We start from the raw sequence: 113467 nt of genomic DNA, 5'->3' as shown, positions 1-113467 counted from the left end.
CGCTGCTGCTGCCGTTCTCGGTGTTCTTCGCGGTGCGCGACGCGGTGGCGGCGGTGGGCGACTATCGCGTGAACCCGCCGCTCGACGCGCCGGCAACCGGCGAGTCGATCCTGCGCGCGGTGCAGGCCGTGCGCGCGGCGCGAGGCTGAGATGACGTTCGCCCAGGGAACCGGCCGGCGCAACCGCGCGACGGGCATGCCCGTGCCGATGCACATCGTGCTGTTCGGCGCGGGGCATGTCGGCCATGCGCTCGTCACGCTGCTCGGCGCGCTGCCGTGCGTCGTGCAGTGGGTCGACACGCGCGACGAGCTGTTCCCGGACGAATGTCCGCCGAACGTGCAGCCCGAGCCGACCGACACGCCCGACGCGCTCGTCGACGAAGCGCCGCCGGGCGCGTACTTCCTCGTGATGACGCACAATCACGCGCTCGATTTCGCGCTGGCGGAGCGGATCATGCGGCGGCGCGACTTCGCGTACTTCGGGATGATCGGCTCGCGCACCAAGCGCGTGAAGTTCGAGCGCCGGCTCGTCGCGCGCGGCGTCGAGCCGGCGCGGATGCGCGAGATGGTGTGCCCGATCGGCGTCGCGGGCATCGTCGACAAGGCGCCCGGCGCGATCGCGGTGGCCGTCTGCGCGGAGCTGCTGCAGGCGCGCGCGGGCATGCCCGTCGCCGACGTGAAGGCGGCGGCGTCGGGCCGCACGCCGGACGACGTGCCCTGCGTGCGTTGACGCGCGCTGACCGCTTCGACGCAGCGCCGCACGCTTTTCCTTACACTGCATGGATCGCGCGGCATGGGCCGCGCGCTTTCCCGATGCAGGTGACCATGCCCGATTCCCAGGTTTTCCTCGACACGCTCGACACGAGCCTCGTCGCCATCGAACGCTGGCTGTCCGGCGCGGACACGACGGGCGCGGCGCTCGACGCGCTGATGGCGCCGTTCGCGCCCGGCTTCACGATGATCCTCACCGACGGCCGCGCGTTCGACCGCGACGGCACGCGCGAACTGTTCGCGAAGCTTGCCGGCGCGAAGGCGGGGCTGCGCATCACGTTGTCGGACGTCCGCGTGCTCGCGTCGGACGACCGGCACGCGGTGATCACGTATCTCGAAGCGCAGCACGCGGCAACCGGCGAACTGCCGGCGCGGCGCGCGACCGCGGTGTTCGCGCGCGACACGGCCGGCGCGGTGCGCTGGACGCATCTTCAGGAAACGTTCTGCACCGCCTGAGCGGAACCACCCGCGCGCCCCGGGGCGCACGAACGGCGTTGCGCGTCGCCGCGCAACGCAACTTTCATCGAAGCGAACCTGCCCGCCGGCGCGCGCGAATCGCGCGTCAGCGCTTGCGCGCGCCGCGCGCGGCCGTCAGCTCGCCCGACACGCTCTGCATCAGCGCGCGCAGCCACGCGATGTCGGTCGGCCGGTCGGGCTGCGGATGCGTGAGCAGGTAGCTGCGGATGCGCGGAAACGGCACCGGCGGCGCGACCACGACGAGCGGCAGCAACTGCGCGTAGTGGGTCGCGAAGCGCCGCGTCGTCGTGAAGATCAGGTCCGATTGCAGCAGCACCTGCGGCACGAGCCCGAAGTACGGCAGCGTCGTGACGATCCGCCGCGTGAGGCCCGCGCGCGCGAGGCCGATTTCGATCGCGTTGCGCTTGTCGCCGGTGTACGGCGTGGGCGCGAGATGCGCGGCGGCGGCGTATGCGTCGCGCGTGAGCGTCGCCTGCGCGAGCGGGTGCGAGTCGCGCATCAGGCAGACGACGGTGTCGGAGAACAGGTCGTCGCGCGCGAAGCGCGGGTCCGGCTTCGGCCAGTTGCCGATCACGAGATCGAGCGCACCCGATTCGAGCGCGCCCGCGTGATCGAGCGCGGGGTTCAGCGAATCGATTTCCAGATGCGCATGCGGCGCCGCGTCGCGAAACCGCTCGATCAGCGTCGGCATGAAGAAATCGTTCAGGTAGTCGGGCGCGGCGACGCGGAAGGTGCGGCGCGCGCTTTCGGGCGCGAACTCGCCGTGCGGCGTCGCGATGAAGTCGACCTCGCGCAGCGCGCGCTGCGCGGCGTCGAGCAGCGACGCGCCGTATTCGGTCGGCACCATCCCGGATTTGCCGCGCACGAGGATCGGGTCGTTCAGCGTCTCGCGCAGCTTGCGCAGCGCCGTGCTGATCGCGGGCTGGGTCTGGTTCAGGCGCAGCGCGGCCTGCGTGACGCTGCGTTCGAGCAGCAGCGTGCGCAGCACGCGCACGAGCCAGATGTCGAGCGAGGCGGTACGGTCGTCGTCTTCCATCGATGGGGGGTGTCCGGGCGAAGCGTAACCTTACCGCAGCCGCGCGCGCCCGTGCGTGATGACCGGTATCACGCGCACTTACGTGCGGCCCTTCGGCAGCGCGCTGATGCGCTTCACCTCTTGCGTTTCGAGCCAGGTCGGCGTGCGTGCGCAGTACAGCACCATCGGCAGCGCATCCTCGCCCCAGAACAGCTGCTTGTTCATCCAGAACGTCGGCACGCCGAACACGCCGAGCGCGATCGCGTCGTCGGTGTGGCGGCGCAGCTGCGCGGCCGTTTCCTCGAATTCGATCAGCTGGTCGCCATGCCCGACGCCGACCCGCTCGCACAGCGCCGCGAAGCCGTCCGGCGTCGACGGGTCGTTGCCGTCGCGCCAGATGAAGCGGAACATCTCGCGCACTGTCGCGATGTCGGCGCGCAGCGCGATCGCGAGGCGCAGCGCCTTGTCGGAGTCGAACGGATGCGCGGGCGGCATCTTGAAGCGGATGCCGAGCTGCTCCGCGCGAAACAGCGCATGGCGATAGACGAACATGCGCTTCGCGGGCACGTCCGCGGACGGGCGCTGGCCCCAGTGGCGCTGCAGGTCGTACAGCGACACCGCGACCGGCTCGAACGGCACGTCCGGCCATTTTTCGTGCTGTTCGAGCAGCAGGTAGGAGAACGGCGAGACGAAATCGAAGAACCAGGCAGGCTGGGCAGGGTCGAGGCCGGTTGTCATCAGTTGCTCCGCGAAACCTCGTCATTTCCCCCAAGGGGACTTCCTTCGGGGCGCATGGCGAGGAGGAAAGAAGCGCGCTTGACAGGCAGCTTCTTCCATTGGTTGGGATGACCGGCATGATCCTTGTCTATCGCTACCGGGTGAAGTCGCTCAACGGACTGCCGAACCAGCAGAGCCGTGCGGTGAACTACGTGTGGAACTTCTGCAACGACACGCAGAAGCACGCGCTCAAGTGGGACAAGAAATGGCCGACGGGTTTCGACCTGAACGTGCTGACGACTGGCAGCAGCAAGGCACTCGGCATCCACTCCGGCACGGTCAATGCCACGTGCGAGCAATACGCGAAGTCGCGCAGCCAGCGACGTCGCCCCTACCTGCGCTATCGCGGCCGGAAGTCGCTCGGCTGGGTGCCGCTGAAGGGCCGTGACCTGAAGCGGGAGGGCGACGCGTTTCGCTTCGCCGGCCACACCTTCCGCATGTTCAATAGCAGCCGGTCGCTTCCCGACGGCAAAATCAAGGACGGCACCAACTTCGCGCAGGATGCGCGCGGCAACTGGTTCCTGAACATCGTGATCGAGATGCCCGATGTTCCGGCGCGCCCGATCCGTTCCGGCGTCGGTATCGATCTCGGCCTGAAAGACTTCGCCACACTTTCGACCGGCGAAAAACTGCCCAATGACCAGTTCGGCCGGCGCGCGGCCGACAAGCTGGCGAAAGCGCAGCGGGCACGCAAGCACAAGCGGCATATCGCGAAGCTGCACGCCAAAGTGGCGAATGCCCGCGCCGACTTCCAGCACAAGCTCGCGCTCGATCTGGTGCGGCGATTCGATTACATCGCGGTCGGAAATGTGTCGGCCTCGAAACTCGCCAAAACCAGGATGGCGAAGAGTGTCTACGACGCATCCTGGTCGTCCTTCCGAAACAAGCTCCGTTACAAGGCGATCGCGCACGGAGCCACGTTCGAGGAAGTGGACGAAAGCGGTTCGACCCAGTCCTGTTCGGCGTGCGGGTCGAAAGACAGCACGACGCGGCCGAAAGGTATCGCGGGACTGCGAACAAGAGAGTGGGCCTGCGATGGCTGTGGTGTCGTGCATGATCGTGATACCAACGCTGCGTTGAACATTCTCCGATGCGGACGTGCATCGCCAAGTGTGGGAATCGTCCGCCTTTAGGCTGACGAGGACGTCAAGGCGATCTCCTGAGGATAGGGGGCCGAGCGGCGTGGCGGGGCCTGGCGGCGGCCTCCATGTTACGCGGCGGCCGGCCGATGCCGCAATGATCGCGGATCGTCTCCTCAGGCGGAACCCGGTGTCGCCCGGGGGGCGGCGTCGTCGCCGGGCGGGGGCGCCGCGTCGTGCGCGTGGCCGCGCCCGGCGTGCCCCGGGTCGTGATCGTGCGCGGTCAGCCGCTCGCGCACGAAGCCGATGTGCTCGCGCAGCACGTAGAACTGCCCGGCGTAGGCGAGCGGCATCTTCATCCGGTTCACCGATTCCTCGATGTCGTCGAGCCGGTCGAGCAGCTGGACGCGTTCCGCGGCCGTGTGTTCGCCGAGCGCGCTGCGCTCGAGCGCGATCAGCGCGCCGTACCAGCGGTAGATCCGCGAACGCACGCGCCAGCCGTACAGCGCGGGCACGAGCCGCAGCCCGGGGATCAGCACGACGATCAGCGGCACGACGATCACGAGCAGCCGGTCGACGAGGCTCGCGACCCAGAACGGCAGGCTCCGGTACAGGAAGGTCTTGCCCGACTTGTAGTAGCGCGCCGCGTCGTCGGACAGCGGGAAGCTGCGCGTGAGCGCCGACGGGAATTCGCCGGCGCGCTGCAGGATCGTCGCGTGGCCGTGCACCTCGCGCGCGGCTTCGATCAGCAGGTCCGACAGCGCCGGGTGCAGCGTGTCGCGCGCGACCAGCTCGATCGTCGGCGCGACCGTGTGGATGTCGGTGGGCGGCAGGTTCTGGCCGAGATCGTAGACGCCCATCGGCAGGGTGACCGCGGTCAGGTACGGGAAGCGGCGCGCGTAGGCCTCGGCCTGCGTGAACGAATACACGTGCACGCCCGGCGCGCGGAACAGCTTCGCCATCACGGGGATCTGCGTCGAGTCGCCGGACAGGAACGCCGCGTCGATCTTGCCGTCGAGCAGCGCGTGCGCGGCCTCCTCGCCGGAGATCGGCAGCAGCGCGGTCGGCCCGTCCGGCAGGATGCCGTTCATCTTCAGCAGCGCGAGGCTCAGCTCGCGCGCGCCGCTGCCTTCCGCGCCGAGCGCGAGCCGCTTGCCCTTGAAATCCGACAGGCGCGCGACGATCGGGCCGCGGTACATGATCGCGAGCGGCACGTAGCCGATGCTGCCGAGTGCGACGAGGTGCTCGTCGCGCGTCTTCGGGCCGACGCCGCTCTGCACGAAGCCGACGTCCACCGGCGCCTTCGGGTTGGACAGCCGCTCGAGGTTCTGCGCGGAGCCCTCGGACGATTCCACGTCGAGCGTCACGCCGTTCTTCGCGAGGATCGCCTTGTACTTCTGCGCGGCGTTCCAGTAGGTGCTGCCGGGCGGCCCGGCCGAGATCACCAGCGTGGACGGCGGCGCGGGCTGGATCATGCGGATCGCGAGCCAGACGGCCGCGATGGCGAGGAGGACGGTCGGCCCGATCGACAGCGCGAGGTCGCGCCACGAGACGGCGACGAAACGGGCGAGGATGCGGGGTGGCCGGCGGGGGCGCAGGATAGGCTTCATAAACGGCGATCGGCGGATGACGCACGCATGACGGGGCGGTGACGCGGGCGACACCGGGGCCACGAACGCCATGCATTCGCGGCGATGGTAACCGGTTTCGCCGCGCGTGCGCGAATCCGCTGCGCACCGGGCGCCGAGTCAAAAGCTTTGCGCTTGCGCGTGCGCTGGATTACATTGTGCGACGCAGCCACGCCCGACTCGCGCGACCCGGCACCCGACCAGACCGGGCGCGCCCGGCCGCTGGCTGCCCGGCCCGGCCGGCCGCCTTCGCGTGCGCCGGCCGCCGGTCTGTCCCGCCTCTCTCGCATCGCCGTGGAAATCACCGGCCGTTCCGGCGCGTTCGCGCGCGCGGGCCGGTCGCCACTGGGGGTACCCGGCCGCACTGTGCGCGGCCGTTCCGATTCACAAGGAGAAAACATGAAGTCGATCGTGTTGAGAGCGTTGGGCGCGGCCGCAGTGGCCGTCTGTCTGTCCGGCAGCGTGTACGCGCAGTCGAGCGAGCCGGCGGCGTCCGAAGCGCCCGCCGCCGCGAAGAGCGCATCGAAGGCCGCCGCGAAATCCGCGAAGCAGGCGAACCGCAAGCTCGGCTATGCCGTACGCAAGGCGATTTCGAAGCAGAACGGCATCGACGTGTCGAACATCACCGTGCGTTCGAAGGGCGGCGCGATCACGCTCGAGGGCTCGGTGCCCGATGCCGAACAGATCGAGAAGGCGGAAGCCGCGGCAAAGACCGTGCCGGGCGTGACGTCCGTCAGCAACAAGCTGAGCGTCCAGCAGCAGTGACGCCGGGCGGCGCATGACGCCGCTCGCGCTCGCATCCAGGCGGGCCTCGGCATGCCGGGGCCCGTTTTCGCTTGGCGAGTCCATCCGAAACATAACGAGAGAGAGGGCGACGATGACGAGGCTACGGTGGGGCAGGCGGTTCGGGTTCGGGGCGGCGCTGGCCGCGGTCGTGACGCTGTTCGGGGCCTGCAACGGCAACGACATCGGCGACAGCAACCGGTTGCCGGATTTCGTCGCGGGCAGCGTGCGCACGACGGCCTACGACGGCACGAGCGACGACCTGCTGACGGCCGGCCTCGGCAAGACCGGCCTCGCGAGCGCGACGGCGCCCGGGTTCGCGAACCCGTCCCGGCCGAGCGCGGCCGAGCTGCGCCGCCTCGCGATCTGGTCGAACTACCGCGCGCTCGTCGACATGAGCGCCAACGGCGGCTACGGGCGCTTCTGGGGGCCGAACGTCGATGTCGACGGCAACGACACGCTCGGCGAAGGCCGGATCGCCGGCACCGAATACCTCGCTTACTCCGACGACGGCAGCGGCCGCAGGAACGTGACGCTGCTCGTGCAGGTGCCGGCCGGCTTCGACCCGTCGCAGCCGTGCATCGTCACCGCGACGTCGTCCGGCTCGCGCGGCGTGTACGGCGCGATCTCGGCCGCCGGCGAGTGGGGCCTGAAGCGCGGCTGCGCGGTGGCCTACAACGACAAGGGCGGCGGCAACGGCGCGCACGAGCTCGGCTCGGACACCATCACGCTGATCGACGGCACGCTCGCGAACGCGGTGCTCGCCGGCAAAGCGAGCCTGTTCACCGCGAACGTGTCGAGCGGCGAGCTCGCGACGTTCAATGCGCAGTTCCCGAACCGCTATGCGTTCAAGCACGCGCATTCGCAGCAGAATCCGGAACAGGACTGGGGGCGCGTGACGCTGCAGGCGGTCGAGTTCGCGTACTGGGCGCTCAACGAGCAGTTCGCACCGCTGATCGACGGCAAGCGGCACGGCGTGCGCTATCGCCCGGGCGACATCACGACGATCGCCGCATCGGTCAGCAACGGCGGCGGCGCGGCGCTCGCGGCGGCCGAGCAGGACACGCGCAAGTGGATCACCGCGGTGGTGGTCGGCGAGCCGCAGGTCAACGTGCGGCTCGCGCCGAATGCGGTGGTGCGCCAGGGCGGCGCGCCGGTGCCGTCGTTCGGGCGGCCGCTCGCCGACTACGCGACCTTCGCGAACCTGCTGCAGCCGTGCGCGGCGGCGTCGGCCACGCTGGCCGGCGCGCCGTACCTGAGCGGGCTGCCGTCGGGCGTCACGCAGTCGATCCGCGCGCAGCGCTGCGCGACGCTGGCCGCGGCCGGGCTCGTCGCGGGCGCCGACCTGCAGAGCCAGGCCGCCGACGCGCTCGCGCAGCTGCACGCGGCCGGCTATCTCGCGGATTCCGACCTGCTGCAGGCGCCGATGTGGGATTCGCAGGCGATTCCGGCGATCGCGGTGACCTATGCGAATGCGTACACGCGTTCGCGCGTCGTCGACAACCTGTGCAACTTCAGCTTCGCGACGACCAGCGCGGGCAGCGGCGCGGTCGCGCCGCCCGCCGCGTCGCCGATGACGAGCGTGTTCGGCGCGGGCAACGGCGTGCCGCCGACCAACGGCATCAACCTCGTGTTCAACACGGGCGCCGCGACCGGCGTCGACCACCGCCTCGCGACGCCCGACGCAAGCTTCGCGGGCGCGCTGTGCCTGCGCCAGCTGTGGGCGAACGGGCAGCTGAATATGCCCGCGAACGTCGACGCGGTGCGCGTGAACGCGAACCTGCAGGGCAAGCCCGCGATCATCGTGCATGGCCGCAGCGACGCGCTCGTGCCGGTCAATCACGCGTCGCGCGCGTACGTCGCGCAGAACAGCATCAGCGAAGGCAGCCGCAGCCAGCTCGCGTTCTACGAGGTGACGAACGGTCAGCACTTCGATGCGTTCCTGCCGGTCGCCGGGTTCGACACGCGCTACGTGCCGGTGCACTACTACGACCTGCAGGCGCTCAACCTGATGTGGCGGCACCTGAAGAACGGCGCGGCGCTGCCGCCGTCGCAGGTGATCCGCACGGTGCCGCGCGGCGGCACGCCGGGCGCGGCGCCCGCGCTGTCGAGCGCGAACCTGCCGCCGATCTCGGCCGCGCCGGGCGGCAATGCGATCACGGTCGGCGCGGGGGCGGTCGACGTGCCGCTCTGAACGCGGTTCGCCGCTTGCCGAAGGCCGGACGCCGATGTCCGGCCTTTTTTGTTGAAGCGGCGGGAATCGGTCCCGAAGCCGGTTTTCGTCGAACCGCATCCGCCGTAACAAATTGTTACTTTACGGCTGAAAACCCCGAATCTAATATGCGCCGGTATTTTCACTTAATTTAATAAATTATCCAGAGCGCATATTCCTTTCTGTTCTGTTAATAGATCCTTTCGATTTTATTAATCCGGATCGTGACGCGATAAATCGCATTGGGCGATTAATCGGCGTCGCGCCGGCGGGGATCGTGCGTCCTTGAAAAACAAGGCGGCCTTGTCGGGCCTGGCTTTGTGGGGAGCCTTTTTGCCGTCGATTCGCGGATGCGTCTTAATGACCCGGAAGCGCCGTTGATTATGAGTTGCCGTTTTCAATGGAATTGATTCCATTGTGCAGTAATCGATTATCGGGTGGGGTAAATCATGCCGGTCGGCTTGCGCCGACCCGGTAAAAAACTCGGAGCGCGTCGCATAACGAATGCGCTCCTGGTGCGGAACGCCGGGCCAAATCATCCTTTGCGCCCGGCGCTATTTATCGTTCTGTTCGAGAGGCAATAATGACGACACTGAAGTCCTTGAAAGACGGTTTCGCGCTATTTGGAACGACCCTGAGCGGGCCGCTCGTCGCGGCCGCCGCCGCCGCGCTGCTCGTCACGGGCTGCGGCGGCGATGACGGCCCCAGCCCGTCCGCGGCAGCCGCCGCAGCCACGACGGCGAACGCGCCGTCCGCCGACGCCACGGCGGCCGCCGTGGCGGCCGACCAGCCGTACGTCGACAACGACGTCTACGGCACCGGCCCCAACGACGCGGTGACCGACGCCACCGAGGGCGCGGCGGTCGTGCATCGGCAGGTGACGATCGGCGGCAAGGTCGTCAAGTACACGGCCACCGCCGGCCACCTGACGACGATCGATCCGGTCACGTCGCAGCCGAACGCGAAGATGTTCTACGTCGCGTACACGCAGGACAATCCCGATCCGTCGAAGCCGCGCCCGGTCACGTTTTTCTACAACGGCGGCCCGGGTTCGTCGTCGGTCTACCTGCTGCTCGGCTCGTTCGGGCCGAAGCGGCTGCAGTCGTCGTTCCCGAACTTCACGCCGCCCGCGCCGTACAAGCTGCTCGACAACCCCGACAGCCTGCTCGACCGCTCCGACCTCGTGTTCATCAACCCGGTCGGCACCGGCTACTCGGCGGCGATCGCCCCGGCGAAGAACAAGGATTTCTGGGGCGTCGACCAGGACGCGCGCTCGATCGACCGCTTCATCCAGCGCTACCTGACCAAGTACTCGCGCTGGAACTCGCCGAAGTTCCTGTTCGGCGAGTCGTACGGCACCGCGCGCAGCGCCGTGGTGTCGTGGGTGCTGCATGAGGACGGCGTCGAGCTGAACGGGATCACGCTGCAGTCGTCGATCCTCGACTACGCGAACGCGCTGTCGGCGGTCGGCACGTTCCCGACGCTCGCGGCCGACGCGTTCTACTGGAAGAAGACGACGCTCACGCCGACGCCGACCGACCTCGACGCGTACATGGTGCAGGCGCGCAACTACGCGGACAACGTGCTCGCGCCGATCGCGCAGGCGCCGAACCCGCAGGACGGCGGCTTCGTCAACGTGCGGCTGAACCTGAACCTGCCGACCGCGCAGCAGATGGGCGCGTACATCGGCACCGATCCGGTGTCGCTGATCCAGACCTTCGGCAACCCGGCCGCGCTCGGCAACGTGCCGTCGTCGAACGACAACCCGCCGTACACGTTCTTCCTGACGCTCGTGCCGGGCATCCAGATCGGCCAGTACGACGGGCGCGCGAACTACACGGGCAAGGGGATCGCGCCGTACATCCTGCCGAACTCGGGCGGCAACGATCCGTCGATCAACAACATCGGCGGCGCGTACACCGTGCTGTGGAACAGCTACCTGAACACCGACCTGAAGTACACGTCGACGTCGTCGTTCGTCGACCTGAACGACCAGGTGTTCAACAACTGGGACTTCAGCCATACGGACCCGACCGGCGCGAACCGGGGTGGCGGCAACACGCTGTACACGGCGGGCGACCTTGCTTCGTCGATGAGCCTGAACCCGGACCTGAAGGTGCTGTCCGCGAACGGCTACTTCGACGCGGTGACGCCGTTCCACCAGACCGAGCTGACGCTCGCGCAGATGCCGCTCGATCCGACGATCAAGGCGCAGAACCTGACGATCAAGAACTATCCGTCGGGCCACATGATCTACCTGAACGACGCGTCGCGGACCGCGCTGAAGGGCGATCTCGGCAACTTCTACGACGGCATCCTCGCGAACCGCGCGGCGTTGCAGCGCGTGCAGAAGCTGCAGATGCGCGCGCAGCAGCTGCGCCAGCAGAAGCAGGAGCAGGAGCAGGAGCAGCAGCTTCACTGAGCGTGGGCGCTGCTGCCTGACGCGGCGCAAGCGATGCAAAAAAAACGCCGCCCGGCCATGCGCCGGGCGGCGTTTTTCGTTCGGGGGCCCGGTTACGCGAGCACGAGGCGGATGCCGACCGCGACCAGCGTCGACGCGAGCAGGTTGCGCAGCAGGCGCTCGGGCGCGCGCGTCGACAGCACGCTGCCGATCACGATGCCCGGCAGCGAGCCGATCAGCAGCGACAGCAGCATCGACCAGTCGACCGAGCCGAGCAGCCAGTGGCCCATGCCTGCGATGAGCGTGAGCGGCACCGCGTGCGCGATGTCGGAGCCGACGATGCGGGTCGTCGCGAGCATGGGGTACAGCAGCAGGAGCACGGTGACGCCGATCGCGCCTGCGCCGACCGACGTCATCGACACCAGCACGCCGAGCACGGCGCCTGTCAGCACGGTCGACCACAGCGTACGGGCCGGGCTCGGCGCGAGCGGGTTGCGCGCGGCCAGCGCGGTGAGCTGCGGCCGGAAGATCAGCGCGAGCGACGTGAGCAGCAGCGCGCCGCCGAGCACGAGCTGGATCATGCGCGCGGTGCCCGGCGCGTTCACGCCGTGCGCGTGCAGCACCCACAGCGTGACGGCCGCGGCCGGGACGCTGCCCGCCGCGAGCCGGCCCGTGATGCGCCAGTCGACCGAGCCCTTCAGGCCGTGGACGAGCGTGCCGGTGGCCTTGGTCGCGGCCGCGTACAGCAGGTCGGTGCCGACCGCCGTCGCCGGATGGACGCCGAACAGCAGCACGAGGATCGGCGTCATCAGCGAACCGCCGCCGACGCCCGTCAGGCCGACGAGAGTGCCGACGAACAGGCCGGACAGGGAGTACAGCAGATCGATATGGGGAAGCGACATCGGAAGCAGGCGGTTATGCGGCGTTCGGCGGCGGCGCGTGGATCAAAGCCCGACATTGTCGCAAATGTGGCGCGCGGATGTACGACTGCGTTAAAAATCCGGTGGCTGGCGGTGGTGGGGTGGGCGGAGCGCCTTGTCGCACGGGGCTCGGGGGTGTTCGGAAGCGGGGCGCCGGGTGTTCGGTCGGCGTGCTTCACGGGTGTCGGGATGCGGGGCCGGATCGGCTGCGGCGGGACGGTGAGCCAGCGAACCGGTTCCAGGCGATGAAGGCAAGCCGATCCGGCTGAAACAGGCGTTTGAACCGGATCGGTACGGCGGGCGAGGCGCCTTGCGTCAGTGCGGCGCGCGGCCGTGGCCGCACACACCGAACGCGCATGCCGCGCGACTTCCTGCCGGTTTCCGGCAGCGGCGTCGACTTACGCGTGCGGCGGCAGCGCGCAGCCGTCGGGGCCGCATGCCGCCGCGTCGTCGCCGCCGAGCGCGACGACGCCGTCCTGCCACGCCTGCTCGAGCGCCTGCGCGAACACGTCGGCCGGCTGCGCACCGGACACCGCGTAGCGGCCGCCGAACACGAACAGCGGCACGCCGCGGCTGCCGATCTGCGCGGCGCGCGCGACGTCGGCGTCGACTTCGTCGCGATACGCGTCGCTGCGCAGCACGGCTTCGACCGCCGCGCGCTCGAGCCCCGCGTCGACGGCGAAATCGGCCAGTGCGCCGGAGTCGAACAGCGAGCCGTGCTCGCTGAAATACGCGCGATAGAGCCGTTCGGTCAGCGCGTGCGCATGGCCGGTGGTTTCCGCGAGCTTCACGAGCCGGTGGCCGTCGAGCGTGTCGCCGACGAGGGTGCCGGGCAGGTCGTAGCGCAACCCGACGCTCGCCGCCGCGTCGGTCACTTGTTGCAGCATCTGCTCGACCTGTGCGGGCGCGAGCCGGTACTTGCCGGCGAGCATCGCCTCGACCGGCTCGACCGGCTGGCCGGGGAACAGCCGGTACGCGCGCAGCGCGACGTCCACGTGCTCCGCATGCGCAAACCCGGCGAGCGCCTCGTCGAAGCGGCGCTTGCCGATCCAGCACCATGGGCAGATCAGGTCGGACCAGATTTCGACGGTCAGTGTCGGGCGATGCGCAGGGGCGGGAGCGGTCGGCATGGGGGCGTGAAGACGGGCGGGTGAAAAAAATGTAACCGAGACTATATCACTTTCTGCCTCACCGCCCCGGCTACACGTCGCCCTGCGTTTCCTTCAGGTGCTTCAGATGCTTGTACACCGTTGCACGCCCCATCCCGAGCACGTTCGCGACATAGTTCGCCGCGCTCTTGCCGCGGAACGCGCCTTCCGCGTAAAGCGCCTCGACGAGTTCGCGGCGATGCTCGCGGGTGAGCCCGTTCAGGCCGACCTGCCGCTCGTGCAGCCAGCCGTGCAGGAACGTGTTGATGCGCTCCTGCCAGTCGTCGCGGAACAGCTCGTCCGGCTGCGCGACGACGCCCGCGCCCTTGATGAACAGGTCGAGCGTGGCGCGCACCTCGTCGAACACCGCGATGTTGAAGTTGATGCACAGCATCCCGGCCGGGTGCCCGTCGTCGTCGAACAGCACGTTGCTCACGCAGCGCATGCGCCGGCCGTCCCAGTTGAGCTTCTCGTACGGGCCGATCACGCGCTCGCGCGCCGAGTGGTCGGTTTCCTCGAGCGCGGAATCGTCGCCGACCTCGCGCTTGGACAGGTTGTTCGCGAGATACAGCACCGTCTGGTCGTGCAGGTCGTGGATCACGACTTCCGCATACGGGAAGAACAGCGTCGCGATGCCGTCGGCAATCGGCGCGTAGCGGGACAGCAGCAGGTCTTTGACGGGAGATTTCTTCTTGCGCATCGGAATCGCGATCTCGGGTGAGCCTGCGGCAGGCGCCCCGGGATGCCGGCGCGCAACCGCCGCGGCGGTTGCGCCATTGTATCGGGCTCGCGCGCGCGTGACGCTCATGCCCGTGCCAGGTGCGTGTACAGCGCGTGCGCGATCGCGACGTCCTCGAGGCCGAGGCCGATCGAGCGGAAGAACGCATGGCGCGTGCGCGACGGCGCGGGGCACGTGCCGCGCACGAGCGCCGGCAGGTCGCCGACGATCCGCTCGGCCGTCCAGCCGTGCTCGGCCGCGGCGCGCAGCATCTCGCCCGCGCTCGCGGGCGTCGTGTGCCGGTAGTCGCAGTACACGTCCATCTCGGGCAGCCACGCGGGCGGGATCTCGTGCGCCTGCGCGACGTTGGTGCTGATCGACGTGATGAGCGCGGGGCGCGTGAGCATGCCGTCGCCGAGCACGGGCGTGCCCGACGACGTGCACAGCATCACGACGTCCGCGTCGCGCACGCATTCGCCGAGGCTGCCGGCCGCGCACGCGCGCGGATCGAGCCTTGCGAGCTCGGCGTGCAGCGCCGTGTCGCCTTCGAGCGCCGGCGAGTACACGCGGATCGTCTCCCAGTCGCGCAACGCCGCCGTGTGCCGCAGGTGCGCGAGGCCGACCGCGCCCGTGCCGACCACCGCGAGGTGCCGCGCGCTGCTCGGCGCGAGACAGTCGACCGCGAGCGCCGTCGTGCCGGCGGTGCGCTCGACCGTCAGGCGGCCGGCGTCGCACCACATCAGCGGCTGGCCGGTGCGCATCGACATCAGCGCGGTCCAGGCGGTCACGACGGGCTTGCCGTCCGTCACGATGTACGGCGACAGCTTCGCACCGAACACCTGCTCGTCGGCGAGCGCGCCGAGGTAGGTGATGAAGTCGCCGGCCCCGCCGGGGAACAGCGTGAGCGTCTGCGGCGGCTGCACCGCGCGCGCCGTGCCGAGCGCGGCGAACATGCGGTGCAGCGTGCCGAGCACGTCGAGCGACGGAAGGGCGGCGCGCACCGCCGCGTCGTCGACGGTCAGCGGCAGGGACGGGGCGGCTTGCGTCATGGATGGTTCTCCGGTCGGGGCCGGACGCATGGTCTGTCGATGCGGGCGTCCGGTGGGGTTTGTGATGGACGAAAAGTCTAATATAGACTCGTGATTTCACGCGAGCTTTTCTTTTTCGGCTGTGCATCGGTCTGCCGATCATCGATAAGACTCATGAAATCAAAGGGTTGTGGGTGGCGCTTATGACGCCGGTGCGCCGAGACAAGCGCCCGGTTATCGTATCCCCTATAGTCTATAGTAGACTTTCAGTCTATATTTCGCGTGCATGGACTCGCGTTGCCGCATGCCCGGCCGTCCCGCGGTTCCCGCCGTTTCGACGCACGTTGGCGCAGGCGCCGCGCCGTCGATCTTCATTGCCTCAACCGAGACAGGATTCGTCATGAACTGGAAGCTCTCCCTCTGCGCCGCCGCGGCTTTCGCGAGCGTGGCCGTTGCCGCCCACGCGGAATCGACCGCCAACACCTTGCGCTTCGGCATCGAAGCCGCCTATCCGCCGTTCGAGAGCAAGACGCCGGCCGGCCAGCTGCAGGGCTTCGACGTCGACGTCGGCAATGCCGTGTGCGCGAAGCTGAAGATGAAGTGCGTGTGGGTCGAGAATGCGTTCGACGGCCTGATCCCCGCGCTGCAGGCGCGCAAGTTCGACGCGATCAACTCGGCGATGAACATCACCGCGAAGCGCCGGCAGAGCATCGACTTCACGCCGGCGATCTACGTCGTGCCGATCGTGATGGTCGCGAAGCACGGCTCGCCGCTGCGGCCGGAGGCGGCGAGCCTGCGCGGCAAGCACGTCGGCGTGCTGCAGGGCTCGTCGCAGGAGGATTTCCTGAAGGCGCACTGGGCCAACGCGGGCGTGTCGGTCGTGTCGTATCAGGACCAGGACCAGATCTACGCGGATCTCGTCGCGGGCCGCCTGGACGCGGCGGTGCAGGAGGCGCAGACCGCGCAGGACGGCTTCCTCGACAAGCCGGCCGGCCGCGACTACCAGATCGTCGGCGAGCCGCTGAAGGATCCGGCGACCCTCGGCGAAGGCACGGGCTTCGGGATGCGCAAGGGCGACAAGGCGCTGCAGGCGAAGATCGTCGGCGCGCTCGATGCGCTGAAGAAGGACGGCACGTTGAGCACGCTGTCTCAGAAGTATTTCAAGCGGGATATCATCGCCCGATAAGCGCAGCCGGGCCTGGTGTCCGGCGCGCGTCACATCCACATTCGACGCAGTGCGAGGAAGCATGGATTTCGACGTCATCGTCCTGGGGGCTGGCATCGTCGGCGTGTCGTCGGCGCTGCATCTGCAGGATCGCGGCTTGCGCGTCGCCCTCGTCGACCGGCGCGCGCCGGGCGAGGAAACGAGCCACGGCAACGCGGGGCTGATCGAGCGCTCGTCGGTCGTGCCGTATGCGTTCCCGCGCAAGCTCGGCACGCTGCTGCGCTATGCGCGCAACCGCTCGGTCGATCTCTACTGGGACTACAAGGCGATGCCGGCCTATGCGGGCTGGCTCGCGCGCTTCTGGCTCGAATCGTCGCCCGCGCGGCTCGCGGCCGCCGCGCGCGACCTGCTGCCGCTCGTCGCGGCGAGCGTCGACGAACACGACGCACTGCTCGCGCGCACCGACGCGCAGCCGCTCGTGCACGACGGCGGCTGGATCGAGGTGTTCCGCACGCCCGCGCTGTTCGACGCGGAGGCGCGCGCGCAGCAGCGCATCGCGGACGAGCACGGGCTGCGGATGAGCGTGCTCGACGCGCGCGCGTTGCGCGGCCGGGAGCCGGGCGTCGGCGACGCGTTTTGCGGCGCGTTCCACTGGCAGGACCCGAAGACCGTGTCGAATCCGGGCGGGCTGACGAAGGCCTATGCGCGGCTCTTCGAGCGCGAGGGCGGCACGGTCGTGCGCGGCGACGCGACGACGTTCGCGCAGGCGCGCGACGGCTGGTGCGTCGACACCACGCACGGGCGGATCGCGGCCCGTTCGGCGGTGGTCGCGCTCGGCCCGTGGTCCGACCAGGTGTTCGCGCCGCTCGGCTACCGGATTCCGCTGCGCGCGAAGCGCGGCTATCACATGCATTACCGGCCGACGCGCGCGCCGTTGAGCGTGCCGGTGTGCGATACCGAGCAGGGCTTCGTCGTCGCACCGATGGACGGCGGCCGCCTGCGGCTCACGACCGGCGTCGAGATCGCGCTGCGCGACGCGCCGCCGACCGGCGTCCAGCTGGCCCGCGCCGAGCCGCTCGCGCGCGACGCGTTCGGCCTGGGCGAGCGGCTCGATCCCGCGCCTTGGCTCGGGATGCGTCCGTGCACGCCCGACATGCGCCCGGTGATCGGGCCCGCGCCGCGCCATCCGCATCTGTGGTTCTCGTTCGGCCATTGTCATCACGGGCTGACGCTCGGCCCCGCGAGCGGCCGCCTGCTCGCCGAGATGATGACGGGCGCGCCGACCTACATCGATCCCCATCCGTATCGTCCGGCACGCTTCGGCTGAGCGTGATCGATCGGTGGCTGTGAATCCGGCGCCGGCCTCGATGGCCGGCGTTTTTGCGTGTGCGTCGCGCGGAGTGCCGGGGGGCAGACACACTTTTTCATTCTGCTGTCGCCGTTGCGGGTGTTTCTCTGATTTGAAATTGTCTGTGTAATTGTGTGGAAAGAAATCGAGGGATAAAACTTATCGGGTGTGCGATTTTTTAAATGCATTTTCATGTTCTTGAAACGGTTGTGCCTGGTCAATTCCATTGACATGGCCGGCGTTTCAAAAGGAGCGTTCCGGCCTTGCCCGGGATGTACCGGAACACGTTACCTCGGGCCTCGCAAACGTTACGTTACGTCCGTGCCTGCGGTATGTGTTTCTTCATATCATTAAGCGGATGGTTGGATGTTTTTTGCAATGAAATCAAATGTGATCGTGTTATTGCGTTGCAATAAATCAGGGAAATAAGCCTGATTTTCTCTGGTGGCACGCTTCGTGCGCTCCGTCCCCGTGCTTTACCAACGTAGTGTCAACGGAGATGAGATCACGATGGGAAAAAACTTCAAATTGACGGGCGCGGCGCTGTCGGTGGCGACGGTGTTCGGGATGCTGGCTTCGGGAGCCGCGGTTGCCGGGCCGCTCGACACGCTGTCGATCCCGCAGGTGATCGTCAATTCGCCGCCGGGCGGTGTCGGGGCAAGTCTTACGGCAATCGGAACGACGCCGGCGGGGTCGATCGGCGTGATCGCGTCGACCACGGGCGCGGTGACGACGACGCTCGGCGGCCCGCTCGGGGACGCGCTGACAGAGGCGCTGGGCGGCGCGGCGGGGCAGGTGACGGGGGCGCCGGGTAGCGTCGGCGGTGGGTCGAACCCGCTGGCTCCGCTTCAAGGTGCGCTGGGGCAGGCGCAGGGCGCATTAGGTGGTGCAGTCGGCCAAGTGACCGGCGCATTGGGCAACGTCGGTGGTGGCTCGAACCCGCTGGCTCCGCTTCAAGGTGCGCTGGGGCAGGCGCAGGGCGCATTAGGTGGTGCAGTCGGCCAAGTGACCGGCGCATTGGGCAACGTCGGTGGTGGCTCGAACCCGCTGGCTCCGCTGCAAGGTGCGCTGGGGCAGGCGCACGACGCGCTTGGCGGCGCGGTCGGCCAAGTGACCGGTGCATTGGGCAATGTCGGCGGCGGCAATCCGGCCGACGCGCTGGCCAACGCGGTGAACGCGATCGCAGGCCAGGTTGGTAGCGGCTCAAGCCCGCTTGCGCCGGTGCAAGGCGCGCTGAACCAGGTCGTCGGCACGCTCGGCAACGGCAACCCTGCCGGCACACTCGGCAACGCGGTGAACACGATCACCGGTACGCTCGGCAACGTCGGCGGCGGCGCAAATCCGCTGGCTCCGGTGCAGGGCGCGGTGACCCAGCTCGCCGGCACGCTCGGCGGCAACGATCCGGCCGCTGCGCTCGGCAACGCCGTGAGTTCGTTGACCGGCGCTCTCGGCAACCTCGGCGGCACGAATCCGCTGGCGCCGGTGCAAGGTGCGGTGACGCAGGTCGTCAACACGCTGTCCGGTGCCGGTGCCGGTGGCGGCAGCCCGATCGCGCCGATCACGAACCTCGTCAACGGCCTGCAGAACGCGTTGCCGACCGGCGGCAACCCGGCCGGCGCGCTGACCGGTGCGCTGGGTTCGGTGACGGGCGCGCTCGGCAGCCTCGGCGGCACGCATCCGCTCGCGTCGCTGCAGGGTGCGCTGAGCCAGGCGCAAGGCGTGCTGGGCGGCGCGGTTGGCCAGGTGACGAGCGCGCTGGGCAATGCCGGCGGCGGGTCGAATCCGCTGGCCCCGCTTCAGGGCGCGCTGAGCCAGGCGCAAGGCGCGCTGGGCGGCGCGGTTGGCCAGGTGACGAGCGCACTGGGCAATGTCGGCGGCGGGTCGAATCCGCTGGCCCCGCTGCAGGGTGCGCTGAGCCAGGCGCAAGGCGCGCTGGGCGGCGCGGTTAGCCAGGTGACGAGCGCGCTGGGCAATGCCGGCGGCGGGTCGAATCCGCTGGCCCCGCTTCAGGGTGCGCTGAGCCAGGCGCAAGGTGCGCTGGGCGGCGCAGTCGGCCAACTGACCGGCGCGCTCGGCAACCTTGGCGGCGCGAACCCGCTGGCGCCGGTGCAGGGCGCCGTGACCCAGGTCGTCAGCACGCTGACCGGCGCGGCCGGCGGTAGCCCGATCGCACCGATCACGAATCTCGTGAACGGCCTGACGGGCGGCCTGCCCGGCGGCGGCAATCCGGCCGGCGCGCTGACCGGTGCGCTCGGCGACGCGGGTGCACCGCTGTCGCAGGCGGCCGGCGCACTGACAGGCGCGCTGGCGAACGGTCCGGCACAGTTGTCGCAGGCCGGCGGCGCGCTCGCGGGCGCGGCCGGTTCGACGGCGGCGGCCGGTGGCAGCCTGATGGGCTCGGGCGCCAGCGCCGCGGGCAGTACGGCAGCGGCAGCCGGCGCACTGTCGACGACCGGCGCGAACGCGACGGCCACGGTCGTCAACGCGGCCGGCACCGCAGTCGGCACGGCGCTCGGCTCGACGCCGGGCCTGTCGGTCACGCCGCATTCGGGCGGCGGTTCGCCGAGCAACCCGCTCGCCCCGGTGTCGTCGCTGCTGACGACGCTCACGGGCGCACTGCCGAAGTAACGGAACCGGACGGCGGGCAGCAGGCGGGCGTTGCCCGTCGCCCGCCGGCACGCGCGCAAGGCGGCATGACAGTGATGTCATGCCGCCTTTTTCTTGCGATCCCTCGTCCGCCCGCTACACCCGCAGTCGCCAGCACCCGCTTAAATGCGACGGAATAATCGGCCGCGCTCGTCCGTTTATTTACCGAGTCACGGCGTCGTCGCGCGGCGGGATAATTTCCGCATCGAAGTCGATCTCCCGTTCCGCGACGGCGGCGTCCGCGCAAAGCAGGCGGCGCCGCACGCGCCGCGATGTCACGCGAAGGAGAACCGGAATGAAACGGATACTGCTCGTCGTCGCGCTGACGGCCGGGGCGTCGCTGCCCGCGGCCGCGGAGCCGCCGCAGGTCAGCGGCGGGAAGCTGGTCGACGAAGACCACATGACGCTGTACACGTTCGACCGCGACGCGCCCGGCAAAAGCATGTGCGACAGCGGGTGCGTGGCGAGCTGGCCGCCGGCGCTCGCCGACGCGTACGACAAGGCGTCGGGCGCGTGGAGCATCGTCAGGCGCGACGACGGCAAGATGCAATGGGCGTACAAGGGCCATCCGCTGTACCGCTGGAGCATGGACCGCAAGGCGGGCGATGCGGGCGGCGACGGCATGGGCGGGATGTGGCACGTCGCGCGGCCGTGATGGCGAGGCCGTGTGCGAGGCATCCGGATGAGTTACGAATCGGATCTGCTGGTGTGGCTGCCGCGCCTCACGCGGTATGCGCGCGCACTGACGGGCGACCCGGCGTGGGCCGACGATCTCGTGCAGGACACGCTCGAGCGTGCGCTGAACAAGCCGCCGCGCGTCGCCGGCAATCTCTGCGCGTGGCTGCTGACGCTGCTGCGTCACCGCTTCATCGACCAGCTGCGCGCGCGGCACGAGATCGCGGTCGACGACGCGACGGCGCCCTGGCAGACGATGGCCGCGCCCGCGGGCGAGATCAGCGGGCTGCTGCTGCGCGACGTGCAGCGCGCGCTGTACCGGCTGCCCGTCGAGCAGCGCGAGGTGCTGCTGCTGGTGGCGCTTGAGGAGCTTTCCTACCAGGAGGCCGCGCAGGTGCTGGCGGTGCCGGTGGGCACGGTGATGTCGCGGCTCGCGCGGGCGCGCGAGCACATGCGCGCGCTGCTGTCGGACGAGCAGTCCGGGCGCGGCGCCGCGCCGCTACGGGTGATCGGGAAGACATGATGGACGAATCGCGCAAGCCCTCGAACGAGCACGATGCCGACGTGTCGGCCCAGCTGCTGTCCGCGTTGCTGGACGGCGAGCTGTCCGGCGCGGAGCGGCGCGAAGTGCTCGACCGCCTGCAGGCGAATCCGGAGGATGCCGAACGATTCGCGCATTACCGCGCGCAACGCGCCGCGCTGCAGGCGCTGTTTCCGCTGCCTGCCGCCGCGCCGGCGCTGTTCGTGCAGCGCCGCGCGTCATGGCGGCGCGGCGTCGCGATCGGGTTTGGCGGGCTGGCGGCCGGCGTGCTGCTCGGCATCGCGCTGCACACAGGATGGACGGCGTTCGGCAAGGAGCCGGCGTTCGCGGCGCGCGCGGACGTCGCCTACGCGGTGTACGCGGTCGACCGCCAGCATCCGGTCGAAGTCGGCGCCGGCGATCCGGAGCGGCTCGCGGCATGGCTGTCGGCGCGCGTCGGCCGGCCGGTCCGCGCACCGTCGCTCGCCGAGTACGGCTACGCGCTGATCGGCGGCCGGCTGTTGCCCGGCGTGTCCGGCCCGGCCGCGCAGTTCATGTACGAGCGCGCCGACGGCGAGCGCGTGACGCTGTACGCGACGGTGTTCGCCGGGCACGACCTGAAGCCGCGCGCGTTGCGCGCCGACGGCCGCCGCACCTATTTCTGGTCGGATCGCGGCATGGGCTATGCGCTGTCCGGCCGCGGCGACGATCCGCGCCTGCGCGAGATCGCGATGGAGGCGTGCGGCGCGCTCGGCGGCCGGACCGACGTATGGAAGGGTTGACGCGCGCGTCGCGCGGGAACGGAGATTGCGGAGGGTGCGATGACGCGAATGGCCCGGATCCTGTTGATCGCGCTGGCGGCCTGCGCAGGCGCCGCGCGTGCCGCCGAGGACGTGCCCGTGCACGTACCGGTCGACGCTGACGGCGTGCAGCGGGTCGCGATCGTCGGCGGCAGCTATTTCTTCCGTCCGAACCATGTGATCGTGAAGGCGCGCGTGCCGGTCGAGCTGACGGTGTCGAACGAGACCGGGTTGATTTCGCACAACTTCGCGATCGACGCGCCGCAGGCCGGCATTGCAGTGCGCACCGAACTGACGGCCGCGCCGAAGACGTTCCGCTTCACGCCCACGCAGGCGGGCCGCTTCGCCTACTATTGCACGCATCGCCTGCTGTTGTTCAAGAGCCATCGCGACCGCGGCATGGAAGGCGTGCTGGAGGTCGAGGAGGGGCCGTGATTGCCGGATGGCTGGCCGCCGCCGCGCTGCTTGGAGCGAGCATGACCGCAGACCCCTTGACCGTCGCGCAGGAACGTTTCGAGCAGGCGAGCTCGTACCGGGCGACGATCCGCTCGTCGCCGCGGCATGGCGAGCGCACCGAAATCCACTATGCGTACCGCAAGCCCGGCTACATCCGGATGGACTTCGTGTCGCCGCATCATGGCGCGGTGCTGATCTACGATCCGGCGAGCGGCAAGGTGCGGCTGCGGCCGTTCGGCGCGCACGTGCCGCCGGCGCTGTCGCTGTCGCCGGCCAATCCGCTCGTGCGCGACGCGAGCGGCCACCGGGTCGACCAGTCCGATGTCGGCGAGCTGCTGCGCAACGTGCGCGCGCTGCAGGAAGGCGGCGTGACCGTGACGCAAGGCGAGGAGACGGTCGGCGGCCGGGCCGCGCTGCGCGTGAGCGTCACCGGCGCGCCCGCGCACGCGGTGGCGGGCGTGCACCGCTACCAGCTGTGGCTCGACGTGCGCGACGGCTTTCCGCTGAAGGTGCTCAGCTTCGCGGATGGCGACGAGCAGCCGCTCGAAACCGTCACGCTCGACGATATCGAGATCGACGTTGCATTCCCCGATCACTTCTTCGATCCCTGAATCCCGACGCGCCGGAGGCGGCATGGCTGAGTACCGGTTTTCGACGACGTGGCGGGTGGACGCGCCGTTGGCGGCGGTCTGGCACGCGATCTACGAGGCCGACCGTTGGCCCGCATGGTGGAAGAGTGCGGAGCGCACCGTCGAGGTCGAGCACGGCGACGCGCACGGCGTCGGCGCGCTGCACCGGTACACGTGGAAGGGCGCGCTGCCGTACCGGCTGACGTTCGACATGCGGGTGCTGCGCGTCGAGCCGATGCACTCGCTCGAAGGCCGCGCGAGCGGCGCGGTCGAGGGCGACGGGCGCTGGTCGTTCGCGAACGACGGCGAGCGCACGGTCGTTCGCTACGAGTGGCACATCCGCACGCACGTGCGCTGGATGAACTGGCTCGCGCCGCTCGCCCGCCCGCTGTTCAAGTGGAATCACGACGTCGTGATGCGCGAAGGCGCGCGCGGGCTCGCGCAGTGGCTCGGCGCGTGCGTCGAATCGGACGGCCGTTCGTTCCTGCCCGCCGCCGGCGCGTGACACGGGCGGCCGGGCGGCGTGCCGGGCTGTCGGCGGCGCCTTGCCCCTGTCGGCGAATCCCTACACGCGGGCCGGCATAAATATGACGTGAAGATCAGCCTCCGTTGATTTGATTCCCGTCAATCGTTGCCGATACTTTCCTCACAACAAACGTATTTCGTTTTTCGTCCGACGTGATCGAGCCCGTTTCGAGACGAGCCCGAACCCCGCACGACGGACGCCTTCGTGCCCCGCTCCGCAGTCGAACGTCGCATGAGGCTTGGGTGGCTGGATTCTTCCCTGTCGAACCAGCAGCTTCATTCCCGGCATCGCACAACGAAACGGAGACCGACATGAGCCGCGCAGCACGAGACCTGATCGAATTGCAACGCCTCGCCCAAAGCGGCGCAGGCGCACTGACCGAGCATCTTTTACGCGAACTGGCGAAGCATCTCATCGCCGCGGGCGTGGCCGACTCGCGCGGCGGATGCTGAACGCGGCGCGCCCGGCGCGCGGCGACGGAACGGACGTCAAACCGGCGGAGGGCGCCGGGCAAACGGGGCGACCCGCCCGGGCGGCCCCGCCTAGGCGGCCCCGCCTGAACGGAGAAAAGACGTGAACAACAGCGACACGCTCGACTCGATCCGGGACATCAACATTTCGTACCTGATGCTCGCGCAGCGCCTGCTGCGCGACGACCGCGAGGCCGGCATGTTCCGGCTCGGGCTGTCGGCGCCGCTCGCCGAGCTGCTGTCCACGCTGACGCTCGCGCAGACGACGCGGCTCGCGGCCTGCGACCAGCTGCTGTGCGGCTTCCGGTTCGGCGACCACGCGATGCTGTCCGCGCTCGCCACGTCGCCGAAGCAGGCGGACGTGTCGCACACGCATGCGGCGATCCTGCTCGCGGGCCAGCCGGCCGCGCAATTCTCGTGACGGGGCGGCCATGTCGAACCCGAGCCTGATCGCCTATGCGCGCGAAGTGTCGCGCGCGGTCGACCTGATCGAACTCGGCGCGCGCATGCAACTGCTCGAATCCGAGCTCACGCTGTCGCGCGAGAGACTGACCCGGCTTTACCGTGAGGTGAGGGGCGTGTCGCCGCCGAAGGGCATGCTGCCTTCGTCGGCCGACTGGTACATGACGTGGCGCGGGAACATCCATGCGTCACTGTTCTACAACACGTACCTGTTCCTGAAGGACGAGGCGTGCTGCTCGCACCTGGATGCGCTGACGAAGGGCTACCGGCTGTACCGCGAGCACTGCGCGCACGCGGGCATGGACGTCGAACTCGACCTGACGCGCGCGTGGACGCTCGTGCGCTTCTTCAACGGCGGGATGCTGCGGATGACGCAATGCGGCCGCTGCGGCGGCAAGTTCGTCGCGCACAAATACGATCTGCACGGACGCGGCGCGTGCGTGATTTGCCAGCCGCCCGCGCGCGCGGGCAAGATGACGAAGCCGGCGATGCATTGATGGTTCGCGTGCCGGCCCGGTAAGTCGGGCCTGACCCGTGCGGTCGCCCGATCGCTGCCGCCCGCGCACCGATTCGACACCCCGTGCTTACCCTGTGTCCGATCTGGCCCCGATCGCCGATGCTGGCAGCGGATGCCGGCATCGGCTGGGTATTCTCGTCATATCCCCATGTTTTAAAAAGACATTTCAGGTTTCTTGAGGGGCGCGGCGGCGCTTTGCGCCAGGCCAAAAAAACCGCCATTCCCCCTTCTTGAATTTGTCAAAACCCGTCCATATAATTAGCACTCGCTGCACGAGAGTGCTAACAATTCTCCGCCTGGCGTCGTGCCGGGCGGATTCCCAAAGCGTTCTTCAATCTCAGTCAAGAGAGGAGTGAATATGAACCTTCGTCCTTTGCACGATCGCGTGATCGTCAAGCGCCTGGATCAGGAAACCAAGACCGCCTCGGGCATCGTGATCCCCGAAGCTGCTGCTGAAAAGCCGGATCAAGGCGAGATCCTCGCGGTCGGCCCGGGCAAGCGTGACGACAAGGGCGCCCCGATCGCGCTCGACGTGAAGGTCGGCGATCGCGTCCTGTTCGGCAAGTACGCTGGCCAGACCGTCAAGGTCGACGGCCAGGAACTGCTGGTGATGCGCGAAGAAGACATCATGGCCGTGGTCAACGCCAAGTAAGCGTCCACCGACGGTACATATTCCCAAGAATTCAAGGAGTTAGAAGATGGCAGCTAAAGACGTCGTATTCGGCGATTCCGCCCGTTCGAAGATGGTCGAAGGCGTGAACATTCTCGCCAACGCAGTCAAGGTCACGCTGGGTCCGAAGGGCCGCAACGTGGTGCTCGAGCGCAGCTTCGGCGGCCCGACGGTCACCAAGGACGGTGTGTCGGTCGCGAAGGAAATCGAGCTGAAGGACAAGCTCCAGAACATGGGCGCGCAAATGGTCAAGGAAGTCGCTTCCAAGACCAGCGACAACGCAGGCGACGGCACGACGACGGCAACCGTCCTCGCGCAATCGATCGTCCGCGAAGGCATGAAGTACGTCGCATCGGGCATGAACCCGATGGACCTGAAGCGCGGCATCGACAAGGCCGTTGCAGCGGCCGTCGAAGAGCTGAAGAAGATCAGCAAGCCGTGCACGACCAACAAGGAAATCGCGCAAGTCGGCTCGATCTCGGCGAACAGCGATTCGTCGATCGGCGATCGCATCGCTGAAGCGATGGACAAGGTCGGCAAGGAAGGCGTGATCACCGTCGAAGACGGCAAGTCGCTGGCCGACGAACTGGACGTCGTCGAAGGCATGCAATTCGACCGCGGCTACCTGTCGCCGTACTTCATCAACAACCCGGACAAGCAAGTCGCCGTCCTCGAGAACCCGTTCGTGCTGCTGCACGACAAGAAGGTGTCGAACATCCGCGATCTGCTGCCGGTGCTGGAACAAGTCGCGAAGGCTGGCCGTCCGCTGCTGATCATCGCAGAAGACGTCGAAGGCGAAGCGCTCGCAACGCTGGTCGTCAACAACATCCGCGGCATCCTGAAGACCGTTGCGGTCAAGGCGCCGGGCTTCGGCGATCGTCGCAAGGCGATGCTGGAAGACATCGCGATCCTGACCGGCGGTCAAGTGGTTGCGGAAGAAACCGGCCTGACGCTCGAGAAGGCAACGCTGGCAGAACTGGGCCAGGCGAAGCGCATCGAAGTGGGCAAGGAAAACACGACGATCATCGACGGCGCAGGCGAAGCCGTGAACATCGAAGCGCGCGTCAAGCAAATCCGCACGCAGATCGAAGAAGCGACGTCGGACTACGACCGTGAAAAGCTGCAAGAGCGCGTGGCCAAGCTGGCTGGCGGCGTTGCAGTGATCAAGGTCGGCGCTGCGACCGAAGTCGAAATGAAGGAAAAGAAGGCACGCGTCGAAGACGCGCTGCACGCAACCCGCGCTGCCGTTGAAGAAGGCATCGTCCCGGGCGGCGGCGTCGCGCTGATCCGCGCACGTACCGCGATCGCAGGCGTGACCGGCCTGAACGCCGATCAGAACGCCGGCATCAAGATCGTGCTGCGCGCGATGGAAGAGCCGCTGCGCCAGATCGTCACGAACGGCGGCGAAGAAGCGAGCGTCGTGGTGGCAGCGGTTGCTGCAGGCAAGGGCAACTACGGCTACAACGCAGCGACGGGCGAGTACGTCGACATGGTCGAGGCCGGCGTGGTCGACCCGACCAAGGTCACGCGCACCGCACTGCAGAACGCAGCTTCGGTTGCAGGCCTGCTGCTGACGACGGACGCAGCCGTCGCGGAACTGCCGAAGGAAGACGCTCCGATGCCGGGCGGCATGCCGGGCGGCATGGGCGGCATGGGCATGGACATGTAATCGACTTCGGTCGATGCGGTCCGGAACGCGCAGCAGTGCGCGTTCCAGCCAAAAGAAAAGACCCGCAGCGATGAACTGACCCCGCAAAGTTGGACAGTTAAAGGCTAGGTGGGTAGGGGCTGAGTCCTGTATTGCACGGGACTCAGCCCTTTCAATTTCAGCTTGATGCGTTCGTGGTTGTAGTAGTGGATGTAGCGCTCCAGCGCGTCGCGCAATTGATCCACGCAGGTAAAGCGCTCCAGCCTGAAGCACTCGGACTTGAGCGTGCCGAAGAAGCTTTCCATTGCCGCATTGTCGAGGCAGTTGCCCTTGCGGGACATGCTCTGGGTCAGCTTGCGCCGCTTCAGCAGTCGACGGAACTTCGGCATCCGGTATTGCCAGCCTTGATCCGAATGCAGCAGCGGCCGCTCCTTGCGTCCGAGTTTAGCTAATGCCTTCTTCAGCATGCCGCGGACCAGCTCGAAGCTCGGGCGTCGTTCCATCTGGTACGCGACGATCTCGCCGTTGTAGAGATCCATCACCGGCGACAGATACAGCTTTTGCCCGCCGACGTTGAATTCCGTCACATCCGTCACCCACTTCTGGTTGGGCCGCGCGGCATCGAACCGGCGTTGCAGCAGGTTGGGCGCGGCTTTGCCGACCTCGCCTCGCCACGAACGGTATTTCTTCGGGCGCACCAGGGACTTCAACTGCAATTGCTGCATCAGCCTTTGCACGGCTTTGCGGTTGATGAGTTGCCCGCTCTGCCGGATGGCAGCCGTGACGCGCCGATAGCCGTAGCGCCCCTTGTGATGCTCAAACACCATCCGGATCTTCGCTTTGAGATCAGCATGTCGGTCGCCTATATCCAGCGCCTTGAGCTGATAGTAGAACGTACTGCGGGCCAAACCTGCGGCCTTCAGCAGCGCCGCCACCGGATGGCGTTGCCTGAGTTCCCGCACTATTTGCGCTTTTTCTTTTGCGCTGCTTGCTTCTTCGCCTGCAGCAGCGCATCGAGCTTTTTTAGGTACGCCACCTCCGCGCGCAGATACTCGATTTCCTTGAGCAATTCCTCGCGTGGGCGCGCGTCCGGCGTGCCGGCTTCAGTGGGTTTCGGTGGAAGTGACGTGGCCATCTTTCGGGGGCGCCCTTTCGGACGAGCAGAGAGTGCCGCTAAACCGCCGTCATCATACCGCTGTCGCCATTGGGCGATGGCGGACTGATTTCGGATATTGAAGCGCGCAGCCGCTTCGCGATCGGACAAGCCTTCGTCTTTGATCTGCCGCAGCACCGACAGCTTGAACGATGCGCTGTAGCACTCGTACTTGCGTTTGATGCCGGCAACGCCATGTGCCTGGTACGCAGCGACCCATTTGCGTACGGTCGATTCATCAATTCCGTGCCGATGCGAGATGGCGCGCGCAGACTCATTCCTCCCGGACTCAAAGTCTTCGACGACCGATAGCTTGAACTGCTCCGTGTACTGCACCATGAAAAACACCCCAAAGGTTGGATCGGTGTCCAACTTTTGGGGTGCAGTTCACGATGCGGGTCTTTTTTTGTTTGTATCGAAGTATTTGTCGCTGGCGGCGCCCCCGAAACGGGCGCCCCGTGCATTCAATGCCGGTGCGACGTCCTCGGCAGCGCATCCGGCGTCGCGGCGGGCGGCGATGCTTCCTCGTCGTTGCTGCGCGCCCAGAAGAAGCGATCCGGCAGATACGCGCCCATCCCCGGCCGGAACGCGTCGCGCACGGCCTGGTACAGGTATTCCTGCGCCTCGCGCACCGCTTCGGGCGGCTCCTGGCCATTCGCGAGCAGCGCGGCGATCGCCGCGCCGAGCGTGTCGGTGAGGCCCATCAGCCGGTGCGGCGTACGGTCCCACATGTCCTCGCGGATCTGGCCTTCCTCGCCGTACAGCGTATTGACGAGCCGGTGCGAGCCCGATTCGGTCGCGAGCACGTACTCGCAGCCCTGCGACAGCAGATGCGACAGCGCGGCGTCGAGGTTCGGCGCTTCCGCGTCGCCGTCCGGCTGCGCGAGCGCGATGAGCGTCGCATGGTCGGCGACCAGCAGCGTCGTCTGCGGCGCGAGCAGGTCGGCGATCGATTCGCGCAGATCGTCGGCGGCGAGCACGTGCTCGTCGTCGAGCGTGAAATCGGGTGCAAGCACGAGCGGCACGCCGTCGTAGTCGGCGACCACCTCGGCGATCGCGCTCACGACTTCCGCGCGCGTGGCCGCGCCGATCTTGAACGCGGCAACCGGCATGTCCTCGAGCAGCATCCGCGCCTGCGCGGCGACGACGTCGGGGTCGAGGCCCGTCACTTCGTCGCAGGCGGCCGAGTCGCGCACGGTGTAGCCGGTCAGGACGGACACGCCGTGACAGCCCATGCTCGCCAGGGTCATCAGATCGGCTTGGAGGCCGGAGCCACCGGTGGGATCGGACAGGCCGAAGGTGAGAACGATCGGAGGGGCGTTGCTGGACATGGACAAATGGGCAAGAAAAGACGGGAGAGCAGGGCGGCCGCACCGGCCTGGTGCGGCCTTCGCAGCCATTATGAGGCGGAATCCGGCGGTTCGAGCGGATTTTTTAGCGCACCGCAACGCAGGCGTACGACTAGCGCGCGATCGCTAGGCAGTCAGGCCCTGACACGGTACCATCATGGCTCCCGAATTTACCGACCCTCCCGACGCGGCTTAAGATGGAATACAAGAGCTGGATGTGCCTGATTTGTGGCTGGATTTACGACGAAGAAGCCGGACTGCCGGAAGAGGGCATTGCCCCGGGCACGCGCTGGGAAGACGTCCCGATCAACTGGACCTGCCCGGAATGCGGCGCGCGCAAGGAAGACTTCGAGATGGTCCAGATCTGACCGGACCGTCGCTTCAGGACATTCCGCTCGGGCCTCGCGTGCCATCGGCGCCATTGCGCCGTGATGGACGCGGGCGGCTTGGCCATGACTCGCGCGAGTGTCCCCGATGTCCGATCCGGCAGTAATCCCCGTGATTGATGCGCTGCCCAACCCGCGTGGCGGGGCAGTGCACGCGGCCGACGCGTGGCTCGCGGCGGCCGATGCGGCGCTCGAGCGCCGCGACGACGCGGCCGCGCCGCTGTCGGCGGCTGCAGCCGTGCTCGCCGAAGCCGGCTGGCTGCCGGCGGCCCGCTTCGCGGGCCAGCTGGCCGAAGCGGCGGCGCTGGTCGCCACCGAGCCGACTTCCTCCGGATGCCGGGCCGCGCTGCGGGAATTCCGCGCCGCGGTCGCGCGGCACAACCTGCGCGAGCTCGCCTGCTCGCCGCTCCTGTTCGAACACTATCGCACGCTGCGTGCGCAAAGCGCGGCGGACCTGCGTGCGCGCGTGCCGTACGACACGCTCGCGCTCGTCGGCCGCACGGTGCCGCCGGCGTCGCTGCGCGTGCTGCCCGCGGCCGCCGTCGCGCGGCTGCGCGCACGCTACGAACAGGCGCTGCTCGCCGTGCTGCGCGCGCAGCAGGCGCCACCTGAGGCGGCGCTCGACGCGCTCGACGCGTGCATGGCCGAACTGGCCGACGACACGCCCTATGACTACTGGCGGCTCGCGGCCGCGTGCCTGCGCGCGCTGCGCGCGAGCGGCGCGGCCGAGCTGAAGCGCTTTCTCGCGCGGACGAACCTGCTGATCGGCGAGCACGCGCAGGGCCGCCGGGCCGCGCCGCCCGACCTCGTGCGCGAGACGGCCGCGCTGTTGTGGCGGGATTTCGCGCTGTTCGGCGCGGCGGCCGAGGACGTCGCGCTCGTCGACGTGCTGCACGATTACGGATTGACGGTCGACTGGCACGTGGCCGGCACCCCGGCGTCCGAAGCGTTGTGGGAAGCCGATGCCGCGCGCGCCGAGCACGATGCGCTCGCGGTGGCGCCGACTCGCGAGCTCGGCGTCGTGACCGTCAACGCGCATGCGTATGAGGATTTCCTGCAGACCGCCGATGCGTCGATGGCCGAACTGACGGCGGACCCTGCCCACGCCGACGCGGGCGCCGCGTGGCGGGCGGCCGAGGCGGCCTACCGCGTCGGCGCGGCCGCCTGCGCGCTCGGCCTCGGCCACGCGGCGCTGCTGGCCGACACGCTCGGCCTCGCGTGGCGCCGCGCCGCGCATGGCGTGCCGCGGGCCGAAGGCAGCGTCGCGGCGCACCGCCACGCGTCCGACATGCTGCGCGGGGCGCTGCTCAAGATCGCGGCGGGCGTCGCGCCGCCGGACCTGACCGCCGCGAGCGAAGCGCTCGGCGCGGCGCTCGGCCGGGCCGGGCACGGATGATCCCGGCACCCTGCGGCGGCCGGTGCCGCGCCCCCCGGCAACGCACTGCCGTGCGCTTGCGCGCGCGTGTTAGAGTGCCGTGTGATCCGTGCGCGCCGTTGCCAGCGAGGCGCGGCGTTGCTTGTTGATCGCGGCCTCGATCAGGCCGCGGCGTCTTTGCTAAAATTCAAACCATGTCAAAGCCTTCCGATCGCATCAACCTGACCAACCAGTTCCTGATCGCCATGCCGAACATGGCCGATCCGACGTTCTCGGGAACGGTGGTGTACCTTTGCGATCACAGCGAGCGCGGCGCGCTCGGCCTCGTCATCAACCGTCCGACCGACATCGACCTCGAATCCCTGTTCAACCGCATCGACCTGAAGCTCGACATCGAGCCGCTGCTGCACATCCCCGTGTATTTCGGCGGCCCGGTGCAGACGGAGCGCGGCTTCGTGCTGCACGAGCCGGTCGAGGGCGCGAACTACAACTCGTCGATGTCCGTCGAGGGCGGGCTGGAGATGACCACGTCGAAGGACGTGCTCGAGGCGGTCGCGACGGGCACCGGCCCGAAGCGTTTCCTGCTGACGCTCGGCCATGCGGGCTGGGGCGCGGGGCAGCTCGAGGAAGAGATTTCCCGCAACGGCTGGCTGACCGTCGCCGCCGATCCGCGGATCGTGTTCGACACCCCGGCCGAGGAGCGCTTCGAGGCGGCGCTCGGCCTGCTCGGCGTCAGCTCGTCGATGCTGTCCGGCGAGGCAGGGCACGCATGAACGGCACGAGCGCGCGCGACGCGACGCTCCTGGCGTTCGACTACGGCGAGAAGCGCATCGGAGTGGCGATCGGCAATGCGCTGACGCGCTCGGCCCGCGCGCTCGTCGTGATCCTCAACCTGAACCGCGAGCACCGCTTCAAGGCGGTCGGCGACCTGCTGGCCGAATGGCGGCCGGACGCGCTCGTGGTCGGCCTGCCGATGCATCCGGACGGCACGCCGCACGACATGACGCAGCAGGCCAAGCGCTTCGGCAACCAGCTGAACGGCCGCTTCGGCCTGCCGGTCACCTGGGTCGACGAACGCTATTCGTCGGTCGAGGCCGAAGCGGAGCTGCGCGCGCGCGACGTGCGCGGCCGCGCGCGCGCCGACATGCTCGATGCGGAAGCCGCGCGCGTCATTCTTCAACAGTATCTCGATCAATTGCCCGACCATGAGCACCATTGATGCCGAGGCGCTATACCGCGTCCTGCTCGACCAGATTCGCGACGCATACGGCGCGGCCTTCGCCGAAGCGGGTGGGCCCCGGCTCGCCGGCATTTACAGCGGCGGCGCATGGCTGGCCGAGCGGCTCGCGCGCGATCTCGGCGCGCCGGGCTTCGGCGTCGTGAACGTCGCGCTGCATCGCGACGACTACGCGAAGAAGGGCCTGCACAGCCAGGCGAGCCCGACGTCGCTGCCGTTCGACGTCGACGGCGCGCGCATCGTGCTCGTCGACGATGTTCTGTATACCGGGCGCACCGTGCGCGCGGCGCTCAACGAACTGTTCGACTACGGCCGTCCGGCCGCGGTCGAGCTGGCGGTGCTGGCCGACCGCGGCGGCCGCGAGCTGCCGGTGGCCGCGCGTTTCGCCGGCGGCGCGCTCGACGTGCCGGCCGACGCGACCCTCGTGCTCGCGCGCGACGACGCGGCGAACTTCACGCTGCGCGTCGAAGCGCACGGCGGCTGAGCGCACCGAATCCGGATCCCGGGCCGCCGGCGAGTGCCGCGGCCCGTTTGCACAAGTTGGAATCACGCACATCATGACCACCGACACCACTGGCCGCGCCGGCAATCCCGCTGCGGCCGCGAGCCCCGAGCGATTCCGCTACGGCTTCCTGAAGGGCAACCCGCAGCTCACGAAGAACGGCGAGCTGAAGCACCTGCTGTCGATCGAGGGCCTGCCGCGCTCGATCGTCAACCACATCCTCGATACGGCCGAGCAGTTCGTCAGCGTGACGGACCGCGAAGTGAAGAAGGTGCCGCTCTTGCGCGGCAAGTCCGTGTTCAACCTGTTCTTCGAGAACTCGACGCGCACCCGCACCACCTTCGAGATCGCCGCGACGCGCCTGTCGGCGGACGTGCTGAACCTGAACATCAACGCGTCTTCGACGAGCAAGGGCGAATCGCTGCTCGACACGATCAACAACCTGTCGGCGATGCACGCCGACCTGTTCGTCGTGCGTCACGCGTCGAGCGGCGCGCCGTACCTGATCGCCGAGCACTGCGCGCCGCACGTGCACGTGATCAACGCCGGCGACGGCCGTCACGCGCACCCGACGCAGGGCCTGCTCGACATGTACACGATCCGCCACTACAAGCGCGATTTCACGAAGCTGCGCGTGGCGATCGTCGGCGACATCCTGCATTCGCGCGTCGCGCGCTCGGACATCCACGCGCTCACCACGCTCGGCGTGCCGGAAGTGCGCGCGATCGGCCCGCGCACGCTGCTGCCGGGCGGCCTCGAGCAGATGGGCGTGAAGGTGTTCCACAACCTCGACGAAGGCCTGAAGGGCGTCGACGTGATCATCATGCTGCGCCTGCAGAACGAGCGGATGAGCGGCGCGCTGCTGCCGTCCGCGCAGGAGTATTTCAAGAGCTGGGGGCTGACGCCCGAGCGCCTCGCGCTCGCCGCGCCGGACGCGATCGTGATGCACCCGGGCCCGATGAACCGCGGCGTCGAGATCGATTCGCAGGTCGCGGACGGCCCGCAGTCGGTGATCCTCAACCAGGTCACGTTCGGCATCGCCGTGCGGATGGCGGTGATGGGCATCGTCGCGGCCAACCACGACTGAGCCCGCGCGCCGCGCCTCCCTTTTACGCATTCAACGCATTCACAGACAGCGCATGAAGATTCATATCAAAGGCGGCACGCTGATCGACCCGGTCGCCGGCACCGAGCGGCAGGCCGACGTTTTCGTCGCGGCCGGCAAGATTGCCGCGATCGGTACCGCGCCGGCCGAATTCAACGCCGCGAAGACGATCGACGCCACGGGCATGATCGTCGCGCCCGGCTTCGTCGACCTGTGCGCGCGGCTGCGCGAGCCGGGCTACGAGCACAAGGCGACGCTCGAATCCGAGATGGCGGCGGCCGTCGCGGGCGGCGTGACGAGCCTCGTCTGCCCGCCCGACACCGACCCCGTGCTCGACGAGCCGGGCCTCGTCGAGATGCTGAAGTTCCGCGCGAGCAACCTGCACCAGGCGAACGTCCATCCGCTCGGCGCGCTGACGGTCGGCCTCAAGGGCGAAGTCATCACCGAGATGGTCGCGCTGACCGAGTCGGGCTGCGTCGGCTTCACGCACGCGAACGTGCCGGTGCGCGACACGCAGGTGCTGCTGCGCGCGCTGCAGTACGCGAGCACCTACGGCTTCACCACGTGGCTGCGCCCGATCGATGCGTTCATCGGCCGCGGCGGCGTCGCGGCGAGCGGCCCGGTCGCGTCGCGGCTCGGCCTGTCCGGCGTGCCGGTCGCGGCCGAGACGATCGCGCTGCACACGATCTTCGAACTGATGCGCGTGACGGGCGCGCGCGTGCACCTCGCGCGGCTGTCGTCGGCGGCCGGTCTCGCGCTCGTGCGCGCGGCGAAGGCCGAAGGGCTGCCGGTGACCTGCGACGTCGGCGTGAACCACCTGCACCTGATCGACGTCGACATCGGCTATTTCGATTCGCAATTCCGCCTCGATCCGCCGCTGCGCAGCGAACGCGACCGCGAGGCGATCCGCGCGGCGCTCGCCGACGGCACGATCGACGCGATCTGCTCCGATCACACGCCCGTCGACGACGACGAGAAACTGCTGCCGTTCGGCGAAGCGACGCCTGGCGCGACCGGGCTCGAACTGCTGCTGTCGCTGACCGTGAAGTGGGCCGACGAAGCCGGCGTGCCGCTCGTGCAGGCGCTCAAGCGCATCACGTGCGCGCCGGCCGACGTGCTGAAGCTGCCGGCGGGGCGCGTGAGCGAAGGCGGCGCGGCCGACCTGTGCGTGTTCGATCCGCGCGCGCACTGGCGCGTCGAGCCGCGCGGCCTGAAGAGCCAGGGCCACAACTCGCCGTTCCTCGGCTATGAACTGCCCGCCCGCGTGCGCGCGACGCTCGTCGCCGGGCAGGTCGCGTTCGAGAACTGATCCAGCCGGAACGCGCCATGACTGCCCTTCGCAAGCTGCGCCTCGTCTTTCACCTGCTGCGCGGGATGGCGATCGTCGCGCTGCGTTTCTCGCGCGTGACGCCCGCGCACCGCGCCGAGATCACGCGGCGCTGGTCGCTGAAGCTGCTGCGGATCTGCGGGATGCGCCTCGTCGTCCACAACGACGGTGCGCGCCTCGATTCGAGCGCGCTCGTCGTCGGCAACCACATCTCGTGGCTCGACATCTACGCGATCAACGCATGGCGGCCGACGCCGTTCGTGTCGAAGGCGGAGGTGCGCCAGTGGCCGGTGGTCGGCTGGCTCGCCGAGCAGCTCGACACCGTGTTCCTGCAGCGCGAGAAGCGCACCGAGGCGATGCGCATCATGCACGAGATGGCCGACCGCCTGCGCAACGGCGGGCTGATGTGCGTGTTTCCGGAGGGCACCACGTCCGACGGCCAGGGCCTGCTGCCGTTCCACGCGAACCTGTTCCAGGCGGCGGTGTCCGCCGGCTGCGCGGTGCAGCCGGTTTGCCTGATGTACGAGGACGCGCAGGGCCGCCAGTCGGTCGCGCCCGCGTACGTCGGCGACCTGTCGCTCGGCACGTCGCTCGACATGGTGCTGCGCGGCGGGCCGTTGGTCGCGCACCTGTACGTGTGCGACCCGATCGAGCCGGGCGGCGACCGGCGCGCGACGTCCGCGGCCGCGCGGGATGCGATCGCGGCGGCGCTCGACGCGATGCAGGCGAGCGTCGGCCGGCCCACGGCCGAGGCGCTTGCGCAGTTCGCGAAGGATGCGTACCCGGCGACCGAAATCGGCGCGGGTGCAGCGGCGGACGGCGTGGCCGACGAGCCGGTGCCCGGCCGCGAGGGCTGAGCGCCGCTTACGTTTGAAGTCGAACCGGCGCCGTGCGCCGGTTTTTTTTGCGATGCGGGCGCGGCGCATGCCGCGGCCGCAGCCGTGCGTTCACTCCCCGGGCGTGCGGCACGCTTCGCACTGCACCTGCGTGACCGTGCGTGCGGCTGGATCCGCCGTCAGGCGCACGGCCGACAGCTGATTCCCCCATACGCACCCCGAATCGAGCGCGACGACGTTGTCGCGCAGCATCAGGCCGAGCGCGGCCCAGTGCCCGAACACGACCGTCACGTCCTCGGTGCGCCGCCCGGGCACGTCGAACCATGGCAGGTAGCCGGGCGGCGCGCTGTCGGGGCCGCCGTTCGCGCGGAATTCCATCGCGCCGTCCGGCGTGCAGAAGCGGATGCGCGTGAACGCGTTGAACGCGACGCGCATCCGGTCGCGTTTTTTCAGGTTCGGATGCCATTGGTTCGGATCGTTGCCGTACAGGTGCGAGAGCGTGTCGCGCCAGTCGGGCGCGCGTAGCGCGCGCTGGAGTTCGTCGGCGAGCTCCAGCGCGAGCGTGGCGTCCCATTGCGGCAGGACGCCGGCGTGGACCAGCAGCATCCCGTGCTCGAAGTGCGCGAACGGACGATGGCGGACCCATTCGAGCAGGGCGTCGGCGTCCGGCGCGTCGAGGATCTCGCCGATCGTGTCGCCCGGGCGCTCGGTGCGGATGCCGGCCGCGACCGACAATAGATGGAGGTCGTGGTTGCCGAGTACGACGGTGGCGCGGGGGCCGAGGTCGACCAAGGCACGCAGCGCGGCGAGGGAGGCCGGGCCGCGGTTGACGACGTCGCCGGCGATCCAGAGGGGGGTGTCGGAAGGGGCGGCGAGTTTTACTGTCAGGGACTCGAAAGCCGAGTGACAGCCTTGGATGTCGCCGATGGCGATGGGGGGAGGGGGCATGGGGTCGGATGGGTGCGCGATAGACAAAAGTCGACGAAGCGGCTGATCTGAAAAATTATAATTGCGAACGTGGGGGCTGATTGAGGAAGAATCTTCTCAACTAACGCGGGTTCGCACCGCTGTTTCAAGTTGTTAGCAGCATGGCTTTTTCATCTAACGGCTTCTTATAATTGTGGCTTCCGCCCAGAAAATTAACATCACATGACTTTGGCGGGCATGGCGACCGGTTAAAATGCCGGGCCTGAGGTGGCGGGGACGATGCTGCCACTTGCAATATCCGACGCGGCGAGATCCGAAGCGATGCTTGCCATGAATTTCTAGAGGGAGCCTCATGATCCTGGTTACGGGCGGCGCGGGTTTTATCGGTGCCAATTTTGTACTCGACTGGCTGCATCAATCCGACGAAGCCGTACTCAATGTCGACAAGCTGACCTACGCGGGCAACCTTCGTACGCTTCAATCGCTGGAAGGGAATCCGAAACATGTGTTCGCGCGCGTCGACATCTGTGATCGCGCCGCGCTCGATGCATTGTTCGCGGAGCACAAGCCGCGCGCTGTCCTGCATTTCGCTGCCGAGAGCCATGTCGACCGCTCGATCCATGGTCCCGCCGATTTCGTGCAGACCAATGTCGTCGGCACGTTCACGCTGCTCGAAGCGGCGCGTGCACACTGGAATGGCCTGACCGATACTGATAAGGCCGCGTTCCGCTTCCTCCACGTGTCGACCGACGAAGTGTTCGGTTCATTGTCCGCGACCGATCCGCAATTCTCCGAAACGACGCCGTACGCGCCGAACAGCCCGTACTCGGCGACGAAGGCCGGTTCCGACCACCTGGTGCGCGCTTATCACCATACGTACGGACTGCCAACGCTGACGACGAACTGTTCGAACAACTATGGCCCGTACCAGTTCCCCGAAAAGCTGATTCCGCTGATGATCGCGAACGCGCTCGCAGGCAAGCCGCTGCCGATCTACGGCGACGGCCAGAACGTGCGCGACTGGCTGTACGTCGGCGACCATTGCAGCGCGATCCGCGAGGTGCTCGCGCGCGGTGTGCCGGGCGAGACGTACAACGTCGGCGGCTGGAACGAGAAGAAGAACCTCGACGTCGTGCATACGCTGTGCGATCTGCTCGACAAGGCACGGCCGAAGGCCGCCGGCTCGTATCGCGACCAGATCACCTATGTGAAGGATCGTCCCGGCCACGACCGTCGCTATGCGATCGACGCGCGCAAGCTCGAGCGCGAACTGGGCTGGAAGCCGGCCGAGACGTTCGAGACGGGCCTTGCAAAGACGGTCAACTGGTATCTCGACAATCAGGTTTGGGCCGATGAAGTGGCGTCGGGCGAGTACCGCAATTGGGTCGAGACCAACTACACGCAGCGCGCTTGAGGATTGACGCGATGGCACGTAAAGGCATCATTCTCGCCGGTGGTTCCGGCACGCGGTTGTACCCGATTACGCACGTCGTGTCGAAGCAGCTTCTGCCGGTGTACGACAAGCCGATGATCTACTATCCGCTGTCGACGCTGATGGTGGCGGGCATTCGCGACGTCCTGATCATCTCGACGCCGCAGGACACGCCGCGCTTCGAAACGATGCTCGGTGACGGCAGCCAATGGGGGATGAATATCCAGTACGCGGTGCAGCCGTCTCCGGACGGCCTCGCGCAGGCGTTCATCATCGGGAAGGAGTTCGTCGGCAACGATCCGTCGGCGCTGATTCTCGGCGACAACATCTTCTACGGCCATGATCTCGCCAAGCAGCTCGAACGGGCACATGCGCAGGAGGCAGGTGCGACGGTGTTCGCTTATCACGTGCACGACCCGGAGCGTTACGGCGTCGTCGAGTTCGACAAGGGATTCCGCGCGCTGTCGATCGAGGAGAAGCCCGCGAAGCCGCGCTCGAACTACGCTGTGACGGGCCTGTACTTCTACGACAACCGCGTGTGCGACATCGCGGCGGACATCAAGCCGTCGCCGCGCGGCGAGCTGGAAATTACCGACGTCAATTCACGCTATCTCGACGAAGGCGCGCTGAACGTCGAAATCATGGGCCGCGGCTATGCATGGCTCGACACCGGCACGCACGATTCGCTGATCGAGGCCGCGAGCTTCATCGCGACGCTGCAGAAGCGGCAGGGCCTTGTGGTTGCCTGTCCCGAGGAAATTGCGTACCGCAAGCACTGGATCGATGCCGAGCAAGTGCTCAAGCTGGCGCAGCCGCTCGCGAAGAACGCTTACGGACAATACCTCAAGAACATTCTCACGGATCAAGTCGCATGGCCATCCAAGTAACGGCAACGGCGTTGCCCGAAATCAAGATCATCGAGCCGAAAGTATTCGGTGATGCGCGCGGGTTCTTCTACGAAAGCTTCAACGCGCGTGAATTTGCCGAGCAGGTGGAACCCGGTATCGAGTTCGTTCAGGACAACCATTCGCGTTCGGCGAAGGGCGTGCTGCGCGGGCTGCATTACCAGATTCAACATGCGCAAGGCAAGCTGGTTCGCGTCGTGGAAGGGGAGGTCTTCGACGTCGCGGTCGATATTCGCAAGGGCTCGCCGAATTTTGGCAAATGGGTCGGTGTCGTGCTGTCGAACGACAATCATCGCCAGCTGTGGGTGCCGCCGGGCTTCGCGCATGGATTCGTCGTGTTGTCGGAGGCCGCGCAATTCCTCTACAAAACGACCGACTACTGGTTCCCGGAGCACGAGCGCAGCATCGTCTGGAACGACCCGGAAATCGGGATCGAGTGGCCGATCGACTTCGAACCGCTGCTGGCCGCGAAGGATGCGGCGGGCAAGCGTCTCGCCGAAGCAGAAGTTTTCGCATGAGCGGAGCACTCGACGTGAACGCTGGCCGCATTCCGCAACGCATCCTGGTGACCGGCGTCAATGGCCAGGTCGGATTCGAACTCGTGCGCACGCTTCAGGGGCTGGGTCAGGTTTTCGCCGTCGATCGCAGCGCACTCGATCTTTCGCAGCCTGATTCGATACGCGCGGTGATCCGTGAGATACGGCCGACCCTGATCGTCAATCCGGCTGCATACACCGCCGTGGACAAGGCGGAGCAGGAACGCGATCTCGCGATGGCGATCAATGGCGTGGCGCCGGGTGTGATGGGCGAGGAAGCGCGCAAATTGGGCGCGGCCTTGATTCATTACTCGACCGACTACGTATTCGACGGTACCAAGGACGGCGAGTACGTCGAAACCGACCCGGCTTGTCCGGCGAATGTCTACGGCGAGTCGAAACTGGCGGGCGAAGCGGCCATCGCTGCGTCCGGTGCGGCGCATCTGATTTTCCGTACGAGCTGGGTCTATGGTGCGCGCGGACGCAATTTCATGCTGACGATGCTTCGCCTCGGCAAGGAGCGAAGCGAGCTGAAGGTTGTGTCCGACCAGATTGGCGCCCCGACCTGGAGTAACACGATCGCGACATTGACTTCGCACGTCGTCGCTCAGGCGAAGGCATCGCAAGACGTGACGCAATGGTGGAACGAGCGATCCGGCATTTATCACATGACTGCGAGCGGGGTAACGTCCTGGCACGGCTTTGCGTCGGCGATATTCGAACTTGCAGGCGGAGAATCGCGGCCGAGCGTGCTGCCGATTTCGGCCGCGGAGTATCCGGTGCCGGCGACGCGTCCGGCAAACTCGCGCATGGCGGGGGGCAAGCTTCAGGATGTATTCGGCTTGCGTGCCCCCGACTGGAAAGAAGCGCTCGATCTCTGCCTGGCAGGGCGCTGATTGGCGGCCGTCAGCGGGGGCGGTTATCGTATTCGCCGCCGCGGCCGCGCAGCCCGTCGAGCGTTCCCTTGAGCATCATCCCGACGTCGGCCGCTCGATGTCGGGAGAACAGGGCGAAGATCCAGAACTTGACGGCGAGCCGGGTAATCTCGTGAATCTTCCAGGCGATCGGGATGTAACGGCGGCGGCACAGCAATAACGCGTTGCGATAATAGTAGTACCGACGAATCGGCTTGTGCATCGCAATGCGTAGCGCGGCGAGCTTGAGGGCTTTTTCACCGATCGCGTGGTGCATGCGAACGTCATAGACCCCATAGCTCTGGAGGCCGGCCGCCTTGGCACGCAAGCCCCATTCGATATCGACGTAGTCGATGAAGAGCGTTTCGTCGAGCGCGCCGACCTGATCGATTGCGCGGAGCGGAACAAGCGCGCCGGACGTGATCAGGTAATCGGCCGTGGTCCAGCTCACACCGTCATGCGCATGTTTGCGCCGCGGAACACCATACGCAAATTCGATAAACGGCAGGTAGTGGCCGCGGTTCTGCTCGAAAAAGTACGGACCTATCTGTGCAACCGGCCGATGCTGCCGCGCGAGCTCGTCGTGATGTCCCTCGAGCTGGTCGACCATTGCATCGGATGGCGAGCTGTCCTGATCGAACAGCACCGCGAACTCGGCCGTGCCGAATTCGCGCACGGTACGAAACCCGGTGTTCAGGGCCGCGGCGATACCGGTGTTGATGCCTTGGTCGAGCACATGGATGTTGGCGGCCGGCAGATTGTGACGCCAGTCGTTCAGATTGGTCGAGCCGTTATCGACGATTACTATCCTGTTGACCTGCGGCGAGAGGGTCGAGACGAGGCTCGATAGCGCAGTGACATCGGGTTCGTAAGTAACGACGATTGCGTCGGAGCGAAGCGACAAGATCGAGTTGCCTGAGAGTGTGTGTTATCGGCGATCGACACATCCGGAATGCGGTGTATCCGCAATCGGTGATGTCGATCGATTATACAGCCCGGCTTTTTCGGACCAGACCGGCCGAAAGCCGGGGCGTTCGGGGCAACGCCGAGCGCCTTGCCCGCCCCTCAGTCCAGCATGCCGATTCGAGGTGGATCGGCGAAAGCGAATGGTGCATCGTGTCCGCTTAGCGTCAGATTGGGGTTGTAGGCTGGATCGAGCTCGAGATGATCGCCCCAGCGTTGTTCCATCCATCGCACCTCGCCGACGAAGCGCTGATACTTGTCCGGGTCCATGTCGGAACCGCGTGTGGCCGACTCGTGATGATACAGCTCGGCAAAGGGCGTCCACACATTCCGATAGCCCGCTTCACGAACGCGCAAGCAGAAGTCGACATCGTTGAATGCGACCGCGAGTTCTTCGTTCAGTCCCCCGACTTCCATATAGATGGATTTGCGAATGACCAGGCAGGCAGCGGTTACCGCCGACAGATTCTGGGCGGCGGCGGCTCGGCAGAAATAGCCGAAGCCGCCGCGCGGCAGCAGCGTGTGCATATGGCCCGCCACGCCACCGAGTCCAATGACTACGCCGCCGTGCTGGAGCGTGTCGTTCGGGTACCAAAGCGCGGCTCCAACGGCGCCGTTCCCGGGCTGGGACGCAATACCGACCAGTTCATCCAGCCACTCGGGCGAAATGATCTCGATGTCATTATTCAAGAGGCAGAGATAGTCGCCTGTCGCGAGGGCTGCAGCTCGATTGTTGAGTGCCGAGTAATTGAACGGCGAGTCGTCGCGAATGACACGGATGCGCGGTTCGGATTTCAGCGACTCGAAATACGTCAGTGTTTCGCTTTTTACGCTGCCGTTATCGATGACGATAATTTCGTAATCGGGATAGTTTGTTTTGGCGAAAATGCTGTCGATGCATTGCTTGATCAGCGAAAGCCCGTCCCGGGTCGGGATGAGGATCGAGATCTTCGGTGCGGGTTGAGGCAGCGCGTACCGAACCCGGAGCGTCGAATGCTGGTCGCACGGGTGCTCGACCGTTGCTCGGGTATGGGTTCGCGCCAAATGTTCCTCGAGTGCGCGAATGGCGGCGAGCAACGCGTAAGGCTTTTCGCTTCCGCTGCTCGCGGTACTGCCGGGCGCGACGCGCCAGTGGTACAGCACGTGCGGAATGTGAACGACGCTGTCGTGCCCGGCCAATTCGACGCAGCGAAGCGCCAGATCGTAATCCTGGCTGCCTTCGAAGCCCTTTCTGAATCCACCGGCCTCGCGTGCCAGTGCGGTTTCGTATATGCCGAAATGGGAGAACATGTTCTGAGCGAGAAACAACTGCGGATTCCAGTCGCTCTTGAAGTATGGCGAGGTGCGCTTGCCATCGACGGAGAGCTTGTCCTCGTCGCTATAGAACATCCGGGCACGCGGGTATCTGTTCATGTATTTCACTGCCATGAACAGAGCGTGAGCCGGCAGGACGTCGTCGTGATCGAGCAGGGCGACAAACTGCCCGTTCGCGATTGCAAGGGCGCTATTGCTGGCTTCGGAAATGTGCCCGTTTTCGGTTCGATACACGACCTTGATTCGTTCGTCTTGCGCGCGAGCCGCCTCAAGGACCTGTTTCACCGATTCCGACGTGGATGCGTCGTCGGCGATGCACAGTTCCCAGTTCGGATAGAGCTGCTGTCGAACCGACTCGATCATCGCTTGCAGGAAATGTGCGTCGCTGTTGTAGGTCGGTACGACGATCGAGATCAGGGGGGCGCTTTGGAAGTGCGCCATTTCAGCGAGGGCCTGATTTCGCTTCTGCTCGGTAAGCGTATCGTATCGGTCGATCCACGCGTGATAGAGCTCGTCCAATGACGTTCCGTCCGCCAGGCCGGCACTTTTGCTCAGTCGCGACAGGCGTGCGCGCAAGCCATTGATGCCTTCGCGCTGAAAGGTCGCGAGACCATGGCGGAACACGTTCTGATAGCCGCCGCGCAACGCAACCTGGCGGGAGGCGAGCTGGAAGACGAGCCTGGTTGCATGCGCGATCCGGCCGATGCGTCTGAGGGGCGCGGTGAAGCGCCACGACGTCGAGTTGCGGATCGTGGCGATATCGGTTCTTAATCTTGCGGCCTCTGCTCGTGCGAGGGCGCCTTCCGTGACTTGAGCGCGCAGCTGTTTCAGCTGTTCGTTCAGAAGTTCGTTGCGCTTGACTGCGTCGGCAAGCTGGCGTTCGAGGTCGCTGTCGGGAGTGTTCCCGGTACCGGATTGCGTCGGTGGCTGGGGAGTGTCAATCATGGCAGTGGAGCATTAGGTCCGGGGCGTAGCGGCGGCGTCGACAGACATCGAAATTTGTATCGGAATCCCGACCAGCCCGGTCGACGAGGACGATGCCTCGGACTTGAAAACATACGCATCGTGCCGATGCAGCAGAACCCGGCTGCCTGGCCACGTCGCGTCTGCGACGACGATATCGATTGCATATTCGCCTGGCGTCAGGATCGGCATGTCGAACGTGAATTGCGCTCGGATCTGCTCATTTGCCGGCACGTCGAGCGACGGGTCGAGCGATGCCCAGTACGTATGATCGCCGAACAGCCGTCGCCCGAGCTTGTCCTTGACGGTGAATCCGACGACTGCGGCGGATACGTGACACGCAGCGGATGTTTCGACGCACAGCGTCGCGATTTCTCTGCCGGCGGTCCACAGCATCCGGCTACCGTCTTCCCTGAGAAGCTCAACCGTGTGCAGGGTTGCTGCGCCATCGGGGGGCGAATCGGCGGCTGAAGGGTCGAAGGTGAAATTGCGCACGCCAAGATCACGGGACGGGAACCGCGTGCGCTGGTCCAGCCGTGTTTCGGCATGGCTGTCGGGCCGTGCGGCCAAAGGTGCGGCGGCGATCCTGCTCTTGCCTTGCTGTGATTCGTAGAAGGCTTGAAGGTAGCGGTTGCTGACGTCTTTCGGGTCGCCCTCGTCGACAATGGCGCCGCGATCGATCCAGACGGCGCGGGTGCACAGGCTTCGTATGGCAGATGTGTCGTGACTGACGAACAGGATCGTCCCGGTCTGCATGAACTTCCGCAGGAAGCGCATGCATTTCTGGGTGAAGAACGCGTCCCCGACGGCAAGTGCCTCGTCGACCACGAGAATATCGGCATCGACGTGCGCGATGACCGCGAATGCGAGTCGCACGAACATCCCGCTCGAATAGGTCTTGACCGGCTGATCGATGAAATGGCCGATATCCGCAAACGCTTCGATGGCTGCAAACCGCTCGTCGATCTGCTCCTTCGAGAGGCCATGCAGCTGTCCGTTCATGTAGACGTTTTCGCGCCCGGTGTACTCGGGATCGAAACCCGATCCCAACTCGAGCAATGCAGCGATTCGCCCTGTTGCATGAACGGCGCCGCCAGTCGGCGACAGCGTTCCGCAAATGATCTGCAGCAGCGTGCTCTTGCCGGACCCGTTTCTGCCGATGATGCCGACCGTTTCGCCGCGAGAGATCGTCAGATCGATGTCGCGAAGGGCCCAGAAGGTCCGTCCGGCGGAATCGGCGCGGTGGCGCAACCATGTCTTGAGCGGGCGGGCCGGCGCGAGTCGGGCGGCGAATCCGTACAGCGATTGGCGAAGGCGATCGGAAGGCCGGCTGTACGTTTTGAAGCCTTTGCTCAGCGACGTGACCTGAATGACGTGCTCAGATGACATCCGCAAATCCCTTGCGCGTTTTCTGGAACCAGGCAAAGCCGATCCACGACGCGATCAGGCCGATCGCCAGGTAGATGGCCCATATCGACCAATCGATCGGTTTCCCCCAGATCAGGACATTCCGGCTTTGTTCAATCGGAAAGGTCAACGGATTCCAGTAAATGAAGCGCTGAAAGCTCGCGGGGAGCGACGACGCGGGAAAAAATATCGGGGACAGGAACATCAGCGCCGTGACGAAAATGCCGATCGTCTGCCCGATGTCGCGCAGATACACGCCCGTCGCGGACAGCAGCCAGGAGATTCCGAGGATCAGCAAGCAGAGCGGCACCAGCACCACGGGCAGCAGCAGTGCCGTCGCAGGAATGTGCCCCTGTATCAGGAATTCGGCGACCAAGAGAATCGTCACGCTCACGAACGCGTGAAAGAGTGCCGACAGCAGGGTGACGCACGGCAGTATCTCGAGCGGGAAGACGATCTTTTTCACGAAGTTGGTGTTGGCCAACACGATGGACGGCGCACGATTCACGCATTCGGAAAATATATTGAAAGTCAACATGCCGGCGAACAGCACGATCGCGAACTCGCCATGTGATCCCGGGGTCGACTGGTTGCCCCATCTCGACTTGAATACCCCGCTGAATACGAACGTGTAGACGCTCAACATCAGCAGCGGCGTCAGCATCGACCAGAAAATCCCGAGCGCCGATCCCTTGTATCGACCGACTGCGTCTCGCCGCGCGAGGTCAAACATGAGCCGGCGATTCTTCACCAGCGATGTCAGGAGGTACATCGGTGAGGCACTGAAGCTTTGCATGGTCTGCGAGCGGAAGCGACTTAACACGGGATAGGGACGAACTCCCGTCCGGGCAGACGCTGCGCGACAGCGGTGGTTCGTTCTGCTCCCGGAGGGAAACGAACGATTATCTCATAGCGTCCGGGGATGAATTTGCCGCTTTCGGGCCCCGAAAGCGGTAGATGCATCACATGTAACCAAATGTTCGCATTGCTTCCCGAGCGCTGTATTCGCAGTGTTCGATCACCGTGGGCAAGAGCTGGTTGCGCCACGCGTTGATGCGTTCGGGCAGGAACGGTTGCGCGAGGTTGAGGTGACTCGGGTTGGTACGGAGTTCCGGGCCGCGCCTGCCCGATTCCAGCATGGACTCGTGAAATGGAACGCCGAGAAGGCGCGTGATTTGCTCGCCGGTCGCCGAGGGGTTCGTGATGAAATCCTCGTAGCGGACCAGCAGATAGTTGGGGCGGTCCTTGAGCGCGTGATACAGATGCAAGTTAGTGTAATTCCAGATGCGCGGAAAGTATTCCTCGATGCCGGCAGGCGCCCAGTCGACGTTCAGCAATGAGGAGACCGACCCCCGGACGTCGCGAACGATGTGGATGAACTTCATCTGGGCGTTGTCGAGCAGCCCGACCTCTTCGAGCTTTCGAATCGAAAGCAGGTCGTCCGGCGACTTGTCGCCGCACTCCAGCTTGCCCAGCCGCTTGGCCAGTTCACCGTAGAGGGACTGCAGCACGCCGGCGAGTGAAGGCTGCGCCGATCTGACGATGTCGTACAGGTCGCTCTCGCTGAAATATGGCCCAAAAACCACCGGGAAGTCGTCGGATGCGATCAGGGCTTGCGCCATGACGTCCGCGGCCTTGCTCCAGTTCGAGATGCTGCCGGCCAGATGGGCGCTGGTGCTGATCAGGGTCGTCTGCATCGGGATGAACAGATCCGGATGCAGGTTGAGCGTTTCCTTGAGCAGTGTGGTACCGGAGCGGGGTGAACCGAAGACGATGAACATGCGTATGACCTTTGCTGATGCTTGGTGTGCCGTGGACAGCCCTCAGGCTGACACCCATTATTGCAGAGTGGCGAGGGGCTCCATGTTACGTATGGTTACGGTTTGCGCCAATGCCCGGCGCTGTTTCGGGGTGCAATGCGATGCGCGGCGCCCCCGTCTGTCACGCGCGGACGGGTTTGCTAAAATGGCGAGTTACGTCCGGACCGAGCAGGCCGGTTACTTTTGCGATCGCGCGTGGATCGCGCTTTCCATGGAAGGGCTTCGATGTCCAAGCAAATTGTCATTCGAGCGACCGAAGTGGCAAAAGGGTTTCGTTCGTATGACCATCCGGCAAACCATCTCAAGCAGGCCGCATTCGGGCTCGCGAGCCGGGCGCTGACGAGCCGGAGATGGCGTGAATCCGCGCGGAAGAAATCGGAGTCGTACGCAGACGCATTCTGGGCGTTGACCGACGTGAGCTTCGAGGTCGCGAAGGGCGAAACCATCGGTATCATCGGACGGAATGGCTCGGGCAAGAGCACGCTGCTGCAGATCGTCTGCCAGACGCTGAGCCCGACTCGAGGCACGATCGAGACGGTAGGCAGGGTCGCCGCGCTGCTCGAACTGGGTTCCGGGTTCGATCTCGAATACACCGGCCGTGAGAACATCTACCTGAACGCGCAACTGCACGGCCTTTCGCGTAGCCAGATCGACGAACGGCTCGACAGGATTATCGAGTTTGCCGATATCGGCGAGTTCATCGACCAACCGGTCAAGTCGTACTCGAGCGGGATGTTCGTGCGGCTCGCGTTCGCGGTTATTGCCCACGTCGATGCGGACATCCTGGTGGTGGACGAAGCGCTGGCGGTCGGTGACGCCTTTTTTAATCAGAAGTGCCTGCGGTTCATGGACCGGTTCAGGGAAAACGGCACGATTCTGTTCGTCAGCCACGATACGTCGACCGTAAAGAAGCTGTGCTCGCGCGTCATCTGGATCGACAAGGGCGAAGTCAAGCGAGTCGGTGATCCAGAAGCGGTCTGTGAAGCCTATCTCGAGGCGTACTTTGACTCTGCGCCGAGTACCGTCGGCGCAGACGAGCGCCAGACTCCCAAACCCCCGCGGATAGCGACGAGCGAGGCCGATACGCGGTTGGCGCTCATCAACGCGACGCCTTATCGCAATGACATCGAGGTATTGCAGTTCGATCCCGATGCGGCGTCGTTCGGCAGCGGGGCCGCGCGCATCTTGAACGTGGAATTCGTCGATGACTCGAACGTGCCGCTGAGTTGGATCGTTGGAGGGGAGCGGGTGACGCTTCGCGTGACCGCATCCATTCATGACGATGTCCGCGCCCCCATCATCGGTTTTTTCTTCAATGACCATCTCGGTCAGCAGCTGTTCGGAGAGAACACGTATCTGACATACAAAGGGCAGGATGCGTCGTGTAGCGCCAGTGACACGCTGGTGGCTCATTTCTCGTTTGCGATGCCGCTGCTGCCGGTGGGCGAGTACATGATCAACGTGGCGATTGCCGACGGCACCCAGCAAGACCATGTCCAGTTGCACTGGATTCACGATGCGCTGCCGGTTCGCGTGCATTCGTCAAGTGTCACGAACCACCTTCTTGCCGTGCCGATGCTGCGTGTAGGGGTTACGGCATCTTCGGCCGCGTAGTAACAGAGCTTTTATGTCCAACGAATATTTGAAGATTACCGAGAGCACCTTGACCTCGTCCGAAAAGAACACCGTGCCGACCACCCATCAGGCCGACGATCTGGTCTGGGATGGCGAGCGCTACATTCCCGGGATGTCCGCCCAGATCGAGGTCGAGCACATGCACCGGTATCTCGTTGCACGCAAGCTCGCGAAGGGGCTGCGGGTGCTTGATATCGCCTGTGGTGAAGGCTACGGATCGTTCGCGCTTGCCCGCGAGGCTGCGACAGTCGTCGGTGTCGACATCAGCGAGGACGCGATTCGTCACGCACGGGCGGAGTATGGACAGCGTGCGGCAAATCTCGAATTCGTGGTCGGGTCTGCTGCGAATATTCCGCTGGGTGACTCAAGTGTCGATCTCGTCGTGAGTTTCGAAACGATCGAGCATCACGACCAGCACGAAGCGATGATACGGGAGATTCGGCGCGTGCTTCGCCCGGGCGGGCTCGTCGTCATTTCCAGTCCCAACAAATACGAGTATTCGGATGTGACGGGTTATTCCAATCCGTGGCATGTCAAAGAGCTGTATCTCGACGAGTTCGAGACGCTGTTGCGCACGCAGTTTTCGCATGTCGGGCTTTACGGGCAGCGCGTCATGACAGGGTCGGTGCTTGCGACGCTCGACGCAAGGGATGCGCAGATGCGGACCTTGCTGCCGGAGAACGTCCAGGGCGACGACGAGCAAGTCGGCATTGCGCGGCCGCTCTACTTTGTCGCGCTGGCATCGGACGGCGAACTGCCGAGTCTCGATGTGACGGTGTACGAAGTAACGGCGACCGCCGGAGAGGTGATCTCCAAGACGCAGGGTGGTCGGATCGAATGCAAGGTGTATTGGCAGACCGACGTGGACGACGCGTGGTCCGAACGTCATGCAATGGGCTGCTACGTGCTGGCCGACGGCAGCGAGCGCGTTGCGCGCCTTGAATTGCGCGAACCGGCCGCGGAACTCAAGGTGCGGAGGCTGCGCATCGATGTGATCGATCGTCCAGGCATTGTCGAATTGATCGACATCGCCCTTGCCGATTCCGCTGGAAAGATTTTCTGGTCGTGGCGCAGCGATTTCGTAACGAAGCCGGAGGTGTTCGGCGCGTACGTACTGGAGGACGGCTGGCCGATCAAATTGCTTGTCCCCGGGGATGACCCATGGTTCGAATTGCCGGTTCCCGACCATGTATTGAGCCAAATTTCGAACGGATGCGAGTTGTTGCTCAGACTGTCCGCGCGTGCGGAAGCCGGAGCGATCGCGGAATTCGCGATGCGGTTGGAGCGCCAGCTGAAGGAACGGAACGTGCCGGTACCGGATGCGCTGCAGGTCGAGCGCGGGAGCGCGCCGGCTGACCTGGCTGCGTTCCGCGAACACGGCGAAAGCGTCGAAGGTATCGAAGTTCATGACGAGCCTGCGTTGCAGGCGATGTCGAGTCTGAGGGAAATCGTCAAACTGGAGCGGGCATTCCGGGAGCATCTTTCGAAGACGCTCGACGAGAAGAACAAACACCTGGCCGAGGTCAGCGAGCTACTGGCGGAAGCGAACGAGCGCGTGGCGTTTCTGGACCGGCATTTCGCGGAGCAGACGCAGAGCCTGTCGGACGAGAATCGTTCTCTCGCGGAGAAGGCGCTGGGCCTCGAGCGCGAACGTGAACGGCTTGCAAACGACTACCATCGAACGGTTGCCGAGTTGGCGCGTCTTGCGGCGGAGAGCGATCGGATGGCATTGGTCGTCGGGCAGCGCGACGAACAGATCGGCACACTGTTGGGAAGTACGTCGTGGCGGATCACGAGGCCTTTGCGTTTCGCGAAACGCCTGATGCAAGGCGGCGAGACGCGAACCGTGGCGATCCACGCGGCGGGCAAGGTGCTGTATCGACGGTTGCCGGTGCCCGGGCTGCTCAAGCGCAAGGTCAAGGGGCTTTTCTTCCGGCTGTTCCCCGGTGTGTTCGCGCATACGCGCGCCTACCAGGACTGGCTGGCGCTTCGACGCCGTGTGCATGTGCAAACGCTTGGCGAGCATGCTGCGAAGTACCCGGTTGCCGAACCTGCGCCGGCCCCTTCAGCAGAGACATCCGAACCGAAGGCGGACGAGGTCAATCTCGCGTCGCAGCGCCTGCCGGTGTCGGCGGTCAACCCGTCGACGGATTACCAATCGTTCCCGCCCGAGCCGCCGCGCGAAGTGCCGGTCAAGACCATCGCGTTCTATTTGCCGCAATTCCATCCATTCCCGGAAAACGACGAATGGTGGGGCCGCGGTTTTACCGAATGGACGAATGTGACGCGCGCCGTGCCGCAGTTCGCGGGGCACTATCAGCCGCATTTGCCTGGTGAACTGGGCTTCTATGACTTGCGGATTCCCGACGTGCAGCGCCGCCAGGTGGAGCTTGCGAAGGCGGCGGGTCTCGGCGGATTCTGCTTCTACTTCTATTGGTTCGGTGGCAAGCGGCTGATGGAAGCGCCGATCCGCCAGTACCTCGAGCACCGCGAGTTCGATTTGCCATTCTGCCTGTGCTGGGCGAATGAAAACTGGAGCCGACGCTGGGATGGCCTGGACCAGGAACTGCTGATTTCGCAGCATCATTCGCCCGACGACGATCTGGCGTTCATCGCCCATGTCGCTCAGTACATGCGGGACGAGCGCTATATTCGTATCGACGGCCGTCCGCTGTTGCTGGTTTATCGCCCGAATCTCCTGCCGGATGCACGCGCGACCGTTACGCGATGGCGTGAATGGGCTCGCGCGAACGGTCTCGGCGAGTTGTATCTTGCCTATACGCAGTCGTTCGAAAGGGTCGATCCGCGCGAATACGGGTTCGACGCCGCCATCGAATTCCCGCCGAACAACAGCAATCCGCCGTCGAAAGCGGATAGCGTCACGCTGGTCAACACCGGATATTCGGGCCATATCCTTGATTGGACGCACTATCTGGAGCGAAGCCGCTCATATTCGGATGCCGAGTACCGTCTGTTCCGCGGCGTGACGCCCTCGTGGGACAACGAGGCGCGCAAGCCCGGGCGTGGCACCGTCTTTGTCGGGTCGACGCCGAAGCTGTACGAAGAGTGGCTGTTCAATGCCTCGGTCGATACGGTTCGCCGGATCGAGAATCCGGACGAGCGTCTCGTCTTCATCAACGCGTGGAATGAATGGGCGGAGGGCGCGCATCTCGAACCCGACCGTCGCTACGGATACGCGTGGCTGCAAGCCACTAACGACGCGCTTTCGCGCGCCGCCGCGGCGGGTAGTGCGCGCCGAGTCCTGGTCGTTTCGCATGATGCGTACGCGCATGGCGCGCAGTTCCTCGCGCTGAATCTCGTCAAGACCCTGGCCACGGATTTCGGCATCGACGTCGCGACCGTATTGCTGGGCGAAGGGCCGCTCAAGGCCGAGTTCGAGCGCTGGGGCACCGTCCACGATCTGTCCGGCCTCGATCACGAGGGTGAAGAAGCTCAGGCGCTCGTTGCCAGGCTCGTTCAACAGGGCTTCGGCGCCGCGATCTGCAACACGACGGTGTCGGGCCTGTTTGCCGGCACCTTGTCTCGGGCTGGCGTGAAATGCATTGCGCTGGTTCACGAACTTCAGGGCATGCTGACCAAGTATGGTCTTGAACGCCACGCGTCCGAAATATCCGCTCATGCAAAGTCGGTCGTTTTCCCGGCTGAAATGGTGAGGAACTCGTTCACGCAGTTCGCCGGACTGACCGAGCAACAGATCCGTATTCGGCCCCAGGGGCTGTACAAGCGCAACCACATGCGGGGCGATGTCGAGCGTGCACGCTCCGCGTTGCGCGAACGCCTGCATTTGCCGAGAGATGCGAAGATCGTGCTGGGCGTGGGCTACGCCGACTTCCGCAAGGGGGTCGATATGTTCGTGCAAGCCGCTGCCGAACTTGTCGATCGAGATGACGTGTATTTCGTCTGGGTTGGGCATTGGGAGAGCGAGGCCAAGGCGAACGCCGACGCAATCGTCGGGCAACACGGCCTGCAGCGCAAAGTCGTGTTCACGGGGCTTGATGCCGATACGGACCTCTACTATGCAGGCGCTGACGTTCTTGCATTGACGTCCCGGGAGGATCCGTTCCCGTCGGTCGTGCTCGAGGCATTGGAAGTCGGTGTGCCGGTCGTCGCCTTTGATGGTGCGACCGGCAGTTGCGAACTGCTGAAGCGCGGCAGCGGCATCGTGGTTCCTCTCGAGGACGTCGGCGCCTTCGCCGGCGCGCTGCGCGAAATCGTCGAGCATGTCGCGCAGGCGCAGGATCTGGGCGCCAAGGGCGCCCGGATCGTGGCCGAGGAGTTTTCCTTCCGCCACTACGTATTCGATCTGCTCGACATGCTCGATTGCGGCTTCAAGCGCGTTTCCGTCGTGGTTCCCAACTACAACTACGAGCGCTTCATCGATGAGCGGCTGGGTTCGATTCTCAAGCAAACCTATCCGATCTACGAATTGATCGTGCTGGACGACAACTCGTCGGATGGGAGCGTTCAAGCTATCCGCGAACGACTGGCGAATCAGGCAATCGACAATCGTCTCGTCGTCAACAGCGCGAATTCCGGTTCGGTTTTCGCCCAATGGAAGCGCGGCGTCGAGCTTGCAAAGGGCGACTACGTCTGGATCGCCGAAGCGGACGATCTGTCGGATCCGGAATTCCTTGCTGCCGTCATGGAGGGATTCGGTGACGAAAGGACGGTCCTGAGCTACTGCGAATCGAAGCAGATGGCCGAAACGGGCGAGCTCATCTGTGCGCACTACCGCGACTACGTCGCCGATATCTCGGTCGACAAGTGGACGCAGTCCTATATTGCGGACGGCAAGCAGGAAATATCCAGCGCGCTCGCGGTCAAGAACACGATACCGAACGTCAGTGCGGTCGTGTTCAAGCGAGCGATTATCGAAGATGTCCTGGAGCGTTACTTCGACGATATCCGGCAGTTTCGGGTCGCGGGTGACTGGATGGTGTACCTGCGGATGGCTGATCGAGGCATGATCGCATTCGTTCCGGAGCCGCTCAATCGGCATCGCAGGCATGCAGCCAGCGTGACCATTGGCGGCGACGCCGAGGCATTGCTCAAGGAGATTCGCAGCGTTCAGTTATGGGTGCGTCGACATCATTCAGTCGATGCCGCCGTTATTGAGATCGCCGACCGATATGCGCAGCAGCTTTGCGTGCAGTTTGAGGTCGATTCGCGGGTGGTCGAGGCGGTGACGGCGTCGTGATGGAGGGGACGAGGCGCGGGGTACGTTCCCGCTCCTCGTTTCTTGCGCTGTGACTTCGGTTGACGTGGGGGCGAATGGCATCGCGACAATGCAGGCCAACCAGACCGACATGTGGTTCCGGGGGGAGGCTTTTCGGTGACCGGCGCGGAAGTGACTCGACCGCCTCGTTTGCTGGCCATCCAGCAGGTCGAGTCGCTGTGAACCGTTATCCGACGTGGCAGCGGATGCCGGTGGCGATGTCTCCTTCGTCGCCGGATTGCCGGCGACAGGCGCTGTCGCCAGAGCTGTCAGTCTTCCTTGAACGACCACTTCTTGTGGCCGATATAGCTGGAAAACACCGGCACGGCCACGCCGACCAGGTGGGCGATTTCTTTCGCGTGCCAGACGATGCCGAGTCGGGGAAGCATGTAGTACGAGAGTCCCATGCTGACGAGCCATGTCTGCACAACGGCAAGTACGTTGACCAGCGTGAAAAATAATATGGACTTGCCGGTCGACTGCGTGCTCCGCGTGAACACGAAAAGCTTCGCAAGCACGAACGCGGTGATCATCCCGGTGAGATAGGCGAGCACGATTGCCGCGGAGAACGGCACCCACAGGTTGTAGGCGATCCGGCTGCTCCAGTTGACCGCGGCTGCCAAGCCGCCGGTCAGCAGGAACATCAGGAAGCGCTTCGACTCCTCGCTGCGCGTCGTCGCGGCTTGCGCGGCGCTCATGTCATCCTCGCCATTTTCCGTGCGAGACCAATACTTTCCGAAATGCCGCGGTCTTCGGGGTAGTAGTAGGACGTATCGGCCACGACGAGCCCCTTTACCGGCAACTGGATCGGAGGGAGTTTGTCGAGGTAGCCGGGATCGCACACCGGCTGCGCATACCGATAGCGGCTCGCGCGGACATCGATGAAGTCGTCCGGCTGGATCGCCGGGTTGATCTTCATCAGATACCGTTTGACCTTGTCGATGAAGACTTCGTCGGCCTCCTGATACTTCGGATGCTCACCCGGCACGTAGAACGGCACATAGACGATGTGCTGATCCATCGGACGGAGATTCGTGTATTCGACGATACCGGGAATGTCCATGTCCGGATCGTTCGTGTTGAGCCAGAAGTTGTTGGTGACCGCGCGCTTGAGCTTGGCGATCACGCACACGACTGCAACATACTTCGGTCGCTTGTAGGCTTCCAGTATCTTGCCGGGCAGGTCGGGCATCATCTGTGCCACATACGGCAGCGGGACCGTGCTGATCACGCGGTCGAACGGCGTGAATTCGCCGTTGGCCTCGATGCCTTTCACTTCGCCGTTCTCGATGACGACCTTGCGAGCCGGAGTGCGAAACCGGAATTCGCCGCCGCCCGCGACGATCGCGTCACGCATTGCATTCAGCAGCGTATCCGAACCGCCTTCGAGGTAGCCGAGCTTCTCGCGGAAAAGGTCATAGCGCGAACGGCCGATGCGCCGGATGCGGCTCCAGATCCACGCCGCCGACAGGTTCTGCGAGTAATCGTAGAACTTGTAATCGAACAGGCGACGCCACAGTACTTCCCATGCTTCATCGCCCACCCAGCGGCGAATCCAGCCGGTCGCCTCGACGCCGTCGAGCGGCTTCCAGTCATTGCGCTTCGTGGACAGAAACGCGTGCAAGCCGTAGCGGATCTTCGCGGCGAGACCGAGACCGCGGAATTTCAGCAATGCGACCGGGTTGCCCCAAGGCTGGACCTCATCCCGGAAGTAGTAGCCCATCTTGGTCTCGACCCATTTCATCTTGTCCTTGATGCCGAGTTCGTCGAGTACGTCGAAAAAGGCATGGTCGGAGATCGCGTGGAAATGGTAGTAGCGCTCGATCGACATACCGCCGAAGTCGAAACAGGCGGCCATTCCGCCGACGCGGTCGTCAGCCTCGAAAATGACCGGTTTGTAGCCGTCCTTGACGAGTTGGTAGGCGGCGCCGAGTCCCATCGGACCTGCGCCCAGCACGGCGATGCGTTCGTTTTTCATAAGGTCAGAATTCTAGGGCGATCTGGCTGTAGGTCGGGTCGTTGAACGTTTCGTCCACGGCCTTGTGGAACGGCGTCGCGCGAACACCGAAGATGCGTTCCCAGTCGATCACCTCGAATTCATCGCCGGCGGTCAGCGCCTTTAGCTGATCGGCTGTGAAGGGGGGATTTCGATCGAAGACGGCGTAGATCTTGAGCAATACGTAGAACAACCCATAGGGGATGCGCAGGATCGCGCAACGCGCTCGGGTGCTGCGCTTGATTTCGCGGATGATGTCGATGTAGTCGACCTTTTCCTGACCGCTGATGTTATAAGCCTGGCCGCGCGGCTGCGATTCGATGCAACTGATAATGACGTTGCAGAAATCGCCGACATAAAGCGGCTGGCGCATGTATCGACCGCTGCCCGGAATCGGAAACACCGGTACCTGCTGCATGAATCGCGACAACCAGCCCAGGTGTTTGCGGTCGAACCAGCCGAACATCAAAGTCGGGCGCAGCACCACGCAGTCGATGCCCGACGCAACGACGATCTGTTCCTGCTCGCGTTTCGTGTCGGTATAGAAGTCCTTGGCAACCGAGTTGACGACGGACGAACTGATGTGCACCGTGAAAGGGATGCGATACTTTTTGATCACATCCAGCACGTTTCGCGTGGAATCGATGTTGTTCCGGATGAACGGCTCGATCGTTGGCGCACCGATTTGTGCCTGCAGCATCACGACGACTTCGGCATTCTCGAAATGGCTTGCCCACGGGCCGGGGTCGGCCAGGTCCGCATAGACGGCCTCGACGTCGGGATGGACCCGCTTCAAGACATCGAGGTTCGCACGATGCTTGTCGAGAACGACGAGATTATTGAAGCCGCGGGCTTTCAGCCGCGCGACCAGGTTTTGTCCAACGAGTCCGGCGCCGCCGGGGATGACAATGCGAGTGTCGGTCATAGATCGGGAAACGGAACGTTTCGAGTGCCGCTAAAAGGTGGAATGATACGCTGCCGGCAACGGGAACCAGAAATTTCAGGGCGATGGCGCCGGCACGTCGATCTCGCCGCGCAATGCGCAATAGCGGCCGGACGCAAGCACGCCGAATGCCCTCACGCGTCGATCGGGGGGCATTTTGAAGAAGCCGAGCCAGCCGCCGTATGGGTCCTGCGTATGCAGAGCGGCAGCGACGTCGTCACGGCGTTCGCCGGTGAGTGCCTGTCCGAGCACGCGCCCGGTGGCGTCCGTCAGCAGGACGGCTGGGGCGTAGCGGCGCAACGCGGAATCGAAGGCCCATCCGCGCGCGGCGAGCACGCCGGGGGTTTCGGTGGCCTTCACGATATCGATTTGGCCTTCGCACGCGGTGTCGGATTGAACGCGCTCGGGCAACGGAGGATAGTCCGTGTTGTCGGCGGCAAAAATGGAGAGCCCGGACCTCTCGGCGGCTTGCGCAGTCGAGCGCAGTACGGACGGATCGGGGTACAGGGCCGACGTATAGGCGGCATCATAGACGTGCGAGCGCAGTGCGAGCCCACCGATCGCCTTGCGATAAACCTCGTCGTGCGCCGATTCGCGCACGGCCTTTTGACCGTTGGCGATAACGCCGACATACAGCATGAGCACGACTGCGACGGCGGCGCGCGGAATGCGCTGTGACAAGTTCAGCCAGAGGAAAAACGCGACGGATGCGAAGGCAATCAATCCGCTGGTCGTGTAGCGTGACGAAAGTGCAGCATCGAGGCCAAATATATAGCGCCCGGCGGCTGTGATGACTGCGTTGCCGATCAGAAACACGGACATCGCCAATAGCGTGACGGCGCGAGGACGCTTCGTCGCGGTGAGCGCAATCCATATGCCGAGCAGCGCACCGCCGAGCAGCACGCATCCGCACAGCAGGACGAGTGATCGACGGCCCGGCAATGCGTAATGAAACGGTGCCCCGAGATAGAGGATGACGAACTTCAGCACGCCGCCCGGGTGCTGAATCATCGAGGCGGTGAGCGAGGCGCCGCCAGGCGACGTCCAGTGATGGAAATAGAGCGCCCATGCGACGATGGTCGCGACAATCAAGGTGGCGAGCGTTGTCCGGGGTAGCCTGAGATACAGGCCGAATGCAATGAGCGTCGGAAACACAAGCAGCCCGCTCGCCATCGATATCGTCGCGAGTGTGGCGCACGCGAGTGCGGCTGCAAGCCATGGGGACGTGTGACCCGTCCGCGTGTCCGCGCTCCGTTCGAGAGAATGGAAAGCGCAAAATGCGAACAGGTAGATCGCGAACCACTGATTCTGGAATCCCCAATTGAAGTTCTCGCGTTGCACAAACGAGAAGGCGAGAATCAATAGCGTACCTGCGACGATTGCGCGTGGCGCCGGGCGCTCTGGAAGATCGTGCGAGATAACGCGATAGAGCGCAATGCCGACCAACAGTGCGAAAAGCAGGTTGACGATCAGCAGCGAGACATTGCGGCCACCGAAGTAGCGGATGTCGGCGAAGTAGAACAGTTTCGGGAAGGCGAGACGATGTTCGTTGTGCTGTTGAAAGAATGCCATCACCGGATCGTTCAGCGCATTCATGTAGAACTGCACTCCGCCATCCCACTGATCCCAAAACGGAACGGGCGAAAAATGACGAACCACGCCGACGATCGTCGTGGCCACCGCAAGCATGCCCAGGCAGAGCATGAAGACCGCGCAAGCGGTCTCCAGGTGCTGTCGTTTCATGGCGCGACTTACAGGGAGAGGCGTTTGAAGATTCGCTGCGGAATCGAGCGAATGATGAGCATGATCCCGGTCCAGAACCAAGGCGTATAGAGCACGTTCGTCTGCCGATCGATTGCACGCACGATGTCGGTGGCGACTTTCTCCGGCACCGCGACGAGCGGGCCAGGCAGCGGCATGCCTTCGGTCATCGGCGTTGCGACGAATCCGGGTTTGATCGTGACCACGTGGACGCCCACCTTGAACAGGCGAGCCCGCAATCCCTCGCAGAATGCCGAGAGCGCTGCTTTTGCACTGCCATACAAGTAATTGGATCCGCGTCCGCGATCGCCTGCCACTGACGAAATCACGGCCAGGGTGCCGCTTCCCTGCGCCGCGAGCACGTTGGCGAGCGGGGTGAGGAGGGCAATCAGCGAAACGGCGTTCGTGTTGAATTCACGGACGGCGATTGCCGGGTCGGCTTCGCAAGCGTTTTGGTCTGGCAACGTGCCGGGTGCGACGAGCACGATGTCGAGCTTGCCGAGCGCTTGGGCGCAATGGGCGAGCATGTCGGCGTGAGCGCCCAGATCGTCGATATTGAGACGATGGCATTCGGTCAGGCTCGCGCCGCGCGCACGCAGATCGTCGGCAACCTGATCAAGGCGTTCGCCGTTGCGCGCGACGAGGAAAAGACGTGCACCTTCGGACGCCCACTTGCGCGCGCATGCGGTTGCGATCGCGGACGTCGCACCTACGATGAGGATGTTTTTCATGATCGAGTCGTTCGTTCCCAGAAACGCGACAGCATGGCGGGATCGCGCAGTGCTTCGAGTTGTTGCCATTGCGGATAGGCCGCGCGAAAGTCGGGCCCCGACATATGCGCATCCTTTGCCGGATAGAGCCGCCCGCCGGCCTCCCGGACAATTGCATCGAGCCGTGTGAAAAGTCGTGTAATGGATGCGTCCCGTTGCGGGAAGTCAAGTGCCAGAGACGTCCCCTCCATCGGGAAGGACAGGAGTCCCGGCGAAATGCTCTTGCCGCAGCGCTTGAGCACCGCGAGAAACGAGCCGGTTCCGCTGGACGAGATCGCCTCGAGAATCTCGCGTGTTGCGTCGCGTGCCGTGTGTGGCGGCACGACACATTGATACTGCTGAAAGCCGGCTCGACCGTAGATTCGATTCCATTCGAGCAGGCTGTCGAGCGGATAGAAATAGGCGTCGTAGTTGATCTTCGCGTGGACTTCGGGGCGACGCTGTCGCCGGTAATACAGTTCGTTGAGCGCGCGCAGCGTGACCCCGTTGAACAGTGGCACCGGCAACGTAAACGGTACCGTGTGCTTCTTGCGGCGGTTGACTTCCAGCGCACCTTCGGCAGCGTGGTCTCCCACCATGAAAATACCGCGTCCAAGCGATGCACCGCGACTCAGGCAGTCGACCCACGCAACGCTGTACTCGTGCTTGGGATCGAGCTGCTCGGATAGCTTGAAAAAACCGTCGAGATTCGGGAATCGGATGCTCGTCACGTCGATCAGGCTCGAGCGGATCGGCATCAACTGAATTTCCGCCCACATGACGAGCCCGGTCAGGCCGAGTCCACCGATCGTGGCCGCGAACAATTCGGCTTGCGTGTCCGGTGCGCATTCGACGAGCGCCCCGTCGCTGCGCGCCAGCGCGAATCGGCGCACGTGATTGCCGAACGTGCCGCGGACGTGATGGTTTTTGCCATGGACGTCGTTTGCGATTGCGCCACCGAGCGTCACGTATTTGGTCCCGGGTGTGACGGGCAGCATCCAGCCGCGTGGTATCGCGACATCGAGTATCTCGTCGAGCGTTACGCCCGATTCCGCGCGCAGCACGCCAGTTTGCCAGTCGGCGGCAATCAGCCTGTCGAGCGACCTCGTGTGCACGACATGGCCGGAGGCTGCAAGACAGCTGTCACCGTAGCTTCGGCCGTTTCCGAACGCGAGCGACGACCCTTGATCGCGGGCGACCGCCTGCCAGGCCGCAAGAGCAGTGTCGCGCCAGGCGACGGTATGCGGCGTTTGCGGTGCATACGGGTAGCGGCCCCATGACAGCATCGTATCCATCGATCAGGTGGCCGCCCAGAAGACGATGCCGCACAACGCGGCGATCAGCAGGCTGATACGGTCACGCGCAGCAAAAACGATCGGGTCGTCGTGCATCTTGCCGCGATGCGTGATGATCCACGTTCGGCTGATCCAGTACAGCATGAGCGGGCAGGCGAGCCAGATCACCTGAGGATGACGATACAGGCTCGTCGTCCTGGCATCCTGGATGTAAAGCGCGAGCACCAGGACTGCCAGGTAGCCCGAGGACGTCCCGAGCGACGAGAGCATCGGCAGATCGCTGGCGAGGTAGCCTCTGCCGCGTGTCTTGACGAGGCCGCGCGCCTGTATCGTGTGGAGTTCTGCGTATCGCTTGACGAGCGCAAGGCTGAGGAAAATGAACATCGAAAAGGCGAGCAGCCAGAACGTCAGATGCGCGCCTACGGCAGCGGTGCCGGCGATGATGCGGATCGTGTAGAGCGTGGCAAGCACGACGACGTCCACCATGACGCGTCGTTTCAGATACATCGAATAGGCGAGCGTCAGCGCATAGTACGCGAGCAGCACGGCCGAGAAGCGCCATGGCAATAGCGCCCAGGACATGACGAACGCGACTGAAAGCAGAAGCGGAAAGAGGCCGATGCCCCATGTCAGCGACAACGCGCCGGATGCAAGCGGGCGCTTGCATTTGACGGGGTGGTGGCGGTCGTCGTCGAGATCGAGCAGGTCGTTGAGCAGGTAAACGCTTGACGCGCAAAGACCGAATGCGATGAACGCCAGCAGCGCCGCCAGCACAGGCTGCGGCGAGTCCAGCATGTGCCCTGCAAGTAACGGCAGGAAGATCAGGAGATTCTTCAGCCATTGATGGAGCCGCAACGACTTGCTCCAGGTCTTGAGCATGGCGGGGCGGGAATCGATGACGCGCTCGACGTTGCCGTTCTTGCGTGCCGCGCGCTCGACGCCGCTGTTCGGATTGACCACATAAGCACGTTCGGCGGCGTTCCAGACGGGAAGGTCGTCGTGCGAGTTGCCGGCGTAGTCGAATCCCTTTTCGCCATATTCGGCCACGAGGCAATCACGCTTGTTGGCGGCGGACAGATTGGTGCTTGCGTCTGTCGCGAAGGTCTTGTCAAACAGACCGAGGTGAGCTGAAATGGCCTGCGCATAGCGCTCGTGACTTGCCGTGGCGAGTACGAGCGAACGGCCGGCGGCTCGTTCGTTCGTCAGCCATTCGATGACGGCGGGGTCATAAGGCAGAACGGAGACGTCGAGGTTCGTCGCGTCGGCCAGTTGGGCCTTCAATGCAGGTTTCCCGCCGCGCATCAGCCACAGGGCCGGCTTGTAGAACCGGTGTGGAGCCGACTTCAGATAGGCGAATCCTGATTCGAGCAGGATATCTGAACGGATCAGGGTGCCGTCGAGATCGACGACGAGTGGTCTGCTGCGCATTCATTCAGCCCCCCCGGAGGGGGTCTACGTGATTTCGAATAGGAAGGTGTCTCGCGAGCGGTCGCCCCCTGCGGTGCGTCTGCATGCGTGACACTGGTCTCATGAGCCGTGTGGGAAGCCGCGCTACTTTACTATTCCATTGCCCAATTCACAACCTCGGTCCGGGAGCCGGGGCGAGTCCATATTTCGGCAACAACTTCGTGGTAATTCGGCGCGCGGCGGGCATGTCGACGCGGGGGAATTCGCTCGGCCTCGTGAGTGGATTGCGTCGCTGCTGTTCAATCGGGACGACAGCGACGTGGGCCGCCACGCGCGCTTGCTACGTCGTAAGGCTGGTGGCTCGCCGGCGCTGAATCGCTCGAATGGCCGCTTTGCCGAGCCGGTTGCCGGGCGTTTCGACGAACGTATAAGTGAACCAGGACAGGAGCGTCACTACCGCCATCCCCGCCGCGATCGACAGGAAATAGGCAACCGTTACGTATGCGGAGTGTGAATAGATGATCGCAAAGAGCTTCGACATCAGAAAGAGCGTCGTCGCGTGGCTCAGATAGACCGAATAGCTGATCTTGCCGTAGAAGCGCGTGATGCGATTGACAAACGCGACGGGTGCCTTGATTGCCAATCCGATCAACAGTGCCCCGTAAATCGCGGCTTCGACCGTCAACGCGTCAAAAATGCCTGTTTGGACCTGACCGTATGCAAGGGAGATCAGCAATACAACGGCACCGACCGTCAGCAGTTCCCCGAGTCCATTCCGTCTGACTCGATCGAGATCGAGCAATTTATAAATACGATATACGGCAATGCCGAATGCGAATGTCGGCAAATGATGCAAAAGGCTCAAGTTATAATACGTCGCGGCAACAGTCTGATCCGAGACGAAATAGGGTACAGCCGCATGCCAGATCGATCGGGCCATCAGCGTGGCGATAAAAAACGCAAACGCGCGGCCGACGTTGCTTGTAAGTCGAAATATGGCCGGGAAAAAAACATAAAACAGCATTTCGACGCCGATCGTCCAGCTTGCCCATACAAAGCCTTGCTCATGTCCTGGCGACAGATTCAGCATGAAAAACAGGCTGCGTGCGATTTCTGCCGGCGAGTGGACTACATCGAATACGAGCTTGTCCCGAATGCAATAAAGAACGATCCAGACATAGAAGAGTGGCGCGATGCGAAAGAGGCGACGCAAGTAGTAGTTCAAAAGGGGCGTCGACTCATCCTGTTTGCGCGTGTCCGTCGACAGGCAGAGCGTGAAGGCGCTGACGATGAAGAAGAGCGTTACCCCAGAACCGCCGAGCCCGGTAAATGGTGCCAGCCACCGGGGCGCCACGGCCATCGGCGTTGTGATCAGGCTGAAATGAAAAAGAAGCACGTAGAGTGCTGCGAAACCGCGCAGGGAATCGATGAATCCTAGTTTTGGTGGTTCCATTGCTCAGATTTCAAGATCGTCGGCACGGCATCTTAACATCCTGTTCAGGCCGCAAGGCCGGCCCCAAATGAGCGTGCTACGAGGCTGCTCCCGGGGCACCAGAATCCGGTGACGCTGCGTGGCCAGAAGGGGTGTTGCTCGTGCGAGTCGAGTGGTTTCGCGCGCTTGGTTGCCTGCCCGGGCACGCGCCGGCGGGATTGCCGAAGGTCGATTCCCGGCGAGTGCGAGCAATCGGGACCGCCGACGGTCGGCGCCGGCGGTCTGACTTATCGACGGCTAGCGAGCGGGTTGAGTCAACGGTTGTTCGTCACGTCCGGCGTCCGGTCGTTTCCAAAGGATCGTGTGATCGACTGCGTCCTCCCTGAGCTCTTTCGCGGTGGAGACCAGGTAGATTGCAGCCAGACCCCATATCAGTGCGGCACACAGCGTGACGGGGTGCAAATGATCGGCATTCCGCATCGGCCCGACAACCCACGCAAGGACGAAGTAAACACCCCACGCGGCGAACAGCGACACGGGTATCAGCGGCTTGCGATTCGCGAGGAACATCGCTCCAGCGATCGCAAGCATGATTACCGAGCCGTACGCTTGGTGATGGACGACTCCGATCTGGATGATCACCAGGGTCATGGAGACGATGCCCAGTAATCCGCAGACGATAAGCCGGAGGACGAGTGGGTCGCTTTGCCTGACACGAAAGACGGATTGAAAAAGCGCGGCGATGACGCCGATCGTCGAAATGCCGGTGGTTCGTGCAACGACGGCGAAATCATTGGATCTCTGATTGCCGAAGTAATCCGCCGTTCTGTTATCGATCGGGCGGGGAAGGTCGATGTTTCCCGGTACGTCGCCGATGATATGAAATGACTTTTTCTTCAAAGCGAGCCACTGTTGCCAGCCGATCGAGCGAAGCTTTTCCTTCATGCTCAGCAGAACCGATTTGGAGCGGTCGTTGAATCCGACATCGTCGGCGAGCTGGAGGCGCGTGAGCGCATTGCCGCCCGGTTGAACGATCTTGATCCAGTAGAGCCACGGTGCCATGATCGCCAGCGCTGCAATCGTTCCGGAAATGAGCATCCGCGTGTCGCGGATACGAAGCGTCGACCAGAAGACAAGGAGAAAGGCCGCCGCCGATATCGCATTGCCGGAATGCGAGAGGTACGACAGCGCCAGTGCGGACGGAATCAGAAAAAGATTCGGGCGGTCGCCGTGTTTCTCCTCGGCCGGCAGCATGAGTCCGATTGCCAGGACCATGTAGGTTGCCCCCATGATCTTTCCCCACGTGAACACCGTATTGAACAGCATGAAGGGCGAAGCTGAAACAATGGCAATGAACAGGAGTCGGTGACGCACCGATATCTTCTGGGCAAACCAGATGATGACCGGGACCCATGCTGCCAGGATGCACACTGCCGAGCTGCTGTCGGCCGTATAGATGAAGTCCTGGCCGATGATTTCGGCGATCGGCTCGATGAAGAGCGTTTGCGGAATGATCAACAGGACGGTCAGCAGCGGCGTGCGATCGTCGAATTGCCACGGGCCCGCCAACAGGGGAAGTCCCGGTGCGGCATGGGCAAATTGATACGCGAAGAAAATCGGGTTCTCGTTGTCGACCGACCAGCTGAGGGGGGCAAACATCGCATTCGCTGCCCAGCGGCCTCCGCCGTTGTCGATGCCCGCAACGAAAGCGGTGAGAGACATGCCGACGGCCAGCCAGCACAGGAGCGGCAATCGCGCTTTGCACCAATAGGCTTCGAACTCGGATTTGCGCGCGCCCATCCACCACGTCGACAGCCCGATCGAGGCGGTAACGATTGCGCCGGATGCGAATTGGGAAAGGGGTGCCGCGAAGATGCCGGCGGTGAATACAGCCATGCCGGCTGCGCCGATTCCGACGATTCCCGTGGCCATCGGGTCGATGCCACGGTTGAACCGCGAGAGCACCACATGCGACGCAACTGCGATTGCACACAGGAAGAACCACGTTGCGGCCACGATGGCTGCCTTCACGCCGAAGCCGGTATGGGCCAAATAGGTCGCGCGCGATACTTCGAACGGCGTGGCAATGCCCAGGTACGCTTCCGGAAGCGTCGCGTTCGACGTGCCGTTGAGCGTGACTTCCCCGGCACAGAACGATGGCGGGAGGTGCACGTAGGCGACATTCCATTCATCGAATGATTGCGCACTGCTGACGGAGAATTTCGCACCGCTCGATTCGCACCGGAAATAGATTTCGTCCGGATTCGGATAGTGACGCTGTCCGCCTCGTTGGAACGGAACGGCCATATATGGCGCGGGCTTAAATGACGAGCTCGATATCGTCCCTTTCAGTGCTCCGTGCTCCGTCCATGAGCGAAACATTCGGAAAGCCGGATTTCCCGACATGCTGGTCGGAATCTGAAGTGGGGACAGTGTATCGGCAAGGGCCGGGAATTGGCCGGTCTGGCGCCATTCGGACGGAGATACAAGCGGGCGAGGCTCGTTCACTGGGCCGAAGCTTGCGACGAACAGGATGCCAGTAAGCAGAAGAAGTAGCAGGATCACCTGCTTTGAATAATCTGAGGTTTTTGTTTTCATGACCGGCGCTCTTCTGAGACGCACAGATCATATCATTCGCTTTTGGCGGAAAGGTTTGGCCTGCCATTGCCGTTTCCTCCGCTCGCGGATTTCGGCGAACCGTTGCGGCGAGTGCCCCGAGTGTGACTGGTTCTCTCGCAGTTGCTTGCCGTCGATGCACGACGCGGGTATTGATTGATTCAGTCGCGACGCCGTTTTCGTATGACGCATCTCGAGCGGCGACGTATCATGCCGCCTGGCGGCGGTTTGTCAGGAGCAGCGATCTCCGATGCGGCTTGTGCCATGCGGATTCCTCAATGGGTTTCCGTTGGCCGGGCCACCGAGGTGCGTATGCTACAAATGGCAATACCAGTTGCGCAGCCGCGCCGGTATGCGCAAACTTGCCCTCGGTTCCTGCCCTTATTGGAAGTTCTATCAGCTCGTGGCGTCTCATTCCGTCGAATCCCGCTCCAGCCGTTCCTCCCTGTCTTGTGCCGAGGGGCTTTCGGTTTCCGTTGTAACGTACCATCCCGACGAAGCGCTGCTTGCGCGGACGCTTTCCAGTCTTGGCGTCGCCAGCAACGACCTGCGCAAATCACGCCCGGGGCTGTCCGTGAGCGTCTGCATTGTGGACAACGGGGGCTGGCCGTCCACCTTGTCGGTGGCTTTGGCCTCGCTTCGCAAAACCGGTGTCGAATGCCACCTCATCTCCGGACACGGCAACGTCGGCTACGCACGCGGTCACAACTTGGCAATAGAACAGGTGCGCAGCCGCTACCATCTCGTGCTGAATCCGGATATCGATCTCGATCCGGAGGCGCTTTCGCAGGCGCTGGATTTTCTTGACGCGCACGCCGACATTGGTCTGCTATCCCCACGCATCGGCGACGACGAAGGGCGGCTCCAGTATTTGTGCCGCCAGTATCCGGCACTGCTGGATCTGTTCGTACGAGGGTTTCTGCCGGGCGGCATCCGAAAGTTTTTCGACCGCCGGCTCGCCCGTTACGAAATGCGCGACCGCATCAACGAGACCGATATCGTCTGGGATCCACCGATCGTCAGCGGATGCTTCATGCTGTTCCGGACCGAGCCGCTGAAACGCCTGAAGGGTTTCGACCCGCGCTATTTCCTGTACTTCGAGGACTACGACCTGAGCCTGCGTACGCGCGAATTGACACGTATTGCGTACGTTCCTGCGGTGCGTGTGCTCCACCACGGAGGTGGAGCTGCCCGTAAAGGCTTCGCGCACATCCGCATGTTCGTCGCATCGGCCTTCAAGTTCTACAACCGGTTCGGCTGGAAATGGCTATGAGTCGCGTGGTCGTGACAGGGGCAAACGGCTTCGTCGGCCGAGCCGTGAGCCGCGCATTGATCGCGGGCGGCCATGTGGTGACGGGCCTCGTCAGGCGCCCGGGCGGTTGTACCGAGGGTGTTCGGGAATGGCTCTACGATGGCCGGGACTTTGCCGGGCTGGACGGCGAGGTGTGGCCCGGGACCGACTGCGTCGTCCACCTGGCTGCCCGCGCGCACGTGCTGAACGACACCGCGGCGGACCTCGACGCTGTCTATCGGGCGACCAACGTCGAAGGCACGTTGCGGGTGGCGGACGCGGCTCGGCGTAACGGTGTGCAGCGCCTCGTGTTCGTCAGCAGCATCAAGGCGCTTGCGGAAACCGATGGCGGCAGCCCGCTCGGCGAACAGGATCCAGCCCGGCCCGAAGACGCATACGGTCGCTCGAAACGCGAAGCGGAGCAGGCCCTGCGGCAGTTTGCCGAGTCATCGGGCCTCGACGTCGTCATCGTCCGCCCGCCGCTCGTCTATGGTCCTGAGGTTCGCGCAAACTTTCTGCGCATGATGGACGCAGTCTGGCGTGGGGTGCCGCTGCCGCTCGGCGCGATTTCCGCACGCCGCAGCCTCGTCTATATCGACAACCTTGCGGACGCGATACTGCACTGCGCGACCGATCCGCGCGCTGCACACGGCTGCTTCCATGTCGCGGACGACGACGCACCATCCGTGACGGAACTGCTTCGCATGATCGGCGACGCGCTTGGCAAGCCGGCGCGCTTGTTCCCGGTTCCGGATGGCGCATTGCGCGCACTGGGCAGGCTGACTGGCCGCAGTGCCGCGATCGACCGGCTGACCGGCAGCCTGCAACTCGACACCGGCCGCATCAAACACATACTCGACTGGCAGCCTCCCTACACGACCCGGCAAGGCCTTGAAGCGACGGCCGCATGGTATCGTTCGCGCGACACCCAAAAATAGGCAATATGCATTTCACGATTACCACATGGCTCGCCGCCGCTGCGGTGGCCCTGGCCGCTGCTGTCTGCTCGACGGCGATCCTGCGCGTGCTGCTCGCAACCGGATTGGCTTGGCGGCTCGCAACCGATATTCCGAACGATCGTTCGATGCACACCCGTCCGACGCCGCGCGTCGGCGGTTGGGGCATCGTGCCGGTTTGCGTCGTCGCAATGGTGTGGCTTGCACCTCGGATGTGGCTGATTGCCGTCGCTGCCGCGGCTCTGGCAGCCCTATCGCAGCTCGACGACCGGCGCGGGCTGCCTGCTCGTGTCCGGTTCGCCGCGCATCTTGCGGCAGTCGTTGCGCTGATCGTCGCCTACCCGGCTACGGCTCCGTGGTGGCTCCTCGCTGGTGTGGGTTTCGTGATGGTCTGGCTGACCAATCTCTACAATTTCATGGACGGTGCGGACGGCCTCGCCGGTGGCATGGCGTTGTTCGGATTCAGCGCCTACGCTGTCGCCGCGCTTGCGGGCGTTCAACCGTCCCCGGATCTCATCGTGGCCGGAGCGGCGGTTGCGGGTGCCGCGTTGGGTTTTCTTCAACTGAATTTTCACCCGGCGAAGCTGTTTCTCGGCGATGCAGGCTCGATTCCACTCGGATTCATGGCGGGTGCGCTCGGCTACTGGGGCTGGCGCGACGCGGTCTGGCCAATCTGGTTTCCAGCGATGGTGTTCGCGCCCTTTATTGCCGACGCATCTGTAACACTCCTGAGACGTCTGTTACGTGGAGAAAAGTTCTGGCAAGCGCACCGCGAGCATTATTATCAACGAATGGTGCGCTCCGGCGTGGGTCACGGGCGTACCGCCTTTTATTGGTACCTCATCATGCTCATCGGCATAATTGTTGCGCTATGGGCGCTGGGCCGTCCCGCGCTGCAGCAATGGCTGGCGTTTTTTGCGTGGTATGGCGTGCTGACGTGCATCGGCGTCTTGATCGACATGCGCTGGCGCCGGCTGCAGGCGGCCGTTGATAACAATTCGTGAGGTCTCTTGCCGATGTTGCGATCCAAAGCATCATGGCTGTCATTCAGTGCGTTCTTGTTCGACCTGCTGGCGGTAGTCGCCGCATGGTTGTTCGCCTATCTCGTCCGGTTCAACGGCAGCATTCCGCCTGTTTTCCTGAGCGGCGCGCTGGCCGCGCTCGTCTGGGTGCTCCCCGTCTACGCCCTGATGTTCCACGTGTTCGGCCTGTATCGCGGCCTGTGGGTGTTCGCGAGCCTGCCCGACCTGATGCGCATCTCGAAGGCGCTTACGGGCGGCGGCGTGATCGTGATGATCGGCGCCGTGATGTTCCAGCCGTCGCCGATCATTCCACGCTCGGTGTTGCTCGTCTCCCCGCTGATGCTGTTCCTGATCATGGGCGGCGCCCGCGCGCTGTATCGCGCGACCAAGGAGTTCTACCTGTACGGCGGCCTCGTCGGGCAGGGCAAACCCGTGCTGGTGATCGGCGCCGGCACGGCCGGCGCGAACCTCGCGCGCGAATTGTCGCGTTCGGGCGAATGGCGTCTCGTCGGCCTGCTGGATGACGAAAAGACGAAGCAGGGCCGCGAAATCTACGGCTACAAGGTGCTCGGCGCGATCAACGATGTCGCGCACTGGACCGAGGCGCTGAAGATCGAATACGCGATCGTGGCGATTCCGTCCGCGTCGGTCGAGGTGCAGCGCCGGGTGGCGACGCTCTGCGTGCGCGCCGGCCTGAAGGTGATGGTGCTGCCGTCGCTGACCGCACTGATGCCGGGGCAGGGCTTCCTGTCCCAGATCCGCGAGATCGACCTCGAAGACCTCCTCGGCCGCGACGCCGTGACGATCGACACCCCGCACGTCGAGGCGCTGCTGCGCGGCCGCGTCGTGATGGTGACGGGCGCCGGCGGCTCGATCGGTTCGGAGCTGTGCCGGCAGATCCTGCGTTTCGCGCCGGCGCAGCTCGTCGCGTTCGACCTGTCCGAATACGCGATGTACCGCCTGACCGAGGAGCTGCGCGAGCGCTTCCCCGACCAGCCGGTCGTGCCGATCATCGGCGACGCGAAGGATTCACTGCTGCTCGACCAGGTGATGTCGCGCCACGTGCCGCACATCGTGTTCCATGCGGCGGCCTACAAGCACGTGCCGCTGATGGAGGAGCTCAACGCGTGGCAGGCGCTGCGCAACAACGTGCTCGGCACCTACCGTGTCGCGCGGGCGGCGATCCGTCATGACGTCCGCCATTTCGTGCTGATCTCGACCGACAAGGCCGTCAACCCCACCAACGTGATGGGCGCGAGCAAGCGCCTCGCGGAGATGGCGTGCCAGGCGCTGCAGCAAACGAGCGAGCACACGCAATTCGAGACGGTGCGTTTCGGCAACGTGCTCGGCAGCGCGGGCAGCGTGATCCCGAAGTTCCAGCAGCAGATCGCGAAGGGCGGCCCGGTGACGGTCACGCACCCGGAGATCACGCGCTTCTTCATGACGATCCCGGAAGCGTCGCAGCTCGTGCTGCAGGCATCGAGCATGGGGCATGGCGGCGAGATCTTCATTCTCGACATGGGCGAACCGGTCAAGATCGTCGATCTCGCGCGCGACCTGATACGCCTGTACGGTTTCTCGGAAGGGCAGATCCGCATCGAATTCACCGGGCTGCGTCCGGGCGAGAAGCTCTACGAGGAATTGCTCGCGGACGACGAGACGACCACCCGCACGCCGCATCCGAAACTGCGGATCGCGCGTGCCCGCGAGGTGCCGGACAACCTGCTCGACGAGCTGCTGCCGTGGCTGATGCAGCATCGCGTGCTCAGCGACGACGAGGTGCGGCGCGACCTGCGCCGCTGGGTGCCCGAGTATCAGACGGCCGTCGCGCCGGCGCTGCAGAGCGTGTCCGTGCGGGTAGTGTCGAACCGGTAACGGCAGCCGGCCCCTGGCAGGCACGCGGCAACAAAAAAGCGCCCACGGGGCGCTTTTTTGTTGCGACAGGCAGGCCGCTCAGGGGTTGTGGCGCCGCGTCTTGCGCACCACCATCCACCGCGGCGCCTTGAACCGCACGATACTGATGTACAGCCACACATAAGTCAGCGCGAACAGCACCACAAACGCGAACAGATGCACCGTATGCCGCCAGAACAGCGTCGCCGGAATCACGGCAACGAGGCACAGCAGCCACAGATACGGCGACGTCAGCGAATTGCGCCGCGTCAGGTCATACGCCTGCTTCGTGCCGACCGCCCAGCGCATCAGGCGCTTGTACACGAGCATATGCAGGTGCACGCCGTCCGGAATCCCCGGCGACATCCCGCGCACGAATTTCTTCCGGTAGATCGAGAAGCAGGTCTCGAAGATCGGATACATGAACAGCAGCACCGGATACCACGCGGACACTTCGCGGTTGCGCATCACCAGCAGGATCGCGAGCTCGGCGAGCATGAAGCCGATGAAGTACGCGCCGCCGTCGCCGAGAAAGATCAGCCCGGCCGGGAAATTCCACACGAAGAAACCGAGCACCGCGCCCATCATGATGAACGACGCCGACATCACGACCGGGTCGCCGACCTGGAACGCGACATACGCGAGCGACGCGAACATCATGAAGCTGACCATCGACGCGAGCCCGTTGAAGCCGTCGATGATGTTGACCGCGTTCGCGAGCGCCGCGACCGCGAGCACCGTGACGAACGCGGAGATCGCGACGTAGCCGAGCAGGAAGTCGAGCGGCGGCACGCTGATGCGCGTGACCGCGATGTGCAGCACGCCGAACGCGAGCGCCGCGGCGCCCATCGTGCAGATCAGCCGCGCACGCGGCGACACGCGCTTGGTCAGGTCCTCGACGAGCCCGGACAGGAAGGCCGGCATCCCGCAGGCGACCAGCCCGAGGATGCTGCCGGCGATCGTCGGGTAGCGCTGCATGAGCAGCAGCGCCGACGCGACGACCCCGGCCAGGATCCCGATGCCGCCGACGCGCGGCACGGGCCGCACATGGAATTTCTGCACGCCGGCCAGATCGCTGTCCACCGAGAACTTCTCGTGCAGATGGGCGTAGCGCACGATGAAGAGCGTGACGAGCAGGGAAACGATGAAACCGGACGCGAAGCTGAGCATGGGATTGCTCGGAAATGGGACAGCGGATTATACAAAACCGCGCGGGTTGTTCTCCTGCCAGCGCCAGTGGTCGACGCACATCTCGTCGAGGCCGTATTTCGCGCGCCAGCCGATGACGTCGGCCGCGGCCTGCGGGTTCGCGTAGCACTCGGCGACGTCGCCCGGGCGGCGCGCGACGAGCTCGTACGGCACTGGCCGGCCCGACGCCTTCTCGAACGCGCGCACCACTTCCAGCACGCTGTAGCCCTGGCCCGTGCCAAGGTTCACGACGAAGCTCGCATCGCGCTTCACCAGCGCGTCGAGCGCGGCAATGTGGCCTTGCGCGAGATCGACCACGTGGATGTAGTCGCGCACGCCGGTGCCGTCCGGCGTCGGGTAGTCGGAGCCGAACACGCGCAGCCTGTCCAGCTTGCCGACGGCGACCTGCGCGACGTACGGCATCAGGTTGTTCGGGATGCCGGACGGATCCTCGCCGATCAGGCCGCTTGCATGCGCGCCGACCGGGTTGAAGTAGCGCAGCGTCGCGATCCGCCACGACGGGTCGGACAGCTCGAGATCGCGCAGCACCTGCTCGGCGATCAGCTTCGACTGGCCGTACGGGTTGGTCGCCGACAGCGGGAACGATTCGTCGATCGGCGAGCGCTCGGGCACGCCGTACACGGTCGCCGACGAGCTGAACACGAACTGCTTCACGTTGCGCTCGCGCATCACCTTGAGCACCGTCAGCAGCCCGCCGATGTTGTTGCGGTAGTACTCGAGCGGCTTCGCGACCGATTCGCCGACTGCCTTCAGCGCCGCGAAATGGATCGCGCCGGTGATCGGGTGCGCGTCGAACACTTTGCCGAGCGCGGCCTCGTCGCACACGTCGACCTGGTGGAACGCCGGCGTCTTGCCGGTGATCTGCGCGACGCGCCGCACCGATTCGGCCTTGCTGTTGACGAGGTTGTCGACGATGACGACGTCATAGCCGTGATCGAGCAATTCGACCGCGGTGTGCGAGCCGATGTAGCCCGCACCGCCCGTCACGAGAATCGTTCCCTTCGTGGTCATGGCTTCGTGCTCCTTCAGAGAGTGACGCCCGTCAAGGCGCGTATGGTGATTGTGTATCGTTCGACGACCTTCTGCTCGTCGAATTCGGCGGCCACCTTGCGGCGGCCGCGCGCGCCCATCGCTGCGCGGCCGGCCGGGCCGAGCTCGATCATCTGCACGAGGCGCGCGGCCAGGCTCGCGCTGTCGCGCGCCGCGCACAGCAGGCCGGTCTCGCCGTCGGCGACGACGTCGCGGCAGCCCGGCACGTCGGTCGCGACGATCGGGCGGCCCATCGCGGAGGCCTCCATCAGCGTGCGCGGCACGCCTTCGCGGTACGACGGCAGCACGACGCAGTCGGCGGCGGCAATGTGCGGGCGCACGTCGTGCGCTTCGCCGAGGTATTCGACGACGCCTTCGCGCACCCACGCGTCGACGTCCGCGCGGCCGATCGCGCTCGGGTTGTCGACGCCGAGCGGGCCGAGCAGCTGGAAGCGCGCGTGCGGATGCCGCGCACGCACGGCGCGCGCGGCGTCGACGTATTCGCGCACGCCCTTGTCCCACAGCAGCCGGCCGATCAGGATGAACACGGGCGCGTCGCCCGCCGGCAGCGGCACGGGCGCGAACTGTTCGAGATCGACGCCTTCGCCGTGCAGCAGGTGCGCGCGCTCGGGGTGCGCGAGCAGCCGCTCGTCGGTGAAGGTCGCGAGGTCGTCGCGGTTCAGGAACCAGACTTCGCGCGGGAACCGGAACGCGAACCGGTAGAGCCGCTTCGCGACGCTCGCCGCGCGGCTCTTCTGGATGAACACGTAGCCGAGCCCGGTCGTCACGGCCACCGACGGCACGCGCGCGAGCCACGCGGCGACCGAGCCGTAGATGTTCGGCTTGATCGTGTAATGGAACACGAGGTCAGGCGCGAGCGCGCGGTAATGGCGGTACAGCGCGGCGAGCGTGCCGAGATCCTCGCGCGGGCTCGTGCCTTTCGACGCGACCGCGAGCGGCACGTAGCGGCAGCCCATCTGTTCGAGCAATGGCACCGTGCGGTCGTGCGGCGCGGCGACGATCACCTCGGCGCCGCGCGCGACGAGCATGCGGATCAGTCCGTGGCGATACGTGTAGATCGCCCAGGCCGTGTTGCAGACCAGCACGATGCGCAGCGGAGGAGAGGCGGTCATGAAAAAAAGAAAAAATAAAGCGTCGAATAAGCCGAATATGCGTCACGCGGACGGCCGCGCGGCGAACAGCGCCTGCTTGATCCGCTGCAGCGTCCGGTACGGCGTCACGAAATGCAGCAGGTTCTTGGCGAGGCCTGCCCAGTCGTACGGGTTCAGCGCGTTGAAATGGCGCAGCAGCAGCGCAAGCGTCGACAGCAGCTGGCGCCGCCGCTTGGTCGCACTGATCCCGCCTTCGTTGAGCTCGTAGTAGAGGCCGAGCTCCGGCAGGTTCGCGCAATCGTAGCGTTGCATTAAGCGTAAAAAAAGATCGAGATCCTCGGCCGCGCGGTATTGCTCGCGATAGTTGCCGACCTCGCGCACCGCGTCGACGCGCAGCATCACCGACGGATGCACGAGCGGCGAGCGCAGGAAGCGGGTGCGGCGCAGCACGCGCGGATCGGCGGGCGGCGTCAGCATGAAGCGCGGCTCGCCGGCGCGCGACACGACCTGCGTCCACATGCCGACGCAGGCGACCTGCGGGTGCGCGTCGAGGTACGCGCGCTGCTTCGCGAGCCGCTGCGGCGCGGCGAGGTCGCCCGCGTCGATGCGGGCCGCATAGCGGAAACCGCGCGCGGCGAGCGCATCGATGCCGGCTGCGAGCGCGCGCTCGATGCCGCCGTTCTGCGGCATGCGCAGCACCTCGACCGTGAGGCCGGCCAAGTTCGGCACGGCGATCGGCGGCGTGCTGCCGTCGTCGACGACGAGCACGTATACAGGCGCGTCCTCGTGAAACGACGCGAGGGTCCGGACGACGTCGTCGTGCGCGTTGTAGGCCGGCATCAGCACGGCGACGTCGCCGAGCGGGCCGGCGGCGCGCGGCGCGGAAATAGGGGACGTCATGAGCGCAGCTTGAAACGGATGTAATAAAAATTGACCGCGGCGGCGGCGAGATAGCCGCCGGCCAGCCCGACGAGCGCGCCGTACAGGCCGAGCCGCGGGATCGCGACCAGGTTGACGAGCGCGGCGATCGCGAGCGCGAGCAGCCACTTTGCCAGCAACACGAATTTTGCTTGATATTTGAGAACGATAAGATTGCCTATCGCCTCGACGCCGGCCGGCACGGACAGCCAGACGGCCCAGCGGAAGATGTCGACCGACGCTTCGTAGCCGGGCCCGAACACCTTGCCGACGATCAGCGGCGCGGCCGCGTCGAGCACGAGCGCGCCGGCGGCCATCAGGGCGGCCGTCATCGCGATCAGCCGGACGATGTTGCGGCGCAGCCGCGCGACGTCCTGCACGCGGTACACGAACGCGGGCGCGATGGTCTGTGCAAGCATCAGCGCGAGCGTGATCCAGTTCTCGTTGAGCTGCTGCGCGGCGGCATAGCGGCCGAGATCGGCGAACGATACGGCGCGCTCGAGCATCAGGCGGTCGAGCTTGAGGAACAGGTACATGCAGATGAGGCCGAGCCAGAACACCGTGCCGGCCGTCGCGAAATGCCGGAACAGCGCCCGCTCGACGCGCCAGCCGAGCGCGCCGCCGTGGCGGTGGCGGAAGTACAGCAGCAGCACGGCGCCGATCGCGGCCGCCTCGAGCGCCCACAGCCACGCGAAGCGCGCGGGCCCGGCGGCGGCGCGCACCAGCAGCCACACGAGCGCGGCCTTGGCGAGCGCCGTGACCATGCTGGCGACGAGCTGCGGCTTGCTGTACGTCATGCTCTGCAGCCACGCGTTGACGACGCCGACGAACGGTTCGCGGAAGATCATCGTCACCGCGAGGCCGGCGAGCATCGCGCCGACGAGCGGATCGAACGCGCCGGCGGCGATCGCGATCCAGGTCGCGGCGAGCGCGGCAGCCGACACGGCGATACGCAGCGCGAACGCGCTGCCGAGCACGGCGCCGAGCTGTTCGGCCGGCCGCTGCACGATGGTCGGAACCAGGATTTCCGCGCCGCACACCCAGGTGAGCGGCGCCAGCACGAGGAGCAGCGTATTCGCATACTGCCATTTGCCGAACACGTCCGGCCCGAAATAACGGGCCAGAAGGCCGCTGACCGCGATCGCGACGCCGATCTGCGTGAGCCGTTCGAGCCCCAGCCAGACCAGGTTCGAGACGGCTTTCGCGACGTCAGGGTTGGCGAGACGCTTCAGCATGGCGCGGCGCGCCGGCAGGCGCACGGGGCGGGCGCAACGGCGCCGGCGGGCGCCCGTTTTGCGGCGGCGGAACGGCTAGGCATTAAAATGGGCGGTATCCGCGTAATCAAAACGAGCGATTATAAGTGGGTTCGGGGTCGCTTCCGCCATCTCGACCCACCCCGGCAGGCCCCGGCCGCCATGCCGGGCGCCGCCGACCAGGCGGCCAATAGTTTCCATGCACGCAACCGAGAGTGAATCGATGATTTCCCAATCCATCTTCAAGGCATATGACATCCGCGGCGTGGTCGGCAAGACGCTCGACGCCGACACGGCGCGTGCGATCGGCCGTGCGTTCGGCAGCGAAGTGCGCGCGCAGGGCGGCGACGCGGTCGTCGTCGCGCGCGACGGCCGGCTGTCGGGCCCCGAACTGGTCGGTGCGCTGGCCGACGGCCTGCGTGCAGCGGGCGTCGACGTCGTCGACGTCGGCATGGTGCCGACGCCGGTCGGCTACTTCGCGGCGAGCGTGCCGCTCGCGCTGAAGGGCGGCGAGCGCCGCGTCGATTCGTGCATCGTCGTCACGGGCAGCCACAATCCGCCGGACTACAACGGCTTCAAGATGGTGCTGCGCGGCGCGGCGATCTACGGCGAGCAGATCCAGGCGCTGTACCGCCGCATCGTCGACACGCGCTTCGAGTCGGGCAGCGGCACGTACGAGCAGATCGACGTGTCGGATCAGTACGTCGCGCGCATCGCCGGCGACATCAAGCTGGCGCGGCCGCTGAAGATCGTCGTCGATGCCGGCAACGGCGTCGCCGGCGAACTCGCGCCGCGCCTGTTCAAGGCGCTCGGCTGCGAACTCGTCGAGCTGTTCACCGATATCGACGGCACCTTCCCGAACCACCATCCCGATCCCGCACACCCGGAAAACCTGCAGGACGTGATCCGCGCGCTGAAGGAAACCGACGCGGAAATCGGTTTCGCGTTCGACGGCGACGGCGACCGTCTCGGCGTCGTCACGAAGGACGGCCAGATCATCTATCCGGACCGCCAGCTGATGCTGTTCGCCGAGGAAGTGCTGTCGCGCAACCCGGGCGCGCAGATCATCTACGACGTGAAGTGCACGCGCCATCTCGCGCAGTGGGTGAAGGAGAAGGGCGGCGAGCCGCTGATGTGGAAGACGGGCCATTCGCTCGTGAAGGCGAAGCTGCGCGAAACCGGCGCGCCGCTCGCGGGCGAGATGAGCGGCCACGTGTTCTTCAAGGACCGCTGGTACGGTTTCGACGACGGCCTCTACACGGGCGCGCGCCTGCTCGAGATCCTCGCGAAGACGGCCGATCCGAGCGCGCTGCTCAACGCGCTGCCGGACGCGATGTGCACGCCGGAGCTGCAGCTCTGGCTCGACGAGGGCGAGAACTTCCGCCTGATCGAGAAGCTGCAGAAGGAAGCGAAGTTCGATGGCGCGGACGAAGTCGTGACGATCGACGGGCTGCGCGTCGAGTATCCGGACGGCTTCGGCCTCGCACGTTCGTCGAATACGACGCCGGTGGTCGTGATGCGTTTCGAATCGGAGACGCAGGAAGGTCTGAAGCGCATCCAGGAAGACTTCCGCCGCGTGCTGACGGCCGCGAAGCCGGACGTGAAGCTGCCGTTCTGAGTGAGACCGGCGGCCTGGCGGCCGCCGGCATGAAGCGATATCAGCCCCGAAAAGCGGCGCACGCGCAAGGCGTGCGGCCGCTTTTTGTCTATCGGGGCCCCCGGCCGCGATAAAATCGCGTCTTTATGCCTGTCGCCGGCCGTCCGCCGGCGTTTTTTCAGCGTGCAAAAGATCCTGATCGTGCGCGTGTCGTCGCTGGGCGACGTCGTGCACAACATGCCGGTGATCGCCGACATCCGGCGGCGCCACCCCGATGCGCAGATCGACTGGCTCGTCGAGGAGAGCTTCGTCGACCTCGTGAAGCTCGTCGACGGCGTGCGCCGCGTGCTGCCGTTCTCGCTGCGCCGCTGGCGCAAGAAGCCGTTCTCCGGCGCGACCTGGCGCGAGATCCGCGCGTTCCGCAAGCAACTCGCCGCCGAGCGCTACGACCTCGTGATCGACTGCCAGGGGCTCATCAAGACCGCGTGGGTCGCGAGCTGGGCGCGCGGCCCGCTCGTCGGCCTCGGCAACCGCACCGACGGCGCCGGCTACGAATGGCCGGTGCGCTTCTTCTACCGCAAGCGCGTGCCGATCGAGCCGCGCACCCATGTGGTCGAACGCACGCGGCAGCTCGTCGCGGCCGCGCTCGGCGATCCGGCGCCGGCGCCGGCCGACCCGATCGACTTCGGCCTCGACACGGCCGCGGCGTCGCGCGCGGTCGCCGCGCTCGGGCTGAACCTGCCGGTGCCGTACGTGGTGTTCGTCCATGCGACGTCGCGCGCCGACAAGCAGTGGCCGGACGCCGCGTGGATCGAGCTCGGCCAGTCGCTGGTGCGGCGCGGCGCGTCGCTCGTGCTGCCGTGGGGCAACGACGCGGAACGCGCGACGAGCGAGCGGCTCGCGAAGGAATTCGGCGCGGCGGCGATCGTGCCGCCGAAGCTGTCGCTGCCGGCGGTGGTCGGCCTGATCGACGGCGCGGCGGCCACCGTCGGGGTTGATACAGGTCTGGTTCATATCGCCGCCGCGCTGAAGCGTCCGACGGTCGAACTGTACAATTTCGCGACGGCCTGGCGGACCGGCGGCTACTGGTCGCCGAACGTCGTCAACCTCGGCACGGCGGGCCAGCCCCCGTCGATCGCGCAGGTGAAGTCGGCGCTCGCGGGCTTCGGTCTCCTGTAACCGCACGCACTCCAGGACCATGAGCGAATCCCAGATCATCGAAGTCTCGTCCGCCGACTGGCGCGGACACAATCTGTCGCTGCCGCGCGAGCAGCTGCTGGCCGCGGTCGAAGAGGGCAAGGTGCTGTATTTCCCGCACCTGCGCTTCGCAATCGAAGGCGGCGAGGAAGCGCTGCTCGATCCGGCGCTGGCCGACCCGAAACGCAAGAACATCAGCCTCGCGCCGAACGGCGGCGCGCTCGCGGGCGTGCTCGGCGACAACGTCACCCAGTCGGCGGTGCGCGCGCTCGTCGCGCGCTTCCAGCAGCAGGCCGGCGCGCTCGTCGACGGCCTTTTCCCCGAATATCGCGGCAAGCTGCGCGTCGCGCCGACGAGCCTGCGCCTGATGCAGGTCGAGACGCGCCAGACGTCGTGGCGCAAGGACGACAGCCGGCTGCACGTCGACGCGTTCCCGTCGCGCCCGAACTACGGCGAGCGGATCCTGCGCGTGTTTACCAACGTGAACCCGGCCGGCGCGCCGCGCGTGTGGCGCGTCGGCGAGCCGTTCGAGGACGTCGCGAAGCGCTTCCTGCCGCGCATCAAGCCGCAATTGCCGGGTTCCGCGTGGCTGCTGAACCTGCTGCACGTGACGAAGACGCCGCGCAGCGCGTACGACCACCTGATGCTGAACCTGCACGACGGCATGAAGGCCGATCTCGACTACCAGAAGACCAGCCCGCAGGAAACCATGCCGTTCCCGCCGGGCAGCGTGTGGATATGTTTCTCGGATCAGACTTCGCACGCTGTGATGTCCGGCCAGTTCATGCTCGAGCAGACCTTCTTCCTGCCGGTCGACGCGATGGTGCGGCGCGAATGCGCGCCGCTCGGCATCCTCGAGCGCCTCACGGGCAGGGCGCTGGTTTGAGCGCGCCCCGCAATCGACGACACGAGGTGGCCGCTTCATGCTGAGGGTGATTTATCGCGCGCTGTGGTGGCTCGTCGCGCCGCTCGCGGTCGTGCGCCTGATCGTGCGTTCGCGCAAGGAGCGCGGCTACCGCGAGCATATCGGCGAGCGCTTCGGCTGCGGGCCGGGCCGCGGGCCGGACGACCGCGCGCCGCTGATCTGGGTGCACGCGGTGTCGGTGGGCGAGACGCGCGCCGCGCAGCCGCTGATCGACGCGCTGATGAAGGCGCGCCCGGACGCGCGCATCCTGCTCACGCACATGACGCCGAGCGGCCGCGCGACCGGCACGCAGATCTTCGGCGATCGCGTGCTGCGCTGCTACCTGCCGTACGACATGCCGGGCGCGGTGCGGCGCTTCCTGCGCGCATGGCGGCCGACGCTCGGCCTCGTGATGGAAACCGAGGTGTGGCCGACGCTGATCGACGAATGCCGCCGCGCGGACGTGCCGCTCGTGCTGACCAATGCGCGGATGTCCGCGCGTTCGTACAAGCGCGCGGCGAAGTTCGGCGCGGCGACGCGCGACGTGTTTGGCGGCTTTTCGCGGGTGCTCGCGCAGAGCCCGGCCGATGCGGAACGCCTGACGTCGCTCGGTGCGCGCAACGTGGCGGTGCTCGGCAACCTGAAGTTCGACATGACGACGCCGCCGGAGCTCGCGGCGCGCGGCCGCGCGTGGCGCGATGCGATCGGCACGCGCCCGGTGTGGGTCGCGGCGAGCACGCGCGAGAACGAGGAGGCGCTGGTGCTGCAGGCGTTCGACGCGGTCAAGACGCCGGATGCGCTGCTGATCCTGGTGCCGCGCCATCCGCAGCGCTTCGGCGAAGTCGAGGCGCTGGTCGCGCGCAGCAACCGCAAGTGCGTGCGGCGCTCGGCCTGGGCGGCGGATGCCGCCGCGCTCGCGGCGGGCCGTCCGGCGGCGCCGCCGCTGCCGTCCGACGTGACGGTGCTGCTCGGCGATTCGATGGGCGAGTTGGGCGCGTATTACGCGGCGGCCGACGTCGCGTTCATCGGCGGCAGCCTGCTGCCGCTCGGCGGGCAGAACCTGATCGAGGCGTGCGCGGTTGGCGTGCCGGTGCTGATCGGCCCGCACGTGTTCAACTTTACGCAGGCGACCGCCGATGCGGTCGCGGCCGGCGCCGCGCTGCAGGTCGAGGATCCGCTCGATCTCGCGCACGTGCTCGACGCGCTGTTCGCCGACCATGCGCGGCGCGTTGCGATGGGCGCGGCCGGCGCGGCATTCGCGGCGCGCCATCGCGGCGCGACCGCGCGCTCGGTCGACGTGCTGGCCGCGCTGCTGCCATCCGTCGCGAACGGCGAGCGGGTCGCGCAGGACGAGTAGGCGTGATGCAGGCAAATGCGGGCGCCGCATCGTGCATGCGCCCGCCGCCTTGCGGTTCACACCTTCAGCAATCCCTTCTTCTCGATGAACGCGACGACGTCCGCGACGCCGTCGAGCGCCTTCAGGTTCGTCATCACGTACGGCCGCGCGCCGCGCATCTTCTTCGTATCGGACGCCATCACGTCGAGGTTCGCGCCGACGAGCGGCGCGAGGTCGGTCTTGTTGATCACGAGCAGGTCCGATTTCGTGATGCCGGGGCCGCCCTTGCGTGGAATCTTCTCGCCGCCCGCGACGTCGATCACGTAGATCGTCAGGTCCGACAGCTCGGGGCTGAAGGTCGCCGCGAGGTTGTCGCCGCCGGATTCGATGAACACGATGTCCGCGTCGGGGAAGCGCGCGAGCATCCGGTCGACGGCTTCCAGGTTGATCGACGCATCCTCGCGGATCGCCGTGTGCGGGCAGCCGCCCGTCTCGACGCCCATGATCCGTTCCTCGGGCAGCGCGCCCGCGACCGTCAGCAGGCGCTGGTCTTCCTTCGTGTAGATGTCGTTGGTGATCGCGACGAGGTCGTACGTGTCGCGCATCGCCTTGCACAGCATTTCGAGCAGCGTGGTCTTGCCGGAGCCGACCGGCCCGCCGATGCCGACGCGCAGCGGCGGCAGTTTCTTCGTGCGGCGGGCGGACGGGGAGTAGGGTGCGTTCATGGCGTGTGGGTCGGTCAGGAGCGGAACAGCCGCGAGTACTGGGTTTCGTGCCGCGCGGACAGGATGCCGAGCTGCGGCGCGAACGTGTTGATCCGGTCGGGCGGCGTCGCGAGCGCGCGCTGCACAGCCGCGTCGATCGCGCCGCGCAGCGCGACGATGATTTTCTGGCCGGCGAGCTGGCCGAGCGGCACTGCCTTCAGCGCGGCGGCCGTCTGGTTCTCGACCCAGCCGAACGCGTAGGCGGCGAGCAGCGCGTCGGGGCGGGCGTCGTGCGCGGCCGCCGCATAGGCGAATGCGGTCGGCAGCGCGATCGGCGAGAGCGCCGCAAGCGTCGCGCGGCGCGCCGGGTCGCCCCATTCGAGCGACGTGCAGAGCTGCGCGAGCGACCAGCCCATCTGTTCGGTCTCGCGGCGCAGCTCCGCCGATTCGCGGCTCGCGACGAACCACGCGTTCTCGCGCGCGAGCGCGTCGGCGTCGTGCGCGTGCCAGCGCGCGAGCTGGTGTGCGAGGAACGGCAGTTCGCCGTGCGCGAGCACGTCGGCGAGGCCGCTCGCGATCCAGTCGCGCGCGGTGTCGGCGTCGTGGATCAGGTTCGCGTCGAGCGCCGCTTCGAGCCCTTGCGAATAGCTGAACGCGCCGATCGGCAGCGCCGGCGACGCGAGGTGCAGCAGCGCGACGAGTTCAGTGGTGGTCATGACCGTGGCCGTGCCCGTGTGCGCATCCCGGGCCATGCTGGTGATCGTGATCGTGCGAGTGCGAGTGCGAGTGGCCGTGATGCTCGCCGAACACCTGCTGCGCAAGCGCGTAATCCTCGGCGAACGTCGCGTCGTGCCCGTGCTTGTGGCCGCCGCCATAGGCGCCGGCTTCCGGCTGGAACGGCGCATCGACCTGCTCGACCTGCGCGCCGAGCCGCCGCAGCATGTCGGCGAGCACGGGATCGGCCTCGAGCTTCAGGTAGCCGTCGCCGATCTCGACCGGCGTGTGGCGGTTGCCGAGGTGATACGCGGCGCGCGTGAAGGTCAGCGGATCCGGCGCGCGCACGAGCAGCACGGTTTCGGTCGCGGCCGCGACGCGCACGAGCGCGCCGTCGTCGGCGACGAGCACGTCGCCGTCGCGCAGCACGGTGCCGCGCGGCAGCACGAGCGCGACGTCTTCGCCGGTGTCGAGCGTCGCCGCGAGGCGGCTCCTGCAGCGGGCGTCGTAGGCGAGCGTGAGCGTCGGCGCGCGCGAAACGAGCGACGCGGCGAGCTTCACGTTCGGGGCAATGCGTTTGTCGATGGTGCGCATGAAACGAGAACCGGGAATCAGAACAGGAAATAACGCTGCGCCATCGGCAGCACGGTGGCCGGCTCGCAGGTGAGCAGCTGGCCGTCGGCGATCACGTCGTAGGTTTCGGGGTCGACGCTGATCGCGGGGCGCCACGCGTTGTGGATCATGTCGGCCTTCGTCACGCTGCGGCAGTTGCGCACCGGCACGATCCGCTTCGCGAGCCCGTAGCGCTCGGCGATGCCCGCATCGGCCGCCATCTGCGACACGAAGGTCAGCGAGGTGCGCGCGAGCGCGCCGCCGCGCGTGGCGAACATCTCGCGATAGTGGACGGGCTGCGGCGTCGGGATCGACGCGTTCGGGTCGCCCATCTGCGCCATCGCGATCATCCCGCCCTTCAGGATCATCGTCGGCTTGATGCCGAAGAACGCGGGCTCCCACAGCACGAGGTCGGCCCACTTGCCGGGCTCGATCGAGCCGACCTCGTGCGCGATGCCGTGCGTGAGCGCCGGGTTGATCGTGTACTTCGCGACATAGCGCTTCGCGCGGAAGTTGTCGTGGCGCGCGCTGTCCTCGGGCAGCGCGCCGCGCTGCACCTTCATCTTGTGCGCGGTCTGCCAGGTGCGGATGATCACCTCGCCGACGCGGCCCATCGCCTGCGAATCCGACGACAGCATCGACAGCGCGCCGAGATCGTGCAGGATGTCCTCGGCCGCGATCGTCTCGCGGCGAATCCGCGATTCGGCGAACGCGAGATCCTCGGCGATCGACGGATCGAGGTGATGGCACACCATCAGCATGTCGAGATGCTCGTCGAGTGTGTTGATCGTATACGGGCGCGTCGGGTTGGTCGACGACGGCAGCACGTTCGACTCGCCGCACACCTTCAGGATGTCGGGCGCATGGCCGCCGCCCGCGCCTTCGGTGTGATACGTGTGGATCGTGCGGCCCTTGAACGCGGCGACCGTCGATTCGACGAAGCCCGCTTCGTTCAGCGTGTCGGTGTGGATCGCGACCTGCGTGTCGGTGTCGTCGGCAACCGACAGGCAGTTGTCGATCGCGGCGGGCGTCGTGCCCCAGTCCTCGTGCAGCTTCAGGCCGATCGCACCGGCCGCGATCTGCTCGACGAGCGGCTGCGGCAGGCTCGCGTTGCCCTTGCCGAGAAAGCCGAGGTTGATCGGCCAGCCGTCGGCGGCCTGCAGCATCCGCTCCATGTGCCACGGGCCCGGCGTGCAGGTGGTCGCGTTGGTGCCGGTGGCGGGGCCCGTGCCGCCGCCGAGCATCGTCGTGACGCCGGAGGCCAGCGCCTCGTCGATCTGCTGCGGGCTGATGAAGTGGATGTGCGTGTCGATGCCGCCGGCCGTCACGATCAGCCCTTCGCCGGCGATCACCTCGGTGGCCGCGCCGATCGGGATCGTCACGCCCGGCTGGATGTCCGGGTTGCCGGCCTTGCCGATCGCGGCGATGCGGCCGTGCTTGATCGCGATGTCGGCCTTCACGATGCCCCAGTGGTCGAGGATCACCGCGTTCGTCACGACGGTGTCGGGCACCTCGGCGGCGACGCGCTGCGACTGGCCCATGCCGTCGCGGATCACCTTCCCGCCGCCGAACTTCACTTCCTCGCCGTAGATCGTGAAATCGCGTTCGATCTCGATCAGCAGCTCGGTATCGGCGAGACGGATGCGGTCGCCCGTCGTCGGCCCGAACATCTCCGCGTACGCGCGGCGGCTCAAGCGTAGTGTCATGTTGCTGTTCCTGAAGAGCGGGGCGCGGCTTACAGCGGCCCCATCACCTTGCCCTGAAAACCGTAGACGGCGCGTTCGCCCGCGAGCGCGACGAGCTCGACGGTGCGCGTCTGGCCCGGCTCGAAGCGCACCGCCGTGCCGGCCGCGATGTTGAGCCGGAAGCCGCGCGCGGCGGCGCGGTCGAACGACAGCGCGTCGTTGACTTCGTGGAAGTGGTAGTGCGAGCCGACCTGCACGGGGCGGTCGCCGGTGTTCGCGACGGTGAGCACGATCGTCGCGCGGCCCGCGTTCAGTTCGTGCTCGCCGTCGTCGGTGAGGATTTCGCCGGGGATCATGCGCAGGGCCTCACGGAATCGGGTGATGGACGGTGACGAGCTTGGTGCCGTCCGGGAAGGTCGCCTCGACCTGGATGTCGGGAATCATCTCCGGCACGCCGTCCATCACGTCGTCGCGCGTGAGCAGCGTCGTGCCGTAGTGCATCACCTCGGCGACGGTCTTGCCGTCGCGCGCGGCTTCCATCAGCGCGGCGGTGATGAACGCGACCGCTTCCGGATAGTTGAGCTTCAGGCCGCGCGCGCGGCGGCGCTCGGCCAGCAACGCTGCCGTGAAGATCAGCAGCTTGTCTTTTTCGCGGGGAGTCAGTTTCATGAAGGCAAGCGTTCAGGAAAACGTAATTTTTCTCGGCGCATTGCAGTGGTGCGAAGGGCAGCACTTAAGCGCGGCCCATCGTAGCACCGCGCCATTCGGCGTGCGCCGTGTATCGGATCTGTAAGCAGCAAGTCGCATGCCATGCATGCGAAGCGCACGCGAATGCGCGTTCGTGGTGCGCGCTGCCTGCGCGGCGTGCAGCGCGGGGCACGGCGCTGCGCCGAAGTGGTGCGTTCGGGCCGAGGGGATCGGCGATCGGGATCAGGTCTGCCAGAGGCGCAGCGGCCGCGCGTCCACGCCGTGCACGATCGGCCGCAGGTGCAGCCAGCATTCGGTGAAATGGCGCTGCAGCGCTTCCATCGACACGGCGAGCGCGCGCACGAGCACGACACCCGGCGTCACGCAGGTCGCGCCGGCGCGCAGGGTGTCGTCGAACGGCATCCGCTCGGCGAGCGCTTCGGCGAGCGCGGCATCGCATGCGGCGCCGGCCGCCCAGAGCGTGCCGAACACGGGGAAGCCGGCCAGGCCCTGCGGCGCGGCGCGCAATGCGTCGTGCGCGTCGAGCCGTGCGCGCTCGGCCCACAGCGGCCGCCCGTCGGCGTCGACGAAGGCCGACGCTGCCGCGATGCGGCCCGCCGACCACGCTTCGCCGGCCGCCTGGCGGCCGAGCTGCGCCGCATCCCAGCCGATCGCGCTCGCGCCGGCGCCGAGCGTCAGCGTGAAGTCGAGCGACGCATGCGCGGCGTCGAAGAACAGGTTGTTCTGCGGCAGCCAGTCGAGCTTCGCATCCCGGCCGACCGTGATGCCGATGCGCTGCGTCGCGTCGAGGCCGTTCGACTTGTACCACTTGGTCGCGCCGGGCGTGGTCAGCACCGCGTGCGTGCCGTCGCCGAGCGCGATGTCGATGTCGAGCCGGTCGCCGCCCGCGACGCCGCCCGGCGGATGGACGATCACCGCGTGGCAAATCGCGTCGCCTTCCGGATACAGCGGCCGCTGCACGCGCAGCGGGCCGTCGTGCAGCCGGTGGACGAGCGTCGTGCGCGCGCCGTGCCGCTCGAAGCCGAGTTCGAGCCGGGCGCGCCACGACTTGGCGACGGCGGGGCGGGACAGCGGAGCGTGCGAATCGGGGGCAGACATCGGCGGCGAACGGAAAACGAGGGAAACGGGCGCGAGGAACGTGGATGCTACCGGAACAATAATGCAGATGCCGCGTTCGTTGAAAGCGCCGCGTGCGGGCGTCTTGCGAACCGGCTGCTCGTATTCGCTGCCGTGCGTACCATCGTGCCTACCGCCGTGCCGCACGTCAGACCGCGATCAGCTCCCGCACGCCGTTCGTCTCCATGTCCTTCGCCTCGCCGCCCGCGACGATCTCGCCGCGGCTCATCACCCAGTAGCGATCGGCGATCGACTGCGCGAAGTCGTAATACTGCTCGACGAGCAGCACGGTCATCTTCGATTCGTCGACGAGCTGCCGCAGCGTGCGGCCGATGTCCTGGATGATCGACGGCTGGATGCCCTCGGTCGGCTCGTCGAGGATCAGCAGCTGCGGCTCGCTCATCAGCGCGCGGCCGATCGCGAGCTGCTGCTGCTGGCCGCCCGACAGGTCGCCGCCGCGCCGCGCGCGCATGTCCTTCAGCACCGGAAAGAGCGCGTAGATGCGATCCGGCACTTTCGACGGCGCGCGCCGGCTGGCCGCGCCGACGAGCAGGTTCTCCTCGACGGTGAGCCGCGGAAAGATGTCGCGGCCCTGCGGCACGTACGCGAGCCCGGCCGCGACGCGCGCATACGGCGGCATCGCGCCGAGCGCCGTGCCGCGCCACGACACCGTGCCGCTCTTCGCGGCGACGACCCCCATCAGGCAGCGCAGCAGCGTGCTCTTGCCGACGCCGTTGCGGCCGAGCAGCACGGTGAGCCTGCCGTCGTCGGCGGCGAGGCTCACGTTGCGCAGGATGTGGCTGCCGCCGTAGTACTGGTTCAGTGCATCGATCTTCAGCATTGCATTACCGTCCGAGGTAAGACTCGATCACCGCGTCGTCGCGCTTGACCTGGTCGAGCGTGCCTTGCGCGAGCACCGCGCCTTCGGCCATCACCGTCACGCGGCCCGTGTCGCCCGCGAGCGCCGCGACGAATTCCATGTCGTGCTCGACGACCATCATCGAGCAGGTGCCGCGCAGCGTGTTCAGCAACTCGGCGAGCTCCATCGTCTCGTGGTCGGTCATCCCGGCCGCCGGCTCGTCGAGCAGCAGCAGCGCGGGGCGCTGCATCAGCAGCATGCCGATCTCGAGCCGCTGCTTCTGCCCGTGCGACAGCTCGCCGGCCGCGCGGAACGCGTGCTCCTCGAGGCCGATCAGCGCGAGCGTCTCCTCGATCTTCGCTTGCGCCGCGCGGTCGAGCCGCGCGCGCAGCGATGCGAGCCAGCCCTTGTCGGCCTGCATCGCGAGCTCGAGGTTCTCCCACACGGGGTGCTGCTCGAACACGGTCGGCTTCTGGAACTTGCGGCCGATGCCCGTGCGCGCGATTTCCGGTTCGCTCATGCGCGACAGGTCGAGCGTCTGGCCGAGAAACACCTTGCCCGCGTCGGGGCGCGTCTTGCCGGTGATCACGTCCATCATCGTCGTCTTGCCCGCGCCGTTCGGGCCGATCACGCAGCGCAGCTCGCCCGCGTCGATCGCGAGCGACAGCTTGTTCAGCGCGCGAAAGCCGTCGAAGCTCACCTCGATGTCCTCGAGATACAGGATCGTGCCGTGCGACGTGTCGATGCCGGGCGTGACGACGCGCCCCATCGACGCGGTGCCGCTCACTGCGAGCAGCTCGTCTTCGCTCGGCGGCGCGAACTGGTAGAGGGCAGTGCCGTTCATGCGCGTTTCCCCTTGGAGATGACCGCCTCGACCAGCCCCATGATCCCGCGCGGCAGCAGCAGCGGCACGAGCACGAAGATCAGGCCGAGGAAGAACAGCCAGTATTCGGCGAAATACGCGGTGAACAGGCTCTTCGCGCCGTTCACCGCGAACGCGCCGACGATCGGCCCGATCAGCGTGCCGCGCCCGCCCACCGCGACCCAGATCGCCATCTCGATCGAGTTGCCCGGCGACATCTCGCCGGGGTTGATGATGCCGACCTGCGGCACGTACAACGCGCCGGCGATGCCGCACAGCACCGCCGACACGGTCCACACGAACAGCTTGTACGCGAGCGGGCTGTAGCCGAGGAACATCAGCCGCGTCTCGCCGTCGCGCACCGCGGTGACGACGCGCCCGAGCTTGCTCGTGACGATCGCGCGCGCGGCGACGAACGCGAGCACGAGCGTCGCGAACGTCAGCAGGAACAGCACCGTGCGCGTGCCGGGCGACGTGATCGGAAAACCTGCGATGCGCTTGAAGTCGGTGAAGCCGTTGTTGCCGCCGAAGCCCGTCTCGTTGCGATAGAACAGCAGCATCGCGGCGAACGTCATCGCCTGCGTGATGATCGACAGGTACACGCCCTTCACGCGCGAGCGGAACGTGAAGAAGCCGAACACCCACGCGAGCACGGCCGGCACGAGCACGACCAGCAGCAGCGCGAGCGCGAGATGGTTCGTGCCGCTCCAGTACCACGGCAGCTGGTGCCAGTCGAGGAACACCATGAAGTCGGGCAGGTCGCTGCCGTACTTGCCGTCGCGGCCGATCTCGCGCATCAGGTACATGCCGATCGCATAGCCGCCGAGCGCGAAGAACAGGCCGTGGCCGAGGCTCAGGATCCCGCAGTAGCCCCACACGAGATCGAGCGCGAGCGCCGCGATCGCGTAGCACATCAGCTTGCCGGCGAGCGTCATCGCATACGCGGAAAGATGGAACGCGCTCGACTCGGGCGCGACGAGCGCCGCCAGCGGCACGCCGACGCCGATTGCGACGCACAGCGCGACGAGCGCGAGCCACGCGCAGCGCGACAGCAGCGCGGTGCGCGGCGGCAGGCCGAGCGCGAAGCCGTCCTGCACGCGCGTGGCGGCGGGCGGCGTCGGCGCGCTGGCGACCGGGTTCGACAACGAATCGGTGATGGAAGTCACGTCAAGCCTCCGCGCTGCGTCCCTTCAGGGCGAACATGCCCTGCGGACGTTTCTGGATGAACAGCACGATCATCACGAGCACCGCGATCTTCGCGAGCACCGCGCCCCAGAACGGCTCGATCGCCTTGCTGACGAGGCCGAGCCCGAAGCCGCCGAGCACGGTGCCGGCGATCTGCCCGACGCCGCCGAGCACGACGGCCATGAACGAATCGATGATGTAGTTCTGGCCGAGATCGGGGCCGACATTGCCGATCTGCGACAGCGCGCAGCCGCCGAGGCCCGCGATGCCCGCGCCGAACGCGAACGCATAGGCGTCGACGCGTGCGGTCTTCACGCCGACGCACGCGGCCATCCGGCGGTTCTGCGTGACCGCGCGCACGAACAGGCCAAGGCGCGTCTTCGTCAGCACGGCCCACGCGACGAACACCACGGCGAGCGCGAACGCGAGGATCACGAGCCGGTTGTACGGCAGGATCAGGTTCTGCATCACCGTCACGCCGCCGCTCATCCACGACGGGTTCACGACCTGCACGTTCTGCGCGCCGAACAGCATCCGCGTCGCCTGGATCAGGATCAGGCTCACGCCGAAGGTCGCGAGCAGCGTCTCGAGCGGGCGGCCGTACAGGTGCCGCAGCACGAGCCGTTCGAGCACGATGCCGACGAGCGCGGCCGCCGCGAACGACACGGGCACCGCGACGAGCGGATACCAGTCGAATGCGCCGGGCGCGTAGCGCTGGATCAGCGTCTGCACGACGTAGGTCGCATACGCGCCGATCATCAGGAATTCGCCGTGCGCCATGTTGATCACGCCGATCAGCCCGTAGGTGATCGCGAGGCCGAGCGCCGCGAGCAGCAGCACGCTGCCGAGCGACAGGCCCGCGAACAGCGTGCCCGCGATCTCGCCGCGGCGCTGCAGCGCATGCAATGCGTCGAGCCCCTGCTGCGCGGCGTCGCGCACGCGCGCGTCGGGTTCGGCGAAGCTGCCGTCGGCGTTCTTCGCGACGAGCGGGCGCAGCTGCTCGATCATGTCGAGATCGCTGCGCGCGGCGACGACCTGCACGGCTTCGAGGCGCTTCGCGGAATCGGCGTCGTGCAGCGCGGCGATCGCCCACAGCGCGTCGAGGCGGCGCTTCAGCGACGGGTCGGTTTCCTTCGCGCGGGCGCGGTCGATCATCGGCTTCAACGCGGGGTCGGGCGATTTCAGCAGCGCGTCGATCGCGTCGCGTCGCGCGGCCGCGTCCGGCGACGCGAGCGCGAGGCCGGACAAGGCGCCGGCGATCTTGGTGCGCAGCAGGTTGTTCAGCGTTACCGGCTGCGCGTCGTCGGGCGGCGCGGCGGCCTGCGTGAGCGCGTCGTGCGCGGTGTCGCCGGTCTGGATCAGGATGCGGCCGTCGCCGGTCGCGAGCGCGTCGCCGCTCGACAGCGCGTTGAGCAGCGTGACGGCGTGCGGATCGGCATCGGCGGCGAGCCGTTCGATCGCGGCCGTCTTCGCGTCGAAATCGTCGCCGGCGAGCGCGGCGGTGTCGGCGGCCGTCAGCGCGAACGCGGCGCGCGGCAGGCCGCCCGCGAGGGCGGCGCACGCGACGGCGGCGACAGCGGCGCGACGAAGGAATCTGGGCATCGGGAAGTCCTGGCAGGCGTGGAGGGGAAGTCTCGTGCGGCGTTGCGCGGGCGTCGGCGGCGACGCCCGCAACCGGCGTGCCGCGCATGCGCGCAGCGCCCCGGCCCGCGGCGCGTCAGGCCAGCGCCGCGCGCTGCCGGCGCAGGAACGCCGGGATCGAGCTGACGACGTCCGGCTTGCCCTGGTTGCCCGCGATGAACGGGCTCCACGGCTGCGCGCGGATCGCGGTCTTGGTCTTCCACACGACGTTGAACTGGCCGTCGCCGCGAATCTCGCCGATCATCACCGGCTTGTGCAGGTGATGGTTGCCGTCCATCGTCAGCGTGAAGCCGGACGGCGCGGTCACCGCCTGGCCGATCATCGCGACGCGCACCTTGTCGACGTCGGTGCTCTTCGCCTTCTCGACCGCCTGCTTCCACATGTGGATGCCGACGAAGGTCGCTTCCATCGGGTCGTTGGTCACGCGCTTCGTGCCGCCGGGCAGGTTGTTCGCCTTCACCCACGCGGCGAACTGGTCCTTGAACTTCGTGTTCGACGGGTTCTTCACCGACATGAAGTAGTTCCATGCGGCGAGGTGGCCGACGAGCGGCTTCGTGTCGATCCCGCGCAGCTCCTCCTCGCCGACCGAGAACGCGACGACCGGCACGTCGGTCGCCTTGATCCCCTGGTTGCCGAGCTCCTTGTAGAACGGCACGTTCGAATCGCCGTTGATCGTCGAGATCACGGTCGTCTTGCCGCCCTGCGAGAAATTCTTGATGTTCGCGACGATGGTCTGGTAATCGCTGTGGCCGAACGGCGTGTAGACCTCCTGAATGTCGGCATCCTTCACGCCCTTCGATTTCAGGAACGCGCGCAGGATCTTGTTGGTCGTGCGCGGATACACGTAGTCGGTGCCGAGCAGGAAGAAGCGCTTGGCGCCGCCGCCTTCCGCGCTCATCAGGTACTCGACGGCCGGGATCGCCTGCTGGTTCGGCGCGGCGCCCGTGTAGAACACGTTGCGCGACATTTCCTCGCCTTCGTATTGCACGGGGTAGTAGAGCAGGCCGTTCAGCTCCTCGAACACGGGCAGCACCGACTTGCGCGACACCGAGGTCCAGCAGCCGAACACGCAGGCCACCTTGTCCTGGGTGAGCAGCTGGCGCGCCTTCTCGGCGAACAGCGGCCAGTTCGACGCGGGGTCGACCACCACCGGCTCGAGCTTGCGGCCCATCACGCCGCCGCTCTTGTTGATGTCGGCGATCGTCATCAGCGCGGTGTCCTTCAGCGACGTCTCGGAGATCGCCATCGTGCCGGACAGCGAATGCAGGATGCCGACCTTGATCGGCCCCGTGCCGGCATCGGCGGCGTGCGCGAACGGGCTCTTGCCTGCCAGCGCGAGCGCGCCGGCCATCGATCCGAACTTCAGCAGACTGCGGCGTTTCATCGAGTTCCCCTTGACGTGTTGGATGGGTGCGCGCCGTTTCGGCGTCGACCGTCAAGGGTTACGCAAGGCATGTGCCAGTCGCGCACATGCACGGCGGACGTGCCTGCGCGGGCGGCGGCGCGGTGCGCGTGATGCGCGGTGCGGCACGAATGGTCCGCCGCGGTGCAGTGCCGCGGGCACTATTGGTGCACGATTGTGCTTCACGGTTTCGGTGCTTACACTCGGGTTTCGACTTGCGTCGCAGCCTGAAGGCGCGGTGTCGTCGCGCCGATCGAACCCACCGAGGAGCCGTCCATGAGTCAGCAGCAAACGAACACGCCCGACCTGTCCGCGTTCTGGATGCCGTTTACCGCCAACCGCCAGTTCAAGGACGCGCCGCGGCTGCTGGTGTCGGCGAAGGGGATGTACTACACGTCGCACGACGGCCGGCGCATCCTCGACGGCACCGCGGGGCTGTGGTGCGTGAACGCGGGGCACTGCCGCGACGAGATCGTCGCGGCGGTGAAGGCGCAGGCGGAGGAGATGGATTTCGCGCCGACCTTCCAGATGGGCCATCCGAAGGCATTCGAGGCGGCCACGCGGATCGCGCGCCACACGCCCGGCGATCTCAAGCACATCTTCTTCACGAATTCCGGCTCGGAAGCGGTCGACACCGCGCTGAAGATCGCGCTCGCCTATCATCGCGCGCGCGGCGAAGGGCAGCGCACGCGCTTCATCGGCCGCGAGCGCGGCTATCACGGCGTCGGCTTCGGCGGCATCTCGGTCGGCGGGATCGCGCCGAACCGCAAGGCGTATTCGGGCGCGCTGCTGCCGTCGGTCGACCACCTGCCGCATACGCTGAACCTCAAGGAGGCCGCGTTCTCGAAAGGGCAGCCCGCGTGGGGCGCGCACCTCGCCGACGAGCTCGAGCGGCTCGTCGCGCTGCACGACGCGTCGACGATCGCCGCGGTGATCGTCGAGCCGGTCGCGGGCTCGACGGGCGTGCTGATTCCGCCGCAGGGCTATCTCGAACGGCTGCGCGAGGTGTGCGACAAGCACGGCATCCTGCTGATCTTCGACGAGGTGATCACCGGCTGGGGCCGGCTTGGCGCGCCGTTCGCCGCACAGTTCTTCAACGTGACGCCCGACCTGCTGACGATGGCGAAGGGCACCAACAACGCGGCGGTGCCGATGGGCGCGGTGGCGGCGAGCGGCGCGATCCACGACGCGATCGTGAACGGCGCGCCGGCCGGCATCGAGCTGTTCCATGGCTATACGTACTCGGGGCATCCGCTCGCGGCGGCCGCCGCGTGCGCGACGATCGACCTGTACGAGCGCGAAGGGCTGTTCGAGCGCGCCGCGCGGATGGCGCCCGTGTTCGAGCGCGAGATCCACAAGCTGAAGGACGCGCGCCACGTGATCGACGTGCGCAATCTCGGCCTCGTCGGCGGCATCGAGCTGACGCCGCGCGACGGCAAGCCCGGCGCGCGGGCTTACGACGTGTTCGTCAAGTGCTACCAGAAGGGTGCGATGGTCCGCTATACGGGCGACATCCTTGCGTGCTCGCCGCCGCTGATCATCGAGGAGGCGCAGATCGTCGAGCTGTTCGCGATCGTCGCCGAGGCGCTGAAGGAAACGGAGTAGGGCGGGAAAGCAAAACGGGCGCGCGATGCGCGCCCGTCGGGCAATTCATGGGGCCGCCTGAGTGGGGCCGCCTGAGTGGGGCCGCCGAGGTGTGGCTGGCGCGGTGCAGCCGGCCAAGCCGGATCAGTAGCGCGGCACCGACGGATCGACGTCGCGCGACCACGCGTCGATGCCGCCCTGCAGGTTGTACAGCTTCGTGAAGCCGCGCGATTCGAGGAACATCGCGACCTGCGCGCTGCGCATCCCGTGATGGCACACGCAGACGATCTCGGCTTCGTCGTCGAGCTCCTCGCTGCGCGCGGGGATCTGCTGCATCGGGATCGATACGCTGCCGGCGATCTGCGCGGTCGCGATTTCCCACGGCTCGCGCACGTCGAGCACGACGGGCGCGGGGCGGGTCTTGTCGGCAAGCCATTGCGCGAGCAGCGCGGGCGTCAGGATCTGCATGGCGGGGCTCAGAACTTGAAGCGCGACGGCTCGACCGCGTTGACGAGATGGTCGACGTAGGTCTCGAACACGTCGGCGACGCGGTACTGCTTGTCGTCGATGCGCGTGATCACCTGCGCCTTCATCACCGGACGGCCGCCGACGAAGGCCGACAGGCGGCCGCCGACCTTGAGCTGCTCGAGGATTTCCTGCGGCACGACGGGCAGGCCGCCCGCGACGCAGATCACATCGTACGGCGCCTTGGCCGGCCAGCCGCGCGAGCCGTCGCCGAGCACGACTTCCGCATTCGTCACACCATTGTTGCGCAGGTTTTCCTCGGCGATCTTCGCGAGCGCCGGATCGATCTCGACCGCCGTCACGTGCTGGCCGCGGTGCGCGAACAGGGCAGTCAGGTAGCCCGAGCCCGCGCCGATCAGCAGCACGTTCTCGTGCTTCTTCACCGCGAGTTCCTGCAGCACGCGCGCCTCGACGCGCGGGAACAGCATCTTGTGGCCGCCCGGCAGCGGCAGCTCGAGATCGGCGAACGCGAGGTCGCGATACGCGGCCGGGACGAAATTCTCACGCTTGACGATCGCCAGCAACTCCAGCACTTCCAGATCCAGGACGTCCCACGGACGGATCTGCTGCTCGATCATGTTGAAACGCGCTTGTTCGATATTCATGGTGGTCATGCAGCCTGGTCGGCCGTCAGCGGAGATAGAAAAACTTGCGGATTGTACCAAACAGGGCGGTGCGCCGGCCTTCAGACGCCCTGCAATGAAGCTTATCGCTTGCTGTTCTTGATCTGTTCCTCGAACGCGAGGTCGAGCTTGCTGGCCTTGCGCGGCTTTTTGGGGCCAAGGTCGTCGACGAATTTGACGAATTCATCGAGCGGCAGCGGCTCGCAGCGCTTGTCGGCCGTGCCGCCAGCGCGGTCGACGAGATAGAACAGGCCGCCCGCCATCGCGACGGCTGCGAAGTGCGGGTTGCCGGTGCGGGTTTTCAGGCGTTCGACCGCGTGGGTCGCCTTGGTGGTGCGCATGGTGCGGGTTCTGCTGCTGGGGGGAGGCCCACACTTTAACAACAACCGGCCGCGCGTGCGCGGCCGGCGGCCCCGTTCAGACCGTGCGCGAGTAGCGCTGGCGCGGCGTGGCGGCGAGATACGCGTCGAACGCCATCGCGATGTTGCGCACGACCATCCGGCCGGCCGGATGGATCGTCAGGCGGTCGCCGGCGATCGTCAGCAGCCCGTCGCGCTCGAACGCGCGCAGCGCGTCCAGCTCGCGCGCGAAATGGTCGGCGAAACGGATGCCGTGCGCGGCCTCGACGTGCGAGAACGGCAGCTCGAGGTTGCACATCAGCTGCGTGATCACGTCGCGGCGCAGCCGGTCGTCGGCGGTGAGGCGCACGCCGCGCGCGAGCGGCAGCCGGCCCGCGTCGAGCGCCGCGCCGTACGCGGGCAGGTCCTTCGCGTTCTGCGCGTAGACGTCGCCGACCTTGCCGATCGACGACACGCCGATGCCGATCAGGTCGGTGTCCGCGCGCGTGCTGTAGCCCTGGAAATTGCGCTGCAGCGTGCCGTTGCGCTGCGCGGCCACGAGTTCGTCGCCCGGCCGCGCGAAGTGGTCCATGCCGATGTACACGTAGCCGGCCGCCGTCAGCCGCTCGATCGCGAGCCCGAGCAGCGCGACGCGCGTCGCGGGCGGCGGCAGCGCGGCGTCGTCGATCTGCCGCTGCATCTTGAACAGGTGCGGCATGTGCGCGTAGCCGAATACCGACAGCCGGTCCGGCGCGAGCTCGATGATCGTCTCGAGCGTGCGGCCGAAGCTCGCGACCGTCTGGTGCGGCAGCCCGTAGATCAGGTCGACGCTGACCGAGTGGAAGCCGGTCGTGCGCGCGGCGCTCAGCAGGTCGGCCGTCATGCCGAGCGGCTGGATGCGGTTGATCGCCTGCTGCACGGCCGGATCGAAATCCTGCACGCCGAGGCTCAGCCGGTTGAAGCCGATCGTGCGCAGGTGGACGAGCGTGGCCGGCGTGACCGTGCGCGGGTCGATCTCGATCGAGAACTCGGCGTCGGCGTCCGGCGCGAGCGCGAAGTGCTCGCGGGTCGCCGCCATCAGCTCGGCCGTCTCGTCGTCGGACAGGAAGGTCGGCGTGCCGCCGCCCCAGTGCAGCTGCGTGACGGGGCGCGCCGGGTCGAACAGCGCGGCCTGCAGCGCCATCTCGCGCTTCAGCTGGTCGAGGTACGGCCGCGCGCGGCGGTGGTTGCTGGTCGCGATCTTGTTGCAGCCGCAGTAGAAGCACGCGGTGTTGCAGAACGGGATGTGGACGTACAGCGACAGCTCGCTCGACGACGCGCCCGGGTCGCCTGCCGCGCGCACGTAGTCGGCGGGGTCGAAATCGTCGCGGAACTGCAGCGCCGTGGGGTAGGACGTATAGCGCGGACCGTTTGCACCGTACTTCGCGAGCAAATCGGGGCGGAACAGGGTGTCGGCAGAGCTCATCGTTGACTCGCGCTTTTTAGATGCATTCGAGTATATAAACGCGCGATTGGCCTGCATTGTGTAATAACGTCGCAGCCAGCGATGGCACAATGCGGGGTGCGGCGGCCGCACGCGTTGTGCGGCCGCCGCGATGTTTCCGTTGTTCCGCCAGAGAGAGCCGAGTGTCCGTCGATTTGCCTGCCCGCCCGGCGCCTGCCGAAACCCCGCCGCCGCATGCATGCCGCGAGGGATGCGGCGCGTGCTGCATCGCGCCGTCGATTTCGAGCCCGATTCCGGGGATGCCCGGCGGCAAGCCGGCCGGCGTGCGCTGCGCGCAGCTCGGCGACGACCTGCGCTGCCGGATCTTCGGCCGGCCGGAGCGGCCCGCGTGCTGCGCGGGGCTGCAGCCGTCGGTGGAGATGTGCGGCGCGTCGCGCGCCGACGCGCTCGCGTGGCTCACCCGGCTCGAAACCGCGACGCAGCCGTCGCGGCCGGCATGATTCGGCACGGGGCCGGGCGCCCTGGTCCGCACAGGAGATTCAGCATGACCGTCAGTCGCGCCCTCAGCCGGCGTCGTTTCCTCGTTGCATGCACCGCCGCCGCGGGCGTGTCGCTGTCGCTTGCCGCGTGCGCATCGACGTTCCCGTTCATTCCCGATCACTACACGTTCTCGCGCGACGACGTGCAGAAGGCGATCGCGCGCAAGTTTCCGTACCAGAAGAACGTCGCGCCCGTGGCCGACGTGTCGCTCGCCAATCCGGTCGTCGGCCTGCTGCCGGACCAGAACCGCGTCGCGGTGCAGCTCGACGCGCGCTTCGCGAGCCCGTTCCTGCGCGCGCCGGTCAACGGCAAGTTCACCGTTTCCGGCCAGCTCGCATACGACGCGGCGAGCCGCTCGGTCGTGATCAAGGCGCCGGCCGTCGACAACCTGACGGTCGACGGCGACGCGCAGATGTACGCGCAGCAGATCGGCGCGGCCGCCGGCATGATCGCGACGCAAGTGCTGACCAACTATCCGATCTACACGTTCAAGCCCGAACAGCTGCAATTTGCCGGCGTGAACTACGAACCCGGTACAATCACAATTCTTACAAACGGCATACGCGTGGCGATCGTCGAGAAATGACGGCGTGCCGCGCGCGGCCGGGCGGGCCGCGGCGGTAACGACGCGGCCCTTTCTTTGACCACTTCGGAGTTGGGCCACGGATGGACTGGATCCTGATCTGCAAGGCATTGATCCTCGGCGTCGTCGAGGGGCTGACGGAATTCCTGCCGGTATCGAGCACGGGCCACCTGATCGTCGCGGGCAGCTTCCTGAACTTCAACGACGCGCATGCGAAGACCTTCGACGTCGTGATCCAGTTCGGCGCGATCCTCGCGGTGTGCTGGGAGTATCGGCAGCGGATCGTGTCCGTCGTCGCGGGGCTGCCGAGCCGGCCCGACGCGCGGCGCTTCGTGCTCAACGTCGTGATCGCGACGATTCCCGCGATAGCGCTCGGGCTGCTGTTCGAGAAGAAGATCAAGGCGGTGCTGTTCTCGCCGGTGCCGGTCGCGTTCGCGCTCGTCGTCGGCGGCGCGATCATCCTGTGGGCCGAGGCGCGGCAGCGCGAGCGCGGCGAGACGCCGCGCGTGCAGTCGGTCGACGCGCTCACTCCGCTCGACGCGCTCAAGGTGGGCCTCGCGCAATGCTTCGCGCTGATTCCCGGCATGTCGCGCTCGGGCTCGACGATCATCGGCGGGATGCTGTTCGGCCTCGAGCGGCGCGTCGCCACCGAATTCTCGTTCTTCCTCGCGATCCCGATCATCTTCGGCGCGACGCTCTACGAAACCGTCAAGGACTGGCACGCGTTCACCGTCGATTCGATCGGCCTGTTCGCGCTGGGGCTCGCCGCGTCGTTCGTCAGCGCGTTCGCCTGCGTGCGCTGGCTGCTGCGCTATGTCGCGTCGCACGACTTCACCGCGTTCGCGTGGTACCGGATCGTGTTCGGCCTGTTCGTGCTGCTCGTCGGCTACAGCGGCTGGCTGAACTGGTCGTGACGCGCGGCAGGGGCGTCGGGCGCGCGGGCGGGTTCGCGCGCCACATGCAAAAGGCCGGACCGGCAAATGCCGGTCCGGCCTTTTTTCTTGATGGGGTCGGTGCGCTGCGCGATCAGCCCGCGCGCTTGCGGAACACCAGATCCCAGACGCCGTGGCCGAGCCGCAGCCCGCGCCGTTCGAATTTCGTCACCGGGCGGTAGTCGGGGCGCGGCGCATAGCCGTCGGCCGTGTTTTCGAGCGACGGCTCCGCAGCGAGCACTTCCAGCATCTGCTCCGCGTAGTTCTGCCAGTCGGTCGCGCAATGCAGGTACGCGCCGGGCTTCAGGCGCGACGCGAGCAGCGCGACGAGCGGCGGCTGGATCAGCCGGCGCTTGTGATGGCGCGCCTTGTGCCACGGATCGGGGAAGAAGATGTGCACGCCGTCGAGGCTTTCCGGCGCGAGCATGTGCTCGAGCACCTCCACCGCGTCGTGCTGGATGATGCGGATGTTCGTGAGGTCCTGCTCGCCGATCAGCTTCAGCAGCGCGCCGACGCCCGGTTCGTGCACCTCGACGCCGAGGAAGTCGTCGTCCGCGCGCATCGCGGCGATTTCCGCGGTCGACGCGCCCATTCCGAAGCCGATTTCGAGCACGCGCGGCGCCTGGCGGCCGAATACCGCGTTCCAGTCGGGCATCTGCGGCGTGTACGGGACGACGTAGCGCGGGCCGAACTCGTCGAGCGCGCGGCGCTGGCCGGTCGACACACGGCCGGCGCGGGTGACGAAGCTGCGGATGCGGCGGCGGTGCAGCGGATTGACTTCGTCCGCGCCATCGGCGGTTTCGTCGGGAAGGGCGTCGTCGTGCGGCGGCAGGCCGGCTTCGTTCGGATCGTCGTGCATCATCGGTGCTGAGAAAGGCTGGGTTGCGGGCGGGGAACCGTCGCGCGGTACAAAAAAGCCGCCTTCGACGAGGCGGCTGGCGCGCAGGCTGCGGCGCAGCCGGAATGTGGGGCGGGTGACGGAACAGTCGGCCATCGGCCCGGGATTCCTCTTGCATTCCGCTGCTTGCCCGGTTGCCTGCCTGAACGTCGGGCAGGCGGGCGCGGACTACAGGCCTGCCATGCAGGGGTCGGTAGAGTAGCACAGCGCAAAATCGTCCGTCCAGCCGGCGGGGGAAGCGTGCAGATGCAAAATGCGGCGGGCGGTTCGCGCGCCATCCGCCGGTCGGGCGTGTATCCGCGGGCAGGAACAATGAGGATTCCATCGCATGCATGTGCGCGGCGAATCAGTCCACGTCGAGCTTCGCGCGCGGCGGTTGCCCGGTCCAGCGCCGGTATGCATGGCGGAAGCTCCGCGGTTCGCTGTAGCCGAGGCGTTCCGCGATCGCGGCAACCGTCAGCATATGGTCGCCGAGCAGCCGGGCGGCCTCCTCATGGCGGACTTCGTCCAGCAAGGACTGAAACGTGATGCCGTCCTTGTCGAGCCGCCTGCGTAGCGTGCGCTCCGTCATGTGCAGCGCGTTCGCGAGCGACGTCATCGACTTGAAGCGCGACAGGTCGCGTCCCATCAACTCCTTCGCGCGATCGGCGAAGCGCGTCCCGATCGATGCGGCCCACTGCCGCTCCAGCGCCTCGCACTGGCCGTGCAGCGCATTGAAGCTGACCTCGTTCGCCAGATGCGGGATCTCGGCGCCGCTCACCGTCTCGAACACGAGACGATTTTCACCCGCGTTGAACTTCACGTCGCAGCCGAAGTGGCGCGCGTACTCGGCCGCATGGCGAGGCGTGCGATGCGCGAGATGCAGTTGCGAAGGCCAGACCGGCTTGCCGACGAGATCGGACACGATCAAGCGAAGGCTCGACACGCACATGTCGGTTTGAAACACCGCGAGATCGGGCTCGCCGTTGTACCGGCCGATCGATACGCTCATGCCGTGCGGGCGCGCATGGACACGCACGTCGAAGTAGAGGCCCATGAACAACGGAAACTGGCTCATGCATTCGAGCGCCTGCGTGACGGAGCCGCTGATCAGCATCGCGTAGCCGGCCAGCCCGAGCGTCGAGACATGCAGCCGGCTGCCGATCGCGAGGCCGATCGACGGCACGCCGCTGCACCGCAGGAGATTCCTGAAGCAGCGCTGCTCCTGGCTGCGGTTCACGTAGGTGGTGGGCGACGCGAGCTCGTCCGCGTCGAGCCCCGTGCCTTCCAGCAACGCAGCGCCGTCGATCTGTCGCACGCGACACTCGTCGAGCACGGCCGCGACGGCGTGAACGGTGGCCGGTATGTCCTCCTGGCGTCCGGCCGGACGCGCCAGTCCGAGCGACGAACGCAAGCTGCGTTCCGCGCCGCTCTGATTGCGATGGGGTCTGCCGATCATGTTGCCGACGCCGCGAGTGGTTTGCGTAGAACATAGCCGGAACGGCCGCGCAACGCCAGTGGCGGCCGTGCGTCCGGAAATATCCCTCGATTACGTCCGCTTTTCTCATTCGTCCTCGACTTTTTGGCACACCACACTTTTCCTCGAATCGAGCGACCACGTGAGGACAGCATGCAGAGCCAAAGGCCGGATCGACTTGCGTCCGACAGCGCCACGGATCACGTCGGGCCAGCGCCTGCGCGCCCGCTCGGGCTCGTCACGCTGGTGATCTTCGGCCTCGCCTACATGCTGCCGATGACGGTGTTCACGACCTACGGGCTCGTCACCCGCGAGACGAACGGGCATCTCGCGGCCGCGTATGCGCTCACGCTGGTCGCGATGCTGTTTACCGCGCGCAGCTACGGGCAGATGGCGCGACTGATGCCGTGCGCCGGCTCGGCCTATACGTTCGCGAGCCGGAACTTCGGCACGTCGGCCGGGTTCATGGTCGGATGGGCGTTGCTGATGGACTATCTGTTCATTCCGATGATCAGCTACCTGGCGATCGGCATCTACATGAAGCAGTTGTTTCCGATCGTGCCTTCCGGCGTGTGGATCGTGGCGAGCATCGCGCTCGTCACCGGACTGAACATCGTCGGCATCAAGCTCGTCAATCGCGTCAACCTGATCCTGATCGCCAGCCAGCTGGTCTTTATCGCGATCTTCCTGGCCGCATCGGCGCGGCTCGCATCCGGGCAGGGCCTGCCGATGGCGGTGGCGTTGCCGCAAGCGGGCGACGCCCGCGCGATCCTCGCCGGTTCGGCGATCCTGTGCCTGTCGTTCCTGGGCTTCGATGCCGTGTCCACGCTGTCGGAGGAAACGCGCGAGCCGCGGCGCACCGTCCCGCGCGCGATTCTGCTCTGCACGCTAGCGAGCGGCCTGCTGTTCATGCTGATCGCCTGCGTGGGGCAAGTGGTCTTTCCGGACTGGCGTGCATTCAAGGATCTCGATTCGGCCAGCCTCGAACTGATGCAGCGCATCGGCGGCGGCACGCTGGCGGTGTTCTTCGTCGCGGTCTACGTTGCCGGCTGCTTCGCCAGCGCGATGGCGGGGCAGGCGAGCGTGACGCGCGTGCTGTTCGCGATGGGCCGCGACCAGGTGTTGCCGGGGTGCGTCTTCGGGCACCTGCATGCGCGGCTCGGCACGCCGGTGCGCGCGACGCTCGCGGTCGGCGCCGTCTCGCTTTCCGCGCTGTTCATCACGCTCGATCTCGCGTCGACGATGATCAGCTTCGGCGCGCTCGTCGCGTTCGCGGCCGTGAACCTGTGCGTGATGCGCAGCTATCTCGCGCGGCCGGAGCACCGCAATCTTGCCGGCTGGATCGGGTTCGGCCTGATCCCGGCAATCGGATTCGCGATGAATGTCTGGCTCTGGTCCGGACTGTCGCGCCAGACGTTCTATGTCGGCATCGGCTGGCTCGCGCTCGGGTTCTGCCAGCTGCTGTGGCTGACCCGCGGGTTCACGCGCCCCGCGCCGACGCTGACGATGAGTTGAGCGGCCGGTCATCGAAACCCGGTTGTGAACCTGACCTGTGAAGGAGGAGCGAAACAATGAACGGTGTTGAGGTCAATCCCGACGCGAATCTGGAGGCGCTGGCCAAGCGCCATCTGCTGATGCACTTCACGCACGCCGATGCATACGGCGACAACGCGCTGACCGTGTTCGACCGCGGTGAAGGGTGCTGGCTCGTCGACCGGAACGGCAAGCGCTACTTCGATGCGCTGGCCGGGCTGTACTGCGTGCAGGTCGGCTACAGCCACGGCGCGGAGATCGGCGACGCGATCCGCGAGCAGATGGCGCGGCTGCCGTTTGCCACCAACTGGGGCTATGGCCACGAGCCGGCGATCCGTCTCGCGCACACGCTCGCGACGCTCGCGCCGGACGGCATGAATCGCGTGTTCTTCACGTCGAGCGGGTCGGAGTCGAACGAGTCGGCGATCAAGCTGGTGCGCCAGTACCACCAGGCGCGCGGCGAGCCGCAGCGGCGCAAGTTCATCGCGCGGCGCGTCGCGTATCACGGCACGTCGTTCGGTGCACTCGCGCTGAACGGCATGACCCACTTCCGCAAGCATTTCGAGCCGCTGATGGCCGGCGTGCGGCACGTCGGCAACACCAAGCGCTACGGCCGCCCGGCCGGCGAGACGGAAGCGCAGTTCACGCGTCATCTGCTCGACGAGATCGAATCGCTGATCGTGCAGGAAGGGCCGGATACGGTCGCGGCGATCGTCGTCGAGCCGCTGCAGAACGCGGGCGGCAGCCTGACGCCGCCGGCCGGCTACGCGGCCGGGCTGCGCGAGATCTGCGACCGGCACGGCGTGCTGCTCGTCGCGGACGAAGTGATCTGCGGGTTCGGCCGGCTCGGCGAGTATTTCGGATCGCGCCGCTATGGCCTGAAGCCGGACATCCTGACGTTCGCGAAGGGCATCGCGTCGGGCTATGTGCCGCTCGGCGGCGTGATCGCGAGCGATGCGGTGGTCGACGCGGTGTTGCGCGGGCCGCAGCAGATGTTCCTGCACGGCGCGACGTACGGCGGCCATCCGGTCGCGTGCACCGCCGCACTCGCAAACCTGGCGATCATCGAGCGGGAAGGCGTGCTCGCGAACGTCCGCGAGAACGAAGGGCATTTCCGCGCGATGCTCGACGGCCTGCTCGAATTGCCGTGTGTCGGCGACGTGCGCGGCGACGGCTACCATTACTCGCTCGAACTCGTGACCGACAAGCACGCGCGGCGCTGGATGGCCGACATCGGCGCGCAGACGTTCGTGTCGACCGTGCTCGCGCCGGCGATCTTCGAGGCCGGGCTGCTGTGCCGGGCCGGCGTCGACCACGAGGGCACGCCGATCGTGCAGTTCGCGCCGCCGCTCGTGATGTCGCGCGACGAGATCGCGTGGTTCGTCGCGCGGATCCGTGACATCCTTACCGACGCGTATGCGCGCGCGATGCGCTGAGCGCAGCGGCGACCTCCCAAACACACAGGAGCATGCGATGCGAACGTCACACCAGACTTACATCGACGGACAGTGGCTCGACCCAGACGGCGCGCAGGCGATCGACGTGATCGACCCGGCCACCGAGCGGCCGTATGCGCAGCTCAGGGTCGGCGGGCCCGCCGACGTCGACCGCGCGGTCGGCGCGGCGAAGCAGGCATTCGACGCGTTCTCGCAGTGGCCGGTCGACGCGCGCGTCGCGCTGCTGCAGCGCGTGCTGGACATCTACCGGCGCCGCTACGACGAAGTGGCGCGGACGATCAGCCAGGAGATGGGCGCGCCGATCGCGTTTTCGCGCGCGGCGCAGGCTGCGGTCGGCACCGCGCACCTCGAGCAGACGATCCGCGCGCTGCAGTCGTTCCGGTTCAGCACGCAGACCGATTCGCTGCTCGTGTCGCACGAGCCGATCGGCGTGTGCGCGCTGATCACGCCGTGGAACTGGCCGATCAACCAGATCGTGTGCAAGGTGGCGCCCGCGCTCGCCGCCGGCTGCACGATGGTGCTCAAGCCGAGCGAAGTCGCGCCGTTCAGCGGCATCCTGTTCGCCGAGATCCTGCACGAGGCCGGCGTGCCGCCCGGCGTGTTCAATCTCGTGCACGGATATGGAAACGTCGTCGGCGATGCGCTGTCGCGGCATCCGGATGTCGACATGGTGTCGTTCACGGGCTCGACGCGCGCGGGCGTCGAAGTCGCGAAAGCGGCCGCGGATACCGTGAAGCGGGTGCATCAGGAACTCGGCAGCAAGAGCCCGAACCTCATCCTGCCGGACGCCGACATCGAGGCTGCGGTGACGCTCGGCGCACGAAGCTGCTTCAGCAACAGCGGCCAGTCGTGCAACGCGCCGACGCGCATGCTGGTGCATGTCGATCATCTCGCGGCGGCGGAAGCGGCCGCCCGCAGGGAGGCGGCGCGCACCGTGGTCGGCGATCCGCGCGCGCCGGACTCCGAGATCGGGCCGGTGGTCAGCCGCACGCAGTTCGACCGCATCCAGCACTTCATCCGGCTCGGGATCGACGAAGGCGCGACGCTGATCGCCGGCGGCCCCGGCCGGCCGGACGGCTTGAGCGAAGGGTTCTACGTGCGGCCGACGGTATTCTCGAACGTGGTGGCGACCATGTCGATCGCGCGCGAGGAGATCTTCGGGCCCGTGCTGTCGATCATCGCCTACCGGACGGAGGAGGAGGCGATCGCGCTCGCGAACGACTCGGTGTACGGGCTCGCGGCCTACGTGCAATCGCCGGACATCGAACGCGCGCGGCGGATCGCATCCCGGCTGCGCGTCGGGAACGTCCACATCAATTACCCGGCGTGGAACCCGGCCGCGCCGTTCGGCGGCTACAAGCGCTCCGGCAACGGGCGCGAGTATGCGGAGTTCGGCATTGCGGAATACCTGGAGACGAAAGGCACGACCGGGTACGTTTGAGCAAGCGTCCGCCGCGTTGTCGCGGGTGTGCGGCGCGAGCCGTTTCGTGCGACGGGCGTGGTGCGGGCGATCACCGACGGCGAATAGGTGATCACGGGGCCGACCTATACGGGCCAGCGCGCGTACATGGGGCGGACGGCCGTGCTTGATATCGGCAGGGCGGTACTCGTCGTCACGGAGCGCACGCAGGAGCCTTGGGATCTGGGTGTGTTCGAGCGCGCGGGTGTCGATCCGCGGCGCGCGCGGTTCCTGCTGCTGAAGTCACGGATGTATTGCCGGCCCGTGTTCGTGCCGATCGCGGCGGCGCTGGTCGAATGCGACAACCGGGGCGCGACGAGTTCCGATTACGCGCTGTTTCGGTATGCGCGGCTCGTGCGGGCTGTTTATCCGCTCGATGAGGTGGATTGGTAGGTGAGGTGTGACTTGGGCGGAGCGGGGTTCGCTCGCGTATCACGCCGGATATCGGGGAGTCGTGCGCAAGAAACGCGTGTCGCGCCGACTTTCTCGGGCAACCGGGGAGATGATCAGAAGGGGAGCGGCCGCATCGGGCCAATCGGCGGAGCCTTATGAAACAAGGCTGGAGATGTCCTGGAGCGGGCGATGGGAATCGAACCCACGTCATCAGCTTGGGAAGCTGAGGTAATGGCCATTATACGACGCCCGCAGAACGGGTGATTGTACAGGGGGGCGGGTGGGGATGGCAAGCGGGCGGTTTGGGGCGGTGGCGGCGAAACTGGCATGGCTGGATCGTGGCGCGGTGGCGTCGCCGAGAATGGTCGTCGACGATCGGCCAGGAACGATCCGCCAACGCAATTCGCTCGATTGGTTGAATCCGCGAATAGCTGGGGCTATTCCGCCCGAGCCAGGTGCAACGAGCTGGCAGCGCGCTTGCAGGCGAGCCTGCTGTCGAAAATAGACGAGTCGGTGTCGGAAGCATACAAGCCCCGGTAACGCTTCCGAATTAACGTGACGGACCACTTACCCGATCGTTTGGAGCTGACATGTCTGATTTCATCACCGTTTTGCGCGAAACCTGCCCGACGCCGGTCCTCGACGCGACCAAGTGGAAGCGCATCGGCGGCGATCCGCACACCGTGAACCTCAACGCTTACGTCTCCAAGGACGGCAGCAAGATCATGGGCACCTGGATCTGCACCCCGGGCAAGTTCGAGGTGAACTACGAGAAATGGGAGTTCTGCCACTTCCTCGACGGCTACTGCATCATCACGCCGGAAGGCGAGGAGTCGGTGCACCTGAAGGCTGGCGACGTGTTCGTGATTGAACCCGGCATGAAAGGAACCTGGGAAGTGGTGGAGACGGTGCGCAAGTACTTCGTCTTCGCCTGAGCGGGCTTGTCGATTCGACCACGCATATCGTCGTCGTCCGAGTACCTTCCCGGTTCGCGGCCTCTGTCATCGCGGCCCTTGCATCTTGCAAGGGCCCATGCACATTAAAGGCAAGACGACGCCCGCGGAACGCGTACGCCGGGCGAACGCGGTTGCGGGGCGTACCCGGGCCTACGCCGTTGTTTCGTCCACAGGATTGCCGGGATAGTCGTCGCATGGCGACACTCGACATTCCATCGATTTCCCTCCGCTGACCGTCGAGCCGATTCGCGATCTGGCCGCCGCCGTTCGAGAAGACGGCGACTGAAGCGACGCAACCGATTTCAGCGCGCGTCGATCGCGAAACGAATCGCGAAGCCGATCATCATCACCGCGACGAACAGGTCGAGCACGCGCCACGCGAGCGTGCGCGAGAGCCACGCGCGGCACGCACGCGCCCCATAGGCCAGCATCACGAACCACGCGAGCGACGCGGCCATCGCGCCGGCCGCGAACGGTGCGCGCGCCTGCGGCGCATGGCTCGCGATCACGGTGCCGAGCAGCAGTACCGTGTCGATTCATGTTTACGGATTGAGCAGCGACACCGCGGCGGTGACCAGCGTTTCGCGGCGAACAGGCGCTTGAAGCAGGCGCTGCCCCTACGCCCGCACGACCGTCACGCCCGCCGCCTCGATCGGCTTCGTCAGCGCCGCATCGGTCGCCTCCTCGACGACGACCGTCTGCGCGAGCGCGATCTCGCCGATCACGAACGGCGACGCCGCGTTGAGCTTCGACGACGACGCGAGCACGACCGTCTCCGCCGCGCGCGCGGCCAGCGCGCGCTTGATCGCGGCCTCCTCGAAATTGCCGGTGGTCAGCCCGGCCGTCGGATGCACGCCCGTCACCCCCATGAAGTAGAGGTCCGCATGCACGCGCGCGATCGCCTCCATCGCCGCCGCGCCAACCGTCACGATCGAGTGCTTGAACAGCTGCCCGCCGATCAGGATCACGTCGATCGACGGATGCTCTACGAGCGCGACGGCGACGCTCGGGCTGTGCGTGACGACCGTCGCCGACAGGTCGGCCGGCAACTGGCTCACCAGCAGCGCCGACGTCGTGCCGCCGTCGACGATCACGACCTGCCCCGGCGCGATCATCCCGGCGGCCCGCCGCGCGATGCGGCGCTTGGCGGCCGATTCGAGATCCTGGCGCTGCGCGAACGGCGCGGTGGCCGGCGAAGCGGGCAGCGCGCCGCCGTGCACCCGCTGCAGCAGGCCTTCGGCGGCCAGCTCGCGCAGGTCGCGCCGGATCGTGTCCTCCGATACGCCGAAGGTCGCGCTCAGTTCACCGGCCAGCACCTGGCCGTCGCGCCGGAGCGTGTCGAGGATGGCTTTCTTGCGTTGCGTCGTCAGCATGGCTTTGCACGAATATTCTTGATATTGCACGAATTTGCACGTTACCATCGGCGCCGTCATCTGTCGAATGGAGGCTGTCATGGTCGTAACCACGCAGGAGCGGGTACGCATCGTCGATACCGTCGTGCTGTCCGACGACTGGTATGTGCTGAAGAAGATCACGTTCGATTACCGCCGCCGCGACGGCACCTGGCAGCGGCTCAGCCGCGAGACCTACGATCGCGGCAATGGCGCGACGATCCTGCTGCGCAATCCCGCGACCGGCACCGTGCTGCTGACGCGCCAGTTCCGGATGCCGGCGTTCGTGAACGGGCACGACGGGATGCTGCTGGAGGCGGCCGCCGGCCTGCTCGACGACGCGACGCCGGAAGACCGGATCCGCGCCGAAGCCGAGGAGGAGACGGGGTACCGCGTGCGCAACGTGCGCAAGGTGTTCGAGGCCTACATGAGCCCGGGCTCGGTCACGGAGAAGCTGCACTTCTTCGTCGGCGAATACGACGCGTCCTTGCGTACCGGCGACGGCGGCGGCCTGGCGGACGAGGGCGAGGATCTGGAGGTCGTCGAGATGCCGCTCGACGCGGCATTGCGGGCGATCGAGCGCGGCGAGATCGTCGACGGCAAGACGATCATGCTGCTGCAGTACGCCGCGTTGCACGCGCACGCGGGAGGGCAGGCCGCATGACGCCGCAACTGATCCTGGTGGCGGGCCCATACCGCAGCGGCACCGACGGCGACCCCGCGCGCATCGCCGCGAACCTCGCGCGGCTCGAGCAGGCGGCGCTGGCCGTCTATCGGCGCGGGCACGTGCCGATGATCGCCGAATGGGTGTCGCTGCCGCTCGCCACGATGGCCGGGTCGCAGCAGGCCGGCGACGCGATCAGCGAGACGTTCCTCTATCCGGCCGCGCACCGGCTGCTGCACCGCTGCGACGCGGTGCTGCGGATCGACGGCGAATCGCGCGGCGCGGATGCCGATGTCGCACTGGCGCGCAGTCTCGGCAAGCCGGTCTATCGCGCGCTCGACGACGTGCCGGCCGCGACGCCGGAAACGCGCGGCGACGGCGGCCCGTGACGTCCCGGCGGACGGAGTCGTCATGCGGGGCGCGTCGGCGTATGATCGCGACGGCGAAAACCACGCCGCCCCGCACCTCACCACCGAACCCTCATGCCGCCCCTCGATCCTGCCGCCGACGGCGAATTGCCGCTGCCTGACTCCCTGATCGACGCCGCCGTCGCCGCGCTGTCCCGCGCCGACGCGCTGCTCGTCACGGCCGGCGCCGGTATCGGCGTCGATTCCGGCCTGCCGGATTTCCGCGGCACGGACGGCTTCTGGCGAGCGTACCCCGCGTTGCGTCACGAGCGCTTCGAATTCCACGAGATCGCGTCGCCGCAGGCGTTCCGCGCGCGGCCGCAGCTCGCCTGGGGCTTCTACGGCCATCGCCTCGGGCTGTACCGGTCGACCGTGCCGCACGACGGCTTCGCGATCCTGCGCCGCTGGATCGACGCGATGCCGAACGGCGGCTTCGTGCTGACGAGCAACGTCGACGGGCAGTTCCAGAAGGCCGGCTTCGATCCGGCGCGGATCGTCGAGATCCACGGCTCGATCCACCGGATGCAGTGCCTGCGCCCGTGCTCGGAGCACACGTGGTCGGCGGACCCGTTCACGCCGGAGGTCGACGCGGCGGCCTGCCGCCTGGTCGGCGAGATGCCGGCCTGCCCGCACTGCGGCGGCCTCGCGCGGCCGAACATCCTGATGTTCGGCGACGCCGGATGGATCGGCGCGCGCTACGACGCGCAGGAGCGCGCGCTGGAAGACTGGCTCGCCGGCGCCGGGCGCGTGGCGGTGGTCGAAGTGGGGGCCGGCACGGCGATCCCGACCGTGCGGCTGATCAGCGAACGGCTCGGCGCCGACGTGATCCGCATCAACGCGCGCGAGGCGCATGCGCGCCGCGCGGACGTGATCGGCCTGAAGGGCGGCGCGCGCGCGACGCTGCGCGCGCTCGACCGCGCGTGGCGCGGCGGCTGAGCGCCGCGCCACGGGCCGACCGGCGTCGGACGCTCGGCTACGGCCGGGCGACGAGCGCCTGCACGAGCGATGGCGCGAGCGGCGAACCGAGGCCCGTCACGTAGTCGTAGCCGCCCGCGGCGCTGCAGACGCCGCCGCAGTTGCCGTTGGTGCCGGTCGTCACGTCGTGATAGTCGCTGCCGTAGGCGGTTTTCCCGAGCGCATAGAGTGCGTCGTAGGTGCCGCTCAGCCGGCTCTTGCCGGCCGCCGCGCGCAGCGAGTTCGCGATCGCGACGAGCGCCGCCCATTGCGGCGCGCCCGCGCTCGTGCCGCCGACCTGGAACCAGCCCGCCTGCCCCTGATAGGTGACCGAGTCGTACACCGCGAACCCGCTGGACGGATTCGCGTCGTAGCTCACGTCCGGCACGCCGCGCTTGCCGGCCACCGGAACGGGCCACGCCGTTTGACCGGCGGGCTCGGCCTCGACGGTGCTCACGCCGCCGCCGCTGCCGCTCCACGCCGCCTCGCCGACGTAGTTGCCGTACGCATCGGTGGTCAGCGTGGTGCCGCCCACCGCCACCACGTACGGCGACGCCGCCGGGTATTCGGTGCCGGTGCCGCTGTCGCCGGACGACGCGACGAAGGTGACGCCCGGCACGCTGAAGTGGCTGTCGAAACCGGTCTCGCTGCTGAACTCGTTGCCGCCGAAACTCATCGACACGACGGACGCGCCGCGCTTCACCGCGACGTCGACCGCGGCCATCAGGTCGTTGAAGCTGGCCGACGCAGCCTCGACGAGGATGATCCGCGCCTTCGGCGCGATCGCATGCACCCACTCGACGTCGAGCGCCATTTCGAGCGACCAGCCCGCGTCGGTCCTGGGCCGGACGCCGCGCGCGTACACCTTGGTGAAGCAGCCGTTCGCCGTGGTGCAGGCCGGCAGCGAGAACGCGTTGCTGAACACGCCGAGATCGGCTTCGATCTTCGGGTCGTCGTAAGCGTCGACGATCGCGACGACCATCCCGTCGCCCTGGTTGGCGATCGCGTCGAACCCGTACGCATGCCGCGCGAGCGCGGGCGTGAGGCCGGACACCGCGGCCGTGCTCGCGCGCTGCTTCGTATGGAACGGCGGGCGGGCGAACCCCTTCGGCGCGC

The 113467-nt window shown here is 66.4% G+C and carries 104 protein-coding genes, 1 tRNA gene and 1 pseudogene (2 of these 106 running past the window's edge); 55 read left to right on the top strand and 51 right to left on the bottom strand.

What is annotated here, in order from left to right:
• From xdhB to ABFO07_RS15520, 3 genes are all read left to right on the top strand, one after another.
• Positions 1-149 carry the 3' end of a xanthine dehydrogenase molybdopterin binding subunit gene (gene xdhB, locus ABFO07_RS15530; protein ID WP_059882669.1) on the top strand. Its footprint begins 2203 nt before the window's first position, so only the last 149 of its 2352 coding nucleotides appear in the window; its start codon lies off the left edge, out of view; its stop codon occupies positions 147-149.
• Between the two features lies 1 nt (position 150).
• On the top strand, positions 151-729 hold the full coding sequence (gene xdhC / locus ABFO07_RS15525) for a xanthine dehydrogenase accessory protein XdhC (RefSeq protein ID WP_059882670.1): 579 nt from the start codon (positions 151-153) through the stop codon (positions 727-729).
• A 95-nt stretch (positions 730-824) separates the two neighbouring features.
• The gene (locus tag ABFO07_RS15520) at positions 825-1226 is read left to right on the top strand and encodes a nuclear transport factor 2 family protein (RefSeq protein WP_060149175.1); all 402 of its coding nucleotides are present in this window, start codon (positions 825-827) and stop codon (positions 1224-1226) included.
• 106 nt (positions 1227-1332) lie between these two features.
• Here the strand turns inward: ABFO07_RS15520 and ABFO07_RS15515 are convergent, their stop codons facing one another.
• Both ABFO07_RS15515 and ABFO07_RS15510 read right to left on the bottom strand, forming a co-directional pair.
• Positions 1333-2283, bottom strand: a complete 951-nt coding sequence (locus tag ABFO07_RS15515; RefSeq protein ID WP_059565315.1) for a LysR family transcriptional regulator — start codon at positions 2281-2283, stop codon at positions 1333-1335.
• Between the two features lie 78 nt (positions 2284-2361).
• Positions 2362-3000, bottom strand: a complete 639-nt coding sequence (locus tag ABFO07_RS15510) for a DsbA family protein (RefSeq protein ID WP_059802428.1) — start codon at positions 2998-3000, stop codon at positions 2362-2364.
• 116 nt (positions 3001-3116) lie between these two features.
• On the opposite strand from ABFO07_RS15510, the gene ABFO07_RS15505 reads away from it, so the two are divergent.
• Positions 3117-4172, top strand: coding sequence for an RNA-guided endonuclease InsQ/TnpB family protein (locus ABFO07_RS15505; RefSeq protein ID WP_347468665.1), 1056 nt, complete (start codon positions 3117-3119; stop codon positions 4170-4172).
• A gap of 122 nt (positions 4173-4294) precedes the next feature.
• On the opposite strand, the gene ABFO07_RS15500 is transcribed toward ABFO07_RS15505, so the two are convergent.
• Positions 4295-5728: a TAXI family TRAP transporter solute-binding subunit gene (locus tag ABFO07_RS15500; protein ID WP_059889839.1), complete on the bottom strand. Its 1434-nt coding sequence runs from the start codon at positions 5726-5728 to the stop codon at positions 4295-4297.
• A 417-nt stretch (positions 5729-6145) separates the two neighbouring features.
• Between ABFO07_RS15500 and ABFO07_RS15495 the strand changes: the two genes are divergently transcribed.
• From ABFO07_RS15495 to ABFO07_RS15485, 3 genes are all read left to right on the top strand, one after another.
• Positions 6146-6511, top strand: a complete 366-nt coding sequence (locus ABFO07_RS15495; RefSeq protein ID WP_059883434.1) for a BON domain-containing protein — start codon at positions 6146-6148, stop codon at positions 6509-6511.
• Between the two features lie 112 nt (positions 6512-6623).
• A complete protein-coding gene (locus ABFO07_RS15490) occupies positions 6624-8723 on the top strand; it encodes a D-(-)-3-hydroxybutyrate oligomer hydrolase (RefSeq protein WP_059883436.1) in 2100 nt (699 codons plus the stop codon).
• A gap of 601 nt (positions 8724-9324) precedes the next feature.
• Positions 9325-11163 (top strand): S10 family peptidase, encoded by a 1839-nt coding sequence (locus ABFO07_RS15485; RefSeq protein WP_347467836.1) that lies wholly within the window; start codon positions 9325-9327, stop codon positions 11161-11163.
• Positions 11164-11255: 92 nt separating this feature from the next.
• On the opposite strand, the gene ABFO07_RS15480 is transcribed toward ABFO07_RS15485, so the two are convergent.
• The 4 genes from ABFO07_RS15480 to ABFO07_RS15465 all read right to left on the bottom strand — a co-directional run bounded on the left by ABFO07_RS15480 (position 11256) and on the right by ABFO07_RS15465 (position 14977).
• Positions 11256-12044: a sulfite exporter TauE/SafE family protein gene (locus ABFO07_RS15480; RefSeq protein WP_059565321.1), complete on the bottom strand. Its 789-nt coding sequence runs from the start codon at positions 12042-12044 to the stop codon at positions 11256-11258.
• Between the two features lie 416 nt (positions 12045-12460).
• Complete coding sequence (locus tag ABFO07_RS15475) at positions 12461-13192, bottom strand: DsbA family oxidoreductase (RefSeq protein ID WP_347467834.1); 732 nt, start codon at positions 13190-13192, stop codon at positions 12461-12463.
• A 70-nt stretch (positions 13193-13262) separates the two neighbouring features.
• Complete coding sequence (locus ABFO07_RS15470) at positions 13263-14018, bottom strand: helix-turn-helix transcriptional regulator (protein WP_081059589.1); 756 nt, start codon at positions 14016-14018, stop codon at positions 13263-13265.
• Positions 14015-14977 (bottom strand): ornithine cyclodeaminase family protein, encoded by a 963-nt coding sequence (locus ABFO07_RS15465; RefSeq protein ID WP_124490335.1) that lies wholly within the window; start codon positions 14975-14977, stop codon positions 14015-14017. The genes ABFO07_RS15470 and ABFO07_RS15465 overlap by 4 nt, the downstream gene beginning before the upstream one ends.
• Before the next feature lie 379 nt (positions 14978-15356).
• On the opposite strand from ABFO07_RS15465, the gene ABFO07_RS15460 reads away from it, so the two are divergent.
• The 14 genes from ABFO07_RS15460 (at position 15357) to groL (ending at position 27509) form a co-directional block, all read left to right on the top strand.
• The gene (locus ABFO07_RS15460) at positions 15357-16142 is read left to right on the top strand and encodes an ABC transporter substrate-binding protein (RefSeq protein WP_059909677.1); all 786 of its coding nucleotides are present in this window, start codon (positions 15357-15359) and stop codon (positions 16140-16142) included.
• A gap of 61 nt (positions 16143-16203) precedes the next feature.
• Complete coding sequence (locus ABFO07_RS15455) at positions 16204-17448, top strand: NAD(P)/FAD-dependent oxidoreductase (protein ID WP_060351095.1); 1245 nt, start codon at positions 16204-16206, stop codon at positions 17446-17448.
• 531 nt (positions 17449-17979) lie between these two features.
• The gene (locus tag ABFO07_RS15450) at positions 17980-20097 is read left to right on the top strand and encodes a beta strand repeat-containing protein (protein WP_347467831.1); all 2118 of its coding nucleotides are present in this window, start codon (positions 17980-17982) and stop codon (positions 20095-20097) included.
• A gap of 313 nt (positions 20098-20410) precedes the next feature.
• Positions 20411-20770 carry a COG4315 family predicted lipoprotein gene (locus ABFO07_RS15445; protein ID WP_059802413.1) on the top strand — a complete coding sequence of 120 codons (360 nt, stop codon included), beginning with the start codon at positions 20411-20413 and terminating at the stop codon, positions 20768-20770.
• Between the two features lie 27 nt (positions 20771-20797).
• Positions 20798-21313 (top strand): sigma-70 family RNA polymerase sigma factor, encoded by a 516-nt coding sequence (locus tag ABFO07_RS15440; protein WP_059565329.1) that lies wholly within the window; start codon positions 20798-20800, stop codon positions 21311-21313.
• Entirely contained in the window at positions 21313-22092 is a 780-nt protein-coding gene (locus ABFO07_RS15435; RefSeq protein WP_060161968.1) for an anti-sigma factor family protein, read from the top strand. The genes ABFO07_RS15440 and ABFO07_RS15435 overlap by 1 nt, the downstream gene beginning before the upstream one ends.
• A gap of 39 nt (positions 22093-22131) precedes the next feature.
• Positions 22132-22545, top strand: coding sequence for a hypothetical protein (locus ABFO07_RS15430; protein WP_059909686.1), 414 nt, complete (start codon positions 22132-22134; stop codon positions 22543-22545).
• A 41-nt stretch (positions 22546-22586) separates the two neighbouring features.
• The gene (locus ABFO07_RS15425) at positions 22587-23177 is read left to right on the top strand and encodes a LolA family protein (RefSeq protein WP_059802409.1); all 591 of its coding nucleotides are present in this window, start codon (positions 22587-22589) and stop codon (positions 23175-23177) included.
• Positions 23178-23199: 22 nt separating this feature from the next.
• On the top strand, positions 23200-23700 hold the full coding sequence (locus tag ABFO07_RS15420; RefSeq protein ID WP_059802407.1) for an SRPBCC family protein: 501 nt from the start codon (positions 23200-23202) through the stop codon (positions 23698-23700).
• A 332-nt stretch (positions 23701-24032) separates the two neighbouring features.
• Positions 24033-24173 (top strand): hypothetical protein, encoded by a 141-nt coding sequence (locus ABFO07_RS15415; RefSeq protein WP_124490332.1) that lies wholly within the window; start codon positions 24033-24035, stop codon positions 24171-24173.
• Between the two features lie 121 nt (positions 24174-24294).
• Positions 24295-24612, top strand: a complete 318-nt coding sequence (gene flhD, locus ABFO07_RS15410) for a flagellar transcriptional regulator FlhD (protein ID WP_059885080.1) — start codon at positions 24295-24297, stop codon at positions 24610-24612.
• A 10-nt stretch (positions 24613-24622) separates the two neighbouring features.
• Entirely contained in the window at positions 24623-25150 is a 528-nt protein-coding gene (gene flhC, locus ABFO07_RS15405; protein ID WP_059565334.1) for a flagellar transcriptional regulator FlhC, read from the top strand.
• 378 nt (positions 25151-25528) lie between these two features.
• Positions 25529-25822, top strand: coding sequence for a co-chaperone GroES (locus ABFO07_RS15400; RefSeq protein WP_011544732.1), 294 nt, complete (start codon positions 25529-25531; stop codon positions 25820-25822).
• A gap of 46 nt (positions 25823-25868) precedes the next feature.
• Positions 25869-27509 carry a chaperonin GroEL gene (gene groL, locus ABFO07_RS15395; protein ID WP_059565335.1) on the top strand — a complete coding sequence of 547 codons (1641 nt, stop codon included), beginning with the start codon at positions 25869-25871 and terminating at the stop codon, positions 27507-27509.
• A gap of 104 nt (positions 27510-27613) precedes the next feature.
• Here groL and ABFO07_RS15390 read toward each other — a convergent pair.
• Both ABFO07_RS15390 and ABFO07_RS15385 read right to left on the bottom strand, forming a co-directional pair.
• Positions 27614-28980 (bottom strand): IS3 family transposase gene (locus ABFO07_RS15390; RefSeq protein WP_347468663.1). Its coding sequence is split into 2 segments (ribosomal slippage): positions 27614-28515 and positions 28515-28980, totalling 1368 coding nucleotides; the frame shifts between segments, so codons are not numbered across the junction.
• A gap of 125 nt (positions 28981-29105) precedes the next feature.
• A complete protein-coding gene (locus ABFO07_RS15385) occupies positions 29106-29972 on the bottom strand; it encodes a hydroxymethylpyrimidine/phosphomethylpyrimidine kinase (RefSeq protein WP_059565336.1) in 867 nt (288 codons plus the stop codon).
• Positions 29973-30187: 215 nt separating this feature from the next.
• Here ABFO07_RS15385 and ABFO07_RS15380 point away from each other — a divergent pair, with 215 nt between their 5' ends.
• The 8 genes from ABFO07_RS15380 to ABFO07_RS15345 all read left to right on the top strand — a co-directional run bounded on the left by ABFO07_RS15380 (position 30188) and on the right by ABFO07_RS15345 (position 36779).
• The gene (locus ABFO07_RS15380; RefSeq protein WP_004186709.1) at positions 30188-30358 is read left to right on the top strand and encodes a rubredoxin; all 171 of its coding nucleotides are present in this window, start codon (positions 30188-30190) and stop codon (positions 30356-30358) included.
• A gap of 106 nt (positions 30359-30464) precedes the next feature.
• Entirely contained in the window at positions 30465-31772 is a 1308-nt protein-coding gene (locus tag ABFO07_RS15375; RefSeq protein ID WP_060149161.1) for a hypothetical protein, read from the top strand.
• Positions 31773-31945: 173 nt separating this feature from the next.
• A complete protein-coding gene (locus ABFO07_RS15370; protein ID WP_006751106.1) occupies positions 31946-32524 on the top strand; it encodes a YqgE/AlgH family protein in 579 nt (192 codons plus the stop codon).
• On the top strand, positions 32521-32970 hold the full coding sequence (ruvX, locus tag ABFO07_RS15365) for a Holliday junction resolvase RuvX (protein WP_060149160.1): 450 nt from the start codon (positions 32521-32523) through the stop codon (positions 32968-32970). The genes ABFO07_RS15370 and ruvX overlap by 4 nt, the downstream gene beginning before the upstream one ends.
• The gene (pyrR, locus tag ABFO07_RS15360) at positions 32957-33472 is read left to right on the top strand and encodes a bifunctional pyr operon transcriptional regulator/uracil phosphoribosyltransferase PyrR (RefSeq protein WP_059885043.1); all 516 of its coding nucleotides are present in this window, start codon (positions 32957-32959) and stop codon (positions 33470-33472) included. Before ruvX ends, pyrR begins: the two co-directional genes overlap by 14 nt.
• A 73-nt stretch (positions 33473-33545) precedes the next feature.
• Positions 33546-34577 carry an aspartate carbamoyltransferase catalytic subunit gene (locus ABFO07_RS15355; RefSeq protein WP_059802404.1) on the top strand — a complete coding sequence of 344 codons (1032 nt, stop codon included), beginning with the start codon at positions 33546-33548 and terminating at the stop codon, positions 34575-34577.
• A 52-nt stretch (positions 34578-34629) separates the two neighbouring features.
• Positions 34630-35904: a dihydroorotase gene (locus ABFO07_RS15350; protein ID WP_059565341.1), complete on the top strand. Its 1275-nt coding sequence runs from the start codon at positions 34630-34632 to the stop codon at positions 35902-35904.
• Positions 35905-35921: 17 nt separating this feature from the next.
• On the top strand, positions 35922-36779 hold the full coding sequence (locus tag ABFO07_RS15345) for a lysophospholipid acyltransferase family protein (protein WP_059802402.1): 858 nt from the start codon (positions 35922-35924) through the stop codon (positions 36777-36779).
• Between the two features lie 90 nt (positions 36780-36869).
• Here ABFO07_RS15345 and ABFO07_RS15340 read toward each other — a convergent pair whose 3' ends face one another.
• Entirely contained in the window at positions 36870-37706 is an 837-nt protein-coding gene (locus tag ABFO07_RS15340; protein WP_347467821.1) for a symmetrical bis(5'-nucleosyl)-tetraphosphatase, read from the bottom strand.
• A 331-nt stretch (positions 37707-38037) separates the two neighbouring features.
• Between ABFO07_RS15340 and rfbB the strand changes: the two genes are divergently transcribed.
• The 4 genes from rfbB to rfbD are packed head-to-tail and all read left to right on the top strand — an operon-like array spanning position 38038 to position 41454.
• Positions 38038-39099, top strand: coding sequence for a dTDP-glucose 4,6-dehydratase (gene rfbB, locus ABFO07_RS15335; protein ID WP_059565344.1), 1062 nt, complete (start codon positions 38038-38040; stop codon positions 39097-39099).
• 11 nt (positions 39100-39110) lie between these two features.
• Positions 39111-40004, top strand: coding sequence for a glucose-1-phosphate thymidylyltransferase RfbA (gene rfbA / locus ABFO07_RS15330; protein ID WP_059565345.1), 894 nt, complete (start codon positions 39111-39113; stop codon positions 40002-40004).
• Positions 39989-40540, top strand: coding sequence for a dTDP-4-dehydrorhamnose 3,5-epimerase (rfbC, locus tag ABFO07_RS15325; RefSeq protein WP_060149156.1), 552 nt, complete (start codon positions 39989-39991; stop codon positions 40538-40540). Before rfbA ends, rfbC begins: the two co-directional genes overlap by 16 nt.
• Positions 40537-41454 carry a dTDP-4-dehydrorhamnose reductase gene (gene rfbD, locus ABFO07_RS15320; protein ID WP_347467818.1) on the top strand — a complete coding sequence of 306 codons (918 nt, stop codon included), beginning with the start codon at positions 40537-40539 and terminating at the stop codon, positions 41452-41454. Before rfbC ends, rfbD begins: the two co-directional genes overlap by 4 nt.
• Before the next feature lie 10 nt (positions 41455-41464).
• Here rfbD and ABFO07_RS15315 read toward each other — a convergent pair whose 3' ends face one another.
• The 5 genes from ABFO07_RS15315 to ABFO07_RS15295 all read right to left on the bottom strand — a co-directional run bounded on the left by ABFO07_RS15315 (position 41465) and on the right by ABFO07_RS15295 (position 47900).
• Entirely contained in the window at positions 41465-42376 is a 912-nt protein-coding gene (locus ABFO07_RS15315) for a glycosyltransferase family 2 protein (RefSeq protein WP_060149155.1), read from the bottom strand.
• Between the two features lie 161 nt (positions 42377-42537).
• Positions 42538-44694 carry a glycosyltransferase family 2 protein gene (locus ABFO07_RS15310; RefSeq protein WP_185642619.1) on the bottom strand — a complete coding sequence of 719 codons (2157 nt, stop codon included), beginning with the start codon at positions 44692-44694 and terminating at the stop codon, positions 42538-42540.
• Positions 44695-44706: 12 nt separating this feature from the next.
• Entirely contained in the window at positions 44707-46101 is a 1395-nt protein-coding gene (locus tag ABFO07_RS15305) for an ABC transporter ATP-binding protein (protein ID WP_347467816.1), read from the bottom strand.
• Complete coding sequence (locus ABFO07_RS15300) at positions 46091-46915, bottom strand: ABC transporter permease (RefSeq protein WP_017880710.1); 825 nt, start codon at positions 46913-46915, stop codon at positions 46091-46093. Before ABFO07_RS15300 ends, ABFO07_RS15305 begins: the two co-directional genes overlap by 11 nt.
• Before the next feature lie 166 nt (positions 46916-47081).
• Positions 47082-47900, bottom strand: a complete 819-nt coding sequence (locus ABFO07_RS15295) for a sulfotransferase family protein (protein WP_059802395.1) — start codon at positions 47898-47900, stop codon at positions 47082-47084.
• Positions 47901-48164: 264 nt separating this feature from the next.
• On the opposite strand from ABFO07_RS15295, the gene ABFO07_RS15290 reads away from it, so the two are divergent.
• Together ABFO07_RS15290 and ABFO07_RS15285 are read left to right on the top strand one after the other, a co-directional pair.
• Complete coding sequence (locus ABFO07_RS15290) at positions 48165-49553, top strand: ABC transporter ATP-binding protein (RefSeq protein ID WP_347467813.1); 1389 nt, start codon at positions 48165-48167, stop codon at positions 49551-49553.
• A gap of 13 nt (positions 49554-49566) precedes the next feature.
• Complete coding sequence (locus ABFO07_RS15285; protein WP_347467811.1) at positions 49567-54792, top strand: glycoside hydrolase family 99-like domain-containing protein; 5226 nt, start codon at positions 49567-49569, stop codon at positions 54790-54792.
• Positions 54793-55079: 287 nt separating this feature from the next.
• On the opposite strand, the gene ABFO07_RS15280 is transcribed toward ABFO07_RS15285, so the two are convergent.
• From ABFO07_RS15280 to ABFO07_RS15240, 9 genes are all read right to left on the bottom strand, one after another.
• Positions 55080-55508: a GtrA family protein gene (locus ABFO07_RS15280; RefSeq protein WP_347467809.1), complete on the bottom strand. Its 429-nt coding sequence runs from the start codon at positions 55506-55508 to the stop codon at positions 55080-55082.
• Complete coding sequence (locus ABFO07_RS15275) at positions 55505-56788, bottom strand: NAD(P)/FAD-dependent oxidoreductase (protein WP_060149152.1); 1284 nt, start codon at positions 56786-56788, stop codon at positions 55505-55507. Before ABFO07_RS15275 ends, ABFO07_RS15280 begins: the two co-directional genes overlap by 4 nt.
• 4 nt (positions 56789-56792) lie before the next feature.
• Positions 56793-57731 (bottom strand): NAD-dependent epimerase/dehydratase family protein, encoded by a 939-nt coding sequence (locus tag ABFO07_RS15270; protein WP_059565355.1) that lies wholly within the window; start codon positions 57729-57731, stop codon positions 56793-56795.
• A 75-nt stretch (positions 57732-57806) separates the two neighbouring features.
• Positions 57807-59492, bottom strand: coding sequence for a hypothetical protein (locus ABFO07_RS15265; protein ID WP_347467806.1), 1686 nt, complete (start codon positions 59490-59492; stop codon positions 57807-57809).
• Between the two features lie 8 nt (positions 59493-59500).
• Positions 59501-60241: an SDR family oxidoreductase gene (locus ABFO07_RS15260; protein ID WP_059565357.1), complete on the bottom strand. Its 741-nt coding sequence runs from the start codon at positions 60239-60241 to the stop codon at positions 59501-59503.
• A complete protein-coding gene (locus tag ABFO07_RS15255) occupies positions 60238-61554 on the bottom strand; it encodes an FAD-binding oxidoreductase (RefSeq protein WP_060149149.1) in 1317 nt (438 codons plus the stop codon). The genes ABFO07_RS15260 and ABFO07_RS15255 overlap by 4 nt, the downstream gene beginning before the upstream one ends.
• Positions 61555-61557: 3 nt before the next feature.
• Positions 61558-62982 (bottom strand): UbiA family prenyltransferase, encoded by a 1425-nt coding sequence (locus tag ABFO07_RS15250; protein ID WP_059565359.1) that lies wholly within the window; start codon positions 62980-62982, stop codon positions 61558-61560.
• Between the two features lie 319 nt (positions 62983-63301).
• A complete protein-coding gene (locus ABFO07_RS15245; protein WP_059565360.1) occupies positions 63302-64414 on the bottom strand; it encodes an acyltransferase family protein in 1113 nt (370 codons plus the stop codon).
• Positions 64415-64690: 276 nt separating this feature from the next.
• The gene (locus ABFO07_RS15240) at positions 64691-66991 is read right to left on the bottom strand and encodes a hypothetical protein (protein WP_230941817.1); all 2301 of its coding nucleotides are present in this window, start codon (positions 66989-66991) and stop codon (positions 64691-64693) included.
• A 370-nt stretch (positions 66992-67361) separates the two neighbouring features.
• Here ABFO07_RS15240 and ABFO07_RS15235 point away from each other — a divergent pair, with 370 nt between their 5' ends.
• The 4 genes from ABFO07_RS15235 to ABFO07_RS15220 are packed head-to-tail and all read left to right on the top strand — an operon-like array spanning position 67362 to position 72153.
• A complete protein-coding gene (locus tag ABFO07_RS15235) occupies positions 67362-68282 on the top strand; it encodes a glycosyltransferase family 2 protein (RefSeq protein ID WP_347467803.1) in 921 nt (306 codons plus the stop codon).
• Positions 68279-69238 carry a UDP-glucose 4-epimerase family protein gene (locus ABFO07_RS15230; RefSeq protein WP_059565362.1) on the top strand — a complete coding sequence of 320 codons (960 nt, stop codon included), beginning with the start codon at positions 68279-68281 and terminating at the stop codon, positions 69236-69238. Before ABFO07_RS15235 ends, ABFO07_RS15230 begins: the two co-directional genes overlap by 4 nt.
• Positions 69208-70260 (top strand): MraY family glycosyltransferase, encoded by a 1053-nt coding sequence (locus ABFO07_RS15225; protein ID WP_059565363.1) that lies wholly within the window; start codon positions 69208-69210, stop codon positions 70258-70260. Before ABFO07_RS15230 ends, ABFO07_RS15225 begins: the two co-directional genes overlap by 31 nt.
• A gap of 12 nt (positions 70261-70272) precedes the next feature.
• The gene (locus ABFO07_RS15220; protein WP_347467800.1) at positions 70273-72153 is read left to right on the top strand and encodes a polysaccharide biosynthesis protein; all 1881 of its coding nucleotides are present in this window, start codon (positions 70273-70275) and stop codon (positions 72151-72153) included.
• 78 nt (positions 72154-72231) lie between these two features.
• Here ABFO07_RS15220 and ABFO07_RS15215 read toward each other — a convergent pair whose 3' ends face one another.
• From ABFO07_RS15215 to ABFO07_RS15195, 5 genes are read right to left on the bottom strand one after another with little or no spacing between them, the layout of a single operon-like run.
• Entirely contained in the window at positions 72232-73341 is a 1110-nt protein-coding gene (locus ABFO07_RS15215; RefSeq protein ID WP_059885000.1) for an MraY family glycosyltransferase, read from the bottom strand.
• A gap of 27 nt (positions 73342-73368) precedes the next feature.
• Positions 73369-74391: a UDP-glucose 4-epimerase GalE gene (gene galE / locus ABFO07_RS15210; protein ID WP_059884998.1), complete on the bottom strand. Its 1023-nt coding sequence runs from the start codon at positions 74389-74391 to the stop codon at positions 73369-73371.
• Positions 74392-74405: 14 nt separating this feature from the next.
• Complete coding sequence (locus tag ABFO07_RS15205; protein ID WP_059565367.1) at positions 74406-75542, bottom strand: glycosyltransferase family 4 protein; 1137 nt, start codon at positions 75540-75542, stop codon at positions 74406-74408.
• A gap of 42 nt (positions 75543-75584) precedes the next feature.
• Complete coding sequence (locus tag ABFO07_RS15200; protein WP_347467798.1) at positions 75585-76421, bottom strand: glycosyltransferase; 837 nt, start codon at positions 76419-76421, stop codon at positions 75585-75587.
• Positions 76418-77674 carry an oligosaccharide flippase family protein gene (locus ABFO07_RS15195; protein ID WP_060160862.1) on the bottom strand — a complete coding sequence of 419 codons (1257 nt, stop codon included), beginning with the start codon at positions 77672-77674 and terminating at the stop codon, positions 76418-76420. Before ABFO07_RS15195 ends, ABFO07_RS15200 begins: the two co-directional genes overlap by 4 nt.
• A 241-nt stretch (positions 77675-77915) precedes the next feature.
• Here ABFO07_RS15195 and ABFO07_RS15190 point away from each other — a divergent pair, with 241 nt between their 5' ends.
• The 4 genes from ABFO07_RS15190 (at position 77916) to waaA (ending at position 82747) form a co-directional block, all read left to right on the top strand.
• A complete protein-coding gene (locus ABFO07_RS15190) occupies positions 77916-79310 on the top strand; it encodes a phosphomannomutase/phosphoglucomutase (RefSeq protein WP_059565370.1) in 1395 nt (464 codons plus the stop codon).
• Positions 79311-79472: 162 nt separating this feature from the next.
• Positions 79473-80468: a lipopolysaccharide heptosyltransferase I gene (gene waaC / locus ABFO07_RS15185; RefSeq protein ID WP_017332911.1), complete on the top strand. Its 996-nt coding sequence runs from the start codon at positions 79473-79475 to the stop codon at positions 80466-80468.
• A gap of 19 nt (positions 80469-80487) precedes the next feature.
• Positions 80488-81372: a Kdo hydroxylase family protein gene (locus ABFO07_RS15180; protein ID WP_059565372.1), complete on the top strand. Its 885-nt coding sequence runs from the start codon at positions 80488-80490 to the stop codon at positions 81370-81372.
• 37 nt (positions 81373-81409) lie between these two features.
• A complete protein-coding gene (gene waaA, locus ABFO07_RS15175) occupies positions 81410-82747 on the top strand; it encodes a lipid IV(A) 3-deoxy-D-manno-octulosonic acid transferase (RefSeq protein WP_347467795.1) in 1338 nt (445 codons plus the stop codon).
• Between the two features lie 56 nt (positions 82748-82803).
• On the opposite strand, the gene ureG is transcribed toward waaA, so the two are convergent.
• The 12 genes from ureG to urtA form a co-directional block, all read right to left on the bottom strand.
• A complete protein-coding gene (ureG, locus tag ABFO07_RS15170; RefSeq protein ID WP_059565374.1) occupies positions 82804-83451 on the bottom strand; it encodes an urease accessory protein UreG in 648 nt (215 codons plus the stop codon).
• A 14-nt stretch (positions 83452-83465) separates the two neighbouring features.
• The gene (locus tag ABFO07_RS15165; protein ID WP_347467793.1) at positions 83466-84146 is read right to left on the bottom strand and encodes an urease accessory protein UreF; all 681 of its coding nucleotides are present in this window, start codon (positions 84144-84146) and stop codon (positions 83466-83468) included.
• Positions 84133-84738 carry an urease accessory protein UreE gene (gene ureE, locus ABFO07_RS15160; protein WP_059884988.1) on the bottom strand — a complete coding sequence of 202 codons (606 nt, stop codon included), beginning with the start codon at positions 84736-84738 and terminating at the stop codon, positions 84133-84135. Before ureE ends, ABFO07_RS15165 begins: the two co-directional genes overlap by 14 nt.
• Before the next feature lie 17 nt (positions 84739-84755).
• Positions 84756-86462: an urease subunit alpha gene (gene ureC / locus ABFO07_RS15155; RefSeq protein WP_059565376.1), complete on the bottom strand. Its 1707-nt coding sequence runs from the start codon at positions 86460-86462 to the stop codon at positions 84756-84758.
• Positions 86463-86491: 29 nt separating this feature from the next.
• The gene (locus ABFO07_RS15150; protein WP_059565377.1) at positions 86492-86797 is read right to left on the bottom strand and encodes an urease subunit beta; all 306 of its coding nucleotides are present in this window, start codon (positions 86795-86797) and stop codon (positions 86492-86494) included.
• A 10-nt stretch (positions 86798-86807) separates the two neighbouring features.
• The gene (gene ureA / locus ABFO07_RS15145) at positions 86808-87110 is read right to left on the bottom strand and encodes an urease subunit gamma (RefSeq protein ID WP_006406310.1); all 303 of its coding nucleotides are present in this window, start codon (positions 87108-87110) and stop codon (positions 86808-86810) included.
• A 261-nt stretch (positions 87111-87371) separates the two neighbouring features.
• A complete protein-coding gene (locus ABFO07_RS15140) occupies positions 87372-88247 on the bottom strand; it encodes an urease accessory protein UreD (protein WP_059565379.1) in 876 nt (291 codons plus the stop codon).
• A 166-nt stretch (positions 88248-88413) separates the two neighbouring features.
• The gene (gene urtE, locus ABFO07_RS15135; protein WP_059909787.1) at positions 88414-89106 is read right to left on the bottom strand and encodes an urea ABC transporter ATP-binding subunit UrtE; all 693 of its coding nucleotides are present in this window, start codon (positions 89104-89106) and stop codon (positions 88414-88416) included.
• A gap of 4 nt (positions 89107-89110) precedes the next feature.
• On the bottom strand, positions 89111-89968 hold the full coding sequence (gene urtD / locus ABFO07_RS15130) for an urea ABC transporter ATP-binding protein UrtD (RefSeq protein WP_059565381.1): 858 nt from the start codon (positions 89966-89968) through the stop codon (positions 89111-89113).
• Positions 89965-91152 carry an urea ABC transporter permease subunit UrtC gene (urtC, locus tag ABFO07_RS15125; protein ID WP_347467791.1) on the bottom strand — a complete coding sequence of 396 codons (1188 nt, stop codon included), beginning with the start codon at positions 91150-91152 and terminating at the stop codon, positions 89965-89967. Before urtC ends, urtD begins: the two co-directional genes overlap by 4 nt.
• Position 91153: 1 nt before the next feature.
• Positions 91154-92773 carry an urea ABC transporter permease subunit UrtB gene (urtB, locus tag ABFO07_RS15120; protein ID WP_124491532.1) on the bottom strand — a complete coding sequence of 540 codons (1620 nt, stop codon included), beginning with the start codon at positions 92771-92773 and terminating at the stop codon, positions 91154-91156.
• Positions 92774-92888: 115 nt separating this feature from the next.
• Positions 92889-94196 carry an urea ABC transporter substrate-binding protein gene (urtA, locus tag ABFO07_RS15115; RefSeq protein WP_059565383.1) on the bottom strand — a complete coding sequence of 436 codons (1308 nt, stop codon included), beginning with the start codon at positions 94194-94196 and terminating at the stop codon, positions 92889-92891.
• Between the two features lie 294 nt (positions 94197-94490).
• Here urtA and ABFO07_RS15110 point away from each other — a divergent pair, with 294 nt between their 5' ends.
• A complete protein-coding gene (locus ABFO07_RS15110) occupies positions 94491-95819 on the top strand; it encodes an aspartate aminotransferase family protein (RefSeq protein ID WP_059891568.1) in 1329 nt (442 codons plus the stop codon).
• Positions 95820-95942: 123 nt separating this feature from the next.
• On the opposite strand, the gene ABFO07_RS15105 is transcribed toward ABFO07_RS15110, so the two are convergent.
• The 4 genes from ABFO07_RS15105 to hemN form a co-directional block, all read right to left on the bottom strand.
• Positions 95943-96266, bottom strand: a complete 324-nt coding sequence (locus tag ABFO07_RS15105; RefSeq protein ID WP_017332929.1) for a rhodanese-like domain-containing protein — start codon at positions 96264-96266, stop codon at positions 95943-95945.
• 8 nt (positions 96267-96274) lie between these two features.
• Positions 96275-96928: a protein-L-isoaspartate O-methyltransferase family protein gene (locus tag ABFO07_RS15100; RefSeq protein WP_059565497.1), complete on the bottom strand. Its 654-nt coding sequence runs from the start codon at positions 96926-96928 to the stop codon at positions 96275-96277.
• Positions 96929-97029: 101 nt separating this feature from the next.
• Positions 97030-97287, bottom strand: a complete 258-nt coding sequence (locus ABFO07_RS15095; protein WP_059565385.1) for a hypothetical protein — start codon at positions 97285-97287, stop codon at positions 97030-97032.
• A gap of 76 nt (positions 97288-97363) precedes the next feature.
• Entirely contained in the window at positions 97364-98749 is a 1386-nt protein-coding gene (gene hemN, locus ABFO07_RS15090; RefSeq protein ID WP_347467788.1) for an oxygen-independent coproporphyrinogen III oxidase, read from the bottom strand.
• 173 nt (positions 98750-98922) lie between these two features.
• On the opposite strand from hemN, the gene ABFO07_RS15085 reads away from it, so the two are divergent.
• The 3 genes from ABFO07_RS15085 (at position 98923) to ABFO07_RS15075 (ending at position 100765) form a co-directional block, all read left to right on the top strand.
• The gene (locus ABFO07_RS15085) at positions 98923-99228 is read left to right on the top strand and encodes a zinc/iron-chelating domain-containing protein (protein ID WP_060016698.1); all 306 of its coding nucleotides are present in this window, start codon (positions 98923-98925) and stop codon (positions 99226-99228) included.
• A 44-nt stretch (positions 99229-99272) separates the two neighbouring features.
• Positions 99273-99854 carry a DUF1439 domain-containing protein gene (locus tag ABFO07_RS15080; protein ID WP_059802354.1) on the top strand — a complete coding sequence of 194 codons (582 nt, stop codon included), beginning with the start codon at positions 99273-99275 and terminating at the stop codon, positions 99852-99854.
• An 80-nt stretch (positions 99855-99934) separates the two neighbouring features.
• Positions 99935-100765 carry an undecaprenyl-diphosphate phosphatase gene (locus ABFO07_RS15075; protein WP_059565388.1) on the top strand — a complete coding sequence of 277 codons (831 nt, stop codon included), beginning with the start codon at positions 99935-99937 and terminating at the stop codon, positions 100763-100765.
• 112 nt (positions 100766-100877) lie between these two features.
• On the opposite strand, the gene trmB is transcribed toward ABFO07_RS15075, so the two are convergent.
• Together trmB and ABFO07_RS15065 are read right to left on the bottom strand one after the other, a co-directional pair.
• Positions 100878-101645, bottom strand: a complete 768-nt coding sequence (gene trmB, locus ABFO07_RS15070; RefSeq protein WP_059565389.1) for a tRNA (guanosine(46)-N7)-methyltransferase TrmB — start codon at positions 101643-101645, stop codon at positions 100878-100880.
• A 382-nt stretch (positions 101646-102027) separates the two neighbouring features.
• A complete protein-coding gene (locus ABFO07_RS15065) occupies positions 102028-103119 on the bottom strand; it encodes an AraC family transcriptional regulator (RefSeq protein ID WP_060271166.1) in 1092 nt (363 codons plus the stop codon).
• 171 nt (positions 103120-103290) lie between these two features.
• On the opposite strand from ABFO07_RS15065, the gene ABFO07_RS15060 reads away from it, so the two are divergent.
• The 4 genes and pseudogenes from ABFO07_RS15060 to ABFO07_RS15045 all read left to right on the top strand — a co-directional run.
• A complete protein-coding gene (locus ABFO07_RS15060; protein ID WP_347467785.1) occupies positions 103291-104652 on the top strand; it encodes an APC family permease in 1362 nt (453 codons plus the stop codon).
• 56 nt (positions 104653-104708) lie between these two features.
• A complete protein-coding gene (locus ABFO07_RS15055) occupies positions 104709-106106 on the top strand; it encodes an aspartate aminotransferase family protein (protein WP_347467783.1) in 1398 nt (465 codons plus the stop codon).
• Positions 106107-106143: 37 nt separating this feature from the next.
• Positions 106144-107568 carry an aldehyde dehydrogenase family protein gene (locus ABFO07_RS15050; protein ID WP_347467781.1) on the top strand — a complete coding sequence of 475 codons (1425 nt, stop codon included), beginning with the start codon at positions 106144-106146 and terminating at the stop codon, positions 107566-107568.
• A gap of 24 nt (positions 107569-107592) precedes the next feature.
• A pseudogene (locus ABFO07_RS15045) lies at positions 107593-107979 on the top strand (MlrC C-terminal domain-containing protein); the annotation flags it as partial.
• Positions 107980-108157: 178 nt separating this feature from the next.
• On the opposite strand, the gene ABFO07_RS15040 reads toward ABFO07_RS15045, so the two are convergent.
• Positions 108158-108232 (bottom strand) — tRNA-Gly (locus ABFO07_RS15040).
• A 337-nt stretch (positions 108233-108569) separates the two neighbouring features.
• Here ABFO07_RS15040 and ABFO07_RS15035 point away from each other — a divergent pair.
• Positions 108570-108914 carry a cupin domain-containing protein gene (locus ABFO07_RS15035; protein ID WP_047900015.1) on the top strand — a complete coding sequence of 115 codons (345 nt, stop codon included), beginning with the start codon at positions 108570-108572 and terminating at the stop codon, positions 108912-108914.
• Positions 108915-109237: 323 nt separating this feature from the next.
• Here the strand turns inward: ABFO07_RS15035 and ABFO07_RS15030 are convergent, their stop codons facing one another.
• Entirely contained in the window at positions 109238-109444 is a 207-nt protein-coding gene (locus ABFO07_RS15030) for a LysE family transporter (protein ID WP_230942621.1), read from the bottom strand.
• A gap of 108 nt (positions 109445-109552) precedes the next feature.
• Positions 109553-110308, bottom strand: coding sequence for a DeoR/GlpR family DNA-binding transcription regulator (locus ABFO07_RS15025; RefSeq protein WP_196484717.1), 756 nt, complete (start codon positions 110306-110308; stop codon positions 109553-109555).
• 79 nt (positions 110309-110387) lie between these two features.
• Between ABFO07_RS15025 and ABFO07_RS15020 the strand changes: the two genes are divergently transcribed.
• The 3 genes from ABFO07_RS15020 (at position 110388) to ABFO07_RS15010 (ending at position 112333) form a co-directional block, all read left to right on the top strand.
• Complete coding sequence (locus tag ABFO07_RS15020; protein WP_059802344.1) at positions 110388-110990, top strand: NUDIX domain-containing protein; 603 nt, start codon at positions 110388-110390, stop codon at positions 110988-110990.
• Complete coding sequence (locus tag ABFO07_RS15015) at positions 110987-111379, top strand: hypothetical protein (RefSeq protein ID WP_060016610.1); 393 nt, start codon at positions 110987-110989, stop codon at positions 111377-111379. Before ABFO07_RS15020 ends, ABFO07_RS15015 begins: the two co-directional genes overlap by 4 nt.
• Before the next feature lie 93 nt (positions 111380-111472).
• Complete coding sequence (locus tag ABFO07_RS15010; RefSeq protein ID WP_124516417.1) at positions 111473-112333, top strand: SIR2 family NAD-dependent protein deacylase; 861 nt, start codon at positions 111473-111475, stop codon at positions 112331-112333.
• A gap of 37 nt (positions 112334-112370) precedes the next feature.
• On the opposite strand, the gene ABFO07_RS15005 is transcribed toward ABFO07_RS15010, so the two are convergent.
• Positions 112371-113467, bottom strand: the 3' portion of a protein-coding gene (locus ABFO07_RS15005) for a S53 family peptidase (RefSeq protein WP_347467777.1). It continues 115 nt past the right edge of the window; 1097 of the gene's 1212 nt are visible here — the last part of the coding sequence; its start codon lies beyond the right edge, outside the window — the gene reads right to left on this strand; it ends in the stop codon at positions 112371-112373.

Origin of the sequence: Burkholderia stagnalis (assembly GCF_039848545.1) — a bacterium.
In the GTDB taxonomy this organism is placed as follows: domain Bacteria; phylum Pseudomonadota; class Gammaproteobacteria; order Burkholderiales; family Burkholderiaceae; genus Burkholderia; species Burkholderia stagnalis.
The sequence above is the reverse complement of the archived record's forward strand: the minus strand, read 5'-3'. Positions and strand labels throughout refer to the sequence as shown.

Bases quoted from the DNA above. Each gene is read 5' to 3' on its own strand.
- ABFO07_RS15010 (WP_124516417.1), top strand. From the start codon at position 111,473: ATGCCGCCCCTCGATCCTGCCGCCGACGGCGAATTGCCGCTGCCTGAC.
- ABFO07_RS15455 (WP_060351095.1), top strand. From the start codon at position 16,204: ATGGATTTCGACGTCATCGTCCTGGGGGCTGGCATCGTCGGCGTGTCG.
- ruvX (WP_060149160.1), top strand. From the start codon at position 32,521: ATGAACGGCACGAGCGCGCGCGACGCGACGCTCCTGGCGTTCGACTAC.
- ABFO07_RS15275 (WP_060149152.1), bottom strand. From the start codon at position 56,788: ATGAAAAACGAACGCATCGCCGTGCTGGGCGCAGGTCCGATGGGACTC.
- ABFO07_RS15415 (WP_124490332.1), top strand. From the start codon at position 24,033: ATGAGCCGCGCAGCACGAGACCTGATCGAATTGCAACGCCTCGCCCAA.
- ABFO07_RS15100 (WP_059565497.1), bottom strand. From the start codon at position 96,928: ATGAATATCGAACAAGCGCGTTTCAACATGATCGAGCAGCAGATCCGT.
- ABFO07_RS15425 (WP_059802409.1), top strand. From the start codon at position 22,587: ATGACCGCAGACCCCTTGACCGTCGCGCAGGAACGTTTCGAGCAGGCG.
- urtE (WP_059909787.1), bottom strand. From the start codon at position 89,106: ATGCTGAAGATCGATGCACTGAACCAGTACTACGGCGGCAGCCACATC.
- rfbA (WP_059565345.1), top strand. From the start codon at position 39,111: ATGGCACGTAAAGGCATCATTCTCGCCGGTGGTTCCGGCACGCGGTTG.
- waaA (WP_347467795.1), top strand. From the start codon at position 81,410: ATGCTGAGGGTGATTTATCGCGCGCTGTGGTGGCTCGTCGCGCCGCTC.
- ABFO07_RS15080 (WP_059802354.1), top strand. From the start codon at position 99,273: ATGACCGTCAGTCGCGCCCTCAGCCGGCGTCGTTTCCTCGTTGCATGC.
- ABFO07_RS15515 (WP_059565315.1), bottom strand. From the start codon at position 2,283: ATGGAAGACGACGACCGTACCGCCTCGCTCGACATCTGGCTCGTGCGC.
- ABFO07_RS15420 (WP_059802407.1), top strand. From the start codon at position 23,200: ATGGCTGAGTACCGGTTTTCGACGACGTGGCGGGTGGACGCGCCGTTG.
- ABFO07_RS15465 (WP_124490335.1), bottom strand. From the start codon at position 14,977: ATGACGCAAGCCGCCCCGTCCCTGCCGCTGACCGTCGACGACGCGGCG.
- ABFO07_RS15510 (WP_059802428.1), bottom strand. From the start codon at position 3,000: ATGACAACCGGCCTCGACCCTGCCCAGCCTGCCTGGTTCTTCGATTTC.
- trmB (WP_059565389.1), bottom strand. From the start codon at position 101,645: ATGATGCACGACGATCCGAACGAAGCCGGCCTGCCGCCGCACGACGAC.
- ABFO07_RS15245 (WP_059565360.1), bottom strand. From the start codon at position 64,414: ATGGAACCACCAAAACTAGGATTCATCGATTCCCTGCGCGGTTTCGCA.
- ABFO07_RS15270 (WP_059565355.1), bottom strand. From the start codon at position 57,731: ATGACCGACACTCGCATTGTCATCCCCGGCGGCGCCGGACTCGTTGGA.
- ABFO07_RS15255 (WP_060149149.1), bottom strand. From the start codon at position 61,554: ATGGATACGATGCTGTCATGGGGCCGCTACCCGTATGCACCGCAAACG.
- ABFO07_RS15205 (WP_059565367.1), bottom strand. From the start codon at position 75,542: ATGACCGCCTCTCCTCCGCTGCGCATCGTGCTGGTCTGCAACACGGCC.
- ABFO07_RS15310 (WP_185642619.1), bottom strand. From the start codon at position 44,694: ATGATTGACACTCCCCAGCCACCGACGCAATCCGGTACCGGGAACACT.
- ABFO07_RS15305 (WP_347467816.1), bottom strand. From the start codon at position 46,101: ATGTCATCTGAGCACGTCATTCAGGTCACGTCGCTGAGCAAAGGCTTC.
- xdhC (WP_059882670.1), top strand. From the start codon at position 151: ATGACGTTCGCCCAGGGAACCGGCCGGCGCAACCGCGCGACGGGCATG.
- rfbB (WP_059565344.1), top strand. From the start codon at position 38,038: ATGATCCTGGTTACGGGCGGCGCGGGTTTTATCGGTGCCAATTTTGTA.
- ureA (WP_006406310.1), bottom strand. From the start codon at position 87,110: ATGAAACTGACTCCCCGCGAAAAAGACAAGCTGCTGATCTTCACGGCA.
- ABFO07_RS15105 (WP_017332929.1), bottom strand. From the start codon at position 96,266: ATGCAGATCCTGACGCCCGCGCTGCTCGCGCAATGGCTTGCCGACAAG.
- ABFO07_RS15385 (WP_059565336.1), bottom strand. From the start codon at position 29,972: ATGTCCAGCAACGCCCCTCCGATCGTTCTCACCTTCGGCCTGTCCGAT.
- ABFO07_RS15025 (WP_196484717.1), bottom strand. From the start codon at position 110,308: ATGCTGACGACGCAACGCAAGAAAGCCATCCTCGACACGCTCCGGCGC.
- ABFO07_RS15500 (WP_059889839.1), bottom strand. From the start codon at position 5,728: ATGAAGCCTATCCTGCGCCCCCGCCGGCCACCCCGCATCCTCGCCCGT.
- ABFO07_RS15055 (WP_347467783.1), top strand. From the start codon at position 104,709: ATGAACGGTGTTGAGGTCAATCCCGACGCGAATCTGGAGGCGCTGGCC.
- ABFO07_RS15110 (WP_059891568.1), top strand. From the start codon at position 94,491: ATGAGTCAGCAGCAAACGAACACGCCCGACCTGTCCGCGTTCTGGATG.
- ABFO07_RS15435 (WP_060161968.1), top strand. From the start codon at position 21,313: ATGGACGAATCGCGCAAGCCCTCGAACGAGCACGATGCCGACGTGTCG.
- hemN (WP_347467788.1), bottom strand. From the start codon at position 98,749: ATGAGCTCTGCCGACACCCTGTTCCGCCCCGATTTGCTCGCGAAGTAC.
- ABFO07_RS15230 (WP_059565362.1), top strand. From the start codon at position 68,279: ATGAGTCGCGTGGTCGTGACAGGGGCAAACGGCTTCGTCGGCCGAGCC.
- ABFO07_RS15150 (WP_059565377.1), bottom strand. From the start codon at position 86,797: ATGATCCCCGGCGAAATCCTCACCGACGACGGCGAGCACGAACTGAAC.
- ABFO07_RS15020 (WP_059802344.1), top strand. From the start codon at position 110,388: ATGGTCGTAACCACGCAGGAGCGGGTACGCATCGTCGATACCGTCGTG.
- rfbD (WP_347467818.1), top strand. From the start codon at position 40,537: ATGAGCGGAGCACTCGACGTGAACGCTGGCCGCATTCCGCAACGCATC.
- ABFO07_RS15225 (WP_059565363.1), top strand. From the start codon at position 69,208: ATGGTATCGTTCGCGCGACACCCAAAAATAGGCAATATGCATTTCACG.
- ureC (WP_059565376.1), bottom strand. From the start codon at position 86,462: ATGACACTACGCTTGAGCCGCCGCGCGTACGCGGAGATGTTCGGGCCG.
- ABFO07_RS15370 (WP_006751106.1), top strand. From the start codon at position 31,946: ATGTCAAAGCCTTCCGATCGCATCAACCTGACCAACCAGTTCCTGATC.
- ABFO07_RS15165 (WP_347467793.1), bottom strand. From the start codon at position 84,146: ATGACCACCACTGAACTCGTCGCGCTGCTGCACCTCGCGTCGCCGGCG.
- ureG (WP_059565374.1), bottom strand. From the start codon at position 83,451: ATGAACGCACCCTACTCCCCGTCCGCCCGCCGCACGAAGAAACTGCCG.
- groL (WP_059565335.1), top strand. From the start codon at position 25,869: ATGGCAGCTAAAGACGTCGTATTCGGCGATTCCGCCCGTTCGAAGATG.
- ABFO07_RS15075 (WP_059565388.1), top strand. From the start codon at position 99,935: ATGGACTGGATCCTGATCTGCAAGGCATTGATCCTCGGCGTCGTCGAG.
- ABFO07_RS15355 (WP_059802404.1), top strand. From the start codon at position 33,546: ATGACCACCGACACCACTGGCCGCGCCGGCAATCCCGCTGCGGCCGCG.
- urtD (WP_059565381.1), bottom strand. From the start codon at position 89,968: ATGAACGGCACTGCCCTCTACCAGTTCGCGCCGCCGAGCGAAGACGAG.
- ABFO07_RS15485 (WP_347467836.1), top strand. From the start codon at position 9,325: ATGACGACACTGAAGTCCTTGAAAGACGGTTTCGCGCTATTTGGAACG.
- ABFO07_RS15265 (WP_347467806.1), bottom strand. From the start codon at position 59,492: ATGAAACGACAGCACCTGGAGACCGCTTGCGCGGTCTTCATGCTCTGC.
- ABFO07_RS15290 (WP_347467813.1), top strand. From the start codon at position 48,165: ATGTCCAAGCAAATTGTCATTCGAGCGACCGAAGTGGCAAAAGGGTTT.
- ABFO07_RS15400 (WP_011544732.1), top strand. From the start codon at position 25,529: ATGAACCTTCGTCCTTTGCACGATCGCGTGATCGTCAAGCGCCTGGAT.
- ABFO07_RS15220 (WP_347467800.1), top strand. From the start codon at position 70,273: ATGTTGCGATCCAAAGCATCATGGCTGTCATTCAGTGCGTTCTTGTTC.
- ABFO07_RS15450 (WP_347467831.1), top strand. From the start codon at position 17,980: ATGGGAAAAAACTTCAAATTGACGGGCGCGGCGCTGTCGGTGGCGACG.
- ABFO07_RS15350 (WP_059565341.1), top strand. From the start codon at position 34,630: ATGAAGATTCATATCAAAGGCGGCACGCTGATCGACCCGGTCGCCGGC.
- ABFO07_RS15340 (WP_347467821.1), bottom strand. From the start codon at position 37,706: ATGCCCCCTCCCCCCATCGCCATCGGCGACATCCAAGGCTGTCACTCG.
- rfbC (WP_060149156.1), top strand. From the start codon at position 39,989: ATGGCCATCCAAGTAACGGCAACGGCGTTGCCCGAAATCAAGATCATC.
- ABFO07_RS15095 (WP_059565385.1), bottom strand. From the start codon at position 97,287: ATGCGCACCACCAAGGCGACCCACGCGGTCGAACGCCTGAAAACCCGC.
- ABFO07_RS15140 (WP_059565379.1), bottom strand. From the start codon at position 88,247: ATGTCTGCCCCCGATTCGCACGCTCCGCTGTCCCGCCCCGCCGTCGCC.
- urtB (WP_124491532.1), bottom strand. From the start codon at position 92,773: ATGCCCAGATTCCTTCGTCGCGCCGCTGTCGCCGCCGTCGCGTGCGCC.
- ABFO07_RS15300 (WP_017880710.1), bottom strand. From the start codon at position 46,915: ATGCAAAGCTTCAGTGCCTCACCGATGTACCTCCTGACATCGCTGGTG.
- urtA (WP_059565383.1), bottom strand. From the start codon at position 94,196: ATGAAACGCCGCAGTCTGCTGAAGTTCGGATCGATGGCCGGCGCGCTC.
- ABFO07_RS15475 (WP_347467834.1), bottom strand. From the start codon at position 13,192: ATGCCGACCGCTCCCGCCCCTGCGCATCGCCCGACACTGACCGTCGAA.
- ABFO07_RS15490 (WP_059883436.1), top strand. From the start codon at position 6,624: ATGACGAGGCTACGGTGGGGCAGGCGGTTCGGGTTCGGGGCGGCGCTG.
- ABFO07_RS15180 (WP_059565372.1), top strand. From the start codon at position 80,488: ATGAGCGAATCCCAGATCATCGAAGTCTCGTCCGCCGACTGGCGCGGA.
- ABFO07_RS15440 (WP_059565329.1), top strand. From the start codon at position 20,798: ATGAGTTACGAATCGGATCTGCTGGTGTGGCTGCCGCGCCTCACGCGG.
- ABFO07_RS15190 (WP_059565370.1), top strand. From the start codon at position 77,916: ATGATTTCCCAATCCATCTTCAAGGCATATGACATCCGCGGCGTGGTC.
- ABFO07_RS15380 (WP_004186709.1), top strand. From the start codon at position 30,188: ATGGAATACAAGAGCTGGATGTGCCTGATTTGTGGCTGGATTTACGAC.
- ABFO07_RS15065 (WP_060271166.1), bottom strand. From the start codon at position 103,119: ATGATCGGCAGACCCCATCGCAATCAGAGCGGCGCGGAACGCAGCTTG.
- ABFO07_RS15240 (WP_230941817.1), bottom strand. From the start codon at position 66,991: ATGAAAACAAAAACCTCAGATTATTCAAAGCAGGTGATCCTGCTACTT.
- ABFO07_RS15470 (WP_081059589.1), bottom strand. From the start codon at position 14,018: ATGAGCGTCACGCGCGCGCGAGCCCGATACAATGGCGCAACCGCCGCG.
- galE (WP_059884998.1), bottom strand. From the start codon at position 74,391: ATGACCACGAAGGGAACGATTCTCGTGACGGGCGGTGCGGGCTACATC.
- pyrR (WP_059885043.1), top strand. From the start codon at position 32,957: ATGAGCACCATTGATGCCGAGGCGCTATACCGCGTCCTGCTCGACCAG.
- ABFO07_RS15260 (WP_059565357.1), bottom strand. From the start codon at position 60,241: ATGAAAAACATCCTCATCGTAGGTGCGACGTCCGCGATCGCAACCGCA.
- flhC (WP_059565334.1), top strand. From the start codon at position 24,623: ATGTCGAACCCGAGCCTGATCGCCTATGCGCGCGAAGTGTCGCGCGCG.
- ABFO07_RS15460 (WP_059909677.1), top strand. From the start codon at position 15,357: ATGAACTGGAAGCTCTCCCTCTGCGCCGCCGCGGCTTTCGCGAGCGTG.
- ABFO07_RS15060 (WP_347467785.1), top strand. From the start codon at position 103,291: ATGCAGAGCCAAAGGCCGGATCGACTTGCGTCCGACAGCGCCACGGAT.
- ABFO07_RS15505 (WP_347468665.1), top strand. From the start codon at position 3,117: ATGATCCTTGTCTATCGCTACCGGGTGAAGTCGCTCAACGGACTGCCG.
- ABFO07_RS15520 (WP_060149175.1), top strand. From the start codon at position 825: ATGCCCGATTCCCAGGTTTTCCTCGACACGCTCGACACGAGCCTCGTC.
- ABFO07_RS15375 (WP_060149161.1), top strand. From the start codon at position 30,465: ATGTCCGATCCGGCAGTAATCCCCGTGATTGATGCGCTGCCCAACCCG.
- ABFO07_RS15280 (WP_347467809.1), bottom strand. From the start codon at position 55,508: ATGAGCGCCGCGCAAGCCGCGACGACGCGCAGCGAGGAGTCGAAGCGC.
- ABFO07_RS15250 (WP_059565359.1), bottom strand. From the start codon at position 62,982: ATGCGCAGCAGACCACTCGTCGTCGATCTCGACGGCACCCTGATCCGT.
- ABFO07_RS15215 (WP_059885000.1), bottom strand. From the start codon at position 73,341: ATGCTCAGCTTCGCGTCCGGTTTCATCGTTTCCCTGCTCGTCACGCTC.
- ABFO07_RS15495 (WP_059883434.1), top strand. From the start codon at position 6,146: ATGAAGTCGATCGTGTTGAGAGCGTTGGGCGCGGCCGCAGTGGCCGTC.
- ABFO07_RS15480 (WP_059565321.1), bottom strand. From the start codon at position 12,044: ATGTCGCTTCCCCATATCGATCTGCTGTACTCCCTGTCCGGCCTGTTC.
- ABFO07_RS15445 (WP_059802413.1), top strand. From the start codon at position 20,411: ATGAAACGGATACTGCTCGTCGTCGCGCTGACGGCCGGGGCGTCGCTG.
- ABFO07_RS15295 (WP_059802395.1), bottom strand. From the start codon at position 47,900: ATGTTCATCGTCTTCGGTTCACCCCGCTCCGGTACCACACTGCTCAAG.
- ABFO07_RS15050 (WP_347467781.1), top strand. From the start codon at position 106,144: ATGCGAACGTCACACCAGACTTACATCGACGGACAGTGGCTCGACCCA.
- ABFO07_RS15035 (WP_047900015.1), top strand. From the start codon at position 108,570: ATGTCTGATTTCATCACCGTTTTGCGCGAAACCTGCCCGACGCCGGTC.
- ABFO07_RS15015 (WP_060016610.1), top strand. From the start codon at position 110,987: ATGACGCCGCAACTGATCCTGGTGGCGGGCCCATACCGCAGCGGCACC.
- ABFO07_RS15345 (WP_059802402.1), top strand. From the start codon at position 35,922: ATGACTGCCCTTCGCAAGCTGCGCCTCGTCTTTCACCTGCTGCGCGGG.
- ABFO07_RS15195 (WP_060160862.1), bottom strand. From the start codon at position 77,674: ATGCTGAAGCGTCTCGCCAACCCTGACGTCGCGAAAGCCGTCTCGAAC.
- ABFO07_RS15285 (WP_347467811.1), top strand. From the start codon at position 49,567: ATGTCCAACGAATATTTGAAGATTACCGAGAGCACCTTGACCTCGTCC.
- ABFO07_RS15200 (WP_347467798.1), bottom strand. From the start codon at position 76,421: ATGACGTCCCCTATTTCCGCGCCGCGCGCCGCCGGCCCGCTCGGCGAC.
- ureE (WP_059884988.1), bottom strand. From the start codon at position 84,738: ATGCGCACCATCGACAAACGCATTGCCCCGAACGTGAAGCTCGCCGCG.
- ABFO07_RS15235 (WP_347467803.1), top strand. From the start codon at position 67,362: ATGCGCAAACTTGCCCTCGGTTCCTGCCCTTATTGGAAGTTCTATCAG.
- ABFO07_RS15430 (WP_059909686.1), top strand. From the start codon at position 22,132: ATGACGCGAATGGCCCGGATCCTGTTGATCGCGCTGGCGGCCTGCGCA.